Source organism: Actinokineospora baliensis (assembly GCF_016907695.1).
In the GTDB taxonomy this organism is placed as follows: Bacteria; Actinomycetota; Actinomycetes; order Mycobacteriales; family Pseudonocardiaceae; genus Actinokineospora; species Actinokineospora baliensis.
The window spans coordinates 1,596,201-1,708,606 of record NZ_JAFBCK010000001.1; the positions used below are offsets into that span (position 1 = coordinate 1,596,201).

The following is a 112,406-nucleotide window of genomic DNA, read 5'->3' on the forward strand; positions in this document are numbered from 1 at the left end:
GACCACGACCACGTGGTGCGCCTCGTCCGAGCCGGGGGAGGGTTGAGTCACGCGGTCGAGGGTAGTGCCCCACGCGGCACGGGGCTGGCGGGCTCTCGTACGGTGTGGTCATGGCCTTCGACGTCGCTCGTGTTCGCGGGCTGTTCCCGGCGTTGGGCGACGGCTGGGTGCACCTCGACGCCCCGGCGGGCATGCAGGTGCCCGAGCAGGTGGCGACGGCCGTGTCGACGGCGCTGCGGGCACCGGTCTCCGGTCCGGGTGGGGTGTTCCCGGCGTCGCAGCGGGCCGAGGCGATCGTCGACGCCGCCCGCCGCGCGGTGGCGGACCTGGTCAACTGCGACCCGTCGGGTGTGGTGCTTGGCCCCAACACCGCTGTGCTGCTGGCCAGGTTGGCCGAGGCGCTCGGCGACGGCTGGTTGATCGGCGACGAGGTCGTGCTCTCCCGGTTGGACCACCAGGCCAACACCGCGCCGTGGCTGCGGGTCGCGCAGCGCGCTGGCGCGACCGTGCGCTGGGCCGAGATCGACATCGAGACCTGCGAGCTGCCCGCCTGGCAGTACGAGAACCTGGTGTCGCACCGCACCAAGGTCGTCGCCGTCACCTCGGCCTCCGGCGCCGTCGGCACCCGGCCGGACCTCGGCAAGATCACCGAGTGCGCCCGCGCCCAGGACGCGGTGGTCGTGGTGGACGCCTCCGCGTCCGCGCCGTTCGTGCCGATCGACATCCAGGCGCTGGGGGTCGACGTGGTGGCCGTGTCCGCGAGCGCCTGGGGCGGCCCGGCCGTCGCCGCGCTCGCCTTCGCCGACCCCGCGATGCTCGACCGCCTCCCGGCCAGCTCGCTGGACCCGCGCGCGGCGGGCCCGGAGCGGCTGGAGCTGGGCCAGCACGCCTATCCGCTGCTGGCGGGTCTGGTCGCCTCCGTGGACTACCTCGCCGAACTCGACGACGCCGCCTCCGGCACCCGCCGCGAGCGGCTGGCCACCTCGCTCAGCTCGGCCAAGTCCTACCAAGCCGGACTGCTGTCCCGGTTGATCGGCGACCTGCGCGGGCTGCGGCACGTGATGGTCATCGGTGACGCGATGCGCCGCATCCCCGCGTTGGCGTTCACCGTCACCGACGTCAAGGCCCAGGACGCGGTGGTGCACCTGGCCGAGCGCGGCATCTGCGCCTTCGCCGACGACACCCCCAGTGGCGTGTTTGCGACCCTGGGTGTCGGCGAGGTCGGCGGTGCGGTGCGCGTGGGTCTCGCGCACTACACCAATGCCGTTGAGGTGGACCAGCTCGTCGAGGCGCTGGCCGAGCTCAGGGGTTAGCCAGCACCACCTTCCCGAAGACGCCGCCCTCGTCGAGCATCTCGTGCGCCCGCGCGGCTTCGGTGATCGGCAAGACGGTGTGCGTCACCGCGCGGACCCGGCCGTCGCCCAGCATCGGCCACACGTTCGCCACGACCTCGGCGACGATCGCCGCCTTCTCCGCCACCGGCCGCGACCGCAGGCTGGTCGCGGCGATGGTCGCGTTCTTGCGCAGCAGCGCGGACACGTCCAGTTCGGCGGTCGTGCCGCCCTGCATCCCGATCACCACGAGCCGTCCGCCGCGGTTGAGCGCGGCCACGTTGCGCCGCAGGTACTTCGCGCCCATGTTGTCCAGGATGACGTCCGCGCCCACTTCGCGCTCGAACTCACTCTCGCGGTAGTTCAGCGTGGTGTCGGCGCCCAGTTCGGCGCAGCGGTTGAGCCGTTCGGCTGAACCGGCGGTCACCGCGACGGTCGCGCCGAGCGCCTTGCCGACCTGGATCGCGTGCGTACCAATCCCTCCCGCGCCGCCGTGCACCAGCAGCGTTTCCCCCGCGACGAGCCGACCGGTCTGGACCACGTTCGACCACACCGTGCACGCCACCTCCGGCAACCCGGCCGCGTCCACGAGGTCCACTCCGGACGGAACGGGGAGCAGTTGCCCAGCGGGCACAACCACCTGCTCGGCGTAACCGCCTCCCACCAGCAGCGCACACACCTGGTCACCCACATGCCACTCAGTGACACCCTCGCCCAGTTCGGCGACGACGCCGGAGCACTCGAGCCCGGGGATGTCGGTGGTGCCCGCCGGGGGCGAGTACAAGCCCTTGCGCTGCAACAGGTCCGCCCGGTTGACCGCGCTGGCCGCCACCCGCAGCAGCACTTCACCTGGCCCCGGGCGCGGATCCGGCGCGCTCGTCCACCGCAGTACCTCTGGCCCACCGGGTTCGCTGATCGTGATCGCGTGCATACGACAACGGTATCGCCGCCGTCCTACGGTCACAGTCCAACATGAACTCTTGACCGGCGGCGATTTGCGAGTAAGAGTCACGCTCGCCGGATTGCGAGGGTCGGGTCGGGGTCCCGTCATGAGCCGGCACTTTTCACCCCCACGAAGGGAAGTTGCCCATGTCGTCCCCCAGGACATCGGTCCGCGCGGGTGCGCTCCTGCTCGCCGCGTGCGCCGGGCTCGCGTTCTCGGCGGTGCCCGCATCCGCTCAGCAACTGCCGGACGGTCCCGCACTGGCGAAGAACCTGGCCAAGAAGGTCACCGCCAGCGGCATCAACCGGCACCTGATCGCCCTGCAGCGCATCGCCGACAAGAACGGCGGCAACCGCGCCGCGGGTACGAAGGGCTACGACCAGAGCCTCGACTACGTCGCCGGGCTGCTGCGTGGCGCTGGCTTCGAGGTCAGCACCCCGGAGTTCACCTACCCGGTGCAGATCACCGACGCGGCGTTCGCCAACGTCGGCGGCACCAAGGTCGATGCGTTCCCGATGCAGCTCTCGCCGCTGACCCCGGTCGGCGGTGTCTCCGGCGCGCTGGTGACCATCCCGCAGGACGCCACCCCCGGCTGCGAGGCCGCTGACTTCGCGGGCATCGACGTCACCGGCAAGGTCGCCCTGGTCCGCCGCGGCGGCTGCACCTTCAACCAGAAGCAGGCCAACGCCGCCGCCGCCGGCGCGGTCGCGATCCTGGTCGCCAACAACGTCGACGGCCCGCTGCAGGGCGTGACCGTCGGTGAGGGCGCGAAGATCCCGACCGGTGGCATCAGCAAGGCCGACGGCGACACCCTCTTCGGCAAGGGCGGCGCGGCCACCACGGTCGACATGCGCTTCCACACCGAGGAGAAGCCCTCCCGCAACCTGATCGCCGAGACCAAGACCGGCCGCAAGAACAACGTGGTCATGGTCGGCTCGCACCTCGACGGCGTCGACGAGGGCCCCGGCATCAACGACAACGGCTCGGGCAGCGCCGCGCTGCTGGAGACCGCGCTGCAGCTGGGCGCCTCGCCCAAGGTCAGCAACGCCGTGCGGTTCGCCTGGTGGGGCGCTGAGGAGCTGGGCCTGGTCGGGTCGACCAAGTACGTCCAGTCGCTGTCGTTCGAGCAGCAGCTCGACATCGCGCTGTACCTGAACTTCGACATGATCGCCTCGCCGAACGCGGGCTACTTCGTCTACGACGGCGACAACTCCGACGCCGTCGGCGCTGGTGAGGGCCCGTACGGCTCCGCGCAGATCGAGGCCGCCCTGGCGGGCTTCCTCAACGAGACCGGTACCCCCACCGAGGGCACCGACTTCGACGGCCGCTCCGACTACGGTGAGTTCATCGCCAACGGCATCCCCGCCGGTGGCATCTTCACCGGCGCCGAGGGCCTCAAGACCGCCGCGCAGGCCGAGAAGTGGGGCGGCACCGCGGGTGTCGCGTTCGACAAGTGCTACCACTCCAAGTGCGACAACCTGGGCAACCTGGACCGCGTCGCGCTCGACCGCAACGCCGACGCCATCGCCTGGGTGACCGCGTCCTACGCGATCAGCACCGAGGACATCAACGGCGTCCCGCCGAAGAACAACGTCCAGAAGGCCGCCAAGGCCGCCGCCCGCAAGGCCCTGATCTCGGGTCAGGCGAAGAAGGGCAAGGCCGCGAAGGTCTCGCACGCCGCGGTTCGGTAGAAATCGTTATCCGCCGTCATTACGGCATTGGGAGTAAGGGAAGGCCCCGTGGCGACCACGCCACGGGGCCTTTCCGCAGGAGTTGGCCCGTTGCGGGTCCCGAGCACGCGAAGTTGGCAATGAACGGCTCTTGACCTGCGCGCTTCGCCGGGCGAGGGTGGGCCCCACGCCGGAACACGGACCGCTTCGGGGAGGTCACGGTTCGCGGTCGCACCTACCCGTGAACGAGGGGACCTGCATGCCCAAGAGTCAGACGCTACGGGTCGGAGCCGCCATCCTCGCGGCCACCGGCGCGTTGGCGTTCACCACGATCCCGTCCTCAGCGGCGCCCGTCGCGGCCGCCGAGATCCCCGACGGCCCCGCGCTGGCCAAGAACCTGGTCAAGAAGGTGACCGGCGCGGGCGTCAACCGGCACCTCATCGCGCTGCAGCGCATCGCCGACAAGAACGGCGGCACCCGCGCGGCCGGCACGCCCGGTCACGCGCAGTCGGCCGAGTACGTCGAGTCGCAGCTGCTCGCGGCGGGCTTCGACGTCAGCAGGCACTCGTTCCCGTTCACCTTCGTCCAGACGCTGGCCGAGAAGCTGTCGGTGGCCGGTCGGAGCGTGCCGATCTCGATCATGACCTACAGCCTGTCCACCCCGGTCGGCGGCATCACCGCGCCGCTGGCGGTGGTCCCGGTCGACGCGACCCCCGGCTGCGAGGCCGCTGACTACGCCACCCTGAACGTGACCGGCAAGATCGCGCTGGTCCAGCGCGGCGCCTGCTCGTTCGCCGACAAGCAGCGCCTCGCCGCCGAAGCGGGCGCGGTCGCCGCCATCGTCTACAACAACGTCGACGGCGCCCTCGCTGGCACGCTCAGCGACCCGGCCAACGCCAAGATCCCCACCGGTGGCCTCAGCAAGGCCGACGGCGAGGCCCTGGCCGCCGCGTCCAACGGTGCCGCGACGACCGTGGAGCTGCGCGCGCTGCGCGAGGAGCGCACCTCCTACAACGTGATCGCCCAGACCAAGACCGGCCGCAAGAACAACGTGGTCATGGCCGGTTCGCACCTCGACAGCGTGGTGGCCGGTCCCGGCATCAACGACAACGGCTCGGGCAGCGCGGCGCTGCTGGAGACCGCGCTGCAGCTCGGCGGTTCGCCGAAGGTCAACAACGCGGTCCGCTTCGCCTGGTGGAGCGCCGAGGAGCTCGGCCTGGTCGGGTCGAAGAAGTACGTGCAGTCGCTGACCTTCGAGCAGCAGCTCGACATCGCGCTGTACCTGAACTTCGACATGATCGCCTCGCCGAACACCGGCTACTTCGTCTACGACGGCGACAACTCCGACAACGTCGGTGCCGGTGAGGGCCCCTACGGTTCGGCGCAGATCGAGGCGGCGTTCCACTCGTTCCTCAACACCACGGGCACCCCGACCGAGGGCACCGACTTCACCGGCCGCTCGGACTACGGCGAGTTCATCCTCAACGGCATCCCCGCTGGTGGCCTGTTCACCGGCGCCGAGCAGCTCAAGACCCAGGCCCAGGCCGACAAGTGGGGCGGCCTCGCCGGTGTCGCCTACGACAAGAACTACCACGGCAAGGGCGACAACCTCGGCAACATCGACCGCGTTGCCCTCGACCGCAACTCCGACGCCATCGCCTGGGTGACCGCGTCCTACGCGATCAGCACCGAGGACATCAACGGCGTTCCCCCGCGCGCCGCCCGCGCCGACGCCCGCGTCGCCGCCAAGTCGCGGATGCGCGCCCAGCTGGTGCACGAGGACGAGACCGCCGCCGCCCACGGCGCGGGCTGCATCCACGTGAACGAGCTCGCCATCTGATAGACCGCTTTCGAACGAGGCCCCACCGGATTCCCGGTGGGGCCTCGTTTCTTTTGTGATCTTCCGGCGAATTGATCGTCAGCACTCGGGGTGAGTGATCCATTACTGGGGCTGTTCGGTGTGTTTGCCATCTCTTTGACTAATGCTCGGCTTCGGCTACTTTGTTGCGGCACTTGTTTGCTTACCTGGGGATCCAACAATGATTTTTTCCGCGCGCCGTGCTGCGCGAAAGTCGCTGGCTGTGCTGGCGGCCCTCGCGTTCACCGCGACCACGTCCGCCACGGCCCACGCCGAGGAGCCCGCCGCGCCGGAGGCGCGGGTGAGCGAGCAATCACCCGCCGCCCCCGCCCTGGCTGAGCTGGCCCCGGAGCCCGCCGAGCCCGCACCCGCCGTTCCCGCCGTTCCCGCGCCCGCCGAACCGGAGCCCGCAGACCCGGTTCCTGCCGCTCCGGTGAGTGCGCCCGCGAGCCCGGAGCAGCCGGAGGCTGTGCCTGCGCAGCCCACCGTCGCCGCGCAACCAGAGGCGCCGCCCGCGCCCGCTGCCGCCAGCGCTCCGGTGCTGTCGATCTCGGCGACCCCTCCGGCCGCGCCGTTCCTGGTCGGCCAGCAGATCCCGGTCCAGGTGGTCATCACCAACACCGGTGACGCCGACGCAGTCGGGGTGCGGGCCAACGACTACACGCAGTCCGGTTCCGGTTTCTTGGTCAACTCCGACCAGTGGGGCGACCTGGCCTGGTCCAGTCCGCAGGGCGCCACCGTGCCCGCGGGCGACCAGTTGGTGGTCAACCTCAAAGGCCAGGTCCAGGCTTGGTACAACTCTGTGCCCAACGTCGTGTTCACCGTGAGCGCGACCAATGCCCCCGCCGCGGTCACCGCCATCACCATCCCCCTGGTGGACCCGAGCACCAGCACTGACACCGCCGCGGGCCTCGTCTACGGCGACCGCAACGGCAACGGGTCGCCGGACGCGGGTGAGGGGCTCCAGGGCGTCCAGGTCTCCATCTCCCTGGGTGCCCTGAGCCGGAAGACGACGACCGACGCGACCGGCCGGTTCCAGTTCGCCGCTCTGCCACTGGGTTCCTACAACCTGTCCTTCTGGGACGTGCCGGACGGTTGGGTGCTCCCGGGTGTGGTCAGTACCATTGTGGACGGTCAGGGATCCGGTGCGCACCTCCAGTTGCGGGGTGTTCGCCCGCTCAGCGATCAGCTGTCGGCGACCATGAAGTTCTTCAAGCCCGTCTACAACGTCGGCGACCGCGCCGAGTTCGTGGTGCGGCTGCGCAACCGGGGCACCACAGACCTCACCGGCGTCAAGGCCGAGTGCGACCGCAGCGGTGGCGAGGGGCCGGAGCTGCGCGCGGTCGACCTCGGCGACCTCGCGTCGGGCGTGACCGTGCCCGCGGGCGACGACTACATCGCTGTGCTCACCGGCGACGTCTCCGCTGAAGCAGGCGAATACGGTGCCGTCGTCCTCGACTGCGACTTCGGCATCGATCAGGACGACCTGACTGGTCGTCCAATGGCCTCTGTGGTCGCGCGGGTCCCCGCGCCGCCCGCCGACCTGAGCATCGTCCTCTACAACGACCGCAACGAGAACTGGAACGTCGATGCGGGCGAGCCGATCCCGGGCTTGAGCATCAGCCTGGTGGACGCGGTCACCAAGGAGGTCGCCGCCGTGCTCGCCACGGATGCGCGCGGTCAGGTCGTGTTCCGCGGCCTGCCCGCCGGTCCGTACCGGATCAAGGTGCTGGGCCCGTGGAAGCCCGTCTACGGCGACGGTGCCCTGGTGTACGCGGGCGCGTGTGCCAACTGCGCGACCGAAATGGCCTACCCGCTGCTGCCCACCTCCGGCACGCCGAGCCCCGACCCCCAGCCGACCACCCCGCAGCCAACGCCCCCCGCGGTCCCCGTCGAGACCACCACCGTCGTCGACCCCGCGCCGCAAGCCCGGCCAAGCACGGATCTGGCCGACACCGGTGCGAACGTGCTCTGGTTGACCGCACTCGGCGCCCTCGCGCTGCTGGTCGGTTTCGGCGCGACCTTCGCGACCCGCAGGCGATCCGCCTGATCTGATCGCGCACAACGGGCGGCCCTTGCAATCGCAGGGGTCGCCCGTTGTTGAGTTTTCGGGCCAAATTGCCGGGTGCTGGTCGCCGGTCGGCCTTTCGGTTACGGTGCGGAGGAATTGGCTCTTGGCTCTGGGGGATTGATCATGTTCGGTTCGGCACGCCGTGGACTTCTCATCGCCGTCGCGCTCACCGCCGCCCTGGCGGGCACAGCGCACGCGGAAGAACCGGCGGCACCGGTCGGGGCGCGGCTGGCGATCTCGGCCTCCGTCGCCGGTGGTCCGTACCTGGTCGGCGCCAAGATCCCGATCGAGCTGACCATCACCAACTCCGGTGACGCCGACGCGGTCGGGGTGCGCGCGGGTTCGTTCCCCGTGTCGGGCTCGACACTGCTGATCTCGGCGCAGGACTGGGGCCCGCTGTCCAATGGCCACTCCAGCGGCCCCGCGCCGACCGTGCCAGCGGGCGGCCACTACACCGCCACGATCAACGCCGTGGTCGGCTTGTTCACCGGCACCCCGGTCGCCCGGTTCTACACCGCTGTGACCGACGTGGACACCGCCACCACCGACCTGACTGTCCCCTTGATCGACCCGGCCACCGGCACCGACACCGTCGGCGGGCTCATCTACGGCGACGTCGACCGCGACGGCGTGCCGGACCCGGGGGAGGGGATCGAAGGCGTCGAGCTCGTGCTGCACGCGATCTCCGGGATCAAGCTGGCGAAGACCGATGCTTCGGGTCGGTTCCGGTTCGACGACCTGTCGTTGCAGGTCTACTCGCTGCGCCTGGAGGACGTGCCCGGCGGCTGGTTCTTCCACCCGACGTTCATCGACGCCGTCGCGGACGGCACCGGGCGGGCCGCCGACCTCAAGGTGCGCGGTGTCCGGCCGTTCTCCGAGCAGCTGTCGGCGACCATGAAGTTCACCAAGTACGTCTACGACGTCGGCGACCCCGCCGAGGTCGCGCTGGCGATGACCAACAACGGCACCACCGACCTCACCGGCGTCAAGGCGTTCTGCCTGCACCGGCCGGACAACGAGGACCCGGGCGCCGGTCTGGACCACGTCGACCTGGGTGCCCTGTCCGCCGGGGTCGACGTGCCCGTCGGCCAGACCCGGACGTTCACCATCACCGGCACCGTCCCGCCCGGCACGCTCGACGGCGGCTTCGTCTCCCACGTCTGCTACCTCGGTCTCGCCGACGACCCGACCGCGGGCAACCCCGTCGTCACCGCCGACGCCAGGGTCCCCGCCACCCCCGACGACCTCAGCGTCGTCCTCTACCACGACGAAGACCTGACCCCGTTGCCCAGCGAGAAGCTCGCAGGCGTCACGATCGGCGTCGTGGACGTGGCCAGCGGCGAGCTCGTCGCCAAGGGCCGCTCGGACGCCGACGGCCGGGTCACCTTCGAGGACCTGCCCGCCGCCCCGTACCAGTTCCGCGTCTACGGCCCGTGGAAGTTCGTCCGCGAGGGCGGCACGTTCTACCCGGGCCCCTGCCGCTACTGCCCCAGCGGCGAGTACCAGCTCTCGCTGGTGCCCGGTCCCGAGGTGCACGAGGAGCAGGTCGAGGTGGTTCCGCCGCCGACCACCACCCCGGTCGTCCCCACCGCGGACCCCGCGCCCCAGCCCCGACCCGGGCCCGGTCTGGCCGACACCGGCGCCGACGTCCTCGGGCTGACCGCCCTCGGCGCGCTGGCCCTGCTGCTCGGTTCCGCCACCACCTTGGCCGCCCGCCGCACACGAGTCGCGTAATTCCAACAAATCGCCCAAGTGGTACCGGAAGTGACATTCTTTCGGCGCCTTCGATAAATGGGAATCACTCGACAATGTCGTGATTGAGGCATGTTCCTGCTGGTCGAAGGCCATATAGGCGACGCCTATGAATTATTGACATGTACCGCGCTGGAAACGGGATTGTCATGGTGATCCTTGTCATCGTCCCGCTGACAAGGAGTTTCAGATGTCGGTCAAATCCCTGTTCATCAGCGCGGTCGGCGTGGCCGTGCTCGCCATGCCGGTCGTCGCCAGCGCCGCCTCCGCCGAGGCGCCCGCCGCTGCCTCCGCCGCCGCCAAGACCGTGTGCGTCAACACCTCCGGCGCGCCCCAGTTCCGGCAGTACATCATCGCGGGCCTCGGCAAGTGGAACGAGGCCGTCCGCAACGTCCAGCTCAAGGAGTGCGCGAACGCCACCCTGCGCTACGTCGAGGGCAGCTACGGCCAGCAGGGTTCGCACGCGGTGACCAACGGCCACGGCCAGGGCACCATCTACATCGACTACCAGCAGATGTCGAAGTACGACAAGGTCCGCATCACCGCGCACGAGACCGGCCACGCCCTCGGCCTCAAGGACCACTACCAGGGCCCCTGCTCCGAACTAATGTCCGGCGGCGGCGCGGGCACCTCCTGCCACAACGCCAGCCCCAACTCCCAGGAGCGCCAGTCCGTCGAGCGCATGTGGGCCAACGGCTTCACCGCCCCCGAGGTCTGGTCGATCCAGCAGTAGCCCCACCACGACCAGGGCCCGGGTAGCGGCAGCTACCCGGGCCCTTCAAGGCGTCCTCACACCTTCACGACCGTCACCAGGTGACCGCACAGCATCTCGATGTCTTCGGGGTCGGAGGTGAGGACCGTTGTCGGTCCGCGAGCCGCCAGCGCGGTGGCGGCCAGCATCGCGTCGATCGCGTACTTGTGGCCGTGATATCCGACGCGCTCGAGCAGAACGCTCGCTTGTTTGGCTATTTCGGCCGTGACCGGCTCAACGGACAAGCGGGAGATCACCCAGTCGAACGCTGCCCGGTTGATCCGGGGGTGGACCACCTCGACCAGGGTCGCGGCGCTGGTGATCACCCGTTCATCGGCAGCGCGTGCCGCGGCCAGCCAGGATGTCAGCTCCCGATCGCGGAGGACCACCTTGGCAAGTCCTTCGCTGTCCAACACCAGCGTCACGCGGCACCGGCGCCGTGCTGCCCGTCGCGCAGCCGGGCGAGTTGCTGACGCTTGGCTTCGATCTCCTCCGCGGTGACTGGACCGTGCTCGGCCTCGGCCGCGGCGATGAGTTCATCGAGGTTGTCGCGTTCGATCTGCCGTTGGACCGCGGCCTCGATGTAGGCGGAGACACCACGAGGACCAACCCGGCCCCGTACGGCGCCGATCGTGCCACTGTGCATCGACACCGAGACGACGGTGGTGGCGCCCTCGCCCGGTACCTGCTCGTCTGCCATGCGGAAACTTTAACAAAGTTTCTAACAATCGGCGCGTTTCCGCAGGTCCAGGGTATGAGCGGAGGCGGAGGGATTTGAACCCCCGGACGGTTGCCCGTCTTCCGCTTTCAAGGCGGATGCATTCGGCCGCTCTGCCACGCCTCCAGTCCGGGACCAGCCTAGTCACCTCACCCGGCTAGGTGAGGTCCAGGTGCTCGATGACCCGCTCGAACAGCCCGGCCATGACGCGCTGTTCCTCCGGGGTCATCAGGTCGACCAGGTGCTCGCGCACGCCCTGCACGTGCACCGGGGCCGCCAGCCGCAGGGTCTCCAGGCCCTTGGGGGTCAGCTCGGCGATCACGCCCCTGGCGTCCTCCGCGCAGCCGACCCTGCGGACCAGGCCTGCTTTCTCCAGGCGGGAGATCTGGTGCGAGAGCCTGCTCTTGGACGAGGCGAGCTGGCCTGCCAGCTGGCTCATCCGCATCTGGCCGCCCTCGCGTTCGGACAGCCGGACCAGCACCTCGTAGTCCGGCAGGGCGAGTCCGTGGTTGTCCTGCAGCTCGCGGTTGAGCTGCTGGCGCAGCAGTTCGCTGCCGATGACGTACGCCCGCCACGCGCGCATCTCGTCGGGTTCCAGCCACCGCGGTTCGGCTCGCACTGATGTCACGCATCCAGGTTACGGCGTTCACCTCATGGCACTGGTCCTAGCCATCTGATCACGGCAGACTCCAGCACCCTGTGCCGGGTCGGGTGCCCGGTGCCTGGACGGAGGACTGATGATCGTCATGAAGCGGATCGCGGCCGTCGTGGCCGCGGTCGGGTTGGCGGTGACCGGGCTGGCCGGTACCGCCTCTGCCGCACCGGCGGCCACCACCGCCGACCTGCGCCTGATCGCGTTCAACGACTTCCACGGCAACCTGCAGCCGCCCGCCGGGTCCTCCGGTCGGGTGACCCTGCCCAACGGGACCACCGTTGACGCCGGTGGCGCCGCCTACCTGGCCGCGCACGTGACCCGCCTGCGCGCGCAGTCGCCGAACTCGCTGGTGGTCGCCGCGGGCGACAACATCGGCGCGTCCCCGCTGACCTCGGCGCTGTTCCACGACGAGCCGACCGTCGAGTTCATGAACAAGATCGGCGTCGACGCCAGCGTCGTGGGCAACCACGAGTGGGACGAGGGCTACGCGGAGCTGCTGCGGGTCCAGTTCGGCGGCTGCCACCCGACCGACGGCTGCCAGTTCCACCAGCCCTACCGGGGCGCGAAGTTCCCGTTCCTGGCCGCGAACATCACCTTCGACAACGGCCTGCCCGCGGTGCTGCCGGTGACCGTCAAGTTCGTCGACGGCATCCCGGTCGGCATCATCGGCGTCACCCTCAAGGACCTGCCCTCGGTGGTCACCCCCGAGGTCGTCAAGGGCTTCAAGTTCGGCGACGAGGTCCAGGCGCTCAACCGCACCTCCCGGCTGCTCGACCTGGCTGGCATCCGCACCCAGGTCGCGCTGGTGCACCAGGGTGACAGCACCGAGGGCGGCGGCCCGGACGACTGCCGCACCCTGCCCGGCCCGGCCCGCCAGATCGCCACGGCCGCCTCGCCCTCGATCGACGCGTTCTTCACCGGGCACAGCCACCAGCAGTACAACTGCGTGGTCACCGACCCGGCTGGCAAGCCGCGCCCGCTGATCCAGGGCGCCTCCTTCGGCCGCCTGCTCTCGGTGGTCGACCTGAAGATCGACCGCAAGACCCGCGACGTCGTGCGCACCGCGACCGTGGCGCACAACGAGGTCGTCACCCGCACCATCACCCCCGACGCGGGCGTGCAGGCGCTGGTCGACGAGGCCGTGGCCAAGGCGGGCCCGATCGCCAACCGCCAGGTCGGCACCATCACCGCCGACCTCGTCCGCGCCGCGGCCCCCTCCGGTGAGTCCCCGCTGGGTGACGTCATCGCCGACGCGCAGCTCGCCGCCACGCAGAACAACCAGGCGCAGATCGCCATGACCAACCCGGGCGGCATCCGCACCGACCTCACCTACGCCAGCTCGCCCGCGGGCGAGGGCAACGGTGTGGTCACCTACGGCGAGGCGTTCGCCGTCCAGCCGTTCGGCAACATCATGCAGACCATCACGCTCTCGGGCACCCAGCTCAAGACCGTGCTCGAGCAGCAGTGGCAGCCGCAGCCCAACGGCACCACCATCACCCGCTTCCTGCAGGTGTCGGCGTCGTTGAAGTACAACTGGTCGCAGTCGGGCACCCAGGGCAACCGGGTCTCCGGCATCACCGTCAACGGCCAGCCGGTCGACCCCAACGGCGCCTACCGGGTGTCGGTGAACAACTTCCTCGCCGCCGGTGGCGACGGGTTCACCGAGCTCGCCAAGGGCACCAACCTCGCCGGTGGGCCGGTCGACCTCGACGCGTTCGCCGCCTACCTGACCGCGCACCCGAACCTCGCGCCGCCCGCGGCCGACCGGGTCACCGTCACCCCGTAACCGCTGTGCCACAACGGCGGCCGTCCCGATCCGGGGCGGCCGCCGTTCGTCGTGGACAGTCCAGTTCGGATGCGTTACCGAAGTTCACCGGTTCGAGAGCCCGCTACCGGCTTGTCCATCTGGGACAGCAGGCGCACCATGGAGTGGACGGCCGGCCCGGGCAAGACCGCGACAAGCCGAACCAACGGTCACCGCGCCCGCCGGGAAAGGGTAGGTGGTGCCGTGGCGAAGCAGTCAAAACCCGTAATGGTCTGCCGCCTGCCGCTACCCCGCGGCTGAGCCGAAAGAACCGACTTGGCCGTGGATGAGGGCGGCGAGCTCGACGGATCCCTTCGAGTGCGCGGTACGCGACACGTACCGGTCAGGCACCTCGACGCTGTTGATCCCCGCATCGAGCGCGTCTCCTGACCCGCTCGGCTGGGCTCCACGCCACCGCCGAAGCGGCAGGTCATTACGACGTGACGGACCCTGGGTGCGACCGCCCACGCGTGGCGGTCGCACCCAGGCGCGTGTCCTGCGGCCGAGTGCCGCGCCGACCACTACCCTGGTGAGCGCACAGCACAGTGGCGCGGACACGGGGAGCAGTCGTGGAGTTCGACGACGACGTCGCGTTGGACACCTCCCAGGTGAGCGACGCCAGGGGGATCGGCGGGCGGGTCGCCCTCGGCGGCGGCGGGCTCGGCATCGTCGGCCTGATCGTGTACTTCCTGCTCTCGCAGCTCGGCGGGGTCCCGGCGGGCGCCCCGCTGAGCACCGACGCGGTCAGCGGCGGCCAGTCGGTGTCCAACACCGACCTGGCCGGGGAGTGCCGCACCGGCAAGGACGCCAACACCAAGGCCGACTGCGCCAGGGTCGCGCTGATCAACTCGATCCAGGGCTACTGGTCCGACCAGTTCGCCCGCTCCGGCCGCACCTACCAGCAGGCCACCACCACCTTCTTCAGCGGCGGGGTCAACACCGGCTGCGGCAGCGCCACCTCCGACGTCGGCCCGTTCTACTGCCCCGCCGACGGCAAGGTCTACGTCGACCTCACCTTCTTCCGCGAGCTGCAGACCCGCTTCGGTGCCCAGGGCGGCACGTTCGCTGAGGCTTACGTGCTCGCCCACGAGTACGGCCACCACGTGCAGAACCTGCTCGGCACCTCCGACAAGGTCCGCCCGGGCACCGGCCCAACCTCCGACGGCGTCCGGCTCGAACTGCAGGCCGACTGCTACGCCGGAGTGTGGGCCAACCACGCGACCACCACGGCCAGTTCCAGCGGCAAGCCGCTGATCCGCTCCATCAGCCAGGACGACGTCAACCGCGCCCTCGACGTCGCCGCCCGCATCGGCGACGACTTCATCCAGAAGAACCTCGGCGGCGGCCAGGTCGACGAGAGCCAGTTCTCCCACGGCTCCTCCGCCCAGCGCGAGCAGTGGTTCCTCGCGGGCATCAACACCGGCAACCCCGCCGAGTGCGACACGTTCAGCGCCCGCAACCTCGGGTAAGCCCAAACCTCTCACAAAGGCAACAGCGGCGTTGGTCGCATTCATGCCTAAAATGCGCGCACATTCAGTTCTGGGGAGTAATAGTGCGCCGCATTCTCCCGCGCCGGGCGGCTTCCCGCCTCGGCGCGATCGTCGCCGCCGTGGCCGTCGGGGGAGTGCTCGCGGCACCCGCTACCGCGCAGGACCTGGTGGGGGCCGCCCCGGCCCGGCCGGACATCTCGCTCGCGGTGTCTTTCGACAAGACCGAATACGCGCCTGCGGACGTCATCGCCGTCACGGTCCGGGTGACCAACAACAGCGACGCGTACGCCAACGTCACCTTGACCGCGCCCGTGGCGACCGCCGCGACCGGCAAGTTCGGCGGCGCCGCGTTCACCGACCTCAACCTCAACAACAAGCCCGACCCGGGCGAGCCTGCCCCGGGTGTCAGGGTCGTCGTGAAGGCCGCCGACTGGTCCACTTCGGACAGGACGACAGATGTCAACGGCCGCTTCGACTTCGACGACCTCCCCGCGGGCCCCTACACCGTCACCTACACGCCTGGTGATCTGAAGTACGACGTCGGCGGTGTGCAGCCCGACCGCCTCTACATCTCCGGCGACGCCTACGCCGACGTCGTCGTGCCCGCCTGGTACTACGAGTCCGCGGCCGTGTACCCGCAGCTCACCTTGGACAAGCCGAACTACCGACCTGGCGACCCCGTCAGGGCGACGCTGATCCTGACCAACAGGTGAGGTCGTCGGCACTTCGACGGCCAACGGCGACGGGGAGATCGACTTCTCCGGTGTGCCGGTCGGCAGCTACACGGTGCTGCTCGACGAACCGTACCGAGTGGACACCCCGGTCGAGGCGCCGCTGCGGTTCCCGATCACGGCGGCCCCGGCCGGTCGGCTGGACGTCCCGGTTGTCGTCGACCAGCGGCACCACGGCCGGTACTCGGACCTGCTGGTGACCGCGCGGCTGGACAAACCCGCCTACCTGGGCAGCGACGCGGTCAAAGCGACGGTGACCGTCCGCAACAACGGCAACGTCATCGCCACCGGCGTCGGGTTCACCCTCGACGGTATCGGTGGTCTGTCGGTGAACTTCCACGACCTCGGTGGACTGCCGAGGGCACGCAGGCCAGGGGGGATCACGTTGGCTCCCGGGCAGACGCGTGAGTTCGTGCTGACCGGGTTCGCTTATGCGGGTGCGCCTGCGCTCACGACCACGGTCACGGCGGTGGGCGACCAGGCCGAGTTGGACCAGGAGAACAACAGTGCCACGGTGAGCGCCCCCGTCGTCGTGGGCAACGGCGATCTCACCGGTGCCGTCTTCCTCGACCTCGACGCCGACGGCGTCGTCGACCCGGGTGAGGGCATCCCCGGGGTGGAGGTGACCGCGTCGGCGCGCTCGGGCGGGGTGTACGTGGCCCGGCGGACCGAATCGGACGGTCGCTTCTCCATCTCCGGGATCGACGCGACCGGGTATGTGCTGAAGTACAGTCGCACCAACGACAAGTACGAGATCCCCGGCGGGGCGGGCGGATCCACCGACTACGTCGCGGTGACGACGGCCGGACTCGACCTGCCGGTGCCCGCGGTTCTGGTGCCGGACAAGGCGATCCAGGCGCGGGTCTCCTTCGACCGCGAGTTCTACCACCCGGGCGACACCGCCCAGGTCACTTTCAGGTTCCTCAACACCAGCGACTACCCGCTCGCCGGTGTGGGTGTGCGCAACAACCCGGGTGACGGCGACTTCCCGGTCGAGGCCGACTGGGCGTTGATCGGACTCGGCCAGCCGGGCTTGGCCATCGCACCGCGCGAGGAGGAGGTCGTCACCGTGCCGGTGCGCATCCCGGCGACCGCCGGGGGGCGGTGTGCGCTTCACCGGGTCCGTGGTGGCCAACGCCGTGTCCGGCCCGCTGCCGATCACCGCGACCGCGACCGTGGAACCCGGTCAGCCGACCACCTCGACCACGGTCTCCCCGACTACAACGGTCTCCCCGACAGTGTCGCCGACCGCAACGGTGTCGCCGACGCCCTCTGTCCTGACGGCCGAGCCGGTCGTGCCGAGCACGTCCGCCGTCGCGACGAGTCCCGTGCCGCCGCAGGTCCAGGGTGGGCGCGCACCGAGCGGCCTTGCCGACACCGGTGCGAGCGTGATCGGCCTGGGCCTGACCGCTCTGGGCGCTGTGCTCGTAGGCGCAGCGACGGTCGTCTTTTCGCGCAGGCGCAGGGTTTCCTGACCAGGTGGGGCGGCGGTGCCGCCCCACCTGGTTCAGCTGAACATCACGAACACCGACAGGGTGGCAAGCGAGCCGAGCACGAACCCGATCACCGCCAGCCTGCCGAACAGTTCCGCCTTGCCGAGCAGCCACAGCGCGCCAAGGCACGCCATCAGCACACCCGAGGCGATCATCGCCATGTCGGACATGGTTCCCCCTATGGGCACTCCTATTAGGACAGTTCCTGGTCCCGGGTCTCGGGCAGCCAGAACAGCGCGGTGAAGGCGATCCCGTACGCGATCGCGCCGAAGGCCATCGCGCCGCCGATGCCGTAGGTCAGCGCGATGAAGCCGATCCCGGTGGGGAAGAAGGCGCCGCCCGCGCGGCCGAAGTTGTAGGTGAACCCGGGACCGGCGCCGCGCGCCCGGCTCGGGTAGAGCTCGGCCAGGTACGCGCCGAAGCCGGAGAAGATCGCCGACGAGCAGAACCCGAGCGGGAAGCCCAGGTACATCACGTACCCGCCGACCGAGCTGGGCAGTTGTGTGTAGGCCAGCAGCAGCGCCGCGCTGAGCACAGCGAACAGCCGGAACGACGCCTTGCGGCCGATCCGGTCGGCGACCTGGCCGCCGGTGAGGTAGCCGAGGAAGGCGCCGCTGATCAGGAACGCCAGGTAGCCGCCGGTGCCGATGACGGTGAGACCGCGGTCCTTGGTCAGGAACGCGGGCAGCCAGGTCGCCAGGGTGTAGTAGCCGCCTTGGCAGCCGGTCGCCAGCAGCGAGGCGAAGACGGTGCGCTTGAGCAGGTCCGGCCGGAAGATCGCCTTGAGCGAGCCGCGGGCCTTCTCCGGGGTGAAGACGGGGGCGTCCTGGAGGCCGCGCCGCAGGTAGATGACCAGGAGCGCGGGCAGGGCGCCGGTGAAGAACAGGATGCGCCAGCCGGTGCTCGGGTCGGTCAGGCTGAACACCAGCGTCGACACCAGGGCGGCAAGGCCCCAACCGACGGCCCAGGAGCTCTGCACCAGGGCGGCCGCTCGACCGCGGTGGGTGGCGTTGACGTACTCGGCGACCAGGATCGCGCCGGTCGCCCACTCGCCGCCGAAGCCGAGGCCCTGCATGGCGCGCAGGGCGAGGAGCGTTTCGTAGTTGGGCGCCAGACCGCACAGGGCGGTGAACACGGCGTAGGTGATGACCGTGATCATCAGCGTCTTGACCCGGCCGAGCCGGTCGGCGAGCACGCCTGCGGCGACACCGCCGACCGCGGAGAACACCAGGGTCGTGGTGGACAGCAGGCCGGTCTGGCCGGTGTTGAGGCCGAAGGTCGCCGCGATGGCGGTGAGGCCGAGCGGCAGGACCCAGAAGTCGTAGGAGTCGAGCCCGTAGCCGAGGAAGGCCCCGACCACCGCCTTGCGGCCGCGCTGCGGCAGGTCCCGCCACCAACGGCCCCGCTTGGTGGCCGCCTGCTCCGTCGTGTGTGCCATCACTCACCCCACTCAGTCGCTTGCCTGCAGTGACCACCAGTGTGGGGATTGTTCAACAATATGACAATACTTCAATTGGACGATCCTACAGTTCAATCGTATGATTGTTGAACAACCCGGGACGAGCTGGAGGACGAGTTGAGCGTCGAGGACGCGGTGGGCAGGCTGCGCGACCTGGCCGGGGCACGGCGGCGGTCACACGGGACGGCGGCCGAGGTAACGGCGGACACGCTGCGCGAGCTGATCATGGAAGGCGGCCTGCGCCCGGGCGACCGGGTGGTCGAGGAGAGCCTGCTCGAGCCGCTGGAGGTCTCCCGCAACACGCTGCGCGAGGCGTTCCGGCTGCTGGTGCGCGAGAAGCTGCTGGAACACAAGGTCAACCGCGGCGTCTTCGTCCGGGTACTCACCGCCACCGACGTCGACGACCTGTTCACGGTGCGGGTCCTGATCGAGCTCACCGCGCTGCGCCGCTCCCGCGAACCCAACTGGACTGCGATGACCGAAGCCGTCGCCCAAGGCCGCGCCTACGCCGCGGCTGAGGACTGGCTAGGTGTCGGCACCGCCAACATGCGCTTCCACAAAGCCATCGTCGCCTCGGTCGGCAGCGCCCGCCTCGACGAGATCATGGACCAACTGACGGCAGAGCTACGCCTCGGCTTCCACGAGATGGGCGACCCCCGCGCCTTCCACGAGAAGTACCTGACCCGCAACGCCGCCATAGCCGACGCGGTGAGCCAAGGCGACATAGAGGGTGCGGTACTCCAACTGCAGGAGTACCTGGACGACGCCAAGTCCGAAATGCTCGCCGCCTTCACCGCCTGACCCAGCCCCCGCCCTCTCGCTGAGCCGCGCTGCTGCTGCCGCGCTGCTGCTGCCGCGCTGCTGCTGCCGCGCTGCTGCTGCCGCGCTGCTGCTGCCGCGCTGCTGCTGCCGCGCTGCTGCTGCCGCGCTGCTGCTGCCGCGCTGCTGCTGCCGCGCTGCTGCTGCCGCGCTGCTGCTGCCGCGCTGCTGCTGCCGCGCTGCTGCTGCCGCGCTGCTGCTGCCGCGCTGCTGCTGCCGCGCTGCTGCTGCCGCGCTGCTGCTGCCGCGCTGCTGCTGCCGCGCTGCTGCTGCCGCGCTGCTGCTGCCGCGCTGCTGCTGCCGCGCTGCTGCTGCCGCGCTGCTGCTGCCGCGCTGCTGCTGCCGCGCTGCTGCTGCCGCGCTGTGCGGCTTCCTTGCTGCCCTTGTCCTTTCCAGTCGCCAATCGGGCCCCAGTCTCCAACCGTCCAGCACCCCTTGGCCCAACCAAGCCCCGGTCAGCCGCAGGGATCACCCCCACCGCCGCGGCGCCCTCGTCTGGGACGCTCGGCTGGGGGGTGCGGGCTCGGCTAGGGTCGGAGCGGTGCGGATGATCGGATGTGTCCTGTGAGTCCTTGGGAGGCAGGCCTGGTCTTCGTGGCCGGGGTGCTCGCCGGGGGGATCAACTCGGTGGTGGGGTCGGGGACCCTGATCACCTTCCCCGTCCTCCTCGCCGTCGGCTACCCGCCGGTGGTCGCCAACATCTCCAACGGCATGGGGTTGGTGCCGGGGTCGGTGTCCGGCGCGATCGGTTACCGCGATCAGCTCGTCGGCCAGCGGCAGCGCCTGCTCCGCCTGGGCGCCGCCTCCACCACCGGCGGCATCGTCGGGGCGGTTCTCCTGTTGGTGCTGCCTTCCAGCGCGTTCGAGGCGATCGTCCCCGTTCTCATCGCCGTGGCGCTGGTGTTGGTGGTGGTGCAGCCGTGGTTGGCCAGGAAGTTGGCCGAGCGGCAGGGCGAGCGGCACCCGCACGGTGGGCTCGGCCTGCTCGCGGCGGTCTTCGTGGTCGGGGTGTACGGCGGCTACTTCGGCGCGGCGCAGGGGATCCTGCTGATGGGGATCATGGGCATCCTGCTGCAGGAGTCGCTGCAGCGGGTCAACGCGATCAAGAACGTGTTGGCCGCGGTGGTGAACCTCGCTTCGGGCCTGGTGTTCGTGTTCGTCGCCGATGTGGCGTGGTGGGCGTTCGCGTTGATCGCGGTCGGGTCGACGATCGGGGGGGTGATCGGCGCGAAGGTGGGCAAGAAGCTCTCGCCCACCGTCCTGCGCGGCGTGATCGTGGTCGTCGGGACCGTGGCGATCGTCCAGTTGCTGCTGAAGTAGTTACCGGGGGAAGGCCGTCGCCGCCGAGAGGAACAGGTCGTTCTCCTCCGGGGTGCCGATGGTGACCCGCGCGCCGTCACCGGCGAAGGCGCGCACGACGACCTTGTGGTTGAGGCAGTGCTCGTTGAACGCCGCGGTGGCCTCGCCGAGCGGCAGCCACACGAAGTTCGCCTCGGTCTCGGGCACCTCGTACCCGAGTGCCAGCAGCGCCGCCCGCACCCGCCCGCGCTCGGCGACGATGTCGCGGCAGCGCGCCAGCAGTTCGTCCTCGGCCTCCAGCGAGGCCAGCGCCGCCACCTGCGCGATCGCGTTCACGCCGAAGGGCACGAACACCTTGCGCACGGTCTCGGTCACCGCCTCCGGCGCCACCAGGTAGCCGACCCGCAGGCCCGCCAGGCCGTACGCCTTGGAGAAGGTCCGCAGCACCGCCACGTTGTCGCGGCCGCGCGCCCACTGCTCCTTCGCGATCACGACCCCGTCCGGCACCTCGGGGTCGGCCACGAACTCGCGGTAGGCCTCGTCGATCACCACGAGCACGTCCGAGGGCACCGCGTCGATGAACCGCTCCAGGTCGGCGCGGCGCAGGGCGGTCCCGGTCGGGTTGTTCGGGGTGCAGACGTAGACCAGGCGGGTGGCCGGGGTGATCGCGGCGATCATGGCGTCGATGTCGAGCGCGTGCCCCGCGGTGAGCGGGACGCGGACCTGCTTGGCGCCCACCACCTGGGTGAGGATCGGGTACGCCTCGAACGAGCGCCACGGGAACAGCACCTCGTCGGCGTCGGTGCAGGTGGCCTGGATCAGCTGCTGGCACAGGGTGACCGAGCCGCAGCCGACGGTGACCTGGTCCTGGCTGACGCCCAGCTTGGCCGCGAGCCTGGCCACCAGTTCGGTCGCGCCGCTGTCGGGGTAGCGGTTGATCCGCCCGGCCGCCTCGGCGATCGCGGTCACCACGCTGGGCAGCGGGCCGAGCGACACCTCGTTGCTGGCCAGCTTCACCGCCCCCGGCACGCTCTTGCCGGGGATGTAGCCGGGCAGCGAGTCCAGGTCGGCGCGGGTTCGCACGGTCATCGATGCTCCTCGTGAGTCCAAAATGGCTCCAGGCCCCCATGCTATCGAGCGGACACAAGCGTCCGATATTCGAGCACGGCTCACCAGGTGAAAATGCGGGTTTTCCTGCGGACGGGTGAGCGTGTGATCACGTTGACTGCTATTAACCCCGGCATGGTTGGGTATGTCATGGCCCAGACCCGCACAGAGGACTTCCGGCTCGATGACGGCCGTGCGCTGCGCCTCACCTACGCCGAGCCCGACGGGGTCACCAGAGGCGGCCTCGTGGTGCTGCACGAGGCCAGGGGGATCACTGACACCACGACCGCGATGGTCGCCAGACTCGCGGGCGAGGGCTGGCTGGTGGTGGTCCCGCACCTGTACCCGGGTGAGGCCGGGTCGGCCGAGATCGGCCACGACGAGGCGCGGGACAAGGTCAGCGGCCTCTCCGGCGAGTCCGTGCTCGCCGCGACCGACATCGGGTTCGCCTGGCTGGCCGGTCACGGCCTGGCCGCGGACCGGATCGGCGTGATCGGCTTCGAACTCGGCGGCTCGGTCGCCCTGGTGGTCGCCGCCAGCCGCGACATCGGCGCCGCGGTCACGGTGTCCGGCGACGGGATCCTGGAGCCGCTCTCCGACGGCCTGCCCGCGCTGATCGAGGTCGCGGGCGAACTGCGGGTGCCGTGGCTGGGCCTCTACCGCGAGGACAGCGACACGGCGACCGTGGAGAAGCTGCGCGAGGCGGCCGCCGCCGCCAAGATCGCCACCGACGTCGTGCGCTACCGGCCGGAACCGGGTGCCCCCGAGGCCTGGGCCCGAGCCCTCAACTGGTTCGACGCCCACCTGCGGTGAGGATCGCATCGCTGACGCTGGTCGAGTTCGACCTGCTCTGGGAGGCGCTGGGGCGGTCCGACCGGCCGTACCCGCTCGACGTGCCCTCCTTCGGCGAGACCACCGACGACCGGGACCAGTTGCGCAAGGAAGTCATCAACGGCCTGACCGCGCGCGGGTTGCACGACGGCACCGACCTCGACCGCGACCTCGAGGACTCCCTGACCGTGCTCGCCCAGCACGACTACAGCGTCGACGGGCTGCTCTCGGTCGGTCGTCACGTCCGGGTGCTCGGCGCCGGGCGCGGTAGCCGGACCGTGCTGGCCGTGCAGATGGGGGAGCGCATCCGCATCGGGCAGTTGCGTGGTGGTGCCATCGTCGCCGAGATCGTGGCCCTGTTACCCGACGCCGACCCGGGCCCGGGAACGGCCGTGACGCTGGCGAAGTCGGTGTTCCACAACGCCATAGACGCCTACGTGGACTCCGGTTTCGCGGGCCTGGAAACCGCGCTCAACCAGGGCGGGGTGACCGGCAGGGACATGCGGACCATCGCGACCCTGGTGGAGAACTCGCGTCACGGCGGCGGCCAGATCGCGGCCAACAGCGTCGACCGGATGGGCAGGCGCACCCGCACCGACGTGGTGAACTGGTTCGACACGACCGCGGGCCGCTACCTCGCGTTGCCGACCAAGCGGGACGGGGTGGACTGGTTGACCCTCGCGCCAGCCGACACGCCCCGGCTGTCCCAGCGGCTGCGGGACCTGGTCGACTCGGTCACCCCGCGCTGAAGGGGGCGGGTGCAGGCCCGCCCCCGTCGCCTCAGACCGCCGCTTCGACCACGTCGGTGACGATGAGCTCGGGCTCGGTCTTCTCCTTGACCTCGGCCACGCTCACCCCGGGCGCCACCTCGCGCAGCACAAGGCCGTCGTCGGTGATGTCGATGACCGCCAGGTCGGTGATGATCCGCTGGGCCACCCGAAGACCGGTGTAGGGCAGCGAGCACTCGTTGACGATCTTGTAGGTGCCGTCCTTGGCCACGTGCTCCATCAGCACGATGACCTTCTTGGCGCCGTGCACCAGGTCCATGGCGCCGCCCATGCCCTTGACCATCTTGCCGGGGATCATCCAGTTCGCGATGTCACCGACCTTGGACACCTGCATGGCGCCGAGGATCGCCGCGTCCACCTTGCCGCCGCGGATCATCCCGAAGGACAGGGCCGAGTCGAAGAACGAGGCGCCGCGGCGGAGGGTGACGGTTTCCTTGCCCGCGTTGATGAGGTCGGCGTCCTCTTCGCCGTCCCACGGGTAGGGGCCGACGCCGAGGATCCCGTTCTCGGACTGGAGCACGATCTCCACGTCGTCCGGGACGTAGTTGGGCACCAGGGTCGGCAGTCCGATGCCGAGGTTGACGTAAGAGCCGTCGGACAGCTCTGCCGCCGCGCGGGCGGCCATCTGCTCGCGGGTCAGTCCCATGTCAGGCCTCCTTCGTGCGGACGGTCCGGCGCTCAATGCGCTTCTCGACAGCCTCTTCCGGCGTCAGCACCACTACGCGCTGCACGAAGATGCCCGGCAGGTGGATCTCAACCGGCGCCAGGTCACCCGGCTCAACCAGCTCCTCGACCTCGGCGATGCTGATGCGGCCCGCCATGGCGCACAGGGGGTTGAAGTTCTGCGCGGAGTCCCGGAACACGAGGTTGCCGTGCCGGTCGCCCTTCCACGCGCGGACCAGTCCGAAGTCGGTGGTGATGGACCGCTCCAGGACGTAGTCGTGGCCGTCGAACTCGCGGACCTCCTTGGCCGGGGAGGACACCGCGACGTTGCCCGCGTCGTCGTAGCGCCACGGCACACCGCCGTCGGCGACCTGGGTGCCGACGCCCGTCCGGGTGAAGAAGGCGGGGATGCCGGAGCCGCCCGCGCGCAGCCGCTCGGCCAGCGTGCCCTGCGGGGTCAGCTCGACCTCGAGCTCCCCGGACAGGTACTGCCTGGCGAACTCCTTGTTCTCCCCGACGTAGGAACTCGTCATCCTGGAGATGCGCTTCTCGCGCAGCAGCAGACCGAGGCCCCAGTCGTCGACGCCGCAGTTGTTCGACGTGACCTGCAGGCCGGTGACGCCCTTGGCCAGCAGCGCCTGGATCAGCGCGCTCGGGATGCCGCAGAGACCGAACCCGCCGACGGCGAGGGTCGCGTTGTCCGGGATGTCGGCTACGGCCGCCGCGGCGCTGGGGACGACTTTGTCCATGTGTGTGCCCCTCCTTCTGGGTGTGGCACCGGCGACTCTAGCGGGGCGGACCCGGTTGCCGATGTGGTCGAAATCGCCATGAATCGCCGTTGGCCGGTGGGCGTGGACACTGTGCACGTGGGTGTGGAGCAAGACGGCCGCGCATCGCGGCCCAGGGTTGAGGGGCGCCGGTGGCGGCCGAGTGACGAGCTGACGCTGCGGCTGCTGACGTGGTCGACGCGCGTGGTCGGGCTGCTGGCCGTGGTCTCGGTGGTGTTCCCGGTCGGCAGGCGCAGGCTGCGCGACACCATCGGCGGCTGGCTCGACCTGCCCACCGAGGCGACCGTCGCCGCGGGCGTCGTGGTCCTGGCCAGCGGCGTCATGCTGCTGATGCTCGCCACCGCCCTGCGCAGGCGCAAGCGCAGGGCCTGGCAGGTGACGGTCGTGGTCACCGGCCTCATCGCCCTGGCCCACCTCGGCTGGCGGCACGGCATCGGCTCCGGGGTCACCGCCCTCGTGCTGTGCGTCGCGCTGATCGCCACCCGCGGCCACTTCACCGCCAAACCCGACCCGGTGCACGGCAAGTGGCGGGCGGTCCGGGTCACCCTGCAGCTGTGGGTGGCCGGGTTCCTGGCCAACCTCGTGCTGCTGAGCACCACCCCGGCCCGCTTCACCGACAACGCCCCCCTGCTCGACCGGGCGTTGCACGCGCTCCTCGCCCTGATCGGGGTGTCCGGCCCGGTGCAGCCGGTGCCGTGGCTCGACGACCTCAGCGCCGCCATTGGTCTCGCCTTCGGCGTCGGTGCGCTGCTGCTCGGCGGGTACTACCTGCTGCGCTCGGCCGAGCCCAAGCAGGGCCTGTCCCCGGGGGCCGAAGGCGGACTCCGGGAGTTGCTGGCCGCGCGCGGCGCCGAGGACTCGCTGGGCTACTTCGCGCTGCGCAGGGACAAGTCGGTCGTGTTCTCCCCGTCCGGCAAAGCGGCGGTGCCCTACCGGGTCCTCGCGGGCGTCGCGCTGGCCTCCGGCGACCCGCTCGGCGACCTGGAGGCGTGGCCGGGCGCCATCGAGCTGTTCCTCGCCGACTGCCGCGACAACGGCTGGATCCCGGCCGTCATCGGCTGCTCCGAACGCGGCGCCACGGTCTGGGTGCGCTACGGCCTCGACGCCATCGAACTCGGCGACGAAGCCATCGTCGACGTCCCCGGCTTCACCCTCGACGGCCGCTCCATGCGGGGTGTCAGGCAGGCCGTCGCCAAGCTCCGCCGCGCGGGCTACGAGGTCACCGTCCGACGCTCCGCCGACCTGGCCGCCGACGAACGCGCCCAGCTGTCCACCCTGGCCGAACACTGGCGCGGCACCGAGACCGAACGCGGCTTCTCCATGGCCCTGTCCCGGCTGGCCGGCCCCGACGACCCCGACTGCGTGCTGGTCACCGCCAGCCGCGAGGGCGAGGTCACCGGCCTGCTCCAGTTCGTCCCCTGGGGCCGCGACGGCCTCTCCCTCGACCTCATGCGCCGAGACCGCGCCACCGGCGACAACGGCCTCAACGAGCTCATGATCGCCGACCTGCTGGCCGCCTGCCCGGCACTGGGCGTCACCCGCGTATCGCTCAACTTCGCCGTCTTCCGCGCCGCCATCGAACGCGGCGGCCGCATCGGCGCGGGCCCCGTCGCCCGCCTCTGGGCCAAAGCCCTGCGCGTCGGCAGCCGCTGGTGGCAGATCGAAACCCTCTACCGCTTCAACGCCAAGTTCGGCCCCACCTGGAACCCCCGCTTCCTGATCTTCCCCGCCGTCCGCGACCTCCCCCGAGTGGCACTGGCCGCGATCGAAGCCGAGGGCTTCGGCGGCCGCCCACCAGCACTTTTGCGCGCCTTACGCCGCTGACCGGGGGGCGTTTTGCCCTCCGTCGAGGCACCTGTGTAGTCTTACCTCCCGAGCGGCCACGGGGCCCCGGGAGGCTTCGCCTAGTCTGGTCTATGGCGCCGCACTGCTAATGCGGTTGGGGTTCAAAGCCCCTCCCGGGTTCAAATCCCGGAGCCTCCGCTGTACACCCGACCCGTCGGGTGACAACTGAACAAGCGCCCGTAGCTCAACGGATAGAGCATCTGACTACGGATCAGAAGGTTAGGGGTTCGAATCCCTTCGGGCGCGCACGACGGCGACCCATGTCCACGGAAAGCGTGGACGTGGGTCGTTTGCGTTGTATCTGGGGGGCGACCCCCCAGGCCCCCACGGTGCGATCCCTCTCGACCCAGCGTGGTTCGCTCGGGCCTTCGGCCCTCGCATCGAGTTTGTTGCCCACGTCCAGCCGGTGGGTGGACGTGGGTCTGGGGGGGCTACTTGGGTGGGTGGGGGAGGGATTGGGATTCCAGGGTGGCGGCTAGGCGGTTGATCTGGGCGGAGTAGGCGATTCGGCGGTGGGCTTTGGCGGTGCGGTCGGCACCGTCCAGGTCGGCTATCCGGTTCCTCAGCCTTTGGTCCAGGCGCTGGGAGTGGACCCTGAGGTCGACGGTGTCGCGCTTCTCGTTGAGGACCAGGTGCTCGTCGTGCAGCCTGCGGGCGGTGGCCAACTGGTGGCGCACCTGGTGGTCGTACGCGGTGCTGCCGCTCATCATCTTGGTCAGCACCGGGAGGCAGTCCAGGGCGACCAGCAGCGCCGCCAGCAGCCAGTGCGCCAACAGCACGATGGTGCTCCGGTCGGACAACCGTTGCAGTGCCTCGAACTCGTCCAGGATGCCGCTGCCGTCGAGGTTCGCCCGCTTCTCCTGGACCTTCGCCGCGATGGCGGTGCTGGTGGCGCGTTCAGTCGTGTCGCGCGCGGCGGCGAGTTCGCCGGTCAGCGATTCGACCTGGTGCTGGGCCTCGGCCAGTTCCCGCTGCCGCTGGTCGAGGCCGTGGTCGCGCCGGTAGTCGTCGGCGATGGTTCGGTTGCGCCTGCACTCGCCGCCGACGCCGGGTACCCCGGTGGTCCCGGGGCCGGGGACGCCGGTGCACTCGTTCATGGCCAGCTGGTTGAGCCGCGTCCACTCCTGGTCCATCGCGGCGACGCTGGTCCGCAGGTCGTCGCGGATCCGGGTGGCCTGCGCCAACTGCGTTTCCGTCGCAGCGGGGTTCACCCCGGTGTTGACCAGCGCCCCCGCACACGCCGCGTCGGCCGGTGCCGGGCCCGAGCTGGGGTTGCACCGTTTGAGGAGGCCCTCGTACGCCTCGACCTCCGCTTTGCGGTGCTCACCGATCTCGTTCTCGATGGACGTGCCGAACACCGACAGCACCAGCGGTTCGGCGATCACCACGCCGAGCAGCAGGGACAGCACCAGCCGGGGCAGGTAGCGCAGCCACGAGCCGGGGCGGGAGCCGTGAGTGCTCGAGATGAGCCAGCTGTCGATGACGACCACGGCGGCCATCCAGATCAGCGCGACCACGCAGGCGGTGGCCCAGCCCGCACCGGTTGTCTTGCCAACGGCCATCGCCATGGACACCGCGGCGACGATGCCGGTGTTGAGCACGATCGCACCGAGCCGGGTGTAACGGGGACGCTCCTCCGGGACCCAATCCAGGATGTCCTCGCTCACCCCGACCAGCCTGCGCAGCAACCGCGGAATGCCGCCGCTGGGCCGCACCGGGCGGAACAGGTCGACCGCGGCGTCGTTGCGCAGCGAGTGCCGGACCGGCCTCGGGTCGGTGACCAGCGGGATGATGTCGGTGCGTTCCAGGTCGCTTGGCTCAGCGCGCATCGTCTTCCCTCGCCGGTGGGTCGATGACCTCGTCCTCGGGCTGCTCGGCGATGGCCTGCCGCGGCGCGCCGCTGCCTGGCCCGACCAAGGCCTTGACCACCTGGTCCAGCTGCAGGTTCACCGCATCGATGTGACCCTGCTTGGCCACGGTCTCGATGATCCGGATCCGGGCGTCGAACTCCTGCTCGGCGCGGCGACGCTGCCACTGCGCCTCCTGCTCCCGGTCCGCCCGCTCGGTATCGGCACGCATTTTCGCGAGCTCGCGGTCGTGCGCGATCCGCTCGCGCAGATCGGCGCGGTCTTGTTCCAACTCGGCTGCCCGGTCTTGGCGTTCGCGCTCATGGATCGTGCTCAGCTCCGCGCCGAGTTCCTTGGCAGTGATCTCACCGAGTGCGTAGGCGAGTTGGAGCGCGCTTACGGCGTCGCCACCGGCCACTTCGACGGCGTGCTCCTTCTCCGCGCGCTGCTGCTCCCGCCGCGCCGCGCTGAGGTCGCTGCTGTGGTGGGTGCGCACCACTTCGCGGGACTGTTCGAACTGGGTGCGCTGGTCGATCAGCGCCTGTTCGTTGCCCAGCCGCGCAAGCTCGATCAGGTGCTGCTGCTGCTCGACGCGCTTGGTGTTCTCGTACCCGGCGAGCTCCTCCGGGGTCAGCACCTCGACGCTGGCCAACTCCACGGCGAGGCCCATGATCTCCGCTGGCACCACCGTCCAGTACGCGCGGACCTGGGCGTTCACCTTGCGCCGCACCAGGTTGATGTCGTCGAGGGTGAAGTCCAGGCCGAGCTCGTAGAGCCCGTGGTGCCCCTTGAGGTAGCTGGTGAGAGCGGCACTGGCGTCCACCACCCCCTCCCTGACCACGGCGACCGCGTCGGTCACCGTGCACAGGAACGTCACCCGCACGGTGAACGAGGCCGCGTCCCGCGCGGGAACAGCCAGCGTCAGCACGACCTCGGCGTTGCCGGTCATGTCCACCACCGACACCCGCGACGCGTTGACCACCCGACCGCTGTCCAACGGCAAGTCCTGGGTGTCGAGGAAGAAGGTGCCCGCCGAGCGGTACACCAGCTGCTCGTTGGCCTTCGGCCGGGGCACCTCACCCCACGCGCGGCCCACGGGCTTGCGCTTGAGGAACGACTTGGCCTGGACCGGCCTGAGTTCCTGTTCGACGACGACCGGGTAACCCCGTTCCATCGCTGCTTCTCCTACTTGTCCGAGGGATTGGTGCGCAGGGCGGCCAGGAGCGCGGCCACGATCGGGCCGATGCCGGTGCCCTTGCGGTCGAGGAAGGCCTCGAAGTCCTGCCGCAGAGCGGCCAACTCCGCGGCGTCGAGCTGGGCGGACAGGGCGGCGCCGAGTGCTTCGGCGCGCGGCCGGGGATCACCTTCGTGCCGCCCCATGCTCTCCAGCGCGGCGCGCATCGTCCGGATCCCGCTCTGCCGCTCCGGCCGGTGCAGCAGCACGTCCGCCCACAGCCGGGCCACCAGCAGCAGCCGGTCCGGTGCGTGGTCGAGGAAGCTGACGAACGCGTACCGGCCGGAGGTGGCGTCAGTCGCCGAGAGCACGGCCGCGGTGCAGCGCACGGCCGTCCGGCGCAGTTCGGGGCGCCTGCCCAGCGGCGGGAACCGGTCGAGCTTGGCCCGCAGGTGCGCGAGCACGAACTCCGCGTCCCCGCCGTTGTGCACGAGGGTGGCGAACAGCTTGCCGAACAACAGCTCCACCGAGCCGGTCACGGTGTGCGGCTGCGTGCTGATCTGCCACAGCACGTTGACCGCGTCGTGCGGGTACTGCGCGCCGAGCTGACCGCCGAACGCCGTCGCGCCGACCCAGCGCTGTGCGGGGTTGCCCTGTTTCGACCAGGCAGTGGCGATCTGCAGCGCGCTGGCCGACAGCGCGTCGTCGCGCGCCATGAACCACAGCGCGTACACCGCGGCCCGTTGCCCCGCGCTGCCGAGCTCGCCCCTCGACCACTCGACGAGCAACGGCAGGACCTCCTCGACCGCCGCCGAGGCGAACACGGCCAAACCGAACGCGGTGCTGCGCTCGAAGAAGTCCCCCAGCGCCACGATATCGCGCAGGCAGTCGTGCAGGGCGTCCCAGAAGGCAACGCCCATCCTGGTCCACAACTGGTTGACCACATGGCGGTGGTGTCCGGGGTCGGCGAACACCAGGGCGCCGCGGCTGCCGAAGGTCGTCGGCAGCCGAACCCGGCGGATGAGCGGGTTCCTGTTGTAGAGCAGCCGGTGCTGGGCGAGCCCCGCACCCTCCGAACCCTCCACCGGTGGTTCGGGCACGTGCCGGTCGAGGTGGCGCAGGAGGACAGCGGTGCTGGACTCCAGGGTCCGCTCATCGGCGCCGGTGGTGAACGCGAGCGCGGCGAGGGTGGCCACTGATGTCCGGTCCGGGCCCGTGTCGAACCACTGCGCCACTTCCTTGGCCAACCGCGAGTCGAGGTGACCGGTGGCTGAGTCGACCGAGTCCCCCGCGGCCAACCTGGTCGCCAGGGCCACGGCATCGGCCACGAACTCGATCCGGGCGAGCGCCTCGGCGAGGGACTCGGCCTCGTCGGGTGGCCATGGCACCGACCAGCGGGCCCGCAGCACCCGTTCGGCATCGGGCGCTGCCCAGGCCAGCTGGGCGACACCGCTGTCGTCCCACGCCCGCGCCGAGGACCCGGTGACCACGAGGAACGCCCCTTGAGCGCGCAGCCGATCGCGCACCAACAACCACTCGAAGTCGGAGTCGCCCGCCTCTTGGTTCGCGGGCCGGTCCAGCAGCAGGTAGCCGCAGCCCGCGTTGTAGTCCCGAGTGGACAACTCGGCAAGGGTGACCTGTGGCGAGAGCATGAACAGCGCGTCCCCGGTGACCTCTCTGAGCAGCGCGAGCGCCGACGAGCGCCGTCCGATGCCCGGCCGACCGCGCAGCACCACGATCTGGTCGGCGACCAGTCGCGTTGCCGCCACGTCGAACACCGCCGGGCGGACGAAGTGCTCGAGTGCGCCGCGGATGTCTTTGTCGTCGACCCGCCCGGTCGCCTGGTGCGGCGACGCGGTGCCCGGTCCGCTCGCTCCGAAGACGGCCTGCTGGATGTGGACGTCGCCCTGGAAGCTGTTGAACAGCGGGCCGAGGTTCTCGCCGTCGAAGGTCTCCGACCTTGTCCGGGGGTCCGCCGGGGTCCTGTGCTCGTCGGGGGTGCCCTGGTCGGCGGCCGCGGGTGCTCCCCTGAGCTCGGTCACCTGGTCGGGCCGAAGTTGTTGCCGAAGATCGCGGTGTCGCTGCGGATCCCGCCGTGCACGACGGTGGCGACCGACGGCGGCGCGGCACTGGCGGGCTCCGGCTCGGCACGCGGTCGGTGGTCAACGGGGCCTGGCCGGTCGTCTGGCGGGCTGGGCGGGGTCGGGTCGTCAGGACCGAGGTCGAGTGGCCCGATGTCGAACTCGGGCAGGTGCAGCCATGCGGTTTCGGTGTACTCCTTCACCCGCACGTCGATCCGCCGGAACTCCTCCGGGCGGCGCTTGGTGTGGCGCTGGGCGACCAGGTCCGAGTAGAGGGTGTTCGACACGACGAGCACGAGGTTCGCGGCCGGGATGGCGTTCTGCGCCGCCTTGGCCGCGGGGCTGTCGACCAGGCGGGCTACCGCGACAACGGCCTGGCCGGGGAAACCCCCTGGTCCCCGGCCGACCATGCCCTGGTGCAGCGACAACCGCAGGCGCAGCCGCGTCTCCTCGGATCGGCCGTGGTTGTGCAACTGCAGCAGGTGGGCCAGTTCGCGGGGGAACTCGTCGATCAGCCTGGACTCGGAGGTGCCGAGCGGGAGGACGTCGAGTTCGCCGTCCCCGCGCTCCTGCACGCTCCACTCACGGCGGTCGAGACCGGCGGCCGCAGCGGCCTCACCCATCAACTGGTCGAGGTGGCGCTGCAGGTCTTGCTGCCGCCGGTCGTCGCCGCCGCTGTAGTTCCGCGCGTCGACGCACAGCAGCGACCGGCGGGTGAACTCTTCGCTCACAGTGGACTTCCTGTGTGGTGGGTTGGGAAGGGATGTGGGGAGTCTGTCCGGCTGGTCCGCCGAACACCCTGTAAAAATCCAGAACCAGCGCGATCAGTCCTCGCCCGCGGCCACGCGCAGCGCGTCGACGTCGTAGAGCAGCAGCCCGCGCCGTCGGGACGTGACCAAGCCCTCGACCTTGAGCGCGCGCCACGCCTGACCGACTGAGTCCGGCCGCGCTCCGATGAGCTTGCCCATCTCCTCCTGCGTCAGTTCGACTCCCAACTCGACACCCCGGTCCGTGCGCTGACCGTGCTGTTCGGCCAGTTCCAGCAAGACCCTGGCCAACCGGGTCCGCACGTCGTAGCCCATGAAGTCGAGCCGCCTGCGGTTGGCCCAGGTGAGTCGCTCGGCCATCAGCCCGCACAGCGCTGCCCAGCCAAGCGGGTGGCGCATGAGGAAGTCGAAGAAGTCCCTGTGCGGCATGACGTGCACGACCAGGTCACCGCACGCGGTCACGGTCGCGCTGCGCGCACCGTCGCCGAGCGCTGCCATCTCGCCGACCACGTCGCCTGCGAATCGGATGCCCAACAACGACTCCCAGCCGTTGCGGGCCACCGCTGTCACCTTGACGCAAGCCGACGAGCCGGAATCGGACGAGCCGAGCAGCAGCACGTCCGTGCGCGGTTGCCCTTGCGTCAGCAGGAGCTCACCCGCAGTCGCGGTTCGCTTGCGTGCCAGTGAGAGCAGTTCGGCCGCGTCCTCGCGGACGAGTCTGGTGAGGAAGGTGCCGGGCAGCCATGTTCCCGGTTGTTCGGTGTCGTCCACCAGGGATCTCCTGTTGCGGGCACGTTCGCCCTGAGTCTTGCCCGTCGTCTGGCGTGGACACGCTGCCGATAGCGGTCGGGGCGTTCGTGATGGGGCGATTTGGTATCACATTGCGCCGACCGGGTGCAATAGGGTGACCGTGCGTGGACATCTGAGAAGTCGAATTACCGCTGGTCGTTTTTCGGCTGTCATGAGCAAGGTTGTCGCAGGTAGCCGCACTGGTGCGGAATCAGACTCCGCGCGGACGGGAATTCGCGGCGGCGGCGTCGTGAATTCGACGGCGGGTATTCGGAATGGCGATAGGCCGTTTGAACCAATCGGCGGAGTCCCGAGCGGACGGCCTGACCGTGCCAGGAGGTGTTGGCACGGCCGCGGTGTGCTGGTGGAATGCTGTGGACCGCTACAGGAGCGGACTTCTGGGGAGCTTTGATGGTCAGGTGGGTTGTGCCCGCTGCGGTTGTCGTGGTGGGGCTGGTTGTTGTGGGGTGGGCGGTCGTCACGGCTGCGGGGTATGAGCGGTACCGGGAGACTGCGGACTCCATGGCGCCGACGATGACCCGGGGGGACTCGATCAAGGTGTTGGAGATCGAGGGTGATCAGGTGCGGCGGGGGGACATCATCGTGTTCGCCATGGGCGCGTGGCCGGATGACGAACCGGCTGACGGTGAGCAACTGCTGATCAAGCGCGTGATCGCGGTTGGTGGGGACGCCGTGGCAGGCGGCGGCGGCGGCCTGACGGTCAACGGGAAGCGGGTTGTCGAGGACTACCTCTTCGATGAGGACCCGAGCATGGCCCGCCCGTTCGACGCCCAGGTGCCCGCGGGCACGGTGTTCGTCGCGGGCGACTACCGGTCCCTGTCCCGGGACTCCCGCATCTACGCCAGCCAGGGTGCTATCCCGTTCTCCCACGTCAAAGGCGTTGTCGTCGAGGTCGACGGGAAGCCGGTTGTGCCGACGAAGGCGTTCACGGCGGCGGGGTTGGCGGGGGAGCCGACGGTGGATCGGGCTGATCGGTCGGGGTGGTTGGCGGTGGGGACCGGGGTGTCCCTGGTGGGGGCGATCTGGTTGGTGGTCGGGTTGGTCTGGCGCAAGCGGCCTAAGGCGAGTGTGCAGGAGGCCTGAGGTGGAGGCGTCGGGGAGTCGCGTGCGGACGGCTCCCCGACGCTGGTTCTAGGGGTGGGTGCGGATGGTGAAGCGGGTGGTGGCCACGCCGGTGGGGGTGGTGATGGTGAGGGTCGCCCGGTAGGTGCCGGGGCGGGCGTAGCGGTGTTCGGCGGCTGTGACCTTCCACAGGCCGGGGGCGGCTAAGGGGCCCGCGGGGGTGGTCGGGGTGACGGTGGCGTTGGCCGTGGTGCCGTCGCCGTGGTCGAGGACGGCGGTGGGGGTGGCGGCGGTCGGGGCGGTGAAGCGGGCCACCTCACCGCGCAGGGTGCGGGCGCGTTGGTCGGGGGCGTCGATGTCGGTGGTCCACGCGACGGCGGGGCTGGGGCGGAAGTTGACCCCGGCGATGGTGAGCCTGCTGCCCAGCGACGCCAGGCGGGCGGTGAAGTCGGTGAGGTCGCGAGCGGACCGCTGGGTCCAGCCGATCTCCGCGATGGACGCCAAGCGCGGGTGGCTCAGCCATTCCGCCTGGGCCAGGCCGCGGATCGTCTCCGACCACAGCGGGCCCGCGACGCCGATGACGTCGGACTCGGTGAGCCCGTCGCGCACCGGCTCCCAGTCGTAGTAGCGGTCGAAGTCGCAGGCGTTGCGGCAGGCCCAACTCAGGCCGATGGGGCTGCTCGGGTCGTACTTCTGGTCGAGGTAGGTGGTGCCAGCGGGCGACATGACGACCTTCGCGCCCCTGGCCACCTGCTTGAGGGTGTCCGCGAGCGTCGCGCCGCGCCAGAAGTGGATCACCGCGCCCGGCGGCAGGTCGACCGCGGCGTACTCGTTCCAGCCCATCGGCAGCTTGCCGAGCGCGGCGACCTCCGGCAGCAGGGTGCGCAGGTAGGTCAGGTAGTTGTCGTGCCCGGTCACCAGCGCCTCGTCCCCGCCGATGTGCAGGTACGGGCCGGGGGTGAGCTTGGCGATCTGGCCGAGCACGGTGCGCAGGAACTCGTAAGTGACCGGGGAGTTGGCGTCCAGCGTCGAGTAGCCGACGTCGGCGGTGTTGTTCATCGGCTTGGTGACGCCGTCCGGGTTCAGCTTCGGGATCGAGGCCAGCGCGGCGTTGGTGTGCCCGGGCCCGTCGATCTCGGGCACCACCGTGACGAACCGGGACCGGGCGTGCGCGACGATCTCCGAGTAGTCGCGCTGGGTGTAGGAGCCGCGGATCGCCGGACCGGTGCCCAGCGGGGTGCCGTTGGCGTACCGGTCGGCGCCGCCGAGCGACCCGACCCGGGTGAGCGCGCCGTAGTCCAGGCCGGAGGGGTTGTCCCTGGGCTGGGTGATCGCGATCCGCCAGGCCTGGTCGTCGGTCAGGTGCAGGTGCAGGGTGTTGACCTTGAACAGCACCGCGGTGTCGATGTAGCGCTTGACCTCGGCGACGGTCAGGTAGCTGCGCGCCACGTCGAGCATGACGCCCCGGTAGCCGAACCGGGGGTAGTCGCTGATCTCCGCGGCCTGCGCCCGCCACGGCCCGTCGACCCTGCGCCCGCTCTCCACCCAGGCGGGCAGCAGCTGCCGGAGGGTCTGCACGCCGTTGAACAGGCCCGCCGGGGTGTCGGCGGAGATGGTCGCCGCGCGCTCGTCGGTGACCAGCCGGTACCCCTCGGCGGCGTGGCCCTCCGGGGCCTTGCCGCGGCCGAGGTCCAGCACGATGTCGCCGCGCCCGGGACGCCCGCCGGTGATCGGCAGCCGGTACCCGGTCGCCGGGCGCAGCAGGTCGGCGAGGTACTCGGCGACCGGTCTGGCCGCACCCCGCGCGACGATGCCGCTGTCCTCGGTCAACGTGAACGGGCTGCGCCCGGTCGCCACTGCCGCCACCGGCCGGGGCAGCAACCGCTGCACCCCGGGCTCGACGGTCGCGACCGGCGCCGCCGGTGCCGCGGCGGCCGGTACCGCCAGCAGCGCCACCGCCGTCACCACCACCACGCGCCATGTCCTCCGCATGTGATCCCTCCCAGCACAAAAGTCGGACATATGGTCTAGACCATAAGAAGTTCGATCAAGATCCGTCAATCACCCAAGCAGCGAGGAACGCCGACCCACCCCCCGGCGGCGCCGTGCCCCGACCGCGCGTCGACCGGGTTCGGTGTCGGACGGCAAGAGTTAGAGCTCGCTGGAACTGCAAGTCCCAAGTGGATGGTTGGCTCGCCGCGCCCGGACAACTGGGCGCGGCGAGCGGGTGGATGGGGGAACAGCGGGTAGACCTCGTCGAGACCAATGCCGTTCGGAGTGGTCTCCACGCCTGCCGCGCCACTCGGCGCGGCAGGCCGGGTCCGCCCGCGCCCGGTCAGGACGTGACGACCGCGTCTCGGCCGACCAGGGCCGCTGACGTCTCGGTCAGCAGCCTGCCGGTGACGTCCGGATCGCAGCCGACCCTGGGTAGGCGGGCGCGGATCGCCGCGACCGAGCGCTGTCGTTGCTCGGCCAGCTCGCGGATGGCTTCCGCCGCTTGCTTGGTGGGCGGGTGCGCCAGCCAGGCCTCGCGCAACGTCGTGTCCTGTTCGGCCGACCACGGCTGGTTGGCGTTGCCGGTGGTGCGGCGCTTGGTGTCCAGGGCTGCGATCGCGACCAAGGACTCGCGCAGCAGCTTCGCCGCCTCCGCGGCGCCGCCCGGCGGTAGCCGCAGGTTCCCTTGTGCGAGCAGGGTGCCGTCGTCACCCTTGCCGCTGACGTCGATGGCGAGGTCGCCGTCGGCATCCGCCGTCACGGTCAGCGTGTAGCTGATGTCCTGCCGTGTGCTGGTGTATTCCAGGTTGAATGTCATGCAGGCAAAGGTAAGGACTTCTCGGGAATCGTGGAGAAAGTTGTCCACAGCCCTGATCGGGTGACTTGTTCAGTGCCGCCAGTGCTGCCTGCCGACCGAGTGCGGCCGATCTTCCGGTTCCACCGCCTGCGCTTCTGGGCCCTCGTCGTCCGCTGGTTCGACGGGCTCGGTGCGTTCGCGCTCCTCACGAAGAATCGTCTCAAGTGTGGTGTTGGCGCGGCGCAATCGCCAGACGATGACCGCTACGGCGACCACCGCGGCAACGATCCACAGTGCGGTAGCCATAGGACCACTCCGCATCAGCCGTTGTGCACCCGCTGGGTGGGGTACCTCAAAGACTCCCACCTGAAGCACCGCAGCGCAGCCGAGCGACCCACTTTGGCCACCTGGTCGGGAGGAATCCGCCCCAACGGAGCAATCTGCCGACGCAATGTGACCAACCGTTCCCCCGAACGGCTACTGAGCGGCCTCGCGCGGTCGCTCGGCGTCGGTGACTTCGGCGAGTGCCTCGTCATTCGCGGCGCGGTTGAGCGTTTCCCTGGCAGGCAGCCAGACCAGGGCCGCGACCACGGCCATCGCCCCGGTCACCAGGAAAGCCGAGCCGAAAGAAAGCCGGTCCGCCAGCACACCCGCGACAACCGGACCCAGGATGGCACCGACGTCGGCGGCCATCTGGAAGGTCGCGAGCACCTGCCCACCACGGGATTTGCCCATCACGTCGGCCACGACGGCCTGTTGCGGCGGGGTCAGCATCCCGGTGCCCAGACCGGCGACGACGGTCGCGACCAGGAACTCGCCGACCGTCTCGGTGAAACCGAACCAGATGGTCCCGCCCGCGGAAACCACCAGCCCGACCAGGATGAGCGGCTTGCGACCCCAGCGGTCCGACAACCGCCCCGACACCAGCAACATCACCACGTTGCCCGCGGCGAACACCGATAGCGCGGTCCCGGCGAAGGTGCCATCCCGGTGCAGGACTTCTGTGATGAACAACGGCACCAGGGAGACACGCACCCCGAAGACAGCCCAACCATTGACAAAGCTGGAGGTCAACGCGGCCGTGTAACCGCTGTTGCGCAGTGCCTCTCGCAGTGGCATGACCGGCGCGGTGTCATGGCTTGCCGGCGTGATCAGGGTGGACTTGCGCAGGAACAGCCACACCGTGCCAACAGCGACCATGAGCGCGGTCGCGTAGACGAGGAACGGCGCGCGCAACGAGATGCCGATCAGTCCACCGCCGACCAATGGCCCAGCCACGTTGCCCAGCAGGAAACTCGTCCCCCAGAGGCCTGACGCCTTGCCGCGCACGTCAGATGGCGTCAAGTGGATGAGCAGCGCGATTCCGGAGACTGTGAACATCGTCGACCCCGTGCCGCCGAGTGCGCGTAGGGCGACGAGTTGCCAGTAGTGCGTGGCGAAAGCGCAGGCACCGGTGGTGACCGCGACGATGGTCAGACCCGTTAGGTACACCTTGCGTTCACCGAGTCGGGTGACGAGCCTGCCACTGACAGGTGCGAACGCGAGGCGGGTCACGGCGAAGGCGCTGACCACGATGGACGCCGCGGTGACGCTGACGTCGAAGCTGCGGGCGAAGCTGGGCAACGCGGGCGCCACCAGGCCGAACCCGACGGCGATGATGAAGTTCGCCGCGACGATGACCCACACCTCGCGGGGTAGCGCGGATGGCCGTTGCCCTGTCGCTGCCACCCTCGCCCGCCTTCCTCGCATTGCTTAGCCCTGCGAACTATAGGCCGGTTCGCCTCAATCGGGCTAACCCCTGTCAGGGCAGGCCCCCCGCTGGGTACGTGGGGGTGGTCACCCGCACTAGCTAAGGAACCGCCGATGTCCGAACCGCTCGACGCCATCGAGGTCACCGCGTTGCTCGCCAAGCTCGCCGAGGCGGAGCGGGACGCCCGCGTCCTGACTGCCGACGAGTCTTACCGGGATGGTCAGGCCGCTGGGCTTGAACTGGCCCAACGCATCGTCAGGGAACTGGCGAACCTGCCTGTGGAGGCCGACTCCGGCCGGGTCTAGGGCTGGACGGCACGGAGGCCGGGTAGCTACCCGGCCTCCGCCACCTCCGTTGCCTTACCGACCCTCAGCCGATGTCGCGGCGGCGGAACGTGGTCAAACCTGCCGCCACCGCGACCACTGCGACGCCGGTCAGCCAGAACAAGGGCGTCGCCACGAACTCGGTCCCGGGTTGCAGCTTGGGCACGTGCACGAACGGTGACACGTCTAGTACGGCCTGTGCCAGACCGATGACCGGGCCGTACAACGCGAGCAGCACTGCCACCGCGACTACGGTCCACGAGCCCGCAACCGCCAGCTTCGGCCAAGCGCCGTACAGCAACGCTGCGATACCGGCGACCACCCACACCGCAGGCAATTGCGCCATAGAGGCCGCGAGTGTGTGGGAAAGCTGGTGCCCGATATCGCCCGCGCGTAGACCGTGCGCAAGACCAGCGGACAGTCCGGATGCCGCTAGGAGCACTACGGGGCCGAGTACCGCGAAAGCCAGGTGACTACCGGCCCATTGAGCGCGCCCCACCGCGGTCGCGAGTACTGATTCCGCGTGTGTTGCCGTCTCTTCCGACCGCATTCGTAGGGCAGCTTGCACCGCATAGACAGCGCCGAGCATCCCGAAGAGGCCGATGATCGCGGACAAGTAGGCGTCCACGAGTCCCTGGGTGCCGCCCATCCGTTCCATGATCTGCTTGACCTGTTCGCTGTCTCCGACGAGCCCGCCAATGCCGTCGGCGATCGCGCCGAAGATGACGCCCATGACGACAACGGCGGCCGTCCACCCCAGCAGCGATCCGCGTTGCAGCCGCCACGCCAGTCCCCACGGGCTCGACAGTGACTTGGGCGCGGAAGCCGGACCGGGCCGCGAGGGCCAGAGCCCCGCGCCGATGTCTCTTAGCGGCACCAGTCGGTAGGCGACTGCGGCGATGACAGCGGCGACACCTGTAGCCAGCAGGAAAACCCACCACTTGTCGGCTACGAACGGCCTAGCTTGTTGCGGCCACGCCAAGGGCGACAGCCACGACACCCAACTCGCGGACGGTGTCGAGTCGCCTAGCGCGCGCAGCAAGAAGGCTGCACCGAGGATGGTGGTGGCTATGCCATTGGCTGACCGGGAGTACTCGGTGAGCTGCGCGGTCACCCCGGCGATCGCGGTGAACACTAGGCCCGTACCGGCGATGGCCAGCCCTAGCGTGAACGCCCCTGCGGCAGGCAAACCGGCGCCAGCCATGCCTGCGGCGATCAACACTCCTATGAGGAGGCTGGAAGCTCCAGCGATCACCATGCCTGCCGTAAGAGCGGCATACCTGCCCACTACGGCGGATCCCAGTAGCTCTAGCCGCCCTGAGTCCTCTTCTGCGCGTGTGTGCCGGGTGACCGTGAAGATCGCGAAGAGTCCGATGAACAGCGCCAGGAACGAGCCGTACCGCCACGCGCTCCAGCCGCCAGGCGTCGACAGGTCAAAGGCCGGTCCGTAGAGGACGGCGACCGACGGATTGCTTCCCGTGCCTGCGTTAAGAGACGCTCGGGCAGCCGCAGTGGGGTAGAGCTGTTCGTAGGCGGACACCGTCGACCCAGGGATCACGCTCAAGACCACGATCCAGATCGGGAGGATGACCCGGTCGCGGCGCAGCGCGAGCCGGATAAGAGGCCACGTCCCGGCTATCCCGGTCATCGGGTGCCTACCGGCTCGTCTTGGTAGTGCCGTAGGAACAGCTCTTCCAGCGTCGGCGGTTGGCTGGTCAGTGAGCGGACGCCCGACTCGGTGAGCGCGCGTAGTGCGGTGTCGAGGTCGCGGGTGTCGACATCGAACTTGACCCGGTTGCCCTCTACGACCACGTCGTGCACACCCGGGAGTTGAGCGATCCCGTTGGGCGGGCTCGCCAGCTCCGCGCTGATGCTCGTGCGCGTGAGGTGCCGAAGCTCGCTAAGAGTTCCCGTCTCGACGGTCGTACCGGCGCGGATGATGCTGACCCTGTCGCACAGGGTCTCGACCTCGGCCAAGATGTGGCTCGACAGGAGAACCGTGCGACCGCGGTCGCGCTCCTCGCGCACGCACTCTTGGAAGACCGACTCCATCAACGGGTCGAGCCCGGACGTCGGCTCGTCCAGGACGAGCAGCTCGATGTCAGAGGCGAGGGCGGCGACCAGGGCCACCTTCTGCCGGTTGCCCTTGGAGTAGGTGCGGCCCTTCTTGCGCGGGTCCAGGTCGAACCGCTCCAGCAGCTCCGCGCGTCGGCGCTGGTCGAGCCCGCCGCGCAGTCTGCCGAGCAGGTCGATGACCTCGCCGCCGGACAGGTTCGGCCACAGCGAGACGTCACCGGGCACATAGGCGAGGCGGCGGTGCAGGTCGGTGGCGTCGCGCCACGGGTCGCCGCCGAGCAGCGTGGTGGTGCCCGCGTCGGCGCGCAGAAGGCCGAGCAGCACTCGAATGGTGGTGGACTTGCCCGCGCCGTTGGGGCCGAGGAAGCCGTGGACCTCCCCGGTCTCGACCGTCAGGTCGAGGCCGTCCAGCGCGCGGGTCCGACCGAAGGTCTTGACCAGGCCGGACACCGAGATTGCCGTTGTCATGATTCGCAACGTACTCTTGGTTCACAACTTTGTGAACGTTCCGAACGCGCTAGCGTTGTGATGTCTATCGGAAGGGTGAGGCCGTGACAGACGACCCGGTGGCGCACTACGTCGAGCGGTTCGCGCTGCTCCTGTCGGACGCGGGCATGCCGAGGATGCCCGCCCGGGTGTTCACCCGGCTGCTGGTCAACGACTCGGGCAAGGCGAGCGCGACCGAGTTGGCCCAAGCGCTGCAGGTGAGCCCAGCGGCCATCTCCGGTGCTGTGCGCTACCTGGAGCACGTGGGCATGATTACCCGTGGCCGCGACCCAGGTCAGCGCCGCGACCACTACGCCGTGCCCGACGATGCCTGGTACGAAGCCATCATGAACCGCGACAAGGTGCTTAGCGCCTGGTCATCGGCCATGGCCGACGGCGCCAAGCTGCTCGGCGAAGACAGCCCCGCAGGCAAGCGGATGGCAACGAGCAACCGGTTCTTCGAGTTCTTGCGCCAAGAGATGGACGAGATGCTCGACAGGTGGCGCGCGCAGCGCTAGCGCTCGGCGGCCTGGACCAGCCTCTTGGCCAGATCCTGGATGAAGGTGCGCAATCCCGCGCGTAGGACCGAGCCGGTGCCAGGGACACGCTCGACGAAGCTGATCCGCCACACCAGGTCGGTGCCGCCACCATCGCGGGGAACGAGGGTGACTTCGCCCCTATAGTCCCGGACCGGCGACGCGGACCGCAGCACATAGGCGTGCCTGCGGTCCTGTTCGTACTCGACGGTCTCCTCCCGCACGAGGACCGGCTTGCGCCCCAGGACCCGCACGGCGCCGACGCCGCCGGGAGCGGGATCGCCCTCACGCTCCATGAACGACTCCACCACCACCGGGCGCGCCCATTCCGACCACCGGTTGCCGTCGGAGACCAAGGCGAACAGGGTGGACGCGTTGGCGCTGCTGCTCGTGCTGATCTCGAAGGCGAAGGTGCGCTGGCGCTCGACCATGGGCGGTCTCCCGGTGTCGGGGCTGTGGACGGGGGCAATCGTTCCACCCCGGTTTCGGCGTAGCCTGCCCACCAGGCGAATGACCACCGGGCGAGGAGCCCGTGGCGACCGATGGACGGAAGTGGGGCCGGGCATGACGACTGCCGACGACCGCGTGCTCGCGCTCGCCGACGAGCTGTTGGACCTGCAGTTGACCGCCGAGCCGCTCGGGGCGACCCTGCTCGGCGTCCCCGGCTACGACGACCGGCTCGCCGACGCCACCGAGGGTACGGCGATCGCCCAGCGCGCCGCCGCTGTCGACATCGCCGCGCGCGCCCACCTGGTCGAGGCGGTCAGCGCGGAGAACGCCGTCACCGCCAAGGTCATCGCCCAGCAGGCCGAGGCGATCGTCGACAAGGTCGACGCCCGGATGGTCGAGTACACGATCAGCGACATCTTCGTGGGCCCGGCGGCCTCGCTGTTGACCTTCCTGCCGATGGTGGTGCTCCCCGACGCCGAGCGCGGTCAGGCCTACCTGAGCCGGTTGCGCCAGGTCCCCGAGCACCTCGAGCAGGTCGCCGAGCGCCACCGCGCCGGGATCGCCGCGGGTCGGGTGCCGGTGCGCAAGCTGGTCGACTCGGCCGTTGCCCACCTCGACCGCTACCTGGGTGCGGGGCTCACCGCGGATCCGCTGCTCGCGCAGCAGTTGGCGGGAGACGACAACGGGTTCGCCGCTGAACGCGAGCGCGTGGTCGCTGACGTTGTCCGTCCCGCCTTCGCGGCCTATAGGTCACTGCTGATCGACGAGATCGCCCAGCACGGTAGGCCTGAGGACCGTCCTGGCCTCTGTGCGTTGCCGGGTGGCGACGAGGCTTACGCAGCTCTATCGCGCGTGCACACCACCACGGACCGCACACCGGAGCAGCTGCACCAGACCGGTCTGGACATCATCGCGAACCTACGCGAGGAGTACGCCGAGCTGGGGTCTCGCGTCTTCGGCGTCTCAGACCAAGCTGAGGTCTTCCAGCGGCTCATCACCGACCCCGCGCTGCGCTGGCGCGACGCCGACGAGCTCCTAGAGCACGCCAGGGCCGCCATTGAGCGAGCCGAAGAGGCCGCGCCGCGCTGGTTCGGCCGGTTGCCCGGGCAGCGCTGCCGGGTCGAACCCGTTCCCGCCGCCGAGGCGCCTGGTGGCCCCGCCGCGTACTACATGCAGCCGTCCCTCGACGGCCTGCGCCCCGGCGTCTACTACGCCAACACCGACCGCGCTCACGAGCGCGACAGGTTCCTGGCCGAGGTCACGGCGTTCCACGAGGCGGTCCCCGGCCACCACTTCCAGCTCACCATCGCCATGGAGCTCTCGGATCTGCCGCTGCTGCGCAGGCTCGCCGACGTCAACGCCTACGCCGAGGGGTGGGGCCTCTACACCGAGCGCCTCGCGGAGGAGATGGGCCTCTACTCCGACGACGTCGCCCGCTTCGGGATGCTCGCCATGGACTCCATGCGCGCGGGCAGGCTCGTGGTGGACACCGGTCTGCACGCCAAGGGCTGGAGCCGCGAGCAGGCCGTCGACTACCTGCGCGCGAACACCCCGCTGTCCGCGCTGGAGATCGGCAACGAGGTCGACCGCTACATCGCCTACCCGGGCCAGGCGTTGTCGTACATGGTCGGCAGGCTCGAGATCCAGCGGGTCCGCGCCGAGGCGGAGGCCAGGCTGGGCGACCGGTTCGACATCCGCGCGTTCCACGACCTGGTCCTGTGCGGCGGCCCGCTGCCGCTCAAGGTCCTCGACGAGGTCGTCACCGCCTGGACGGGCGTCTGACGGTTACCTGAGGCGGGCGGTGCCGAGGATCGAGTCGACCGCCGCCTCGGTCAGCGGCGCGGGTGTCGCCGGGCCGCCGGTGAGGTCGGCGGCGACGACCAGCAGGGCGTAGCCGCGCGGGCGGGTGGCGGTGGCGTTGTCCAGGTCGACGCACAGGACCGCGACCTCGCCCTCGCTCGACGCGCACGCGGGGTCGGTGGGCTTGCTGGCGACCCTGGCCGTGGCCACGACCCCCTTCTTGCCGTCCACCTCGACCGGCCGTACCTGCGGGGCCGCGACCGTCGCGCCGGGGAAGTACGTGCGACCGAATGCGGACGTGAACGTGGTCGCGGTTTCTCCGCCGTGAGATCTTTGTCGGTCGGGTTCTGCGCGGTCGCGCTGGCGGCGAACGCCCTGCTGTAGCCGGTGCCGCCGCAGTTGTACCCGCCATAGGCCGCGGTGCCGCTGAAGTCGACCCCGGAAACGGTCGGTTTCGCCGTCGCGTCGACTCGCCAGTCCGCCGGAACCCGGTACGTCAGGTGCGCTGCCGGATTATCGATCACGCGACCGGGGGCGGGTGTCCGCGTTGACGTGCGGGTTGTTCGGGTGGTCGGCCGCGTTGTGGGGCTCGACGGGCGCGCGGTTGTGGTGGACACCACCGCCACGTCGTCGGGTGCGCCACCCGGAGAGCGGTTGACCAGCGCCAACACCACGACCGTCGCGACCGCGGCGACGATCGCGACGACGCTGAGCGCCACGGGGAGTCGGGGTGTCCGCCGCTCCCGGTCGTCCTGCCAGCCGGTCACGCGGCGACCCTAGCCGCAGTTCGACCGGGGAATTGCCATTTCAACTGGTTACTCTCCGCGTAGTCGTCACCGTCCCATGTGAACGTTCGGCAACACTTTGGACTCAAACCCACCCTGACGAGTGGGAGTAAATGAGCGCTTAGTAGAGTCCGCCCACGCCGACGTGTCGATTTCGACTCGAACGAGTGAGTCGATCTTTATGCACGTCGGTGGCGGCGGACCGGGTCGGGCCGAGGCCGCATCCAGCCATTGCCGGTTCGTCCGTTCGGTGCGCGAAGGAGAGTCATGGGGAGTCGTTGGAAGGTGGCCGCGGCCGCTGTGTCGTTCGCCGCGGTCGCGGGGGCGCTCGCCGTCTCGCCCGCGTCGGCCGACAAGGTCACCGGCACGTTGCAGCCGACGACGGCGGAGGACACCGGCTTCGTGGTCCGGCTGGTCAAGCCGGGTGTCGCGGGGCACGAGGACCTCACCCCGTACCTGTTCCGGCTCACCCTCTCCGACGGCTCCAAGCTCGCGGTGTACTGCGTCGGCGCCGACATCGACTGGAGCTTCGAGCCCGACGTGATGTCCGAGGTCCCCTGGGGTGACTACCCGGACGCGACCTCGCCGTTCAAGGCGAACGCCAAGAAGATCAACTGGGTGCTGCACCACGGCTACCCGAACCTGTCGCTGACCCAGCTCAACGACCTCGGCCTCGACACCAACGCCGACGGCATCGAGCTCGAGGAGGCCATCTCGGCCACCCAGGCGGCGCTCTGGCACTTCAGCGACGGCGTCGACCTCGACCGCGACGAGCCGGTCCAGCGCGGCAACCACGACTCCGACAAGGACGTGCTCGCCCTCTACGACTACCTCACCGGGACCGACAACACCGGCATCGACGAGTGGGTCGTCGGCGACCTGAAGGTCTCCCCTTCGACACTGTCCGGCGAGGTCGGCACGCTGATCGGCCCGTTCAAGGTGACCACCAACGGCACCGTCACCAAGCTCGAGGACACCCTGCCCGACGGTGTCGAGGTCACCGACGCCCAGGGCAAGGTGCTGGCCGCTGGTGACATCAAGAACGGCACCGAGTTCTACGTGAAGGTGCCGCCGGGCACCGCCGCGGGCAACGGTGGGATCAAGATCTCGGGTGACTCGCCCAAGCGCGAGGTCGGCCGCCTGTTCACCGGCAAGACCGCCGCGGGCGAGGAGGCCCAGCCGCTGATCGTGGCCGGTTCGGAGACCAAGCCGCTGACCGCGGAGGCCAAGGCGGACTGGAAGGCCCGCCCGACCACCCCGCCGTCGTCGACCACCGAGACCACCCCGCCGACCACCACGGTCCCGCCGACCACGACCACCACGGTCGCCCCGATCCCGCAGCCCAGCCCGGGCCTGCCGGACACCGGCGCCTCGATCCTGGTGCCCGCGCTGGTCGGTCTCGGCCTGCTCGGTGGTGGCGCAGGCGCTCTGCTCTACGCCCGGCACCGCCGCCGCGCTGCCTAAGAGCCTGATCTGAACGACGCCCTCCCGGGTCCGCCCGGGAGGGCGTCGTCGTTTCCCGACCGCTTACCGTCAGAGGCGTGAGCAGCGACGACGTGGCGGCACCGCACTGGCTGCGGGGCCTGTTGAGCCAGCAGCCCGCGCCGATCCCCTGGAAGCGGGGGCTGCGCGCTGCCGCCTCTATAGCTGGCCCGGTCGCTGTGGGGCTCGCCTTCGGCCGCATAGACCTGGGCGTACTGGTGTCTCTAGGTGCCCTCTGCGTCGTGTTCGCGGATATAGACGGCCCCTATCCCTATAGGTTTCACCGCACCGGCTGGGCCGCCGTCGCAGGTGTCTCCGGGTACCTGGCTGGCGCGTATCTAGGCAGCTCAGGAGCCTGGTTTCTGATCCTGATCGCGGGCGTGTCTGCTCTGGTGAGCGCTATAGGCAGCAATGCCTCGATGGCTGGTCTCCAGCTGCTCGTGTTCGCGGTTCTTGGCACCGGGCAGACCGCTGACCCGTGGCTGGCAGCCCGGTGCTTCGGCCTGGGGGCCGCGGTCGCGTTGCTGCTGTCTCTCGCGGCGTGGCCGGTTCGGGGTGCTGCGCACGAGCGCGCGGCCGTTGCGGCGGTCTATGACCAGATCGCGGTCATGCTGGCCGCCTCCGGCACCGCCGCGGCCCGGCAGGCCCGCCGCGACCTGACTGACACGCTCAACGCTGCCTACGACGCGCTGTTCACCGTCCGCTCGCACCTAGCGGGCCGCGACAGGTCGTACCGGCGGCTGTTCGTGCTGCTCACCGAGACCACGCCGGTGATCGAGGCCGCGGTCGCCATGGTCAACGCCAAGCGGCAGGCACCGCCTGAGTACGTCACCTACCTCCTGGACGCCGCCTACCGAATCCGTGTCCGCGAGCCGCTGGCCGAGCCGCCGGAATTGGCCGGGGATAGTCGCGCGGTCGCCCAGCTCCACGCGGGCCTCAGGGCGGTCGCCGAGTTCCGCCGCAGCGACGGCGACACGGACCGACGCCAAGACAGCGAGCGGATCGACGTGGGCGTCCTCCTCGGTCGCCGTACCTGGATGGTCGTACTACGCCTCATGCTTTGCGTAGGGCTCGCTGTGGCAGTTGGGCGGCTCTTGGACCTAGAGCACGCGTACTGGGTAACGCTGACAGTGGCGATCGTGCTGAAGCCCGACTTCGGCTCCGTGTTCGGCAGAGCCGTCCTACGCGGCATAGGCACCGCAATAGGCGTGCTGCTTGGAGCAGGGGTGCTCGCGATCTCTCCGCCCAGTTGGGTGCTCGTGGGCTTGATGGCCCTCGCGGCGGCCGCGCTACCTGTGGGCCAGGTGCGCAACTACGGCATGTTCAGCGTCTTCGTCACGCCCCTGGTGCTCGTCCAACTCGACATAGCGCAGGCAGGCGAGTGGAGCCTGGTCGCTGCGCGGCTGCTCGACACCGTGATCGGCTGCGCCATCGTCCTCATCGCGGGCTACCTGCTCTGGCCGGGCGCCCGCCGCCCCAGGGTGGGGGAAGACCTGGCAGCGACCCTCGACACCATCGCCGAGTACCTCCACCACGCCCTGACTGGGCAGGCCGACGAGAAGTCCACCCTCCGCAGGCAGGCATACCGGGCCCTCTCAGACCTCCGCACCGCCTTTCAGCAGTCGCTGGTCGAGCCCACGGCCGCCGGTCGCGTCGCTGCTGCCTGGTGGCCGGTCATCATCGGCCTGGAGCGGCTCACCGACGCCGTCACCGAGGTCGCCGTCGCGGTCGACCGGGGCGCCGAGCCGATCGGCGAACACGACACCAGGGTCTTGGCCGCCGCGATCAGGGAGGCGGCGAAGGCGGTGCGCGGGCAGCGGTCCCCCAAGCGGCCCACGCTGCCCGACGACGACCGGCTCGAGCGGGTCGTCGGCGAGCTGACCTCGGTGAACGCCACCCTGCGCGGGCCGGCATTGGCGGGCGGCCGTCGAGCGCCGGGGGCGGAGTAGGTATCTTGATTGTTTGGCAGTGGGCACTGCTGGATCGGTTGGGTAACCTTCGAACCTGGCGTGAGGAGTAGCGATGGGCATCGACTTCAACCAGCTCAGGCAGCAGGCGGAGAGCCTGGTCGAGCAGCACGGGGACAAGATCGAGCAGGGCGTCGAGAAGGCGGGCGAGCTGGTCAAGGGCAAGTTCGGCCACGAGTCGCAGGTCGACGCCGTCGTCGACAAGATCCAGGACCTCATCCCGGACAAGCCGCAGAACCAGGGCGACCAGGCGTGAGCTCACCGACCTCGACCGAGCGGGTGGAGCACGCGGCCCGGCTGCGCAACCCCACCGTCGTCACCTGGCACGGCACCGAGCCCACCTCGCTGGAGTCGGTGCGGTTGCTGCTCGCCGACGGCCGGGTCCGCGCTTCGGGCAGGCTCATCGTGGCCGCGGACCGCTCGACCGGGGCCGAGGCGTACAGCGCCTCTTACGAAGCCGCCGTCGACCGAGGTGAGGAAGCGGGCAGGCTCCTGCTCCGCACCACCACCGCGGAGCAGGAGCGGCAGATCTCGTTGAGCCGGGCCGAGGACGGCACTTGGCTCGTCGACCACGGCAACACCTCCACGCGCGACCACTTCGGCGGCTCGGTGACGGTGCACGTGGCAGGCGCCATCACCTTCGTCACCTTGCCGATCCGGCGGCTGGGGCTGCACCGCACCCCCGGTGAGTTCGCGATCCCGGTGGTGCACGTGTCGCTGCCGGATCTGCAGGTTCGACTGGTCGACCAGACCTATAGGACGATCTCGGTCGACGAGCACGGGGCAGTCATCGCGTTCACCCAGGGCGAGTTCAGCACGGAACTCAAGGTGGACTCCGACGGCGTCGTAGTGGACTACCCGGGCGTCGCGACGCGCGTCTAGTCCGCGAGCTGGAACGACGCGTAGGCCAATGCCGGGATGGCGGTCTCGTCGGTCCCGAGCACCTTCACCTCGAAGGTGTGCCTGCCTGCCTTGAGGCCGCCGTTGGGCAGCGCGATCGTCCACCGACCCCCCACCCCCGGCCCGTCGACGATGGTGGGAATACCGGCGATCCGTTGCCCGTCCAGCCGGACCTCGACGCCCGCGGTACCCGCCAGGCGCCCGGCCACCTGTTGCCCGACGAAGCCGTCGGTGCTGACCTCGATCACCATCCGGCCGCGGGGGACGTTCGCGCCCTCTTGGATCAAGTTCCCCGCAGCGGCGAAGAAGGTGATCCCCGGCTCGGGAAGCGCGGGTTTGGGCCTGGGAAGGGGAACGTCAGTACCGCTGCCAGCCGCTGGTGACACGGCGCCATCAGGCGCGGTTAGCTCGAGAGCGACGTTGACGACAGCCGTCGCTGCTTGACCTCTATGAAGAGGCCCGCGCACCTGAAGCGGCAGGGTCTTACCGTCATCGCCTAGTACGAGTGCTTCAGGTGGGACGTCGGCGACGATCGGGTAGCGCACCCCTCGTGACATCGGCTGACCAGGGACGGCAGGTCGTGCGGGGAAGATGGCACCGCCGACCTCGATGCTGAAGGTGTCTGCGGTCGCGTCGCCGGGCCTGTTCTGCGGAACCAACACCGCGCGAACCTGCGCGCCCTTGTTCCCGCTTAGGCGAGTGCCGGTAGCCGAGGTGATCAACGTGGCCTCGGGTGGGACCACAACACGGCCCGCGTCCACGGGCGGCGGCACTACGAGAGTCGGGACAGTCGTAGGCGCTCCGATGAACCCCACCAGGCTGACCGCCGCGTAGGTGCTGCCCCGTGCGCCTACGAACCCCACGAGCGCCGTGGCCTCACGCCATGCCGGAAGAACATTGGCAGCGCCAACCAGAGAGCCGTTCTGCAGCACTTGGATGCCCGCTTCGGTGAAGACGACCTCCCAGCGGACCGAGACCCCGATCTCGGGCGGCATGGTCGACCCGACGGCGCTGCCTCTCGCATTGCGCGGTGTTCCAGGAGCGACCAGGACCCCCACATCGGTGGTCGAGTCCCCTTGGGCCGCTATCCACACCCGGATGGCACCGGGCGGAAGTGCGGGATCGTCAGCAGCGCTACCCGAGGGGTTGGGCGCCAACTTGTCGGCGGTGGGGCCACCGATCAGGTCGGCGGGTCCTGGTACCAAGTCCAGGGTCAGGATGCCGCCGAGACCGACGTGGTCGGTCTCCACGACGAACCTGCCGTACTCGCCGTTGACTGGGGTATCGCGCAGCGTGAAGAGGGGCCGCGCCCGCAGGGCCACCGGATCCGTTCCGCATTTGGCGCTGATGACCAGGCGCCGCCCGTCCTCGCCCTCGCCGCTGGTGGCTTTGCCGCAGCCGTTGGAGCTGGCCAGTTGCCACTTGGCCGGGTCCGGGACCACCCGTGAGGTGAACCGGTCGTTGAACGACCAGGGTGGGTCGTCGGTGGTCTCTTGCGGCGTACCTGTCGCCTTCGTGGGTGCGGACCTCTGGCCGTAAGAGTCGACTGCGCGGACCTCTATGTCGTAGGCCGTGTTGTTGTCCAAGCCGTCCAGTTGTATCGACGGCAGTGCCACCAACCGGGAGTACTCCATCGTCCCCATACGGCCCCACCGCACGTCGTAGCCCGCGGTGGTCTTCGTCTGATCGGACAGCCACCGGACCTTCAGCCGCTGGGGGCCCGCGCTGATGGAGATCAGCGAAGGCGGCTCGGGCTTCCCGCCAGGGGTGGGCACCACGACCCCGTCCGCCGCGAACTGCTTCACAGCGGTCTGCGGTGGTGGAACCGGAGGAGTTGTCGGCCCAGCGTCCTCCTCCGGCGGCGTGCGCAGCAGGAGGACCGCTCCCACGAGCACGGCCAAGCCCGCGGCGATGGCCGCGATCCGGCGCGCCCGGTTGGGGGGAACCGGGGCGGGCAAGGGCTCCGGGTGATCCACCGGCCCAACCTAGGCGCCCGGACCGGACTCCCAAAGGTTCGTTGCCGAGCCGATACCTCGGCCTGGCCCTCAGTCCGGCAGTACGGGCAGGTTCACCACGGCCATGTCGCCGTCGAACCCGGTCACGCGTCCGCCGCGGGTGCCGACCAGGCGCAGTTCCTCCATCGGATCCGCGCCCGCCAGGTCCACCATCGCCTGCGCCCGGCCTGCCGTGCGGTAGCCGTCGAAGGTGACCCGGCCTGCGTGGCCGGAGTGCACGGTCGCGCCCAGCGAGCCGGTTGACGCCAACGCACCCCTGGCCGCGCCGAGCCTGCCCAGGGCATCGTCGACGGCGTCCAACAGCGCGGGCCGGTTGCCCTCGCACATCGCCAGCACCAACTCGGGCCTGCTGCCCGCCACCCGGGTCCCGTCGCTGAACGAGCCAGCCGCCAGAGCCATCGCAAGAGGCCCGCCATCGGCCCCACACGCGGCCAAGACCGCTGCCATGACGTGGGGGAGGTGCGAGATCCGTGCCACCGCCGCATCGTGCTCTTGCGTCGTTGTCGGCACTACGCCCGCGCCGCAGTCCAGCGCCAGTTGGGCGGCCTCACGCCACGCGGGCAGGCTGGTTTCCTCGTCCGCAGTGACCACCCAGGCGGCATCCTCGAACAGAGCCGCTGAACTGGCCTCCCAACCCGAGACAGACTTACCTGCCATCGGGTGGCCTCCCGCGAACCTCGTCGACGGCGCGTACTTGGCGACCGCCTCGGCAACAGGGCCCTTGACGCTCACCACGTCCGTCAGCAGGCACTCCGGAGCTAGATCGCCCACCTTGCGGAGGATGCCGTCGACGGCGGGTAGGGGCACAGCGATCACCACCAAGGCGTCCTCCGCCGCGGCCCGGCGCAAGGCCGTGTCCACGTCGACGACGGTGAAGCCCTCCGCGATCGCGCTTTGCGCGTCCGCGTTCGACCCCGTCGCACCCCACACGTCCCGTCCGGCCGCCGCTGCCGCCCGCAAGACGGAACCGCCGATGAGTCCCAGCCCGACCACGCACACCGATCGCATGTAGCCGGATTGTGCCGTATGGATCACCTGTCAGCGCAGTACGTCCAAAGCGAACGCAGCGTAAGTGCTCACTCCGTGCGGTAGTGCCGACTCGTCGAAGTGGACGCGGTTGGAGTGGTTGGGCGCAGCTTCGGCCGGGTCGACCCCGGGCGGGCAGGCCCCTAGGAACGCCATCGCGCCAGGCACGCGCTGAAGCACGTAGGACCAGTCCTCGGCGCCCATAAGCGGGTTCGTCATCGGGTTGACGTGTCCGTTGCCGAGGGTGGCCCGCGCGATGTCGTGCACGCGGCCCGCGACCTCGTCGTCGTTGACGGTCACGGGGTAGCCCGCGTCGACCACGAAGCTGATCGTGCAGCCGTGGGCCGCGGCGATCTGCTCGCACACCCGCGGGATCTCGGCCAGCATCGTCGCCCGCGACGCCTCCGACAGCGCCCGCAGCGTGCCTTCCAGCTCCGCGGTCTCCGGGATGATGTTCGAGGTCGTCCCGGCGGTGATCCGCGAGATGGTCACGACCGTCGGCTCGAACACGCTGATCCGCCTGGTCACCACGGTCTGCAGGGCGCCGACCATGGCCGCTGCGGCGGGCACCGGGTCGACCGCGTCGGACGGGTTGGAGGCGTGCCCGCCCTTGCCGGTCACGGTGATGGTGAACGAGTTCGCGCTCGCCATGATCGGGCCGGGCCTGCACCGCAGCACCCCGGAGGTCTCCTTCGAGGTGATGTGCAGCGCGAGCGCCTGGTCCACCGGCCGGTCGGCCACGTCGAGCAGGCCCTCGTCGAGCATGAACTTCGCGCCGTAGTGGCCTTCCTCGCCGGGCTGGAACATGAACACGACGGTCCCGGCCAGCTGGTCGCGGCGGTCGGTGAGCAGCCGCGCGGCCGAGGCCAGCATCGCCACGTGCGTGTCGTGGCCGCAGGCGTGCATGCTGCCCTCGATCCGGGACGCGTAGTCAAGACCGGTGTCCTCTTGCAGCGGCAGTGCGTCCATGTCGCCGCGCAGCAGCACGGTCGGACCGGGCCGGGCGCCTTCAAGCACCCCGATGACGGAACCGACCTTCTCCCCGGTGTGCACGCGTAGGTCCAGATCCGCGAGAGAGCTGAGCACCGCAGCCTGCGTAAGAGGCAGTTCTAGGCCCTGCTCCGGGTTCTGGTGGAGCTGCCTGCGCAGGGCGACCGTCTTGGGCTGGAGGGCGTGCGCTGCTTCGAGGAGGCCGCTGAACCGGGGGTCGCCCGCCAGCGGTGAGGAGGCCGGAGCCTGGTTCGTCATTTCTCGATAGTGTCATCGAGGCCCGGTATGGGGGACTGCTTCTTCCGGGTGACCTCCCGGCGGAATACGGTGTGTGCATGTCGGGAGAGGAGCCGGTACCGGGCTTCGGGGTTGCGGTCGTCCGCGAGGACGGCAAGTGGCGGTGCGATCCGATGGACAGCACCGCCTTGCGCGAGCTCGATGCCGCGATCACCGAGCTGCGCAAGACCCGCTCCACCGGGGCGGTATTCGGATTGTTGGCCATCGACGACGAGTTCTTCCTCGTGCTGCGGCCCAGTCCGGGCGGGGTGGCCCTGCTGCTGTCGGACGCCGCGGCGGCGCTGGACTACGACATCGCCGCCGACGCGCTCGACGTGCTGCGGGTCGACCCGCCCGAGGACGAGGACGAGGTGTGGCCGGAGGGGTCGCTCGACATCCTCGCCGACCTCGGCCTGCCTGCCCCGGAGCTGCAGGTGATCATCGATGAGATCGACCTGTACCCGGACGAGCAGTTGCAGATGATCGCCCAGCGCTGCGGGTTCGCCGCGGAGTTGACCAAGCACCTGGACACCATCCTGCAGTGAACACCGGCGCTGACCTGGACGAACTGGTCCGCGCCGCGCTGGTGGCGGCCCGCGCGGCCCCGGCGAGCGGCGACGTCCCGATCGGTGCCGTCGTCTTCGGCCCCGACGGCGCGCCGCTGGCCGCGGCGTGCAACGCCCGCGAGGCGCTCGGCGATCCGACCGCGCACGCCGAGGTGCTGGCCCTGCGCGCGGCCGCTGCCGCGCACGGCGACGGCTGGCGGCTGACCGGCTGCACGCTGGCGGTCACCGTCGAGCCGTGCACCATGTGCGCCGGGGCGGCCGTGCTGGCCAGGGTCGAGCGCGTCGTGTTCGGTGCGTGGGAGCCGAAGACCGGCGCTGTTGGCTCATTGTGGGATGTTGTGCGGGACCGCAGGCTGACCCACCGGCCGCAGGTGGTCGGTGGGGTTCTCGAAGCCGAGTGCGCGGCGCTCATCGCGGAGTTCTTCGCCACCCGGCGTTAATAGTGATGTGAGTCACAATGATGTGGATTCACCCGTCTCGGCGGACACCCCAGTGGTGTCGGCGAACGGAGGAATGGCGATGAGCGTGTTCGACAAGGCCAAGGACAAGGCCGAGCAGGTGGTCGGCGAGGTCAAGGAGAAGCTCGGCCACGCGACCGGCAACCGCGACCTGGAGGCGTCCGGCAAGGCGGACCAGGTGAGCGGTGAGGCCAAGGAGGCGGGGCACACGCTCCGCGACAAGGTCGCCGGTGCGGTCCACGACGCCAAGGACCGTCTGGACAACCGGCGCTGACCTCCTGATCACGGGCCCGCCTCCTATCCCCCGGGAGGCGGGCCCGCACTCGTTAGGGAACCCGATCGTCGCAGGGCCGACGGGGTCTGTAGTCTCTTCTGCGGTGGCGTGTCCGAGCGGCCGAAGGAGCGCGCCTCGAAAGCGCGTGACGGTTCACCCCGTCCGTGGGTTCAAATCCCACCGCCACCGCCAAGCTCTCAGAGGGTCGGACAGCCACTGTCCGACCCTCTTGGCTTTTCAGCACAGGCGCCGATCGGCCTTGGCGGGTTTGTGGCCCTGCCGTTCGATACCCGAGAGGTGGTCGGCGAAAGCCCGATCCCACCCCGCGCTGTCGGCGAGGAAGTCGTCCACCGCGTCAGCCAGCTCCCGGCACAGGGCGGGGCTGCCGTCGCGCATGGCGATGCCGTAGCGCTCGTCGTTCATCGGGAAGCCGAACTGGTCGTTGGCCCACGTGGCCGACTCCACCTTGGGGCCCGCGTTCTTCGCGTAGGCGCTCGCGCTGTACGCGCTCAGGATGCTCTGGTCGGTGACCATGCCGGTGACGGCGAGGTCGTTCGGGTTGTTGAACCGGTCGAAGCACTCCCGCTGGGTCGCGCGCACCGGGGTCTCGTCGCTGCTGGGCACCGCGGACCTGCGGAGGTACTCCTCGGCCGTGGTCCCGACGGAGGCGCACAGGAACTTGACCGTCCCGCGTTCGACGTTCACCGACAGCAGGTCCTTGATCTTGGACCGGTTGAACATCACGCCGGAGACGTCGAGGAAGTACGGCCCGGCGAAGTCCAGCACGTCGCTGCGGGACGCGGTGCCGTTCTCAGAGCTCTTGCCGTCCATCGAGTAGTTCGCGATGACCAGGTCGACCTTCCCGCTGACCAACCAGGGTTCGCGCTGACCGGGGTCGAGGAACACCGGCTCCCAGGTGAAGCCGTACCGGTCAGCGAGGTAGTCGGCCAGGGCGACGTCGAAGCCGGACGGCCGCTCGTAGGCGCCCTTCTCCTTGTCCCACTTGCCGAAGCTCCACCCGGGCAGCCTGCCGTTGAACCCGATCTTGACGGTCTTGGGCAGGGACATCAGCGCCGGGTTGACGAACCGGTCGGCCACCACCGTGGCCGTGGCCGCGACAACGGCGGCGGCGCTGAGGGAGAGCAGTCGAACGCGGAGCCGACGGTCGGCCATCAGACCTTCTTCCCGGTTGTCGAGCTGTGCGCGACGCGTTGCGCGGTGGCGCTGAGCGCCCCGATCGCCGCGCCAGCGATGATGGCGTGCGGCAGGTACCAGCTCGACCACCACAACGCCACGCTTGCGGCCAGCGCGGCGACCAGGCCGGTCGAGATCGCCCACCAGTCCGGCTGCCGCCGCCGGGCCAAGGTGATGGGGACCTGGCTGGTCCGGCTGCCATCGAGGTCTTTCAATACGCGTGACGCCTCGCTGCTGACCAACTTGCTGTCGTCGCTTAGCGCCTTGGTCAGCTCGGCGCGACTCGCCGCTTGCACGGCAGGGCTTCCGGTCCTATAGATGGGGCCGAGTTCGCGGATCCCTCGCGCCCGCACGGTGTAGTTCTCGCTCTCAAGGTCCTCCTGGACCTGTTCGGGCAGCGACCAAGTGGCGTTGTTCGCGCGGTTCCGCACCAATGCGAGGTGTTCGATGCTGTCGGTCATGTGCTGGTGCGGCGACGGGAGGTGGTTGTCGATGAGGGTCTTACGCAAGTGGGGGAAGACCTTCGGCAGCGACAGCATCTCTCCCTGCCCCTCTATGCCGTTCGACAGCAACTCCAGCAGGGTCCCGGTGAACGCGGTGTTCCGCTCGTTGCTGTGCAAGGCGACTGCGCGGTAGTTCTTACCGACCGCCGTGAGTGTGTAGGCGCCCTTCACGCTAAGAAGATGTTCGGCCTGCCCGCCCAGCGACTCTCGCAAGGCCCGCCCTGCGAAGCAGGTGTCAACGATGACGATCGTGTTGTCCGCAGTGCTCTGGCGGACCGTCTCACGGACATCGTCGTAAGACAGGGCGTCTTGCCACCACCGCCGCTTCGACGTGTCAGTGCCTGGGAGATAGATGAACAGGTTGTTCGCGTCCGGGTCCCTAGGCAGCGCATGCGCCGCTATATAGACAAGCAGGACGTCTTGGGCTTGGTCGACGGCTTCGTCGAGCCGCTCGAGGATCCGCGCGCTGTTGGACTCGTCGACCAGTTGGGCGCAGTGCTCGCGGCGGAACCCGCCGTTGTTCTCGTCGACGAGCACGTCGACCAGGTCGGCGATGTTGTGGCCGATCACCGGCAGCTGGCCACCCGCGTTGGGGTCGGTGTACTTCGTGGTTCCGATGAGGACGGCGCGGGATAACTCAGGATCGGGTAGGCGCATCGTCATCCCCGAAGAAGCTCGCGTCCACGCCGTCCACCGCGGGTGGTTCCGGCTCGCCCACGAAGAACCGGACGAGGTCCCCGGCATCAGTGGTCCGCTGGACCCTGAGCTTGCGGACCCTCCCCGACGGGTCCTCGACGGTCAGCTCCAGATCCGAGTGGCGCTGCCGGTGCCGTTCGGTCAGGAAGCGCAGGACGGAGTCGGCGACCACGGGCGCGGCGGCGATGGCCGCGGCGATGACGAGCTCAGCACCGAGGGTGCCTTCCTGGACTGGACCTGGGCGGATCCGCACCCTGCCCCGGAGGTCCTCCTCGTTGCTCAGCCACCGCCACAGGTCCGCGGTGTCCCCCTCCGCTGTGACAAGCAGGTGCACTCCCACTCCTCTCCGTTGTTGGAGATGTCGGGTCCGCTCGTCGGCTGTTACGTTCGACACAGGGTCTCACGAAGATCGTTGCCGGTGTTCCCGCCACGGTGCGGTCCTGGCGTCGCAGGGCGGTCCTGGCGTCGCGGTGCGGTCCCGGCGTCCCGGTGCGGTAGAACTGCCGGACACGGGGTCGAGGAGGTCGGTGGTGAGCAGGCAGGCGGGGCAGGTGCTCGCGGGGAACCTGCGCGCGCTGCGCGAGCTGGGCGGGTTCTCCCTCTCGGAGCTGGCCAGGCGGTCCGGGATCGCCAAGGGGACGCTCTCGCAGTTGGAGTCGGGGACCGGTAATCCGACCATCGAGACAGTGTTCAGTCTGTCGAACGCTCTTGGGGTGCCGGTGTCCAGCCTGCTGACCGCGCCCGCCGAGGCGGAGGTCGTGCTGGTGCGCGGCGCCGAGGTCGACGTGCTGTCCGGGACGGCTGTCGACCTGCGGATGATGCGCAGGCTGGACCTGACCGACACCGTCATCGAGGTCTACGACCAGCGGGTCCGGCCGGGGGAGACCCAGTACTCGGCTGGCCATCCCGGCCGGGAACACGTGCTGGTGAGCGAAGGTGTGCTGCGCGTGGGTCCGCCGACCGAGCCCTACGAGGTGGGTCCGGGCGACTACGTGTGCTTCTCGGCGGCCGGGCCGCACGTGTACTCGGCGGTCGACGGTCCTGTCGTGTCCGTGCTGCTGCTCGAGTACCCCTCCAACGGGGATCGTCCCGCGATCGGGGTACATGGGGATTGACCGCCCCGGCCCGGCTGCTTACGCTCAGGGCGTTCACTTCAATGAACGCCAGGAGGGCTCGTGGACGTGGTCGTCGTCGGTGCGGGGGTGATCGGTGCCGCGTGCGCTGATGCGCTGTCGGCCGCCGGGCTCCGCGTCACCGTGCTCGACCGGGGTCCGCTCGCGGCGGGCACCAGTGCCGCGGGTGAGGGCAACATCCTCGTCTCGGACAAGGAGGCAGGCCCGGAACTGGAACTCGCCCTGGCTTCTCTGCGCCGGTGGCCCGCCCTTGTTGAGGATTTCGACGTCGAGTGGGAGCCGAAGGGCGGCCTGGTGGTCGCCACGGGAGACCCGGCTCCTCTAGAGCGGTTCGCGGCGGCCCAGCGTGAGGTCGGTGTGGATGCTCGGTGGATCACCCCGGCCGAGGCGCGCGAGATGGAGCCGCACCTTACGAGCCGCGTGACGGCTGCTGTGCATTACCCGCAAGACGCTCAGGTACAGCCGGTTCTGGCTACGCAGGCTCTGCTCGCGAAGGTCCGGCGCCGCGGCGGCGTCCTACGTCCCGGGGTCGCTGTCGTGGGTCTAGACGTAAGAGGCGTCCGCACGACCGAGGGCGTTATCGCTTGCGAGCACGTCGTCAACGCATGCGGTCCGTGGTCGGGAGAGGTCTCTCGGGTTCTCGGCGGGCCTATAGCGATCGCACCGCGCCGCGGGATGGTTCTCGTGACTGCCCCGTTGCCGCCTACTGTGCACCACAAGGTCTACGACGCCGACTACGTAGGCGCGGTCGCTAGCGGTGATGCCGACCTGCAGACCTCGACTGTCGTTGAATCCACTGCGGCGGGCACCATCCTCATCGGATCGAGCCGCGAACGAGTCGGGTTCGACGAGTCGATCCGCGTCCGCGTGCTGCGCGAGTTGGCGCGCAAGGCGGTCGCGTTGTTTCCAACTCTGGCCACTGTCCCGGTCATGCGCGCCTACGGCGGGTTCCGGCCCTATGCGCCAGATCACCTGCCGGTCATTGGAGCCGATCCGCGCGTTCCGGGTCTGTGGCACGCCACCGGACACGAAGGCGCCGGAATCGGCCTGGCGGCCGCAACTGGGGCCCTACTTGCGGAATTGATCACTGGTGCCGCACCGCACCTGGATCCTGAACCGTTCCGAGTGGACCGGCCGGGGGTGCTCCTGTGCGCGTGACCATAGATGGGGTGCCCTGTTCCGCGGCGCCGGGTCAGACCGTGGCGGCTGCACTGCTCGCCGACGGCCGCACTTCGTGGCGCACCACCCGAGGCGCGGGGAAGCCAAGAGGTGTTTTCTGCGGCATAGGGGTGTGTTTCGACTGCCTTGTGACGGTCAACGGGATCCCTGATGTGCGTGCCTGTCAGCGGCTCTTGGCCGAAGGTGACGACGTTCGCACGGAGGAGCCGTGAGAGTCGTAGTCATCGGAGGTGGGCCTGCTGGGCTTGCAGCGGCCAAGGCGTCGGCTCGCGCTGGGGCGGAGACCGTGCTGGTCGACAGCGAGCCGACATTGGGTGGCCAGTTCTATAGGGGCAGTACTCAACGCATTGATCCTCAAGTCCGGTACCTCGCGAACAGCACGGTCTGGGCCGTTCAGGGCCTACGGCTGCACATCCGCACGGGCCAGGCTGACAGCCCCACCCGCACGGGCGAGACCATCGAGGCAGACGCGGTAGTACTCGCCACTGGCGCACACGACCGTGTGGTGCCGTTCCCGGGGTGGGATCTGCCCGGCGTCTACACCGCAGGGGCTGCGCAAGCGCTTGCCAAGGGGCAAGGCGTCTCTATAGGCCAGCGGGTTCTTGTTTCTGGAACAGGCCCCTTCCTACTCCCGGTCGCCGAGTCACTGGTGCACGTAGGCGCGACGGTGCTGGGGATCTGCGACGCCAACACCGGCTTGGGGTGGCTCAACCACCCCCGCGCGGCGAGCCCTGCAAAGGTCGCCGAGCTCTTGGGCTACGCGCGTCGCCTACGAACCCCGTGGCGCCCCAGGACTGCGGTGGTGGCCGCGCACGGCGACGACAAGGTCAACGCTGTCACCGTGGCCAAGCTGAACCCTGATTGGACCATCCGCGGCCAGCGCCGCGTCGCGGTCGATGCTGTTTGCGTAGGCCACGGTTTCACCCCGCGCCTGGAGCTGGCCGTGTCCGCCGGGTGCGAGGTGGTGGACGGCTTCGTCGCTGTCGACCACACCGGCGCGACATCGGTACCCGGCTGGTACGCGGCAGGTGAAGTCACCGGTATCGGCGGGGCAGACCTGGCAGCCGCCGAGGGAGAGGTTGCTGGAACCGCGGCAGCTGGCGGGCCTTGTCCCACCAAAGCCCTGGCCAAGGTCCGCAGCGGAAGGCGGTTCGCCACGGCACTAGCAGCTGCCCACCCCATTCGACCTGGTTGGCAAACCTGGCTCGAAGACGACACGTTGATCTGCCGCTGCGAAGAAGTCACCTATAGGGCGCTTCGTGAGGCGATCGCTCTAGGTGCCACCGGTACGCGCACCTTCAAACTGACCAGCCGCGTCGGCCTAGGCCTGTGCCAAGGCCGGATGTGCGGCCGTTCCGCGGTCGACCTGGCCACCACCCTCGCCGCCGAGCGGCGCACCTTCTTCACCCCCGCCGACCTGCAGCGCCGTCCCATCGCCACGCCGCTGCGGTTGGCCGAACTCGCATCCCTGCCAGAGGAGGACCTGTGACCGAGCGACTTGACGGCGTCATCGTCGCCACCGCCCTGCCCTACACCCCGGACGCCACCGCGCCCGCGGGACTGCGCCCGGACCTGGACCGCTACGCCGAGCACTGCCGGTGGCTGGTGGACAGCGGCTGCCGCGGTGTTGGCCCCAACGGCTCGCTGGGGGAGTACTCCTCGCTGACCGACGATGAGCGCCGCCAGGTCGCCCGCACCGCGGTAGAGGCCGTGGGCAACGACGGGATCGTCGTCGTCGGCGTCCACGGCGTAGGCGCCCACCAGGCTCGGCACTGGGCCGAACTGGCAGCGGACGACGGTGCGGACGGCGTCTTGTGCCTGCCGCCGACGATGTACCGGGCCAACCCCCGCGAGGTCGTCGAACACTTCACCGCTGTGGCGTCCGTAGGCCTGCCGGTGATGGTCTACAACAACCCGATCGACACCAAGGTCGACCTCACGCCCGCTCTTATGGCCGAGATCGCCCAGATCGACAACGTCGTGGCGGTCAAGGAGTTCTCCGGTGACGTGCGCCGGGTCCTGGAGATCCGGGAAGCCGCTCCGAACCTGGCTGTGGTCGCCGGAGCCGATGACGTCGTCCTGGAGTCGCTGCTGATGGGCGCCACCGGCTGGTTCGCAGGGTTCCCCAACGTCTTCCCCGCCGAGTCCGTGCGCCTCTATGAGCTGGCGCTCGAAGGCAGGGTCGCCGAGGCGCGGGCGCTCTACGAGCCCATGGTCGCGGCTTTCCGGTGGGACTCGCGGACAGAGTTCGTGCAGGCCATTAAGCACGGCATGGACATGGTGGGCCGATTTGGTGGGCCTTGTCGCCCGCCGCGCGGGCCATTGGCGCCCGAGCAGCTCGCGTTGCTCGAGGCGGACATGCGCCGCGCTGTCGACGCAGTGCAGGCAGCCTGACATGCGTTCCGTCCGATGCCTACACGCCGTCGACTCCCACACCGAGGGCATGCCAACCCGCGTGATCACCGGTGGGGTGGGCGTCATCCCCGGCGCGACGATGGCCGAGCGCCGCGAGTACTTCATGGCCAACCTCGACCACCTGCGGGAGTTCCTGGTCAACGAACCGCGCGGCCACTCGGCCATGAGCGGGGCGATCCTCCAGCCGCCTACGCGGCCCGATGCTGACTGGGGTGTCGTCTACATAGAGGTGTCCGGGTGCCTACCTATGTGCGGGCACGGCACCATCGGTGTGGCGACCGTCCTGGTGGAAACGGGGATGGTTGAGGTCACCGAGCCGGAAACTCTTATCCGGCTTGACACCCCTGCCGGGCTCGTCGAAGCCAGGGTAGCGGTGCGGGATGGCCGCGCGGAGTCGGTGACCATCGAGAACGTCCCGTCGTTCTCGCTGGAGTTGGACGCGACGGTAGACGTGCCGGGTATCGGGCAGGTCCGCTACGACATGGCCTACGGCGGCAACTTCTACGCGATCCTGCCCATCGCGGACCTGGGCATCCCGTTCGACCGCGCGGAGAAGGACCGGATGCTCGCCGCCGGACTGTCCATCATGGACGCCATCAACGAGTCCAACCGGCCCGTGCACCCGGGCAACCCCGCCATCACGGGGTGCAAACACGTGCAGTTGGTGTCGCCGCGCGCCAATGGCGGTTCGCGCAACGCCATGGTGATCCACCCGGGCTGGTTCGACCGGTCCCCTTGCGGTACCGGCACTTCAGCCCGGTTGGCGCAGCTACACGCGCGCGGGGAACTCGAAATCGGCCAAGACCACATCAACGAGTCGCTTCTGGGAACCCACTTCGTGGGCCGGTTGGTGCGGGCGACCGAGGTGGGCGACCTGTCGGCGGTCGTGCCCACAGTCACCGGGCGAGCCTGGATCACCGGCACGGCCCAGTACCTGCTCGACCCAACCGACCCGTTCCCAAGGGGGTTCGTCCTGTGAGGATCGTGTCCACCTCGCCCCAGGCTCCTGACGACGTCGTCATCGACGTGCCGGAGGGCGATGCCGTTGGCGCAGTGACGCGAGCTCGGGCCGCGCAACGAGAGTGGGCCACTACGGGGCCGGCGGTTCGCGCGGCCGCGCTCGACGCTATGGCCGACGCGGTGGCCGGGTCCGACCTCGCCGCGTTGATCGTGCGGGAAGTCGGCAAGCCCATCACCGAGGCCAAAGGCGAAGTCGCTCGTGCCGTCGCGATCCTCCGCTACTACGCGCAACAGGCATTCGACCCGATCGGGGAGACCTACCCGGGCGGGTTGGCGTTCACCGTGCGCAGGCCACGCGGCGTCGCTGGGCTGATCACGCCGTGGAACTTCCCGCTGGCGATCCCGGTGTGGAAGGCCGCACCGGCCCTGGCCTTCGGCAACGCCGCCGTGATCAAGCCGTCCCCCGACGCGACCGCGTGCGCGCTGCGGCTCGCCGAACTCGTCGAAGGGCACTTGCCCGAAGGCCTGTTCGCCGTCGTCCCGGGCGGTCCGGACGCGGGGGCCGCCCTGGTCGACTCGGCCGACGTCGTCTCGTTCACCGGATCGGGGGCAGTCGGCCGCCAGGTCGCCGTCGAGGCCGCCGCCAGGGGTATCCCCGCCCAGTGCGAGATGGGCGGGTTGTCAGCCTCGATCGTGCTGCCCGACGCCGACCTCGAGCGGGCAGCCGCCGACATCGCCTACGCCGCCATGGGGTTCGCGGGCCAGAAGTGCACCGCCACCAAACGGGTGATCGCTGTGGGCTTCGGGGTCCGCGACGCGCTCATGTCCGCTGTGACCGCATTGCGCATCGGCGACCCGAACGACCCGACCACCGCCGTCGGGCCGGTGATCAACGCCGCCGCCAGGGACCGGGTGCTCGCCGCGGGCGGCAGCCGGGCCGACGGCGACGGCTGGTTCGTCCGGCCGACCCTCGTCGGACCCGGCACTCGGCTCGACCGCGAGGAGGTGTTCGGGCCGATCGCCACCATCACCGAGGTCGCCGACGTCGACGCCGCGATCACCCTCGCCAACGCCACCGACTACGGCCTCGTCACCGCGCTCTACACCGCCGACCTGGAGGCCGCGCTGACCTACGTGCAGCGGTGCGAATCCGGGCAGGTGAAGGTCAACATGCCCACCGCGGGCGTCGACTTCCACCTGCCGTTCGGCGGTGAGCGCGGCTCCGGGTACGGCGGCAAGGAGCAGGGGAAAGCCGCGGCTGGCTTCTATACCCTCAGCCGCACCGTCCAGGTGTCCCAGTAGTTGAACGTCCCGACCAGGTGAACGTCCCGACCAGGTGAAAGAGGTGTCCAGATGAGCGACCGCCCTGCCCGACGAGACCCGTCGAGGTTGGTGGAAGCCGAGGGTTTCCGCGATTTCGTCCGCGACGACTGGGGCCCGGCCGACCGCAGGGTGCACCTGGTCGATGGCGCGGCTGAGGCCGCGGCCGCGCACCGCGCCCGGCTCTCCGCCGCGTTCCCCGGCAAGCGCATCGCCATTGCCGCGGGCATCGCCCCGACGAGGTCCAACGACACGGACTACCAGCTGCGGGTGGACAGCGACTTCGGCTGGCTCACCAACTGCAGCGCCGAGGGCGCCGTCCTGGTCATGAACCCGGTCGGCGGCGGCCACGACGCCGTCCTGCACCTGCGTGAGCCCGCGGGTCCGAGTGAGCCGGACTTCTTCGCCAGCGCCCGCGACGGGGAGCTGTGGATCGGTGCCGTGCCCGGCCTCGCGGAGTGGTCGGAGGCGCTGCAGATCGAGTGCAGGCCGCTGGAGGATCTGCCCCGCTCGCTGCGCGGCCAGCTGCCGGAGGTCCTCGCCGCGAAGGGCGTCGACCCACTGCTCGACGCCCTGGTCGGGGCGCACAGCCCGGAGCTGCGCACCACCCTCGCCGAGCTCAAGCGGATCAAGGACGACTGGGAGATCGGGCAGCTGCGGGCGGCCGTTGACGCCACCGTCCTCGGCTTCGCCGACGTGGCTCGTGAGCTGGACACGGCCGTGCGCGGTGGTGGTGAGCGGTGGCTGCAGGGCACCTTCGACCGGCGCGCCCGCGCTCTCGGCAACGGCCCCGGGTACACCTCTATCGTCGCCGCGGGCCCGCACGCCCCGGTCCTGCACTGGACCAGGTGCGACGGCCCTGTGGCCGAAGACGGCCTGCTGTTGCTGGACGCCGGTGTCGAAGTCAGCACCCTCTATACGGCCGACGTCACTAGGACCTTCCCGGTCGCAGGTGAGTTCACCGACGCCGAGCGCCGTGTGTACGACCTCGTCCTTAAGGCGCACCTGGCGGGTATCGCTGAAGTCAAGCCGGGGCGCGACTACCGCGCCTTCCACGAGGCGGCCATGGCTGTCCTCGCCGAGGGCCTGCACGACTGGGGCATGCTGCCCGGGTCGGTGGAGAAGTCGCTCGACCGCAACGGGCAGCACCACCGCCGCTACATCGTGTGCGGCATCGGCCACTTCCTCGGCATGGACGTGCACGACTGCGCCCGCGCGAGCGCCGCGTCCTACCACGAAGGCGTCCTCGAACCGGGCATGGCGCTGACCGTCGAACCCGGCCTCTACTTCCACCCCAACGACCTGACCGTGCCGCCGGAGCTGCGCGGCGTCGGGGTGCGCATCGAGGACGACCTGGTGGTCACCGCCACCGGCGCCGACGTCATCTCCGACGCGTTGCCCATCACAGCCGACGGGATCACCGAGTGGGTGCGCGACCGCCGGGGGTAGCCTCGGGTCCGCTGTAGACAGGGGACTTGAAGGAGGGACGTCGTGACTGACCACGACGAACGGCAAGAGGGGACCGGCAAGCACGCGGCGCCGGAGGGGGCCGAGCGGCACCCGTTGATCGACCTGTCGCGCGACCCGAACCCGGGCAAGCCCGACCACGCGGCGCCCGAGGAGGACTGACCGCTGGGCCAGGTGCGGGCAAGTCGCCCGCGCCTGGCCATGTGCCCGCTGAGCTCGTCGGGCGGTTCGCGTTCGAACATGTGTTTGAACAACCGGCGCCGAGCGGGCAAGATGGGCGCCATGCGAACGTATGGTCGACAGGGGTCGGTCGCTCTGCTCGCCGCCCGGCTGACCGAGGCCGCCGCGCTCGGGCCTGTGACGGCGCTCGACCGCGTTCGCCAGGTCGCCGAGCACGGCCAGGTGGTGGCCACGGCCGCCGCTGCCGCCTCGCTGTCGCGGGCGCTCGAACTGCTCTGGCAGCGCGGCTGGCTGCCCGCAGAGGCCGTCGCGGCGGTGCCGAAGGCGCTGACCGCCCTGGTCACGGCGGCCATCGGGCACGAATGTCGCCGCTACCCGACCGCCAGGCTGCACCCGGTGTGGCGCACGCAGCTCGCGGAGTTGGACGGCACCCCGATCGAGCTGACCGAGCCGCTGGTCCCCAGCCTGAGCCAGGTCGTGGAGCTCGTCTCGGTCCTGATGGCCCTGCCCCAGTTGCCCCGCCTGGTCCCGGGCCCCTGCGAGGCCGCCGAGCAGGCGAGCGGACCCGCGGTCGACCCGCGAGTGATGATCAAGGTGCGCGGCCTGCTGGCCAAGGCCGAGTCCACCCCGTTCGCCGCCGAGGCGGAGGCGCTCTCGGCCAAGGCCCAGGAGCTGATGTCGCGGTACGCCTTCGAGCAGGCCGTGATCACCGCCGACCACCCGCAGCAGGCCGCCGCCCGCCGGATGTGGCTCAGCGGTCCCTACCAGGTGCCCAAGGCCCAGCTGGTCGACGCCGTGGCCACCGCCAACCGCTGCCGCTCGGTGTTCTACCCCCGCCTCGGCTGCGTCGGCCTGGTCGGCCACGAGACCGACCTGGAGATCACCGAACTGCTCGCCGCGTCGCTGGCCACCCAGTCCACCCGCGCCATGGCCCACGCCCCCGGCCGCACCCGGGCCTACCGCCACGCCTTCCTGGTCGCCTACGCCCACCGCGTGCACCAGCGCCTCACCGAGGCCGCCGCCCACGTGCGCCCCACCGCAACGGCCCTGGTCCCAGCCCTGGCCTCCCGCGAGGCGGCCGTGGAAGCCAAGTTCACCGCCCTCTACCCCGGCATCCGCACCCGCCGCACCACAGCCACCAACCCCTCAGGCTGGACCGCAGGCCTAGCCGCCGCCGACCAAGCCGACCTCCACCCCCACCGCCGCGTCGCCAGTTAGCTCACTGCCACCTCGATCCACAGTGGACGTCCATTTAGGGCGCCTGGCGCAGTTCGTCTACCAGGCTTGCGTTGTCCTGGTCGCCGAAACCCCTTTCGGCTCGTCGCGCCATCAGGTTGACCAGGTCCTTGCCCGCCAGGTCAACGCCATCGAGCGTCGAGGTGACCGAGTCGTCGTCGAGGAGGCAGACGACGACCAGGCGGTTGGCCGCGACGGCCGCGGCCGCCGAGTCGGCCACCGTCGCGCCGGGGAGCGCCTTGGCGGTGCGGTTCCACACGGTCGTCCGGATGCCCGCGGTGAGCCAGGATTGTGCGATCGCGGTGCCCATCGCACCGAGTCCGAGGAGGGTGACTGCCATGGGTCCAGGCTGGTCGGAGTGGGTGCGGTGATCAAGTACGCACTATGAAGTCAGTGCCCACCCCCCGGCTTGGGGCACCCTGGTGGCATGGCCACCACCCCCCGCCCCAGCGGCGCCTACCACTGCGGCATCGACGCGGCGATGGACGTGATCGGCGGCAAGTGGAAGGTGCTCATCCTCTGGGCCCTCGACGAACACCCCTGCCGCTTCGGTGAGCTGCGCAGGCACCTGCCCGGCATCACCGAGAAGGTCCTCACCAGCCACCTCCGCGAACTCGAATCCGACGGCGTGGTCCACCGCCACCCCTACAACGAACTCCCCCTCCGCGTCGAGTACTCCCTCACCCCGCGCGGCCGGTCCCTCAACGCCGCCCTCGCCCCACTGGGCACCTGGGGCCGGGAGAACGTCATCGGCACCTGAACCTGTTGCCACTGCTCTCCGGCGAGGGAATCTCCGTCACGAAATTGTCGAGGTCGGGCTGCCTTGCCGCTGGTCGGGCGAGTGACCACACGGTGATCTCGCCGGGCTTGCGCGGGTGCGGCACCGCGCGCACCACTCGCCAGCCCTGGCGTTGGTACTAGCGCACCAGGCCGCGGTTCCCGCCCTCGCTGTCGCTGAGCACACCGCGACGAACCCACTGCCGCCCCTGCCGGGCGGCACGGTCGAGCGCCCAGAACGCGATGGCCATCCCCAGCCCAGCGCCCGCCCGGCAGGGGTGGGTCACGGTCGATTGCAGGAAGATCGCCGACTCGGCGCGTTCAGTCGGGTTCGGCGACCTGGTCAGCGAGGTGCTCGGCCGACTTCACCCACCCGCGCCACCGGCCGATGCCCTGGTCGCGCATCCACTCCGCCCGGGTGTGCACCAGGTCAGCGACCCCATCGCGGTCCGCCGCTTCGGCTGGTCGAATCACGTACATGGATGCGCTGCGCCGTTAGCCGTCGAGCAGGGCCGCAGCGTGGCGCTTGAGCGGTTCGGCCAAGTCTGGGTAATCCCCACCCTCGATCCGGCGTGACAACCGAGCGACGACGTAGAGCTGAGCGAGTCGTCCAGCACGGGTGTCGAGTACGTCGGCGTAGACCTCCCGCACCCGCTGGGCCGTCTTGGGAACCAACAGGCTGTACGACAGCAGCGTCGCGGCATCGGTCCCCGCCGGTCCCCGTCCCCACAGTTCCCAGTCGAGTAGGCCGAACTCGGGGCCGAGCAGGTTCGCCCAGTGCAGGTCACCGTGCACTGTTTCCCACTTGTGCACGGTGGAGTCGACGGCTTGGCCGAACCGCTGCACCAGCCGTTCTGTGACCTTGTCCTGCGTGCTGTTGACCCGCTCAGTGGGCGTCGCCGCGACGGTGTCGGTGGTGCGGCGCAGCTCGGTCCACCACGCGTCCGGCAGGTCGACCGCGATCCGCAGGACGTCCGTCGGCGAGCAAGCTCGGCCAGGTACCAAGGTCATCAACTCGGCTCGCTGCTGCCGCCACTCTTCCCACTCGAACACGTCCAACACCCGCGGCTTGCGGAGGTCGGTGAACACGTTCGCATCGTGGTTACCGGTCCAGAAGTCGCCGCCGGTCCACTGCTTGTCCTCGGACACGACCCGCAGCCAATGGTCGGTACCGTCCTTGCTGACCGCCGCGCTGATCGACCGATCGAGCCATCCGGCCAGGGGCACACCGACGACAGACACCCCGAAGTGGCCCGCTGCGCGAGTCAGGTTGTCGTGCATCCACTTCTTGAACCGTGCATCGGCTTCGCCGGTATCGGTCGTCAACGCCTCGCCCCTTCACGCGTCGGTGATGTGCCGAAGGTACGCGCTGGGGTTGTCGAGGTAGCGGCGCCAGTGGGTGACCAGTGCAAGGTCATCCCACTTGGTCCGGCGTAGTCCGTGCTCGCCCACCTCGACAATGTCAGCCCCGGGAGTCGAGGCCAGGATCGGCGAGTGCGTCGCGCAGATGACTTGAGCACCTGACCGGCCCAGTTCGTGCATGAGCGACACCAATTGCAGACAGGCCGTGAAGGACAGCGCCGACTCGGGCTCATCCATCACGTAGAACCCGGGGGCACGAAACATCGAGCGGAACACGGCGAGGAACCCCTCACCGTGGCTCATCTCCGCGGTGTTCTCCTCCCAATACCCGGGAACACCGCCAAGGTTCTCGGTCATGCTGAACGCGGTTTCAGCTCGCAGGAAGAAGCCCTTCTTCTTCAGACGAGGACCGGCCAACATGCGAGCGCCCTTGGCGGTGGTCTCCAGTCGCAGCACTTCACCCAACGCCGTCTTGGACGGATTGGCGTTGCCTGCCTTGCGGGCTGCTCGCCCGCCGCGCGCGTCCAGCTTGAACCCCTCGGCGATGGCCTCGACCAAGGTCGACTTGCCAGAACCGTTGTCGCCGACGAGGAAGGTGACCGGGTGCGTGAACTCAACCCCGCGCTCGACAACCTCCGCCACGGCGGGCACGGAGTAAGGCCACTGTCGGTAGTCGTCGGGACGTAGGGACTCAGGCACGTGCGCGCGGCTGACGAACACTCACCCTCCTAGTCGTAGTTGGGCTGGCAGCCGCCCTTGGGACCGCACGGACCGCTGCCGGTGGGCCAGCATTGCGGAGTGCACGCTGGCCCACAGTTCGGCCCACACTGAGGGTCGCACGGCTTGCCGGAGTGCGGCGTCGCCGCGAACTGCTGTTCCAGTTGGGCGATGGCCTCCGCCAGCGCCGGACCGCTCAGGATCTCGGCGAGAGAGTCCTGCCGGACGTTCCCGACCGGCATCCACCGAGAGAACACACAGGGCCACACCGACCCATCCGGTGCCACCGCCACCTTGCCCTTACCGCAGTGCCCGCACAGTTGCGACACGTCCGGCTCTACGGTTCGGACGCCGCGGCCAACTTGGCGCAGGTGGTCGACCCGCACCTCACCGGTGACCCCGAGCGCGGTGAGTTCCTCGCGAGCCTGCTCGACTCGCTGCTCATCCGCGACGTCAATCAGTCCAACGCGCAAGGGGATCGAGCGGCGCCCAGCCTCAGCGATGTTCGCCTTGGTGCGCTTGTAGCTACCGCGCCCCTTGGTGATCGCCTCATGCTCGGTGGCGCTGTCGCTGTAGTAGCTCGTCGCGAGCTGAACCCCCGGTTGGGTGAAGACCTCCCACAGGCGTTCCGGCACGTGCACAAGGTTACTGAACACCTCGACTTGCAGACCGCGCCCCAGCGCCCGACCGACGAAGTCAGGCAGCGAGCGGTGCAACGTGGGCTCCCCGCCGATGAACTGCACCATCTCAACCCCGAGCCCCGCAGCCTGGTCGATGACGCGCTCCCAGTCCACTGACCCCATCTCGCCGTGAGTGCCGGTCGGCCCGGACTCCGCGTAGCAATGGGAGCACTGGAGTTGACACTTTCCGGTGATCTCCAGCCAGAGGAATGACAAATCGTTCAACTCAACCCCTCGGTCTAGTTGGCGCAATTCTGTCGGATCAATAATCCCGTCCGGCCGTCAACGGTGGCTTCGTGGAATCCATCGGATTCGGGTTGCCCGGCGTGATGTGCTTACGAGCGATAAGCCACTTGAAGTAGACCCGCAGGTTGCGATAGCGGTGCGCCGCGTTGCCCTTCGAGGTCTTCTTGATGATGCCCGCGATGAACGCCTGCACGTGGTAGGTGGTGACGCCGTCCGGGGCGACCTCGTGCCCCTGGTCCACCAGCCACCCGCCCCACCGCCGGGCCGTGCGCAGGTACCCCCGATCGTGTGGTCCGAGAGCCCTTCGGACTCCAGGGGCATCTCCCACAGTTCGGCGATCATGTCCCAGATGGGGCATTGGTACAGGTCACGGCCATGTCTCAAGCTCGGCAATCGTGTCGTCACCGAGCGCCGTGCTAGCTCAGGACTCCCCGTGCTGGCCGCCCCCGACCCCCCGTTTTGGGTGGTCAGGCCCCCTTCCGGTAAGCTCTCCGGCGGAGGATTCGCATAGTGGCCTAGTGCGCACGATTGGAAATCGTGTTGGGTGTTAAAACCCTCGGGGGTTCAAATCCCCCATCCTCCGCCACCGAGAGCGCCGGTCACCCCAACGGGTGACCGGCGCTCTCGTCGTTGGTGGGGGCCGCGCGCGAGCCCCGCCGGGGGTGCGGGTGGCTGGGGCCCGCTACACTGACCGAGGACCCCGCGCGGTGTTCATCTCGCGAACCTCCCCAGGGCCGGAAGGCAGCAAGGATAAGCGGGCTCTGGCAGGTGCGCGGGGTCCCCTTTGTGCGGCTCACACCTTCGCCGGGGCCAATCCCACGAGTTCGGCCACTCGTTCGTAGCTGCGCACGCGGTCGGCGTGGTTGAAGACGCTCGTGGTGATCATCAGCTCGTCCACCCCGGTCTTGGCCAGCAGGTCGTCGATCTTGTCGCGCACCGTGTCCGGTCCGCCGACGATCTGGGAGGCCATCCGCTCCTCGATGAACAGCCGGTCCAGCTCGGTGTACGGGTAGGTGGCGGTTTCCTCGGGTGAGGGGAGTCGGCCCGGTGTTCCCTTGCGCAGTTGCAGGAACTGCAGGGCGGCGGGTTCGGCCAGGCGGCGTGCGGTTTCGTCGTCTTCGGCGCAGACCACGTGGGCCGCGATCATGGAGTACGGCTTGGACAGCGCCGCCGATGGCTGGAACTTTTCGCGGTAGAGGGCCAGGGCGGGCAGGGTGTTCTCGGAGCTGAAGTGGTGGGCGAAGGCGAACGGCAGGCCCAGGTACCCGGCCGCTTGGGCGCTGTAGCCGCTGGAGCCCAGTAGCCACATCGCGGGCTGGTTGCCCAGTGCGGGTACGGCGGTCACGCCGTTGGAGTCGCGGCCGGTGAAGTAGTTCGCCAACTCGATGAGCTGGTCGGGGAAGTCGTCAGCCGACAACGCGCCTTCGGTGCGCCGCAGCGCCCTGGCCGTCACCTGGTCGGTCCCCGGTGCCCGCCCGATGCCCAGGTCGACCCGGCCGGGGTGCAGCGCCTCCAGCATCCCGAACTGCTCGGCCACCACCAAAGCGGGGTGGTTCGGGAGCATGACCCCGCCGCTGCCGACCCGGATCCGCTCGGTGGCCATCGCGATGTGGGCGAGCAGGACGGCGGGCGCGGAACTGGCGATGCCGGGCATGTTGTGGTGCTCGGCGACCCAGTACCGGTGGAAGCCGAGCCGCTCGGTCGCCCTGGCGAGGTCGAGGCTGTTGCGCAGCGCCGCGGTCTCCGATGAGCCGCTGGCCACCGGGGCGAGGTCGAGGACCGAGTACGGGATAGGCACGTAACGCCCAACGCCGCCGGGGCCGGTCGGATTCCCGGGCTGTCGGTGCCGACCGGTAGTGTCGCGTCGTGGCGCTCGCCCTCTACCGCAAGTACCGGCCTGCGACCTTCGCCGAGGTCGTCGGGCAGGAGCACGTCACCGTCCCGCTGCGAACGGCGTTGGCCGCGGGCAGGGTCAACCACGCGTACCTGTTCTCCGGTCCGCGCGGGTGCGGCAAGACCTCCAGCGCGCGGATCTTGGCCCGCTCGCTCAACTGCGCGCAGGGCCCCACCGACGAGCCCTGCGGTACCTGCGACTCCTGCATCGGCCTCGCCCCCAACGGTCCCGGCACCGTTGACGTCGTCGAGCTCGACGCGGCCAGCCACGGTGGCGTCGACGACGCCCGCGAGCTGCGCGACCGCGCCTTCTACGCCCCGGCCAACTCCCGCTACCGGGTGTTCATCGTCGACGAGGCGCACATGGTCACCACGCAGGGCTTCAACGCCCTGCTCAAGATCGTCGAGGAGCCGCCGGAGCACCTCGTCTTCATCTTCGCCACCACCGAGCCGGACAAGGTGTTGCCGACCATCCGGTCGCGCACCCACCACTACCCGTTCCGGCTCATCCCGCCCAGCTCGATGCGCGAGCTGCTCGAGCGCAACTGCGCCGCCGAGGACGCCAAGGTCGAGCCCGCGGTGTTCCCGCTGGTCATCCGCGCGGGCGGCGGCTCGGCCCGAGACACCCAGTCGGTGCTCGACCAGCTGCTCGCGGGCGCGGGCCCTGAGGGGGTCACCTACGAGCGCGCGGTGTCGCTGCTCGGCGTCACCGATGTGGCGCTCATCGATGACATGGTCGACGGGCTCGGCGCGGGCGACGCGTCCGCCGTCTACAGCACTGTGGACCGGCTGGTCGAGGCCGGGCACGACCCGCGCAGGTTCGCGGCAGACCTGCTCGACAGGCTGCGCGACCTGGTCCTGCTGCGCGCGGTGCCCGATGCTGCGAGCCGCGGGCTGGTGAGCGCGCCCGAGGACGAGTTGGACCGGATGGTCGGTCAGGCGGAACGGCTCGGCGCGGCGACGTTGGCCCGCTACGCCGAGATCGTGCACACGGGCCTAGTGGAGATGCGCGGCGCCACTGCGCCGAGGCTGCTGCTAGAGCTGTTGTGCGCGCGCATGCTCCTGCCTGGCGCGGTGCCCACGGACGCCGTCGCTGATTCGGCTGTGCTGCAGCGGTTGGAGCAGATGGAGCGGCGCCTGTCCGCGGCTCCCGCTGCCGCTGAAGCCCCGGCACGCCAGGTGGTCAGCCGACCCTCGCAGCGAGCCCAAGAGCCTGTTCGCGCAGCTGCACCCACGCGTGAACCTGTGCGCGCCCCCGAACCCACCCGTGCGCCAGAACCCCCTCGTGCCGCTGAACCCCCGCGTGCCGCTGAACCTTCCCGCCCGGCGGAGCCCGCGAGCCCCGCTCCCGTTGAGCCGGTGAGCCCGCCTGAACCGGCCGTGCCCAGTGCGGAGCCCGCAGCGCCCGGTGCGTTGGACGCGACGGCCATCCGCCGCGTGTGGCCGGAGCTGCTCTCCGCGGTTCGCGCGGGCAGCCGCAGCACCGAGGCGATGTTGACCAACGCGACCGTCCAGTCGGTCGACGGCGACACCGTGGTGATCGCGCACCCCGCGGCCCCGCTGGCCCGCCGCCTCGGCGAGCCCCGCAACGCCGATGCCATCGCCCAAGCCCTGGTCAGTGTGCTCGGCGGCAGATGGCAGGTCCGCTGTGTACATGCCGAACCCGGGGCCGCAGTAGCCCAGCCCGCGCGGCAGGCGCGCTCGGCCCCGGAACCCACCCGCACCTTCGAGCCGACCCGGCGCCAAGCGGTCACCCCCGCGGCGGCGCCCGTGGACGAGATCCCGCCCCCGGAACCGCCGGAGCCGGATCTCCCGCCGGAGCCGGAAGACGAAGAAGAAATGATGGCGCAGGCGGCCAGGAAACCGGACCCCAACGACGTTTCGGCGCGTCAGCGGGACCCGGAGGAGGCCATGCTCAAGCTGCTGGCCGAGACCCTGGGCGCCCGGCCGGTCGAGAGCAGCTAGGCGACGGGCACCTGGCGCACGGTCGCCGAGTCCGCCTGCACGACGGCCACCTCGTCGGCGACCGTCCGCACCGCGACCGCGCGGGAATCGGGCGACCACAACAGGTCCTCGATCTCCGCGCCCACGACCGCCGACCGCAGGAACCGCCCGTTGTCGGTCTGGTACAGCGACAATTCACCGCCGACCGCGATCGCCACGCGCCGCCCGTCCGGTGCCGTCCACCCGTGCGCGCGCGGGTCGAGCGACACCACCACCGGGTGCCAGCTCTCGCTGCCCACGTCGAACCGGACCACCCGAGCTGAACCCGGCTCGTATTCCACGGCCGTCAGCCGGGCCGAGTCCGGCAGCCAGTGCAGGTTCCGCCGCCCGCGCTCGGCGGGTTCCGGCGAGATCAGCCGGACGTGGTCGTCCTCGGTCACCGGCATCGTGTCGACGAGGACGAGCTTGCGGGGCAACCGGATCGCGACGTAGCGGCTGTTGGGGCTGACCGCGGCCTCGATGACCGACCCGCCCCGGTCGTAGACCGCTTGTTCTTCGCCGACCAGGACGTTGCGGATGACGACGCTGTAGAGCAGGCGGTGCTTGCGGTTCGTCCGGTAGACGATGCGCCCGGGCAGGACCCCGAGCAGTTCGGTGGCGTGGTCGTCGGCCCCGACCAGCGCCGTGACCTTGCCGCCCACCTTCACCAGCGACAGGTGGGCCGGTGTGCCGTGCTGCAGGACCACTTTGCGCTCACCGGGCAGGTAGCGCGCGGTGGTGAGATCCGGTACCTGGGCCAGTTCCCTGGTCGCGCCCTTGGCGTCGACCTCCACCAGCCGGACCGGGGCGGCTGCCCCGACCCCCGGCAGCGAGATCAGCAACCGCTCCTGCTCGTCGACGTCGAGCACCCGCATCCCGGACATGATCTCCACCTTGTCACAACGGACTCAGCCGAGATATCCGAGGACCCCGTTCGCGATCGCTTCCGCGTAGCGCTGTTTGCCGCCGCCGCTGGCGAGCACCGCCGCCTCGGTGGCGTCGCGCATGTTGCCGCACTCCACCAGCACCGCCGGGCGGGTCGACAGGTTCAGCCCGCCGAGGTCGTCGCGCGCGGACAGGCCCTGCGAACCGATGTAGGTCGACGTCGCCAACCCGGCCTTGACCATGTCGTCGCGCACGGATCGGGCCAGTCGCAAGGAAGGTTCACCTTGGGCCGCGTTGAGCGGGGGCGACGAGTAGGCGATGTGGAAGCCGTGTGCGCCCGCCGAGGTGGAGCCATCAGCGTGGAGGGACACCACGGCGTCCGCGCCCGCTTCGTTGCCGATCGCCGCGCGCCGGTCCACACAGGGACCGACGCCCTTGTCGTCGGGCCTGGTCAGGATCACCGTGACGCCGCGCTGCTTAAGAAGGTCGCGGACCCTAAGAGCCAAGTCCCATGTGAACTCGTGCTCGGAGTACCCACCGTTGGTGGCGGTTCCAGTCGTATTGCACGGTTTCGTCTTACCGCGCCCTGCCGGGACCGGTCGGTTGATTTCGCCGGGGTGGCTGGCGTTGCCGCCATTGTGTCCTGGGTCCAGCACTACGACTTTGCCGCCAGCAGAGGCCGCCCTAGGGGGAGCGGCCGTTGTCGTCGTCTTAGACGAAGAGGTCGTCGTCGGCTTGGCGGAGGTGGTGGTCGTCGTTGTCGTGACCGGAGGGCCAGTAGTAGAGGTGGTGGTCGGCGTAGTCGTTGACGTGGTTCCTAGGGACTGTGCGGCTGGAGGTGGCTCTTGCCCTCCGCAAGCGGTCAGCACTACCGCGAGCGCACAGCCGATGGCCAACCCGACACGTCGTCTCAGCACGGGCCCACGATGCCACAGCGCACGGCCCTCTAAGCTGAAGACGGCACAACCCGAGACGAGAGGGGCCGCGGTGTTTCCCGGAGGCGGCGCACCCGACATGCAGGCCATCCTGGCTCAGGCGCAGAAGATGCAGGAGCAGCTGCTCAGCGCCCAGCAGGAACTGGCCGACGCCCAGGTCACCGGCACCGCGGGCGGTGGTCTGGTGACCGCGACGGTCTCCGGCGCTGGCGAGCTGAAGTCCCTGGTCATCGACCCCAAGGTGGTCGACCCCGAGGACACCGAGACCCTGGCCGACCTGGTCGTCGCCGCGGTGCGCGACGCGGGCAACAACGCCCAGCGGCTCGCCGAGGAGAAGATGGGCCCGCTCGCCGGTGGGCTCGGCGGCGGCGGGCTCGGCCTGCCGGGGCTGTGAGGACCGGGTGTACGAGGGTCCGGTCCAGGATCTGATCGACGAGCTGGGCAGGCTGCCCGGCGTCGGTCCCAAGAGCGCGCAGCGGATCGCCTTCCACCTGCTCGCCGCCGAACCGGCCGATGTGACCCGGTTGCAGGAAGTGCTGCAGAAGGTCAAGGAGGGCGTGGTCTTCTGCGACATCTGCGGCAACGTCTCGGAAGAGGCCACCTGCCGCATCTGCCGCGACGCCAGGCGCGACCCGACCGCGGTGTGCGTGGTCGAGGAGCCCAAGGACGTCCTGGCCATCGAGCGCACCCGCGAGTTCAAGGGCCGCTACCACGTGCTCGGCGGCGCGCTCGACCCGCTCTCGGGCATCGGACCCGAGCAGTTGCGCATCCGCCAGCTGCTGTCGCGGATCTCCGCCCAGGAGGTCAGCGAGGTCATCCTGGCGATGGACCCCAACACCGAGGGCGAGGCGACCGCGACCTACCTGGTCCGGATGCTGCGCGACTTCCCCGGTCTCACCGTCACCCGGCTCGCCTCCGGCCTGCCGATGGGTGGCGACCTGGAGTTCGCCGACGAGCTGACCCTCGGTCGGGCGCTGTCCGGCCGCCGCGCCGTCTGACCCTCCACATCGGACTCGGGTGTTCTGGTCATGGGTAACACTGTGGATGACTGGGAACGGGGTAGGGGTCACCCGTTGGGGGTGGAACAGGTCGCTGCCGCCGTTCGCGCGACCGGGCCGCGACTCGGCGGCGTCCGACTGGTCGTCGTCGATGGGCCGTCCGGCTCCGGCAAGAGCACCTACGCCGCGCGGTTGAGCGCATTGCTCCCCGACTCGCTGCTCATCTCCACCGACGACTTCGCCACCTGGGACGACCCGGTCGGTTGGTGGCCGCGGCTCGAGCGCGGCGTATTCCACCCGCTCGGGTCAGGCCGACCCGGTAGGTACCGCCGAACACGCTGGGTGAACGGCGTTGCCGAGCCGGGGGACTGGGTCGAGGTGCCCGTGCCGACGACGTTGCTGATCGAGGGCGTGTCCTCCGGTCGCCGGTCGATCACGCCAGCACTCTCCGCGTTGATCTGGTGCGAGCTGCCGGATCCGGTCGAGCGCCTGGAACGCGCCGTCGCCAGGGACGGCGCGGCCTCGCGCGCGGAACTGGTGCGCTGGCAGGCTTTCGAGTCCGGGTGGTACCCGGTCGACGGTGCCGCCACGCGGGCGTCGATCACGGTGACTGTGTGACCGGTCACTACCCCGGTCCGTCCGTTCAGCGGACATATACCGGCTGTTGATCACGGTGTGTGTCATTTCAATCGCGTACCGGTGATTCTGTGTATGGCAGTTGGCCGGATCGTGACCTCCCGTAGCTAAGGGATGGTGACCCGAGCGGCTATGGTCGGCCACCACACGGTGAGATCCCGGAGTAAGTGAACCGGACACGAGGAGTGCGTGATGGCTTACCAGCGATCCGCGCGACCCGGTCGACCGGACGGCACCTTCAGCCGCCCACGACTTGTCGCGCAGACGCCCGGACGGGGACGGACGGCGGCATGACGGCTCCTCCCGAGGTCACCGGATCGGCCGCGGACGCGGACCCGGAGGCCGCGCTGCAGGGCATGCCCAAGAAGGCGATCCAGGGCCGCTCGCTCGGTCAGATCGCCTGGATGCGGCTCAAGCGCGACAAGGTGGCCATCGCTGGCGCCGTGGTCATCGCGCTGCTGATCCTGATCGCGATCGCCGCCCTGCTGCTCGACCGCGTCTTTGACGTGGTGCACCCCAACGAGTTCCACCAAGACCTGATCGACACCCAGAACGGCACGCTGGCGCCGTTGGGCACCTTCGGCGGCATGTCCGGCGACCACCCGCTGGGAATCGAGCCGGTCAACGGCCGCGACATCCTCGCCCGCATCTTCGCCGGGTCCTGGATCTCGCTGCTGATCGCGACCCTGGCCACGGTGCTGTCGGTCATCATCGGCACCACGCTCGGCATCGTCGCCGGTTTCTTCGGCGGCTGGGTCGACACGCTGATCAGCCGCCTGATGGACGTCTTCCTCGCCTTCCCGCTGCTGGTCTTCGCGATGGCGCTGGTCGGCGTGCTGCCCGACACCGCGTTCGGCCTCTCCCCGGAGATGGTCCGGATCGGCCTGCTGATCTTCATCATCGGCTTCTTCAACTGGCCCTACATCGGCCGCATCGTGCGCGGGCAGACGCTGTCGCTGCGCGAGCGGGAGTTCGTCGACGCCGCGCGCAGCCTCGGCGCGCGCGGACCGTACATCCTCTTCCGCGAACTGCTGCCCAACCTCGTCGCGCCGATCCTGGTCTACGCGACGCTGCTGATCCCGACCAACATCCTGTTCGAGTCGGCGTTGTCCTTCCTCGGAGTGGGCATCAACGCGCCAACCGCGACCTGGGGCGGCATGCTCTCGGACGCGTCGCGCTTCTACACGATGCCGCACTTCATGCTCTGGCCCGGTCTCGCCATCTTCGTGACCGTGCTCGCGTTCAACCTGTTCGGCGATGGCCTGCGCGACGCGCTCGACCCCCGTGCCCGATAGGTGAGTTGTAGTCCCGGAATTGCTCCTGGAAGAAAGGGTGCAACAGCACAATGAACAGCAAGCGCTTGGTAACCGCGGTCGCCGCGGGCGCGGCTGTCGTGATGGGGCTTTCCGCCTGTGGTGGCGGAACGAGCTCCAGCGGCGGCGGCACCACCGGGGGCAGCGGGGGTACCAACACCCCTGCCTTCAACGCTGCTCTGACGAACACCTTCAACCCTTCTGACAAGAAGGGCGGGATCGTCAAGATCGCCAACGCCGGTACGTGGGACTCGCTCGACCCGGGCGAGACCTACTACGGCTACTCCTGGAACTTCCTGCGGCTCTACGGCCGCTCGCTGGTGATGTTCAAGCCCGCGCCCGGTGGCGGCTCCAACGAGCTGGTCCCCGACCTCGCGGAGAAGCTGGGCGAGCCGAGCGACGGCGGCAAGACCTGGACCTACAAGCTCCGCGCCGGCATCAAGTACGAGGACGGCACCCCGGTCACCTCCAAGGACGTCAAGCACGCCGTCCTGCGGTCGACCGACAAGGAGACCTTCCCCAACGGCCCGGCGTACTTCGAGGGCTACCTCGCCCTGCCGGAGGGCTACAAGGGCCCGTACAAGTCCAAGGACGTGAACACCGACTCGGCCATCGAGACCCCCGATGACCAGACGATCGTGTTCCACCTGAAGGCGCCCTTCGGCGGCTTCGACTACTTCGCGCAGCTGCCGCAGACCGTCCCGGTCCCCGAGGCCAAGGACACCGGCGCCAAGTACCGCGAGCACGTCATCGCGACCGGCCCGTACAAGTTCGACAAGAACGAGATCGACAAGGGCTTCAACCTGGTCCGCAACGACCAGTGGGACCAGTCGACCGACCCGAACCGCAAGGCGCTGCCCGACGGTTACCAGGTCTCGATGAACGTCAACGCCGATGACATCGACAACCGGCTCATCTCCGGTGACCTCGACATCGACATCGCGGGCACCGGTGTGCAGCCCGCGTCGCTGAGCCGCGTGCTCGGTGACCCGGCGCTCAAGGCGAACGCGGACAACCCGACCATCGCCCGCCTCTGGTACACCTCGATCAACCCGACCGTCGCGCCGTTCGACAACAAGGCGTGCCGCGAGGCCGTGGAGTACGCCGCCGACCGCACCGGCTACCAGACCGCTTACGGCGGCGCGTTCTCCGGTGGCGACATCGCCTCCACCCTGCTGCCCTCGCAGATCCCGGGCGCGCAGAAGTTCGACCTGTACCCGGCTGGCGCCGACAACAAGGGCGACGTGGAGAAGGCCAAGGCGAAGCTGCAGGAGTGCGGCAAGCCGGACGGCTTCGAGACCAACATCTCCTACCGCGCCGAGCGCCCCAAGGAGAAGGCGACCGCCGAGTCGCTGCAGCAGTCGCTTGGCCGCGTGGGCATCAAGCTGACCCTGAAGGCGTTCCCGCAGGGCGACTACTTCTCCCAGTTCGCTGGCAACCCGCCGTACGTCAAGGCCAACGGCCTCGGCCTGAGCGTCAACGGCTGGGGTGCTGACTGGAACGACGGCTTCGGCTTCCTGTCGCAGATCGTCGACAGCCGCGTGATCCGCGAGACCGGTGGTTCCTCGAACACCTCCGTGCGCATCCCCGACGTCGACAAGATGCTCGACGAGGCCATCGGCGAGACCGACAAGGCCAAGCGCGAGGGCATGTGGGGCGCGATCGACAAGCGCGTCATGGAGGAGGCGGTCATCCTCCCCGGCGTGCACGCCAAGAGCCTGCTGGTCCGCAGCAAGAAGCTGACCAACGTGTTCATCTCCGAGGCGTACGGCATGTACGACTACCTCTCGATCGGTGTCGCGTAACTCCTCCTTGTTGACCTGCTCGAACGTTAGGTAGGTGAAGGCGACAGGGGAACAGGCCCGGGACGACCTCCCGGGCCTGTTCTCCGCCTGCCGGCCACTGTGATCACATACATCATCAGGCGGCTCTTCGCGGCGATCGTGCTGTTGTTCGTCGTCAGCGCGGTGACGTTCTCGATCTTCTTCCTCATGCCCAAACTGCTGGGCGCCTCGCCGGAAACCCTGGCGACCCGCTACGTCGGCCGGGCCGCCACCGCCGACACCGTCCGCGAGACCGCCGAACGACTCGGTTTCTACGACCCGATCTACGTGCAGTACCTCGACTGGGCGAAGGGCATCTTCGTCGGCGCGGACTACAGCTACGGCAGCGGCGTCGAGCACTGCCCCGCGCCGTGCCTGGGGTATTCCTTCCGCAACAACCAGCCCGTGTTCCCCGACCTCATCGACCGGCTGCCGGTCACCCTGTCCTTGGCCGTCGGCGCCGCGATCCTGTGGCTGCTCGGCGGTGTCGCCGTGGGCACCCTGTCCGCGCTGCGCAAGGGCACCATCTTCGACCGCGCCGCGATGAGCATCTCGCTCGCGGGCGTGTCGCTGCCCATCTTCTTCACCGGTCTGCTGTCCCTGTCGATCTTCAGCTACAACCTCGGCTGGACCGCGGTCGGCGGCTCGTACGTCCCCTTCCTGGAGAACCCGGGTGAGTGGGCCTACAACCTGCTGCTGCCGTGGATCACCCTGGCGCTGCTGTTCTCCGCCCAGTACGCGCGGCTCACCCGCGCCGGGATGCTGGAGACGATGAACGAGGACTTCATCCGGACCGCGCGCGCGAAGGGCCTGCCGGAGCGGACGGTCGTCGTCCGGCACGGTCTGCGCGGCGCGCTGACCCCGATCCTGACGATCTTCGGCCTCGACGTCGGCCTGCTGCTCGGTGGCGCGATCCTCACCGAGAGCGCGTTCTCCCTGCAGGGCCTCGGCAAGTACGCCATCGACGGGATCACCAACTACGACCTGCCCAAGGTCATGGGTGTCACGATCCTGGCGGCCTTCTTCGTGGTCGTCGCCAACCTGGTCGTCGACCTCCTCTACGCCGTCGTCGACCCGAGGGTGCGTGCCAAGTGACCCAGCAAGAAGACAGCCTCGGCGCCACCCCGCCCAAGCCCGCCGCGTCCGGTTCGCCGTTCCTGCAGGTCCGCGAGCTGCGCGTGCACTTCCCCACCGACGACGGCGTGGTCAAGTCGGTCGACGACCTCACCTTCAGCGTCGACCGGGGCAAGACCCTGGGCATCGTCGGCGAGTCCGGTTCCGGCAAGAGCGTGACCAGCCTGTCGATCATGGGCTTGCACAAGGCCGGAACCGCCCGGATCAGCGGCGAGATCCTGCTGGACGGGCAGAACCTGGTCGGCATGTCCCCGGACCGGGTCCGCCAGCTGCGCGGCAAGCGGATGGCGATGATCTTCCAGGACCCGCTCTCGGCGATGCACCCGTTCTACACGGTCGGCAGCCAGATCGTGGAGGCCTACCGGATCCACAACAAGGTCACCAAGGCCGTCGCCCGCAAGCACGCGGTCGACCTGCTCGACCGGGTCGGCATCCCGAACCCGAAGTCGCGGGTGGACGACTACCCGCACCAGTTCTCCGGCGGCATGCGCCAGCGGGCGATGATCGCGATGGCGCTCTCGTGCGACCCGGAGCTGCTCATCGCCGACGAGCCGACCACCGCGCTCGACGTGACCGTGCAGGCGCAGATCCTCGACCTGATCCGCGACCTGCAGGCCGAGTTCAACTCCGCGGTCATCATCATCACCCACGACCTCGGCGTCGTCGCCGAGCTGGCCGACGACATCATGGTCATGTACGCGGGCCGCGCCGTGGAGTACAGCACCGCGGCGGACATCTTCAACTCGCCGCAGCACCCCTACACCTGGGGCCTGCTCGGGTCGATGCCCAGGCTGGACCGGGAGCGCACCGAGCGGCTGCAGCCGATCAAGGGCACGCCGCCGAGCCTGATCAACGTGCCGGAGGGGTGCCCGTTCAACCCCCGGTGCGCCCACGCGGGTACCAACGGCGACCTCAGCTTCACGCTGCGCCCGGAGTTCCGCGACGTCGGCGGCGGTCACCACATCGCCTGCCACCTCGGTGCGGAGGACCGACTCCGCATCTGGGAGACCGAGATCAGGCCGAAGCTGTGAGCGAGGACGCCGTGAGCACCAAGACTGAGACCGCAGCGGCCGACCGCCGCCTCGGTGAGGACCTGCTGGTCGCGACCGACCTGCAGAAGCACTTCCCGATCCGGCGCGGCCTGCTGCAGCGCCAGGTCGGTGCCGTGCAGGCCGTCGACGGCCTGACCTTCACCGTCAAGCGCGGCGAGACGCTGTCGCTGGTGGGGGAGTCCGGCTGCGGCAAGACCACCACCGGTCGGCTGCTGACCAGGCTCATCGAACCGACCGGCGGTTCGATCACCCTGGACGGGCGCGACATCACGCACCTGTCCACCAGCGCCATGCGCCCGCTGCGCCGCGACATCCAGATGATCTTCCAGGACCCGTACGGCTCGCTCAACCCCAGGCACACCGTCGGCGCCATCATCGGCGCCCCGTTCCGCCTGCAGAAGGTCAAGACCGAACACGGCGTCAAGCGCGCCGTGCAGGAACTGCTCGAACTGGTCGGCCTGAGCCCCGAGCACTACAACCGCTACCCGCACGAGTTCTCCGGCGGCCAGCGGCAGCGCATCGGCATCGCCCGCACGCTCGCCCTGCGCCCCAAGGTGATCGTCGCCGACGAACCGGTGTCCGCGCTCGACGTGTCCATCCAGGCCCAGGTCGTGAACCTGATGGAGGACCTGCAGAACGAGTTCGACCTGACCTACGTGATGATCGCCCACGACCTGTCGGTGGTCAGGCACGTCTCCGACCGGGTCGCGGTGATGTACCTGGGCAAGATCATGGAGATCGCGGACCGCACCTCGCTCTACGAGCGCCCGATGCACCCGTACACCGTGGCCCTGCTCTCGGCGGTGCCCATCCCGGACACCTCCCGCCGGGACAACCGCGAACGCATCCGCCTCACCGGCGACGTCCCCAGCCCGATCAACCCCCCGTCGGGCTGCCGCTTCCACACCCGCTGCTGGAAGGCCCAGGACGTCTGCAAGACGACCGAGCCGCCACTGGTGGAGCTGTCGACCGGGCACCAGGCCGCGTGCCACTTCCCGGAGAACACCACCAAGCTGACCATCGACCCCACCGGGGCCGCTGGCTCGGCCGCTTGATCCGCTGATGTCGAAGGGCCCGCGCCGGGAACGGCGCGGGCCCTTCGCTTTGCGGCTCAGCGCTGGGAGCGGTTGACCGCCGAGACGACCGCGCGCAGGGAGGCGGTGACGATCGAGCTGTCGACGGCTACGCCCCAGAGGACGGTTTCGCCGATGGCGCACTCGACGTAGGCGGCGGCCCTGGCGTCGTCGCCGGAGGTCAGGGCGTGTTCGGAGTAGTCGAGGACCCGGACGTCGAAGCCGACGGAGGCGATGGCGTCGACGAAGGCCGCGATCGGGCCGTTGCCGACCCCGGTGACCTCGTGCTCGTCGCCCTCGACCGACACCACGGCGACGATCTCGTCGCGGCCGTCGCCGTCGTCGGAGATCCGGTGCCGGTGCAGGCGCAGCGGGGTGATCCGGTCCAGGTACTCGGTGGCGAAGACGTCCCACATCTCCTTCGGGGTGACCTCGCCGCCCTCGCTGTCGGTCACCGCCTGGATCACCTGGGAGAACTCGATCTGCAGCCGCCGCGGCAGCTTGAGCTGGTGCTCGGTCTTCATCACGTAGGCCACCCCGCCCTTGCCGGACTGGGAGTTGACCCGGATGACGGCCTCGTAGGAGCGGCCGACGTCCTTCGGGTCGATCGGCAGGTACGGCACCTCCCACTGGTGCTGCTCCAGCGGCACCCCGGCCTCGGCCGCGGCGGCGGCCAGGGCGTCGAGGCCCTTGTTGATCGCGTCCTGGTGGCTGCCGGAGAACGCGGTGAACACCAGGTCACCGCCCCACGGGTGCCGCTCGGCGACGGGCAGCTGGTTGCAGTACTCGACCGTGCGGCGGATCTCGTCGATGTCGGAGAAGTCGACCTGCGGGTCGATGCCCTGGCTGAACAGGTTCATGCCCAGGGTGACCAGGTCGACGTTGCCGGTGCGCTCGCCGTTGCCGAACAGGCAGCCCTCGATGCGGTCCGCGCCTGCCAGGTAGCCCAGCTCGGCGGCGGCCACCCCGGTGCCCCGGTCGTTGTGCGGGTGCAGGCTCAGGATCAGCGACTCGCGGTTGGGCAGGTTGCGGTGCATCCACTCGATCGAGTCGGCGTAGACGTTCGGGGTGGCCATCTCGACGGTGGCGGGCAGGTTGACGATCATCGGCCGGTCCGGGGTCGGCTGCCACACGTCCGCGACCGCCGCGCACACCTCGACCGCGTACGACAGCTCGGTTCCGGTGTAGGACTCGGGGGAGTACTCGAAGCGGAAGTCGGTGTCGCCGTACTTCTCGGCGAACGACAGCACCGTCTCCGCGCCGTCGGTGGCGATCTTCTTGATGCCGGCGCGGTCGGAGCGGAACACCACCCGCCGCTGCAGGATCGAGGTCGAGTTGTACAGGTGCACGACCGCGCTGTGCGCGCCCTCGAGCGCCTCGAAGGTCCGCTCGATCAGCTCGGGCCGGGCCTGGGTCAGCACCTGCACCCGCACGTCCTCGGGTACCGCGCCCTCGGTGATGATCTCGCGCACGAAGTCGAAGTCGGTCTGGCTGGCGGCGGGGAAGCCGACCTCGATCTCCTTGTAGCCCATGCGCACCAGCAGGTCGAACATGCGGCGCTTGCGGGCGGGGGACATCGGGTCGATCAGGGCCTGGTTGCCGTCGCGCAGGTCGACCGCGCACCACAGCGGGGCCTGGGTGATCCGCTTGGTCGGCCAGGTGCGGTCCGGCAGGTCGACCGGCTCCACCACCTCGTGGAAGGGGCGGTACCGGTGCACCGGCATCGCCGAGCCGCGCTGCGCGTTCCAGGCGGGTTGACCGTCGGGCGCCGGGCGGGTGGGGGTGCGCAGGCGGCTGGGACCGGTCGATATGGCGTCGGGGGTGCTCATCGCTAGGGGTTCTCTCCGGTTTCGACGGTGGCGACCGGCGGCAACGCCGAAACCCGCGACGGGGAGCCGGTCTGGTCAGACCCCGTCGCGGCGGAGAAGCAGGAGGAGAGCGCGAGCCACGCCGCCAGCCTAACCACAAGCCGGTGGCGATGTGGAATCCACGGTCCACATCGTGGGCGCGCCGGTGTTGGGCCGTTCGGAGTAGTTACGGTTGTCCAGGTCAGGGGCACTTTCCAGGCATGGCAACTCGTAGATGGCACGGCACCAGCACCCGCGGGTCCGCTGCCCGGATCATCACCGGTATCGGCGCTCTCTTCGCGATCATCGAGATCGTCTACATCCTGTTGGTCGTGCTCGGGGCGAACACCGCGAACGCGTTCGTCCGCTTCATCGCCTCCATCGCCGAACCCCTGGCGCTGTTCTTCCCCGGACTGTTCCCCATCGACAACTACACCGCCGCGGTTGTCGTCAACTACGGCCTCGCCGCGGTGTTCTGGCTCGTGGTGACCGGGCTCATCGCCCGGCTGCTCCGCTGACCGCGGTGACCGGCCAGGACACCCGGCGGCGTGGGCGAAACCGGCCCGCCGCCGTCGGGGTCCTGGCTGGCGTGGTGCGCTGGGTGGGGCTCGTCGCCGCGGCTGTCCTGGTCGCGCACGTGGTGCTGGTCATGGCGGACCTGAGTCGCGCCAACATGATCACCGCCGAGGTGCGCCTGCTGTCCGGGGTGCTGGCACTGCCCTTCAAGAACCTGTTCACCCTGGAGGACGTCAAGCTCGCCGTCCTCATCAACTACGGCATCGCGACCGCGTGCTGGCTGGCGGTGTCCTCTGTGGTCGCCAGGGTCATTCGTCGGTGGGGAACGGCTCGCCCCACTTCCCGGTGAACGCCGTCTCCGTGACCGGGATCCGTTGCCTGGGCGCGGTTTCGCGGGCCCGCTTCGCCTCAGGCAACAGGTGCGGTGACCCCAGCTTCCCGACCGCGATGGCGGTAAGAGGCCGAACCGAGTCCGGTAGCCCGAACTCCGCTGACACCCCTGCCGTGTCGAAACCGGACATCTGGTGCGCGACGAGCCCTTCGGCAACCGCCTGCAGAACCAGGTTCTGGGCCGCCAAACCCACCCCGTACTCGGCGTAAGGCACCTCGCCCTTGTCGTTAGCCGTCACCGCGCAGGCCACTAGGAGCGCACCGGCGCTACTAGCCCAAGCCTGGTTACCCGGCACCAAAAGCGCGAGGATCCGGTCGAACGTATCCGTGCCGCGAGGTCCAACCAGGAATCGGGCTGGCTGGGTGTTGCCGTAAGAGGGAGCCCAACGAGCGGCCTCCACGAGCCGCTGAAGTGCCTCTTGCGACACCACGCCATCCGGGTCGAGAGCGCGGGGGCTCCACCTGTCCCGGATCAGCGGGTGCAACTCGTCAAATCGCATAGCCCCACGCTGTCACAGCGTAGGCACCGAACCACGAGCCGGTCACCACGAACGCCGCCACCGACAGCACCATCGTGGACGTTCGCCGCTTCGCCAGGGCCAGCGCGATCGGCACCAGCAGCGCGATCGCGGGCACCATCAGCCGGACCTTGGAGTTCATCAGGCCGTTGGAGCACAGGTCCATCACCAGCACGCCCGCGGTGTAGACCAGCAGCGGCCACTCGACCCGCCGCCGGACCGCGATCGCGAACAGCGCCAGCGCCGCCACGACCATCCCGACGGTGGCCACCTCCAGCACCGACCGGCCGTCGGCGAGCACGTCGAAGCTGAACTTCACCGTCGCGGCGCCCCCGTCGAAACCGGAGTCCCAGCCGCGCTCCTGCAGGGCGAACCAGCCGTTCCACTCCCCGGTCCTGGTCCCCACCCACGCCAGGTACAGCACCAGGCCGAACGGGGCGATCGCCGCACCCACCCACGGCCGCCACCCGTCGCGCCGCCCGATGATCGCCACCAGCGCGGCCAACCCGACGGCCAGCACCAGCGCCGCCGCCGTCGGCCGGACCAGACCCGCCACCGCGCACGCCAGCCCCGCGGCCAGCCACTGCCGCCGCAGCACGAACACCAGCGCCCACACCGCGAGCGCGCAGAACATCGACTCCGAGTAGGCCATCGACAGCACGATCGACATCGGCGACCCGGCGAACAGCGCCACCAGCACCAGGCCGACCGTGCGCGACCCGCCCCGGATGATCGTCCCCAGCGTGGTCAGCCCGTAGGCGCACAGCACGCCGAACGCGATCGTCACCGCCAACGCCGAGGGCACCAGCCGGAACCCCAGGTCGTGCACCCAGCCGACCAGCGTCGGGTACCCGGGGAAGAAGGCCAGCGGGGTCTCCGCGCTGCGCCTGCCGAACGCGTCCACCAGGTTCGACGGCACCCCGGAGTACCCGTTGGCCGCGATCGAGAGGAACCACTGCCCGTCCCACGAGCGCAGTGCGTCGCTGGCCGACGAGCCGTTGCGCCCGGCCATCCAGCTCAGCGCGAGCAGGCCGACCTCGCGCACCCCGAGGAACACCAGGGCTGGGGCGAGCAGCCGCAGCAGGCGCGGCGGGCTCAGCCACGAGCGCGGTCCACGACCGCGAGCCTCGACGGCTTCTGGCTGCTCCTCGGCGGCATCGACGGCCGCGCTGGTCACGTCCGTGGCGGACACCGGCGATCCTCCCCGACTCACTGGCTCGGCGTGCCAACCCTAGCCGCACCGGCCGCGCAGTGGCGGGGGCCACATGAGCCCCGGAAACCGCGTGATGGCGCAGGTAGGCTCACCCGACAGACGCAAGTGCGCGGCGCCTCGCCCCTCGAGGGACCCGCGCACTCGGCATGAGGAGGTTGCACGCAAGTGGCGCTCGTCGTCCAGAAGTACGGCGGATCCTCGCTCGAGACCGCCGACCGGATCAAACGCGTCGCCGAGCGCATCGTCGCGACGCGCAAGGCGGGGAACGACGTCGTGGTGGTCTGTTCCGCGATGGGGGACACGACCGACGAGCTGCTCGACCTCGCCAAACAGGTCAACCCGGTGCCGCCGGGGCGCGAGATGGACATGCTGCTCACCGCGGGTGAGCGCATCTCCAACTCCCTGGTGGCGATGGCGATCAGCGCGCTCGGCGCCGAGGCGCGGTCGTTCTCCGGCTCCCAGGCGGGCGTGATCACCACCTCGACGCACGGCAAGGCCCGCATCATCGACGTCACCCCCAGCCGGGTGCGCGAGGCGCTGGACAAGGGCCACATCGTGCTGGTGGCCGGGTTCCAGGGCGTCAGCCAGGACACCAAGGACATCACCACGCTCGGCCGCGGCGGCTCGGACACCACCGCGGTCGCGCTGGCCGCCGCGCTCAACGCCGACGTCTGCGAGATCTACACCGACGTGGACGGCGTGTACTCGGCCGACCCGAGGATCGTCCCGGACGCCAAGAAGCTCGACCGGGTCACCTACGAGGAGATGCTCGAGATGGCCGCCAGCGGGGCCAAGGTGCTCATGCTGCGCTGCGTCGAGTACGCCCGCCGCTACGGCGTGCCCATCCACGTCCGATCGTCGTACAGCACCAAGCCGGGGACGGTCGTCTCCGGGTCAATGGAGGACTTGCCCGTGGAACAGGCGATGATCACCGGCGTCGCGCACGACCGGTCCGAGGCGAAGGTCACCGTGGTCGGCGTGCCCGACACCGCGGGCGTGGCCGCGCGGATCTTCCGCACGGTCGCCGACACCGAGATCGACATCGACATGGTGCTGCAGAACGTGTCGAGCACGGTGTCCGGCAAGACCGACATCACCTTCACCCTGTCCAAGAGCAACGGCCCGGTCGCGGTCGCGGCGCTGGAGAAGATCCGCGAGGAGCTCGGCTTCACCCAGGTGCTCTACGACGACCACGTCGGCAAGGTGTCGCTGGTCGGTGCGGGCATGCGCAGCCACCCCGGGGTCACCGCCACCTTCTGCGAGGCGCTGGCCAAGGTCGGGGTCAACATCGAGATCATCAACACCTCGGAGATCCGCATCTCCGTGCTCATCCGCGACACCCAGCTGGATGAGGCGGTCCGGGCGATCCACGAGGCCTTCGAACTGGGCGGCGACGAGGCCGCCGTCGTCTACGCGGGGAGTGGTCGCTGATGGCCGGACCTGTTCTCGCCCTGGTCGGCGCCACCGGCGCCGTGGGCACCGTGATGATCGACATCCTCAACGGCAGGGACTCCTGGCCGTGGGGCGAGGTGCGGCTGATCGCCTCGCCGCGCTCGGCGGGCAAGAAGATCACCGTGCGCGGCGAGGAGCTGACCGTGCTCGCGCTGGCGCCCGAGGTGTTCGACGGCGTCGACGTGGCCATGTTCGACGTGCCCGACGAGGTGTCCGCGCAGTGGGCGCCGATCGCCGCCGAGCGCGGCGCGGTCGCGGTCGACAACTCCGGCGCGTTCCGGATGGACGACGACGTGCCGCTGGTGGTGCCGGAGGTCAACAACGACAAGGTGGCCGCGCGGCCGAGGGGGATCATCGCCAACCCCAACTGCACGACCCTGTCGATGATGGCCTCGCTCGGCGCGCTGCACCGCGAGTTCGAGCTCAAGGAACTGGTCGTCGCCTCGTACCAGGCCGCGTCCGGCGCGGGCCAGGACGGCATCGACCGGCTCTACGCCGAGTACGCCGCCGTCGCGGGCAAGGAGGTCGGCAACCGCGTCGGCGACGTCCGCGAGGCGCTCGCCGCGGCGGGACTGTCGCAGGAGGACTCGCCGTTCCCGGCGCCGCTGGCGCTCAACGTCGTGCCGTGGGCGGGCTCGCTCAAGGCCGACGGGTGGGCCAGCGAGGAGCTCAAGGTCCGCAACGAGGCCCGCAAGATCCTCGGCATCCCGGACCTGAAGGTGTCGGCGACCTGCGTGCGGGTCCCGGTGGTCACGACCCACTCGCTGGCCGTGCACGCCACCTTCGCCCGGCCGGTCACCGTGGCCCAGGCCCACGAGATCTTCGCCGCGCAGCCGTCCATCGTGCTGGTCGACGACCCGGCGGCCGGGCAGTTCCCGACGCCCGCCGACGTCGTGGGCGGTGACCCGACCTACGTCGGCCGGGTCCGCCAGGCGCTGGACTTCCCGAACGCGCTGGACTTCTTCGTGTGCGGGGACAACCTGCGCAAGGGTGCTGCGCTGAACACCTACGAGATCGCCGAGACCATCGCGGCCGGACTCTAATCCGAAGATTCAGGGGCGGTCCCTCGTGGGACCGCCCCTGAGCCGTCTCTAGGCCGGGACCGGTTCCTTGACCGACCGCCCGGCGCCGAGCAGCCAGGCCACACCCGCGATCGCCACGCCACCCATGCCCGCCACCGCGAAGCCCCACGCGGGGGAGGTGTGGTCGACGACGAACCCGATGCTCGGCGCGCCGATCGAAGCCCCCAGGGTGAACGCCGAGCTCTGCAGCCCGGTCGCCGCGCCGCGCATCGACACCGGCGCCAGCTTCGCGACCTCCTCACCCGTGGTCGCCACCGTCGGCGCGCAGAGGGCGCTGCTGGGCACCAGGGCGATCGCGAGCAGCCACCACTCGCCGACGAAGAACGCGGCCGGGATGGTGAGCAGCCCGAGCAGCCCCATCAGCACGACCTGCGGCAGCGACCGCCGCACCGCGCCGTGCACCAGTCCGCCCGCCGCCGAGGCGGTGCAGATGACGATGACCAGCAGGCCGGTCCAGTCCAGCTCCCCGTTCGCCCGCAGCGCCGCGACCATGGTCACGTCCACGCCCGCCAGGATGAACACCGCGCCGCCGCCGACGGCCAGCACACCGATGAACTTGGGCGTCAGCCACTCGCGGCGCGGTAGCCGGGCCTTGTCCTGCTTCTCGTGGTCGGCGCGCACCCTCGGGTTGAACACGGCGATGAGCACGCCGACGACCACGACCGCGCAGCCGAGGCCGGTGGTGGCCGCCTGCGGGGAGAGCTGGGTGGCCAGCAGCACCGCGAGCGCGGGGCCGACCATGTAGCTCAGCTCCACCGAGATCGAGTCCATCGAGAACGCCGTGCGGCGCAGCTCCTCCGGCACCATCGCGGCGATGGCCTGCCTGGCGATCGACATGGTCGGCAGTGCGAGCAGGCCGAAGAAGAACGCTGTCCCCAGCAGCACCGGGTAGGACATGAACCGGGCGGTCAGCCAGAACGCGCCCTCGCACGCGGTGGCCAGCAGGATCATCGGCCGCAGCCCGATCCGGTCCACGACGTGGCCCATCAGCGGCGCGCCCACCGCGACCCCGATCGTGCCGACGCCGCCGACCAGGCCCGCCGCGCCGTAGCTGCCGCTGAGCCCGACCGCGACGAGCAGGGTGAGCACCATCGAGGTGGCGGCGAGCGGGATCCGGGCGAAGAACATCAACACCATCAGCGCGCGAACGCCGGGCAGGCCGAGCATCCGGCGGAACTGCTGCATGCCCCGATGCCACCGCAGTCCACCCGGCGGGTCAACCGATTAACCACTACCGTGGCTTTTCTGGACTGACTCCAGATTCGGCGGTGCCACCACCACAGCACGCGGAGGCGACCATGAGCTCGACCCGGCCCACCACCAACAACGCGGGTATCCCCGTCGGCAGCGACAACGACTCGCTGACCCTCGGCGCCAACGGTCCGATCCTGCTGCAGGACAACTACTTGATCGAGAAGAACGCGCAGTTCAACCGCGAGCGCGTCCCCGAACGGGTGGTGCACGCCAAGGGCGGCGGCGCTTTCGGCTTCCTCGAGGTGACCGAGGACGTCAGCCAGTTCACCAAGGCCGCGGTGTTCCAGCCGGGCACCCGCACCGAGAGCGTGATCCGCTTCTCCTCGGTCGCGGGCGAGCACGGCTCACCGGACACATGGCGCGACCCGCGCGGGTTCGCCGTGAAGCTCTACACCAGCGAGGGCAACTACGACCTGGTCGGCAACAACACCCCGGTGTTCTTCATCCGCGACCCGATCAAGTTCCCCGACTTCATCCGCTCCCAGAAGCGCCGCGCCGACAACAACCTGCGCGACCACGACATGCAATGGGACTTCTGGACGCTGCGCCCCGAGTCCGCGCACCAGGTGACCTGGCTGATGGGCGACCGCGGCATCCCGTCGAACTGGCGGGAGATGAACGGCTACGGCTCGCACACCTACCTGTGGGAGAACGCGGGCGGTCAGCGGTTCTGGGTCAAGTACCACTTCAAGACCGACCAGGGCATCGGCTACCTCGCCCAAGCCGACGCCGACCGGATCGCGGGGGAGGACGCCGACCACTACATCCGCGACCTCTTCGGCGCGATCAAGGCGGGCAACCACCCGAGCTGGACCCTCTACGTCCAGGTCATGCCCTACACCGACGCCGCGGACTACCGGTTCAACCCGTTCGACCTGACCAAGGTGTGGTCGCACGGCGACTACCCGCTGATCAAGGTCGGCCGGTACGTGCTCGACCGCAACCCGGAGAACTACTTCGCCCAGGTCGAGCAGGCCGCCTTCGAGCCGTCGAACCTCGTGCCGGGCATCGGGCCGTCGCCGGACAAGATGCTGCAAGGTCGGCTCTTCGCGTACCCGGACGCGCACCGCTACCGCATCGGCACGAACTACAGCCAGCTCCCGGTCAACGCCGCCAAGGCGCCGGTGAACAGCTACGCCAAGGACGGCGCCATGCGCTACGCCAACCCGAGCGACCCCGTGTACGCGCCGAACTCTTACGGCGGCCCCCACGCGGACGCCTCTTACGCGGGGGAGACCGTGGCGAACTACGGCATCGAGGACGAGGTCATCCGCTCGGCCTACCGGCTGCACAGCGAAGACGACGACTGGGGGCAGCCGGGCACCCTCGTCCGCTCTGTCATGGACGACGCGCAGCGCGATCGGCTCGCCGCGAACATCATCGGGCACGCGTCCGAGGACGTGAGCGCCCCTGTGCTGCGGCGCGTGGTCGAGTACTGGCGAAACGTCGACAAGACCATCGGCGACAAGGTGGCTGACGGGTTGGCGGAGTAAGCACCTCGTGGAACCGCGACCCCGCCCCGTCACCCGACCGGTCGGGGTCGCGGTCAATCGCCCCCGAATGTGCGACGGCCGCTCCGCTGTCGGGGCACGCGGTGGGCGGTCCCGAGAGAAGTAATGATCATTTTCACGTTCGGTGACGATCGCTCACCCTTCGGTCACTGCCGTCGAATGCAAACCGCTAACGCTCCGATTGATCGGCGATTGCCCGTTCGGGCAGAAATGGTTTTCTCCGCCATTCCCCGGTACTGAGTTGGTTGTCCACACCATGGACAACCGACAAGGAGAAACTCGATGAACAAGATCGCTCGTTTCGTCGCCGTGGTTGCCACGGGAAGTGTTCTCGCCCTCGGTAGTGCCGGAATGGCACAGGCTGACACAGCCACCATCTCCTCGGCGTCCGTCGAGCGGATCATGACGGCTGACAACGCGCTGCAGACGGCCGTCGCCAACGAGGACCTCGCAGGTGTCCAGACAGCCTTCGCCGACCTGCGCTCTTCCCTGGCCCAATCCGGGGACGAGACAGCGCTCAAGTTGGATGCGGCCTTGGGCGAGTTGCAGCGCATCCTTCCCGGCCTGCCGGTCCCCGGCTTGCCGATTCCCGACCTCGGCGGCCTCACCGGCGGTCTGCCGGTGGGCAACCTGCCCGGCCTCAGCGGCCTGCAGGGCCTGATCAACACCGTCACCAACCTGCTGACCTCCCTGCTGGGCGGCCTGCCGACCGGTGGTCTGCCGGTTGGTCTGCCCTCCACCGGTGGCCTGACCGGCGGTCTGCCGGGCCTCGGCGCGCTGACCGGTCTGCTCGGCGGTCTCCCGCTCGTGGGTGGCCTGACCGGCGGTCTGACCGGCGGCCTGCCGGGCACCTCCGCGGCGACCGGCCTGCTCGGTGGCCTCACCAGCTCGATCCCGGGCGCCAGCCTGCTGACCGGCCTGCTCGGTGGCCTGCCGCTCGTGGGTGGCCTGCTCGGGTAACCGAGCGCCAGTGGTAACCGCAGTACCTGGTGTGTGCCGATAGTGGCGCACGAGAGCCGGTAATCCGATCCGCCTCCGGGTCGGATTACCGGCCTCTTTATTTCACGCCGCAAGAAATGCCCCGCCCGCTGGCAACGGCGGTGAATTCGTGCATTCAGGGGTGCATCAAGAGGCGGTGGAATGCCAGTGCGCGGTGTACGCGGCGGCCTCCGCGGCCAACCACGCGTCGAGGTTGTCCAGATTCGTGCCGCGCGAAAGCCGGTACTCCCTCGCCCGGCGCACGTCGACCACCAGCGGCTCGGCGCCCGGCAGCAGGTCGGCCGCGCACACCGCCAGCAGCCGCAGCGCGGCGTTCGCGCCGTCGCGCGTCAGCGGCGCCTCCTTCAGGTGGAACAGCACGACCTGAAGCCCCCCGGAGCGGCCGCGCACGGCCAGGTGCGGCGCGACCGTCAACTCCAGCCCGTCCACCCGCAGGATCGTCGCCCCGCAGTCGACCGCGGTCAGCTTCGCCTTGCGCCACCACGCGAGGAACCCCGCCGCGACCTCCTCGTACGCCCTCGGCTGCCCGCTCACCCCGGCCGTTTCAGCCTCGGCCACCACATCGGCGAGCACCGCCGCCGGGTCCTCGGCCCGCGCCGCCACGTCGATGGCGGCGAGGATCGCCTGGTAGAAGATCCGCCCGTAGTGGTCGGGCACGCCCTCCCGCTCGTGCGCCGACACCACGATCTCGGTGCGCCTGGCCCGCCCGCCAGCCGCGTACTCGGCGAACGCCGTCGCGCTCGTCACCACCGCGCCTGCCCGCCGCGCCACGTCTGCCCCTGCTCCCGCCGTCGTGCCCATAGGCCCCTCCCTCGGGTCGGTGTCGATCTCCAGTCTACCGCCGGGGTATGACACAAACGTTCGAATCGGGGGGTCTGACCAGCGTGGATCCTCAGATCTCGCGGAAGGTCGCCGCCACCTTCTCCAGCGCTGGCCCCGCGCTGGCCCGGCGCGACTCCAGCGTCCAGGTGATCACCTGGTGGAACCGGCGCCCGCCGTTGACCAGGGTGAACCAGAACACGCACGGCTCGCCCTCGAACACCCCGGTCACCTCGTAGCGCACCGCCTCGAACGCGCCGATCCGCACCGGCGTCGCGGCGCCGACCTTGGGGGTCTCGAAGGGCATCTCCGCCATCGTCAGGATCGCGGTGTCCTCGTAGTCGGCGAAGTCGCTGAAGTCGGCCTTCTCGTCGGTGAGCACCATGAGGTAGCGCTCCTGGAAGATCTGCCCGTAGGTGAGCACGGCCTGCTCGGCGCGGTACTCCTCTGGCAGTTCCCGCCAGTCGACGGGCAGGTCCAGCGCGCTGTACCCGTCCACGGTCTTGACCTCGACGACCCGGGTCTCCTCGGCGCGCTGCGCGGGTGGCTCGCCGGACGAGGTGTCGATCGCCAGCCACGCCGTGGTGCCCGCCAGCACGACCAGGACAACGCCGAGGGCCACCCAGATCCAGGTCGCGCGCCGCTTGGGCGGCGTCGGCGGGACCGGCGGGAAGATGGAGGGCAGCGGAGGTTGCTGCGCGGCCCAGGGCTGCTCGGACATCGTGACACCGCCCCCAGGCGAGGTGTGTTCCCGCTCGATCAGCGGGCGACGACAGTCTAGCGGCCTGGCAGGATCGGTCGGGTGAGCACTCATCCAGTCGCCGAGGTACCGGACCGCCTGTTCGCCGACGACCAGGCCGAGGCCCGCTGGCGGGCGCGCTTCCACGCCGCCAGGGTCAGCCTGCCGGACTGGGCGCTGCAGGCCCCGGACCGGACCGTGTACGTCTCCAACGCCAGCGGGGTGTGGGAGGTCTACGCGTGGGACCGGGCCACCGACACGCACCGCCAGGTCACCGACCGGCCCAACGGCACCCTGCACGGCACGGTCTCGCCGGACGGCGAGCAGATCTGGTGGTTCGCCGACACCGACGGCGACGAGTTCGGCACCTGGGTGGCCGAGCCGTTCGCGGGCCGCCCCGCGGGCGCGGAGGCCCAGCCGGGCGTGGCGGGCGCGAAGGCCGGGTACCCGGCGGGCCTGGAGATCGGCGACGAGGTGAGCGTCGTAGGCGTTGCCGACGACGACGGCACGACCATCTACCTGTCGCGTAGTGGGGCCGACGCGGAGGTGATCTACCAGAACGAGCACGACGGTGGCGTCGCCGCACTCTCCTACGACGAGACCCTCCTAGCGATCGCGCACTCCGAACACGGCGACAACCGCCACCCGGCGCTGCGTGTCGTGTCTGTCGCGGACGGCACTACGGTCGCGGAGAAGTGGGACGGCAAGGGTCTGGGTCTTAGCGGCATCGCGTTCAGCCCGGTGATCGGCGACTCGCGCCTCTTGGTGCTGCACGAGCGCCGCGGACGCGAAGAGCTGCTGATCTGGGACGTCGCTGCGGACTCCGAGCAAGAGATCGTGCTCGACCTGCCGGGCGAGGTCGCCGCCGACTGGTACACGGATGGCACCGCGCTGTTGGTCGCGCACACGCACCAGGCGCGGAACACGCTGCACCGGTACGACATCGCTACCGGCACTTTGTCTACATTGGATACTCCACCCGGGACGATCGGATCGGCGCACACCCGGCCGGACGGCACCGTCGAGTACTCCTGGTCCAACGCCGCTGAGCCGTCCGCGGTCCGCGCGCTGTTCAGTGACGGCACCGATCGCGTCCTCCTTACGCCGCCCGGCGACCGCGCGCCCACCAGCGCTCCTCTTACGGATGCCTTCGTAGAGACCGAGAACGGCACTGTGCACGCGCTGGTTGCCCGCCCGGTGGACGCGCCAGAGGGACCTCTGCCGACCGTGTTCACGCTGCACGGGGGTCCGCACGCTGCGGACGAGGACCGGTTCTCCGCCTACCGTGCCATGTGGGTCGATGCGGGGTTCGCCGTAGTTCACGTGAACTACCGGGGCTCCACCGGCTACGGCTCCGCTTGGCGTGACGCGATCGAGGGCAAGCCCGGGCTCACGGAGCTCGCTGACGTCGCTGCCGTGCACGAGTGGGCAGTGTCATCTGGCCTCGCGGACCCAGCCCGCTGCGTAGTGAACGGCGCGTCGTGGGGCGGTTACCTGGCGCTGTTGGCGCTAGGTACGCAGCCCGACCTATGGGCCGCTGGCGTCGCCGGCGTTCCTGTCGCGGACTACCTCGCCGCGTACGAGGACGAGATGGAGCCACTACGCGCGTTCGACAGAGCCCTCTTCGGAGGTTCCCCTGCCGAACTGAAGTCCCTCTATGAAGAGTGCTCCCCGATCACCTACGTCGACAACGTGCGCGTACCGGTGCTCGTGCTCGCGGGCGAGAACGACCCGAGGTGCCCGATCCGCCAGATCGACAACTACCTCGACCGGCTCGCCGCGCGCGAACAGCCCTACGAGGTCTACCGGTACGACGCGGGCCACGGGTCCCTGGTGGTAGCCGAGACGATCAAGCAGTCGCTGATCGAGGTGCACTTCGCGCTGCGGGCCCTCAAGCTCCGCTGAGCCGGGACGCGGCCGACCCCTCGCCGGGTCGGCCGCTCAGGCCCTGGCCAACGCGAACTCGGCCACCTGCAGCCCGATGGTCCGCAAGGTCGACGGCACGCCGGGGTCGGAGCAGCCGCCCGCCTCGTCGAACTTGGTGTGGATCGAGTTGATGGCCGCGCCGAGCGGGGTCGGCCAGCCGCGAAGGGCGTGGGTCACCGCACGCAGCGCGGTCAGCGTGTTCACCGCCGCCTGCCACCCCGCCGCGGTCGCCACGCAGCCCACAGCGCGGCCGTCGAGGTACACCCGCTCGTCCTCGCGCAGGTCCTCCACGTAGTCCAGGGCGTTCTTGACCAGGCCGGACACGGTCCCGTGGTAGCCGGGGGAGACCAGGATGACCCCGTCGGCCTCCCGCAGCTCGTCCACCAGCCTGCGCGCGGCGTCGGTGCGCTCGGGCACCGCCGGGTCGTAGAAGGGGAGGACCAGGTCAGCGCCCGACAGGGCGGTCGTCTTGGCGCCCGCCTCCGCGGCGCCGGCGAGCACGAGGCGCAGCGCGCGCTCGGACTGCGAGTCCGGGCGCAGCGACCCGCCGATTCCCACCACTGAGACCGTCACTCGACCATCCTTCCACCGCTGGGGGTGGCCCGACGACCTCCAAGCGGCGGTGTTCCGATGGCGTTGCCCACTTGCCTACTGGGCAGTAACGTCTCCTCGGTGCTGCTCGACGCGATCCCGACCCGGGTGCTGGCCGCCGCCGTGCGGGCCATCTTCGCCCTGCCCCGTCCGATCCGCCGCCTCATCGCAGGCAGGCCCATCAGGGTCGACGGCCAGGAGTTGGCCCTCGACGCCCAGTTCCTCTTGGCGCTGAACCGCTTCGTCACCGGAGACGGCCTAACCGCCCGCGAGCCCGCGAAGTCCCGCGCCGACATGGTGTCCTCCACCCGCCTTATCGGCGGCGAGCCGATCGAGCCGGTAGCCGTAAGAGCCCTAGACCTGGACGGCATCCCCGCCCGCCTCTATACGCCCCAGTCGGTCTCCGACAACGCCCCACTACTCCTCTTCTTCCACGGCGGCGGCTGGGTCATCGGCAACCTGGACACCCACGACAACCCCTGCCGCTTCATCGCCAAGCACGCGGAAGTAAAGGTCCTCTCCGTCGACTACCGCCTAGCCCCCGAACACCCCTTCCCAGCAGCCGTCGACGACGCCCTCGCCGCGTTCAACTGGTCGGTCAAACACGCCGACTCCCTAGGCGTCGACCCCACCCGAATCGCCGTAGGCGGCGACTCCGCAGGCGGCAACCTGGCTGCCGTAACCGCCCTCCAGGCGTCCCTCACCCCCGGCCCCCGCCCAGCCTTCCAACTCCTCTTCTACCCCGGCGTAGACGCCACCGTCCGCCGCCGCTCCCGCGACCTATTCGCCACCGGCTACCTCCTAACCGACAACGACATCGACTGGTTCCTCAACCACTACGGTCCCGACCGCTCCACCCGCCCCGACCCCCGCTTCTCCCCCCTAAAAGCCCCCGACCTCTCCACCGTCGCACCCGCCTACATAGCCACCGCAGGCTTCGACCCCCTCCGCGACGAGGGCGAGGCCTACGCCAACGCCCTACGAGCCGCCCAAATCCCCGTGATCCACACCCGCCACCCCGACCTAATCCACGGCTACATCAACTTCCTCGCCGCAGGCCCCCGCTTCACCCAAGCCCTCCAAGAAGCCACCACCACCCTCCGTGCTGCCCTGACTCTGGCCTAGTAGAGCGGGTTGCCCGTATCTTGGTGTAAAAGTACACTAAGGAACATGGCAGGGTCGCTACTTGATCAGGGCGCGCTTCTCCTTACCGACGAGGAGCGTGTGGAGTTGGAGTCCAAGGGGCAGGTCCTGCGTCGCGACGGGGGGCACACCTTCATCAGCGAGGGTGAGACGACCGACTTCGTCCTCCTGATCCGCAAGGGGCACGTCAAGGTCGTAGTCGGCAGACCGGCCAGGATCGTCGCCGTACGTGGACCAGGCGACATTGTTGGCGAGATGGCCCCCATTCGGCGTAAGCCGCGTTCGGCCAGTGTCATCGCGTTGGGTGAAGTGGAAGTCTTGCATGTCCCCGGCCCGGTTTGGGTGGAGTTCCTCTATGCCAACCCCCGCGCCATGCACGCACAGCTCGCCGCAGCTGACGAGCGAGTTGACCAGGCCACTCGCAAGGTCGCGGAGTCTGAACTGGCGGCCGAGCAGCGCCTGGCCAAGGCATTGCTTGAGTTGATGGATCTGGGTCTGGCGAATGAGTCGACCGATGGCCCCACGTTCGTGTTCAGCCAGTCCGATCTCGCCAGCCTGACCGGCGCCTCGCTGGACTCGGTGAAGAAGATCGTCCGGGCCTTCCGCGAACAGAAGATCATCGACACCGGTAGGCGCATGCTGCTCGTGCGGGACCTTCCGTACCTGCGTGCGATCGCCTCCGGCGATCGCACCGCCTCATTGTGAGGCGGCAGGTGTCCTGGGAGATCGTCGTGTCGGGATTGGTGATCGCCGCGGGCGGCACGGTGAAGGCATGGTTCGCGCTCCAGCGTTACCGGATAGGTCAGGTCTCGGAGACCCACCGGTTCTCAAAGGCACTTGAAGGCGTCGAACCCCAGGATCGTGCAGAGATCATCCGGGCGTACAACGACAAGGCGGTTGAAGACCCTGCTGCTCCAAGCGGATCCGACCCGCGGCGGTTGTTCCAGCATCCCCGGCGCAAGGGGTGACTGTGACGACGACCTTGTTGGAGCACTGCCTGATCCGGAGCCTGCGGGAGCTCCACCTGCCCCCGGATGACTACGTGGTGTTCGGCAGTGCTCCGCTACTTGCGCACGGATTGTGTGGCGAAGTGCGTGACTTGGACATCGTGGTCCGCGACAGCCTGTGGTGTCAGATATCTTCGTACGGCAAGGCCGCCCGCGGCGAGATCACCGGCGACCCGGTACGAACGGTCTGCGACGGTCGCATCCAGTTCTCGCAGCGGTGGGTTTCTGCGGACTGGGACACCGATGACTTGATCGAGCGGGCTGACCTCATCGCGGGCATCCGATTCGCTTCGCTGTCTGATGTCCTCGCCTACAAGCGGTCTCTCAACCGGCCGAAGGATCGTCAGGACATCGCAACCCTGATCATGCATGGCTCTTGACCCATGCTCATGCGCTCCTCGAGCGGGCGGTGGCCGCGCAGACGCGTGTAGTCGCCCAGAGCAGAAATCAGGCCCTGTCCACGCCTCGGTGGACAGGGCCTGACCTGTGTCGGGGTGACAGGATGTGAACCTGCGACCTCTTCGTCCCGAACGAAGCGCGCCACCTGAAGGCGAGCGCCACGCGGTAGACCAGTCGTCAGCCGGTGAGCTTGGCCTTCACCACGGCTGCGACGCGGCCGCCGTCGGCGCGGCCTGCGATTTTGGTGTTGGCGGCCTTCATGATCTGGCCCATCTGCCTCGGCCCCGGGGCTTCACCCAGCTGGGTGGTGACCTCGGCGACGGCCTCGTCGACGAGGGCGGCGATCTCGGTGTCGTCGAGTTGCTTGGGCAGGTAGGCGGTGAGGACCTCCGCCTCGTCCAGCTCCAACTGGGCCTGCTCGGCCCGGCCCGCGCCCGAGAACGCCTCGGCGGCCTCCTTGCGCTTGCGGACCTCGCGGGCCAGCACCTTGAGCACCTCGTCGTCGGTCAGTTCGCGGGCTTCGGTGCCCGCGACCTCCTCGGTCGTGACCGCGGCCAACGCCATGCGCAGGGTCGCGAGCCGGGTCTTCTCCCGGTTCTTCATCGCGGCGGTGAGGTCTGCCTGGAGTCGGTTCTTCAGCTCGGCCATGGGGGAACAGTACTGATCGTTCAGCCCCGGCGCGGCGAACCCGTACCCTCGTGGGTGTGAGTGACGCAGTGAAGACCCTCGGTCGCATCGCCATCGGCACCGCCGCGCTGGGCGCGGCGACCATCGCCTACGCCGCGGGGTACGAGCGGACCCGGTGGACCCTTCGCCAGGCGACCCTGCCGGTGCTCGCCGAGGGTGCCCGGCCGCTGCGGATCCTGCACATCTCCGACCTGCACATGCTCCCGGGCCAGAAGTCGAAGCAGCGGTGGGTGGCCGCCCTCGACGAACTCAACCCCGACCTGGTCGTCAACACCGGTGACAACCTCGCGCACAAGCAGGCCGTGCCCGCCGTCGTGCGCGCGCTGGGTCCCCTGCTGAACCGGCCGGGCGTGTTCGTCTTCGGCAGCAACGACTACTACGCGCCCAAGCCCAAGAACCCCGCGCGCTACCTGTTCCCCTCGAACAAGCGCATCCACGGCATCCCCCTGCCCTGGAAGGACCTGCGCGCCGCCATGCTGGAGCGCGGCTGGATCGACCTCACCCACAACCGCACCCTCTTCACCGTCGACGGCCGCACCATCGCCGCCGCGGGCGTGGACGACCCCCACCTCCGCCGCGACCGCTACGACGACATCGCGGGCAAACCCGACCGCCAAGCCACCCTCCGCCTCGGGGTCACCCACTCCCCGGAACCCCGCGTCCTGGACCGCTTCGCCGAAGACGGCTACGACCTCGTGCTGGCGGGCCACACCCACGGCGGGCAGCTGCGGATCCCCGGGTACGGCGCCCTGGTCACCAACTGCGAACTCGACCGGGGCCGAGCGCGGGGCAGTTCCCGCTGGGGCTCCCACACCTGGCTGCACGTGTCCGCCGGTCTGGGGACCTCGCCCTACGCCCCGGTCCGCTTCGCCTGCCCGCCCGAGGCCAGCCTTCTGACCCTCGTACCCCGCCTGACCAGCTCGGATCCAGCGCTGGAAGGCTCTAAGGGAGCCCGGTTCGGAGCCAGCGCACGGGTCCGTTAGACTTCTGACCGTTCCACTATCGGGGTGTGGCGCAGCTTGGTAGCGCGCTTCGTTCGGGACGAAGAGGTCGCAGGTTCAAATCCTGTCACCCCGACACAGGTCAGGGCCACCGAAGATTCTCGGTGGCCCTGATCTCGTTTGGTTCCTTGACTCCCCAGCAGAAGAGGGGCCCCGCAGGGCCCCTCTTGGCGAGCTGGATCAGTTGTGGCTGTCCGGGTTCTGCAGTGGGACGCCGTTGACCATGGTGGAGCTGTTGGCCTCGTGCCAGTCGAACGGGGCGCCTTCGGTGGGGCCTAGTTCGCCCTGCCAGTCGGTGGCGGGGGTGTCCGGGGTTTGCTCGCGGCGGGCGAGTTCTTCCTGGAGTTGGCGCAGGAGGCCGAGTTCCTGGTCGTTGAGTGAGTCGTCCGTTGGTTCGTCCTTGGCGGACCAGACTTCTGCGACCTTCGAAACCGCCTTGACCGCTGGGGCAGGCGGGGTGCGGGGGACCACGACCTCGGTCGCGTACCGCATCGCCGTGTGGTGGTAGTCGGTTGGTTCGGTGCCGTCGCGGAGGACCTCTACGGAGGCGGTCAGGCCGGTTCGGCGCATCGCGTGTTCGACCCGGAAGGCCGTCGCGGCGGCGGAGCCCGTGGGGCCGACGCCGATCAGGACGACGCGGTGCGGGACGGCGCCGGTGGCCGAGCCGGACGGGGTGAGCCGCCAGACGGCCCAGACGGCGCGGATGTCGGGCAGGGCGTCGAGGACCTTGCTGATCGCCTCGGCGACGCCCTGTTCGGCGCCGATGCCGTCGACCTTGCCCGCGCCGAAGCGGTGCCTGGTCATCACCTCCGGGTCGACCAGCCGCAGCCGCTCGACCACCGACGGGTCGGCGTTGGCCGCGGCGAACAGCGCCAGCAGCTCGTCGCGCTCGCCCTTGCTGACCCCGACCGGGCCAGCCACCAGGCAGCCCGCGATCAGCTCCAGCGCCCGGTCGACCTCGGCGGAAGCCAGCAGCTCCCTGGCGTCGGCGAGCGCGTCGTCGTCCAACCTGCCCGCGAGGACCAGCAGGATGTCGTGCACGCGGACCGGCAGCGCCACCCCCGCCCACGAACCCTTGCCTGGCGAGACCTGCGTCACGTTCTGTCCCCTCTCGTGCGAGCGCCTAGCTGGGAACCAGGTGGCCCTCGGCGACCAGTGGTTCCGAGGCCGCCAGCGCGGCCTGGTGGTACCTCGGCAACTCGGTGCCGACCGGCAGCACCTCGACGGCGGGCTCGTAAGTGCCCAGAGCGCGCAGCACCCGCTGCAGCTCGCCGGTCAACCTCGGCGCGTCACCGGTCGTGGTGACCAGCACGACCCGGGCGACCGACCCGGCTGACCGACCCCGGCGCCAGCTCGACCGCGCCTCGACCACCTCGGGTCGACCGCGCAGCATCGCGCTGAGCACGACGGCGACCGAATCACCCATGCTCACCCATTCGGGCGACTCCGCGGAGAAGGTGTAGTCGAGTTCGCCGATTTCGTCCACCCACCCGAGCGCGTTGAGCTTCTCCGCGTCGGCGCCGTGGCTCATCAGCGAGCTGACCGCGAGCCGGTACTCCTCGGGGGTGATCGCGACCCGCTCGCGCAGCAGGGTCAGCGGCAGCGCCCTGGCCACCGCGTCGGCGGCGTCGGCGGCCAGCCAGTCGCGGAAGCGCCACAGCTGGCGGTCGTTGAGCCTGCCCGCCAGGCGCAGCAGCAGTTCGTGGGCGCTCACGCGACCTCCACCGTCAGCTCGACCTCGACCGGCACGCCGCGCGGCAGTTCGCTGACCCCGACCGCGGACCTGGCGTGCACCCCGGCTTCGCCGAACACCTCGCCGAGGAAGTCCGACGCGCCGTTGAGCACCGCGGGCTGGCCGGTGAACCCCTCGGCGGAGGCGACGAACCCGACGACCTTGACCACGCGGACCACGGCGTCGAGGCCGACCAGGTTGTCGATCGCGGCGAGGGCGTTGAGCGCGGCCACCTTGGCCAGCTGCTGCGCCTCTTCGGGGCTCACCTCGGCGCCGACCTTGCCGGTGGCCAGCGGCTCACCGCCGACCACGGGCAGCTGACCCGCGGTGAACACCAGCGACCCTGAGCGGGAGGCCGGGACGTAGGACCCGATCGGGGCGGCCACCGGGGGGAGTTCGACACCCAGGTCGGCCAGTCGCGCGCGCCAGCTCACCTCAGGCCCCCTTGGGGCGCTTGAGGTAGGCGACCAGCTGCTCGCCGGTCGGCCCCGGCAGCACCGAGACCAGCTCCCAGCCGTCCTCGCCCCACTGGTCGAGGATCTGCTTGGTCGCGTGGATCAGCAGCGGCACGGTGGCGTACTCCCACTTGGTCAACTCAGCCAAGGCCGGTCCCTCACCTCGTCGCAGGTCGACCCGGTCGACCGACCAGGTCGGGGCCCACCCTAGCCGTTGACTGCCCGTGAAGACCCGCACGTCGCCGCGTGATGCGCCGGGCGATCGGTACGGTTCCGGCATGGAGTCCTGGCGGGTGATCGCCACCGCGTTGCTCGGGGTCGCGGGGCTGGTGCTGGTGCTGCTGACGATGGCCAAGGTGCGCGACCGGACCGGGCGCTCGGGCACCGTGGCCATCTCCGGCGCGGTGTCGTTCACCGGCCTGGCCCTGCTGTGTGTGTTGACCGTCACCGTGCTGCCCGCCGGGGTGGTCTGGGGCGCGGTGATCGTGGTCGGTGTCGTCACGTCCGCGCTGCTCCTGGTGGGGTGAAGCGGCGCTGATCACCCGGTACTCGGGGGGCGGGTCGGGTAACCGGGCATTTACGCTGAAATGGTGACCACCCCTGTCGTCGGCTGGACCGAGCAGATCGCCAGAGCCCGGCTGCACGTGGTGACCGGCAAGGGTGGGACGGGCAAGTCCACTGTGGCTGGGGCGTTGGCGTTGGCGCTGGCCACGGGCGGTAAGCGGGTCCTGCTGGTGGAGGTCGAGGGCAGGCAGGGCATCGCGGCGCTGTTCGACACGCAGCCGTTGCCCTACTCCGAGGAGAAGGTGGCCACCGCGCCAGGCGGTGGCGAGGTGCGCGCGCTGCACGTGGACGTCGAGGCGGCGCTGCTGGAGTACCTGTCCATGTTCTACAACCTGGGTTTCGCGGGCCGCACGCTGCGCAAGATGGGCGCGATCGAGTTCGCCACCACCCTGGCGCCTGGGCTGCGCGACGTCCTGCTCACCGGGAAGATCAAGGAGTGCGTGACCCGCACCGACGACACCGGCAGGCACGTCTACGACGCGGTGGTGGTCGACGCCCCGCCGACCGGCCGGGTGGTGAAGTTCCTCGACGTCACCAAGGCCATGGCCGACCTGGCGAAGGTGGGGCCGATCAAGGGGCAGAGCGACGGGGTCGTGCGGCTGCTGCACTCCGGTGACACCGCGGTGCACCTGGTGACCCTGCTCGAAGAGATGCCGGTGCGCGAGACCATCGAGGCGGTCGAGGAGCTCGACGGTGCTGATCTGCGGCCGGGGGCGATCCTGCTCAACCGCGTCCGCCCACCCCGGTTGCCCGCGCGCTCGATCACCGCCGCGGCTGACGGCAGGGTCGACGCCTCTAGGGTCCGCGCCGGTCTAGAGGCCGCCGGATTGGCTCTATCTGAGGCCGACATGGATGGGCTGGTCGAAGAGACTGTGGAGCACGCGATCCGTGTGCAGGCCGAGCAGCGTGCGCGAGAGCAGCTAGCCGAGATCGACCTACCGGCGGTCGAGCTACCTGAGCAGGTCGACGGCATCGACGTAGGCACGCTCTATGAGCTAGCCGAGGTTCTCGTGGACCAGGGGGTCAGGTGAGCGCCTTGGAGATAGACACGCTCATCGACGACCCCGAGACCCGGGTGATCGTGTGCTGCGGCTCCGGCGGGGTCGGTAAGACAACCACGGCAGCCTCTATAGCGGTCCGGGCTGCTGAGCGCGGCCGCGCCACTGTGGTGCTGACCATCGACCCGGCCCGTCGTCTCGCCCAAGCCCTAGGGCTGGCCGAACTCGGCAACGTGCCGCGCGCGGTCTCCGTCGCGGGGTTCGAGCCCAAGGGTTCGCTCAGCGCGATGATGCTCGACATGCGTCGCACATTCGACGACATGGTGATGGCGCACGCGGGGGAGAAGCGCGCGGAGGAGGTGCTGGCCAACCCGTTCTACCGGACCATCTCCTCGTCCTTCTCCGGCACCCAGGAGTACATGGCGATGGAGAAGCTCGGCCAGCTCGCCGCCGACGGCACCTGGGACCTGATCGTCGTCGACACCCCGCCGTCGCGCTCGGCGCTGGACTTCCTCGACGCGCCGCAGCGGCTGTCCACCGCGCTCGACGGCCGCATGATCAAGCTGCTGACCGCCCCTGCCCGCGCGGGCGGTTGGGGCATCCGCAAGGTGGTCAGCGCCGGGTTCGGCCTGTTCGCGAAGGCCGTGTCGACCATCGTCGGCGGCCAACTGCTCGCCGACGCGTCCGCGTTCGTGCAGGCATTCGACGGCATGTTCGGCGGCTTCCGCGAGCGCGCCCGCAAGACCTACGAACTGCTGCGCTCCAACGGAACAGCGTTCGTCGTCGTGGCCGCACCGGAACCGGACGCGTTGCGCGAGGCCAGCTACTTCGTGGAGCGGCTGGCGGACGAGGCCATGCCCCTGGCCGGGTTGGTCGTCAACCGGACCCACCCGGTACTGGCCCAACTCCCGGCGGCCAAAGCCCTCGGCGCCGCCGAAAACCTGGAGTCCAGCGGCGGCGCCCCACTGGCGGCCGCGGTCCTGCGCCTGCACGCCGACCGGGTCGCCCTCGCCCAGCGCGAGCGCCGCTTGATCGCCCGCTTCACCAAGGCACACCCAGCCGTCGCACTCGGACACGTCCCCGCGCTCGCCGCCGACGTGCACGACCTGGCCGGACTCCGCGAAATCGGCGACCGCCTCGCAGGCGGCTGACCGGGCTGGATCGGGTACCCGCGGCAGACCCCCCGCCGCGATGCCTCGGTCCCGCTCGGTGTTGATCGCAATGGCGAACGCCGGTGGGATGATCCCCTGTCGAGTCGACCCTCTCCGTCGACAGGGCGGCCGGATCCCCGCGACGGCGTTGTGGCCGCCGCGGGAGTCGACCGGTCAGCCCACCTGGGCGTCGATGTCGTCGTAGAGGTGCCTGCGGCGGGCGTCGTCGAGCAGTTCGCGCCACGAGAGCACGTCTGGCCTGCGGCGCAGCAGCGCTCGGCGCTCCCGCTCGGTCATCCCGCCCCACACACCGAACTCGATGCGGTTGTCCAGTGCCTCCGCGAGGCACTCGGTGCGGACCGGGCACGCGATGCAGACCATCTTGGCCTTGCGCTGCTCGGCGCCCCGGACGAAGAGCCCGTCGGGGTCCTCGTCCCGGCACGTCGCCCGGACCCGCCAATCGGCCTGCTGAGTTTCGAGCTGCATATCCCCCACCCCTGTCGTCGTCGCGACCCTGGAACCCGGTACCCCCCGGTACCGGTGCCGTCCAGCTCCACCTGCGGACCCGTTCGGCGCTGTCGTGAGACGTTGACGAACATTACTGGGTCCCGGTTCCATCGAACACGCCGACGGACGCAGGTGTTACAGAAAGTCAATACGCCAGGTGGTGTCGTCCGAACGGCACGTCGCGTGACGGTCTGCCGGTGGTCCGACCGGGTCACGCGTACGCTGGGTCCCGTGCGTGTGGGAGACAGCCTGCTGAAACTGCTCGGTCTCTGCCTGCTCGCGGGGGTGCTCGTCGCCGGGATGATGTTCCCGATCGTGGGTGCCCTCGGCGTGGCCTCGAACCGGGCGAGCGACACCATCGACAGCGTTTCGGCCGACCTGGTGTCCACGCCGCAGCCGCTGATCACCACGATCACCGACAGCGCCGGTGCCCCGATCGCCTCGCTCTATGACCAGTACCGGATCCCGGTCACCGCCGAGCAGATCTCGCCGACGATGAAGGCCGCGCTGATCTCGGTGGAGGACCGCCGGTTCTACGAGCACCACGGCGTCGACTGGAAGGGCACCATCCGCGCCGCGATCTCCAACCAGTCCGGCGGTGACGTGCAGGGCGCCTCGACGCTGACCCAGCAGTACGTCAAGAACTACCTGATCAACGTGGTCAACCGGGACAACAAGACCGAGCAGTCCAAGGCCCAGGAGCAGACCGTCGCGCGCAAGCTGCGCGAGGCGCGGATCGCCATCCAGCTCGAGCAGAAGATGAGCAAGGAAGAGATCCTCACCGGCTACCTCAACGTGGTCGAGTTCGCCTACGAGGTCTACGGCATCGGTGCCGCCGCCAGCGCGTACTTCGGCACCACCCCGGACAAGCTCACCGTCGCCCAGGCGGCGCTGCTGGCGGGCGCGGTGAACAACCCCGTGCTCTACAACCCGTGGCGCAAGCCAGCCGAGTCGTTGCAGCGGCGCAACTTCGTGATCGACAAGATGGTCGAGAACCAGAAGTTGTCCGCCGACGCGGCCGCCGCGGCGAGGAAGGAGCCGCTCGGCATCCTGCCCACGCCCAAGAAGCCCGCCGCGAACTGCGTCGGAGCGGGCCCGCTGTACGGGTTCTACTGCTCTTACGTCGTCGACTACCTCGGCAAGCTCGGGTTCACCGACGACCAGCTCAAGTCCGGCGGCTACACCATCAAGACGAGCTTCGACGCGAAGGCCACTCAGCTGGCCAAGGAAGCCGTCGAGGCCGAGGTGCCCAAGACCCAGCCCGGTATCGCGAACACCATGGCCGTCGTGGCCCCCGGCAAGGAACGCCACCAGGTCCTCGCGCTGGTCGCCAACCGCGACTACGGCCTCGACCCCGGCGCGGGCCAGACCACCTACGGCCTGCCGAGCCGGATCGCCAACAAGTTCGGCGCGGGCTCCATCTTCAAGATCTTCACCGCCGCGGCCTACCTGGAGAAGGGCGGCGGCATCAACAACATGGTGGACGTGCCGGACACCTTCACCTCCAACGTCTTCACCGGCGGCGGCAAGACCTGCCCGCGCACCCCGGCGCCCAACGACGGCGACACCCGGTTGTACTGCCTGAAGAACGCGGGCAACTACGGCGACAAGATGCTGCTCACCGACGCGCTCGCCACCTCGCCGAACACCGCGTTCGTGCAGCTGGAGGAGCGGATCGGGATGGGCCCGGTCGTCGACATGGCCAGCAGGCTCGGCCTGCGCGAGACCATGGCGTCGAGCATGGGCGGCGTCGACCCGGACCCCGGCCGCACCGAGGCGGAGTACCGGCTCAGCCAGAGCGACTTCTTCAAGCCCAGCGGCAACAGCGCGGGCAAGGCGTCGTTCACCCTCGGCCCCGGCCCGGTGAGCACCCTCGAACTGGCCAACGTCGCGGCGACCCTGGTCAGCGGCGGCGTGTGGTGCCCGCCGTCGCCGCTGGTCGAGGTGCTCGACCGCAACGGCAAGAAGGTCGACGTCAACGAGCAGCCGTGCGAGCAGGCCGTCGCCGAACCACTGGCCAACACGCTGGTCACCGGGCTGTCCAAGGACGACACCCACCCCGCCGGTACCTCGCGCGGCGCCGCGCAGGCGGTGGGCTGGGACCGGCCGATGATGGGCAAGACCGGCACCACCCAGGAGCACAAGTCCGCCGGGTTCGTCGGCGCCACCCCGCAGTACGCCGCGGCGGTGCTGACCTTCAACGACAGCCCCAAGCCGCAGGGCATCTGCGACTACGACCCGCCGCGGTTGTGCGGCACCGGCGGCAACATCTACGGCGGCAAGGTGCCCGCGCGCACCTGGTTCGCGATGATGAAGCGCTACATGGAGGGCGTCCCGCGCGCGGAACTGCCCCAGATCGACCCGCGCTACGTCGACGGCGGCCCGGAGATCAAGGTCCCCGAGGTGCTCAACCTCAGCGTGGAGGAGGGCAGCCGGATCCTGACCGACGCGGGGTACAAGGTCGTGGTCAAGGACCGCAACGACGCCCGCAAGAAGGGCACCATCGTCGGCCAGTCGCCGCGCGGCGCCGCGTTGATCGGGGAGACGATCACGCTGC

General features: G+C 69.7%; 115 protein-coding genes, 6 tRNA genes, 1 other RNA gene and 1 pseudogene (2 of these 123 cut by a window edge). 69 read left to right on the forward strand and 54 right to left on the reverse strand.

The annotated features are described in order from the left end of the window. Nucleotides 1-51: the 5' portion of a bacterial proteasome activator family protein gene (locus JOD54_RS07525; RefSeq protein ID WP_204449839.1), read on the reverse strand. Its footprint begins 483 nt before the window's first position; only the first 51 of its 534 coding nucleotides appear in the window; the start codon lies at nt 49-51; the stop codon falls past the left edge of the window. Between the two features lie 59 nt (nt 52-110). Here JOD54_RS07525 and JOD54_RS07530 point away from each other — a divergent pair, with 59 nt between their 5' ends. Next, a complete protein-coding gene (locus JOD54_RS07530) occupies nt 111-1,313 on the forward strand; it encodes a cysteine desulfurase-like protein (RefSeq protein WP_204449840.1) in 1,203 nt (400 codons plus the stop codon). On the opposite strand, the gene JOD54_RS07535 is transcribed toward JOD54_RS07530, so the two are convergent. Next, a complete protein-coding gene (locus tag JOD54_RS07535) occupies nt 1,303-2,262 on the reverse strand; it encodes an NAD(P)H-quinone oxidoreductase (protein WP_204449841.1) in 960 nt (319 codons plus the stop codon). The genes JOD54_RS07530 and JOD54_RS07535 overlap by 11 nt on opposite strands. Before the next feature lie 158 nt (nt 2,263-2,420). On the opposite strand from JOD54_RS07535, the gene JOD54_RS07540 reads away from it, so the two are divergent. The 5 genes from JOD54_RS07540 (at nt 2,421) to JOD54_RS07560 (ending at nt 10,358) form a co-directional block, all read left to right on the forward strand. After that, on the forward strand, nt 2,421-3,965 hold the full coding sequence (locus JOD54_RS07540; RefSeq protein ID WP_204449842.1) for a M28 family metallopeptidase: 1,545 nt from the start codon (nt 2,421-2,423) through the stop codon (nt 3,963-3,965). Nucleotides 3,966-4,203: 238 nt separating this feature from the next. Next, entirely contained in the window at nt 4,204-5,784 is a 1,581-nt protein-coding gene (locus tag JOD54_RS07545) for a M28 family metallopeptidase (protein ID WP_204449843.1), read from the forward strand. Nucleotides 5,785-5,983: 199 nt separating this feature from the next. Continuing rightward, entirely contained in the window at nt 5,984-7,852 is a 1,869-nt protein-coding gene (locus JOD54_RS07550; RefSeq protein ID WP_204449844.1) for an SdrD B-like domain-containing protein, read from the forward strand. 144 nt (nt 7,853-7,996) lie between these two features. Then, nucleotides 7,997-9,607 carry an SdrD B-like domain-containing protein gene (locus JOD54_RS07555; protein ID WP_204449845.1) on the forward strand — a complete coding sequence of 537 codons (1,611 nt, stop codon included), beginning with the start codon at nt 7,997-7,999 and terminating at the stop codon, nt 9,605-9,607. Between the two features lie 208 nt (nt 9,608-9,815). Further along, on the forward strand, nt 9,816-10,358 hold the full coding sequence (locus tag JOD54_RS07560) for a snapalysin family zinc-dependent metalloprotease (protein WP_204449846.1): 543 nt from the start codon (nt 9,816-9,818) through the stop codon (nt 10,356-10,358). A 56-nt stretch (nt 10,359-10,414) separates the two neighbouring features. On the opposite strand, the gene JOD54_RS07565 is transcribed toward JOD54_RS07560, so the two are convergent. The 4 genes from JOD54_RS07565 to JOD54_RS07580 form a co-directional block, all read right to left on the reverse strand. Beyond that, nucleotides 10,415-10,801, reverse strand: coding sequence for a PIN domain-containing protein (locus tag JOD54_RS07565; protein WP_204449847.1), 387 nt, complete (start codon nt 10,799-10,801; stop codon nt 10,415-10,417). Further along, nucleotides 10,798-11,076, reverse strand: a complete 279-nt coding sequence (locus JOD54_RS07570; protein ID WP_204449848.1) for a hypothetical protein — start codon at nt 11,074-11,076, stop codon at nt 10,798-10,800. Before JOD54_RS07570 ends, JOD54_RS07565 begins: the two co-directional genes overlap by 4 nt. A 59-nt stretch (nt 11,077-11,135) precedes the next feature. Continuing rightward, a tRNA-Ser gene (locus JOD54_RS07575) sits at nt 11,136-11,220 on the reverse strand. A 31-nt stretch (nt 11,221-11,251) separates the two neighbouring features. Then, complete coding sequence (locus JOD54_RS07580) at nt 11,252-11,722, reverse strand: MarR family winged helix-turn-helix transcriptional regulator (protein ID WP_307859874.1); 471 nt, start codon at nt 11,720-11,722, stop codon at nt 11,252-11,254. A 109-nt stretch (nt 11,723-11,831) separates the two neighbouring features. On the opposite strand from JOD54_RS07580, the gene JOD54_RS07585 reads away from it, so the two are divergent. From JOD54_RS07585 to JOD54_RS07600, 4 genes are all read left to right on the forward strand, one after another. Further along, nucleotides 11,832-13,535, forward strand: coding sequence for a bifunctional metallophosphatase/5'-nucleotidase (locus JOD54_RS07585; RefSeq protein ID WP_204449849.1), 1,704 nt, complete (start codon nt 11,832-11,834; stop codon nt 13,533-13,535). A gap of 587 nt (nt 13,536-14,122) precedes the next feature. Further along, the gene (ypfJ, locus tag JOD54_RS07590) at nt 14,123-15,022 is read left to right on the forward strand and encodes a KPN_02809 family neutral zinc metallopeptidase (RefSeq protein ID WP_204449850.1); all 900 of its coding nucleotides are present in this window, start codon (nt 14,123-14,125) and stop codon (nt 15,020-15,022) included. An 83-nt stretch (nt 15,023-15,105) separates the two neighbouring features. Next, a complete protein-coding gene (locus tag JOD54_RS07595; RefSeq protein ID WP_204449851.1) occupies nt 15,106-15,756 on the forward strand; it encodes a carboxypeptidase regulatory-like domain-containing protein in 651 nt (216 codons plus the stop codon). Between the two features lie 52 nt (nt 15,757-15,808). After that, the gene (locus tag JOD54_RS07600; protein ID WP_204449852.1) at nt 15,809-17,464 is read left to right on the forward strand and encodes a hypothetical protein; all 1,656 of its coding nucleotides are present in this window, start codon (nt 15,809-15,811) and stop codon (nt 17,462-17,464) included. On the opposite strand, the gene JOD54_RS07605 is transcribed toward JOD54_RS07600, so the two are convergent. Further along, on the reverse strand, nt 17,461-18,705 hold the full coding sequence (locus JOD54_RS07605) for an MFS transporter (protein ID WP_204449853.1): 1,245 nt from the start codon (nt 18,703-18,705) through the stop codon (nt 17,461-17,463). The genes JOD54_RS07600 and JOD54_RS07605 overlap by 4 nt on opposite strands. A gap of 138 nt (nt 18,706-18,843) precedes the next feature. On the opposite strand from JOD54_RS07605, the gene JOD54_RS07610 reads away from it, so the two are divergent. Next, nucleotides 18,844-19,527, forward strand: coding sequence for a GntR family transcriptional regulator (locus tag JOD54_RS07610; protein WP_239573312.1), 684 nt, complete (start codon nt 18,844-18,846; stop codon nt 19,525-19,527). On the opposite strand, the gene JOD54_RS07615 is transcribed toward JOD54_RS07610, so the two are convergent. After that, nucleotides 19,517-19,948, reverse strand: coding sequence for a hypothetical protein (locus JOD54_RS07615; protein WP_204449854.1), 432 nt, complete (start codon nt 19,946-19,948; stop codon nt 19,517-19,519). The two genes, JOD54_RS07610 and JOD54_RS07615, sit on opposite strands and share 11 nt — an antisense overlap. Before the next feature lie 152 nt (nt 19,949-20,100). Here JOD54_RS07615 and JOD54_RS07620 point away from each other — a divergent pair, with 152 nt between their 5' ends. After that, the gene (locus JOD54_RS07620; RefSeq protein ID WP_239573313.1) at nt 20,101-20,865 is read left to right on the forward strand and encodes a sulfite exporter TauE/SafE family protein; all 765 of its coding nucleotides are present in this window, start codon (nt 20,101-20,103) and stop codon (nt 20,863-20,865) included. On the opposite strand, the gene hisC is transcribed toward JOD54_RS07620, so the two are convergent. Then, nucleotides 20,866-21,933, reverse strand: coding sequence for a histidinol-phosphate transaminase (gene hisC / locus JOD54_RS07625; RefSeq protein WP_204449856.1), 1,068 nt, complete (start codon nt 21,931-21,933; stop codon nt 20,866-20,868). Between the two features lie 168 nt (nt 21,934-22,101). Here hisC and JOD54_RS07630 point away from each other — a divergent pair, with 168 nt between their 5' ends. Both JOD54_RS07630 and JOD54_RS07635 read left to right on the forward strand, forming a co-directional pair. Then, nucleotides 22,102-22,764: a dienelactone hydrolase family protein gene (locus tag JOD54_RS07630; RefSeq protein WP_204456136.1), complete on the forward strand. Its 663-nt coding sequence runs from the start codon at nt 22,102-22,104 to the stop codon at nt 22,762-22,764. Beyond that, on the forward strand, nt 22,761-23,531 hold the full coding sequence (locus JOD54_RS07635) for an ESX secretion-associated protein EspG (RefSeq protein WP_204449857.1): 771 nt from the start codon (nt 22,761-22,763) through the stop codon (nt 23,529-23,531). The genes JOD54_RS07630 and JOD54_RS07635 overlap by 4 nt, the downstream gene beginning before the upstream one ends. A 31-nt stretch (nt 23,532-23,562) precedes the next feature. Here the strand turns inward: JOD54_RS07635 and JOD54_RS07640 are convergent, their stop codons facing one another. Together JOD54_RS07640 and JOD54_RS07645 are read right to left on the reverse strand one after the other, a co-directional pair. Next, nucleotides 23,563-24,216, reverse strand: coding sequence for a CoA transferase subunit B (locus tag JOD54_RS07640; RefSeq protein WP_204449858.1), 654 nt, complete (start codon nt 24,214-24,216; stop codon nt 23,563-23,565). A gap of 1 nt (nt 24,217) precedes the next feature. Next, complete coding sequence (locus JOD54_RS07645; protein WP_204449859.1) at nt 24,218-24,982, reverse strand: CoA transferase subunit A; 765 nt, start codon at nt 24,980-24,982, stop codon at nt 24,218-24,220. 117 nt (nt 24,983-25,099) lie between these two features. Between JOD54_RS07645 and JOD54_RS07650 the strand changes: the two genes are divergently transcribed. The 3 genes from JOD54_RS07650 to JOD54_RS07660 all read left to right on the forward strand — a co-directional run bounded on the left by JOD54_RS07650 (nt 25,100) and on the right by JOD54_RS07660 (nt 27,112). Next, nucleotides 25,100-26,845, forward strand: coding sequence for a phosphatidylglycerol lysyltransferase domain-containing protein (locus tag JOD54_RS07650; protein ID WP_372440277.1), 1,746 nt, complete (start codon nt 25,100-25,102; stop codon nt 26,843-26,845). A gap of 69 nt (nt 26,846-26,914) precedes the next feature. Continuing rightward, nucleotides 26,915-27,004: transfer RNA gene (locus tag JOD54_RS07655), tRNA-Ser, on the forward strand. A gap of 35 nt (nt 27,005-27,039) precedes the next feature. Next, nucleotides 27,040-27,112 (forward strand) — tRNA-Arg (locus tag JOD54_RS07660). Nucleotides 27,113-27,297: 185 nt separating this feature from the next. On the opposite strand, the gene JOD54_RS07665 is transcribed toward JOD54_RS07660, so the two are convergent. From JOD54_RS07665 to JOD54_RS07685, 5 genes are all read right to left on the reverse strand, one after another. Continuing rightward, entirely contained in the window at nt 27,298-28,695 is a 1,398-nt protein-coding gene (locus JOD54_RS07665; RefSeq protein ID WP_204449861.1) for a DUF4407 domain-containing protein, read from the reverse strand. Continuing rightward, complete coding sequence (locus JOD54_RS07670) at nt 28,685-29,887, reverse strand: coiled-coil domain-containing protein (protein ID WP_204449862.1); 1,203 nt, start codon at nt 29,885-29,887, stop codon at nt 28,685-28,687. Before JOD54_RS07670 ends, JOD54_RS07665 begins: the two co-directional genes overlap by 11 nt. Before the next feature lie 11 nt (nt 29,888-29,898). Further along, nucleotides 29,899-31,929: a hypothetical protein gene (locus JOD54_RS07675; RefSeq protein ID WP_204449863.1), complete on the reverse strand. Its 2,031-nt coding sequence runs from the start codon at nt 31,927-31,929 to the stop codon at nt 29,899-29,901. Next, nucleotides 31,926-32,699 (reverse strand): hypothetical protein, encoded by a 774-nt coding sequence (locus tag JOD54_RS07680; RefSeq protein ID WP_204449864.1) that lies wholly within the window; start codon nt 32,697-32,699, stop codon nt 31,926-31,928. Before JOD54_RS07680 ends, JOD54_RS07675 begins: the two co-directional genes overlap by 4 nt. Before the next feature lie 93 nt (nt 32,700-32,792). Next, nucleotides 32,793-33,506 carry a Crp/Fnr family transcriptional regulator gene (locus JOD54_RS07685; RefSeq protein WP_204449865.1) on the reverse strand — a complete coding sequence of 238 codons (714 nt, stop codon included), beginning with the start codon at nt 33,504-33,506 and terminating at the stop codon, nt 32,793-32,795. A 429-nt stretch (nt 33,507-33,935) separates the two neighbouring features. Between JOD54_RS07685 and lepB the strand changes: the two genes are divergently transcribed. After that, complete coding sequence (lepB, locus tag JOD54_RS07690; RefSeq protein ID WP_204449866.1) at nt 33,936-34,628, forward strand: signal peptidase I; 693 nt, start codon at nt 33,936-33,938, stop codon at nt 34,626-34,628. 48 nt (nt 34,629-34,676) lie between these two features. On the opposite strand, the gene JOD54_RS07695 is transcribed toward lepB, so the two are convergent. The 4 genes from JOD54_RS07695 to JOD54_RS07710 all read right to left on the reverse strand — a co-directional run bounded on the left by JOD54_RS07695 (nt 34,677) and on the right by JOD54_RS07710 (nt 39,126). Then, nucleotides 34,677-36,599 carry a family 20 glycosylhydrolase gene (locus JOD54_RS07695; protein WP_204449867.1) on the reverse strand — a complete coding sequence of 641 codons (1,923 nt, stop codon included), beginning with the start codon at nt 36,597-36,599 and terminating at the stop codon, nt 34,677-34,679. A 343-nt stretch (nt 36,600-36,942) separates the two neighbouring features. Beyond that, complete coding sequence (locus JOD54_RS07700) at nt 36,943-37,419, reverse strand: hypothetical protein (protein ID WP_204449868.1); 477 nt, start codon at nt 37,417-37,419, stop codon at nt 36,943-36,945. Between the two features lie 69 nt (nt 37,420-37,488). Next, nucleotides 37,489-37,704 (reverse strand): hypothetical protein, encoded by a 216-nt coding sequence (locus JOD54_RS07705; RefSeq protein WP_204449869.1) that lies wholly within the window; start codon nt 37,702-37,704, stop codon nt 37,489-37,491. A gap of 171 nt (nt 37,705-37,875) precedes the next feature. After that, nucleotides 37,876-39,126, reverse strand: coding sequence for an MFS transporter (locus tag JOD54_RS07710; protein WP_307859875.1), 1,251 nt, complete (start codon nt 39,124-39,126; stop codon nt 37,876-37,878). Between the two features lie 135 nt (nt 39,127-39,261). On the opposite strand from JOD54_RS07710, the gene JOD54_RS07715 reads away from it, so the two are divergent. Next, complete coding sequence (locus JOD54_RS07715) at nt 39,262-39,453, forward strand: hypothetical protein (RefSeq protein ID WP_204449871.1); 192 nt, start codon at nt 39,262-39,264, stop codon at nt 39,451-39,453. Nucleotides 39,454-39,517: 64 nt separating this feature from the next. Here the strand turns inward: JOD54_RS07715 and JOD54_RS07720 are convergent, their stop codons facing one another. Beyond that, complete coding sequence (locus JOD54_RS07720; protein WP_204449872.1) at nt 39,518-41,119, reverse strand: ABC transporter permease; 1,602 nt, start codon at nt 41,117-41,119, stop codon at nt 39,518-39,520. After that, nucleotides 41,116-42,015, reverse strand: a complete 900-nt coding sequence (locus JOD54_RS07725) for an ABC transporter ATP-binding protein (RefSeq protein WP_204449873.1) — start codon at nt 42,013-42,015, stop codon at nt 41,116-41,118. The genes JOD54_RS07720 and JOD54_RS07725 overlap by 4 nt, the downstream gene beginning before the upstream one ends. 83 nt (nt 42,016-42,098) lie before the next feature. Here JOD54_RS07725 and JOD54_RS07730 point away from each other — a divergent pair, with 83 nt between their 5' ends. Continuing rightward, nucleotides 42,099-42,551, forward strand: coding sequence for a GbsR/MarR family transcriptional regulator (locus JOD54_RS07730; protein ID WP_307859876.1), 453 nt, complete (start codon nt 42,099-42,101; stop codon nt 42,549-42,551). Here JOD54_RS07730 and JOD54_RS07735 read toward each other — a convergent pair. Further along, complete coding sequence (locus JOD54_RS07735) at nt 42,548-43,000, reverse strand: SRPBCC family protein (RefSeq protein ID WP_204449874.1); 453 nt, start codon at nt 42,998-43,000, stop codon at nt 42,548-42,550. The genes JOD54_RS07730 and JOD54_RS07735 overlap by 4 nt on opposite strands. A gap of 133 nt (nt 43,001-43,133) precedes the next feature. Between JOD54_RS07735 and JOD54_RS07740 the strand changes: the two genes are divergently transcribed. Next, a complete protein-coding gene (locus JOD54_RS07740) occupies nt 43,134-44,801 on the forward strand; it encodes a DUF885 domain-containing protein (RefSeq protein WP_204449875.1) in 1,668 nt (555 codons plus the stop codon). A 3-nt stretch (nt 44,802-44,804) separates the two neighbouring features. Here JOD54_RS07740 and JOD54_RS36145 read toward each other — a convergent pair whose 3' ends face one another. After that, nucleotides 44,805-45,218, reverse strand: a complete 414-nt coding sequence (locus JOD54_RS36145) for a DUF8017 domain-containing protein (protein WP_504739777.1) — start codon at nt 45,216-45,218, stop codon at nt 44,805-44,807. Next, nucleotides 45,161-45,445, reverse strand: a pseudogene (locus tag JOD54_RS36150) (DUF8017 domain-containing protein); the annotation flags it as partial. The pseudogene JOD54_RS36150 and the gene JOD54_RS36145, both read right to left, overlap by 58 nt. On the opposite strand from JOD54_RS36150, the gene JOD54_RS07750 reads away from it, so the two are divergent. From JOD54_RS07750 to JOD54_RS07770, 5 genes are all read left to right on the forward strand, one after another. Further along, nucleotides 45,372-45,599 (forward strand): hypothetical protein, encoded by a 228-nt coding sequence (locus tag JOD54_RS07750; RefSeq protein WP_204449877.1) that lies wholly within the window; start codon nt 45,372-45,374, stop codon nt 45,597-45,599. The pseudogene JOD54_RS36150 and the gene JOD54_RS07750 overlap by 74 nt on opposite strands. A gap of 272 nt (nt 45,600-45,871) precedes the next feature. Continuing rightward, nucleotides 45,872-47,068, forward strand: a complete 1,197-nt coding sequence (locus tag JOD54_RS07755) for a thioester domain-containing protein (protein WP_204449878.1) — start codon at nt 45,872-45,874, stop codon at nt 47,066-47,068. 77 nt (nt 47,069-47,145) lie between these two features. Further along, nucleotides 47,146-49,035: an FUSC family protein gene (locus JOD54_RS07760; RefSeq protein ID WP_204449879.1), complete on the forward strand. Its 1,890-nt coding sequence runs from the start codon at nt 47,146-47,148 to the stop codon at nt 49,033-49,035. A gap of 73 nt (nt 49,036-49,108) precedes the next feature. Continuing rightward, nucleotides 49,109-49,309 carry an antitoxin gene (locus JOD54_RS07765; protein WP_204449880.1) on the forward strand — a complete coding sequence of 67 codons (201 nt, stop codon included), beginning with the start codon at nt 49,109-49,111 and terminating at the stop codon, nt 49,307-49,309. Next, entirely contained in the window at nt 49,306-49,935 is a 630-nt protein-coding gene (locus JOD54_RS07770) for a putative glycolipid-binding domain-containing protein (protein ID WP_204449881.1), read from the forward strand. Before JOD54_RS07765 ends, JOD54_RS07770 begins: the two co-directional genes overlap by 4 nt. Here JOD54_RS07770 and JOD54_RS07775 read toward each other — a convergent pair. From JOD54_RS07775 to JOD54_RS07785, 3 genes are all read right to left on the reverse strand, one after another. Next, nucleotides 49,932-51,929, reverse strand: coding sequence for a fibronectin type III domain-containing protein (locus tag JOD54_RS07775; RefSeq protein WP_204449882.1), 1,998 nt, complete (start codon nt 51,927-51,929; stop codon nt 49,932-49,934). The genes JOD54_RS07770 and JOD54_RS07775 overlap by 4 nt on opposite strands. 69 nt (nt 51,930-51,998) lie before the next feature. Next, nucleotides 51,999-52,976 carry a prephenate dehydrogenase gene (locus JOD54_RS07780; protein ID WP_204449883.1) on the reverse strand — a complete coding sequence of 326 codons (978 nt, stop codon included), beginning with the start codon at nt 52,974-52,976 and terminating at the stop codon, nt 51,999-52,001. 30 nt (nt 52,977-53,006) lie between these two features. After that, entirely contained in the window at nt 53,007-54,242 is a 1,236-nt protein-coding gene (locus JOD54_RS07785) for a M20 metallopeptidase family protein (protein WP_204449884.1), read from the reverse strand. Between the two features lie 77 nt (nt 54,243-54,319). On the opposite strand from JOD54_RS07785, the gene JOD54_RS07790 reads away from it, so the two are divergent. The 4 genes from JOD54_RS07790 (at nt 54,320) to JOD54_RS07805 (ending at nt 55,750) form a co-directional block, all read left to right on the forward strand. Further along, nucleotides 54,320-54,805 (forward strand): tRNA adenosine deaminase-associated protein, encoded by a 486-nt coding sequence (locus tag JOD54_RS07790; protein ID WP_204449885.1) that lies wholly within the window; start codon nt 54,320-54,322, stop codon nt 54,803-54,805. After that, a complete protein-coding gene (locus JOD54_RS07795; RefSeq protein WP_204449886.1) occupies nt 54,802-55,266 on the forward strand; it encodes a nucleoside deaminase in 465 nt (154 codons plus the stop codon). The genes JOD54_RS07790 and JOD54_RS07795 overlap by 4 nt, the downstream gene beginning before the upstream one ends. 79 nt (nt 55,267-55,345) lie before the next feature. Continuing rightward, complete coding sequence (locus JOD54_RS07800) at nt 55,346-55,558, forward strand: CsbD family protein (RefSeq protein WP_204449887.1); 213 nt, start codon at nt 55,346-55,348, stop codon at nt 55,556-55,558. A gap of 102 nt (nt 55,559-55,660) precedes the next feature. Further along, nucleotides 55,661-55,750: transfer RNA gene (locus tag JOD54_RS07805), tRNA-Ser, on the forward strand. Nucleotides 55,751-55,795: 45 nt separating this feature from the next. Here JOD54_RS07805 and JOD54_RS07810 read toward each other — a convergent pair. Genes JOD54_RS07810 through JOD54_RS07820 form a run of 3 tightly spaced genes read right to left on the reverse strand, consistent with a single transcriptional unit; the run spans nt 55,796 to nt 58,285 of the window. Then, nucleotides 55,796-56,731 carry a transporter substrate-binding domain-containing protein gene (locus JOD54_RS07810; protein WP_204449888.1) on the reverse strand — a complete coding sequence of 312 codons (936 nt, stop codon included), beginning with the start codon at nt 56,729-56,731 and terminating at the stop codon, nt 55,796-55,798. Then, the gene (locus JOD54_RS07815; protein ID WP_204449889.1) at nt 56,731-57,912 is read right to left on the reverse strand and encodes a caspase, EACC1-associated type; all 1,182 of its coding nucleotides are present in this window, start codon (nt 57,910-57,912) and stop codon (nt 56,731-56,733) included. Before JOD54_RS07815 ends, JOD54_RS07810 begins: the two co-directional genes overlap by 1 nt. Next, nucleotides 57,893-58,285 (reverse strand): effector-associated constant component EACC1, encoded by a 393-nt coding sequence (locus tag JOD54_RS07820; protein ID WP_307859877.1) that lies wholly within the window; start codon nt 58,283-58,285, stop codon nt 57,893-57,895. The genes JOD54_RS07815 and JOD54_RS07820 overlap by 20 nt, the downstream gene beginning before the upstream one ends. A gap of 193 nt (nt 58,286-58,478) precedes the next feature. On the opposite strand from JOD54_RS07820, the gene JOD54_RS07825 reads away from it, so the two are divergent. From JOD54_RS07825 to JOD54_RS34970, 10 genes are all read left to right on the forward strand, one after another. Continuing rightward, entirely contained in the window at nt 58,479-59,066 is a 588-nt protein-coding gene (locus JOD54_RS07825; protein ID WP_307859878.1) for a helix-turn-helix domain-containing protein, read from the forward strand. A 66-nt stretch (nt 59,067-59,132) separates the two neighbouring features. Further along, complete coding sequence (locus tag JOD54_RS07830) at nt 59,133-60,242, forward strand: NAD(P)/FAD-dependent oxidoreductase (RefSeq protein WP_204456138.1); 1,110 nt, start codon at nt 59,133-59,135, stop codon at nt 60,240-60,242. Beyond that, nucleotides 60,233-60,475, forward strand: a complete 243-nt coding sequence (locus JOD54_RS07835) for a (2Fe-2S)-binding protein (protein WP_204449892.1) — start codon at nt 60,233-60,235, stop codon at nt 60,473-60,475. The genes JOD54_RS07830 and JOD54_RS07835 overlap by 10 nt, the downstream gene beginning before the upstream one ends. Next, nucleotides 60,472-61,752, forward strand: a complete 1,281-nt coding sequence (locus JOD54_RS07840; protein WP_204449893.1) for an NAD(P)/FAD-dependent oxidoreductase — start codon at nt 60,472-60,474, stop codon at nt 61,750-61,752. Before JOD54_RS07835 ends, JOD54_RS07840 begins: the two co-directional genes overlap by 4 nt. After that, nucleotides 61,749-62,657: a dihydrodipicolinate synthase family protein gene (locus JOD54_RS07845; protein ID WP_204449894.1), complete on the forward strand. Its 909-nt coding sequence runs from the start codon at nt 61,749-61,751 to the stop codon at nt 62,655-62,657. The genes JOD54_RS07840 and JOD54_RS07845 overlap by 4 nt, the downstream gene beginning before the upstream one ends. A gap of 1 nt (nt 62,658) precedes the next feature. Next, the gene (locus JOD54_RS07850) at nt 62,659-63,657 is read left to right on the forward strand and encodes a proline racemase family protein (RefSeq protein ID WP_204449895.1); all 999 of its coding nucleotides are present in this window, start codon (nt 62,659-62,661) and stop codon (nt 63,655-63,657) included. A 5-nt stretch (nt 63,658-63,662) separates the two neighbouring features. Further along, entirely contained in the window at nt 63,663-64,940 is a 1,278-nt protein-coding gene (locus tag JOD54_RS07855) for an aldehyde dehydrogenase family protein (RefSeq protein ID WP_307859879.1), read from the forward strand. Nucleotides 64,941-64,991: 51 nt separating this feature from the next. Beyond that, complete coding sequence (locus JOD54_RS07860; protein WP_204449897.1) at nt 64,992-66,407, forward strand: aminopeptidase P family protein; 1,416 nt, start codon at nt 64,992-64,994, stop codon at nt 66,405-66,407. Between the two features lie 42 nt (nt 66,408-66,449). Beyond that, a complete protein-coding gene (locus JOD54_RS07865; protein ID WP_204449898.1) occupies nt 66,450-66,587 on the forward strand; it encodes a hypothetical protein in 138 nt (45 codons plus the stop codon). 120 nt (nt 66,588-66,707) lie between these two features. Then, a complete protein-coding gene (locus JOD54_RS34970; protein ID WP_275592647.1) occupies nt 66,708-67,823 on the forward strand; it encodes a DUF2786 domain-containing protein in 1,116 nt (371 codons plus the stop codon). Between the two features lie 34 nt (nt 67,824-67,857). Here the strand turns inward: JOD54_RS34970 and JOD54_RS07875 are convergent, their stop codons facing one another. Then, nucleotides 67,858-68,181: an NAD(P)-binding domain-containing protein gene (locus JOD54_RS07875; protein WP_204449899.1), complete on the reverse strand. Its 324-nt coding sequence runs from the start codon at nt 68,179-68,181 to the stop codon at nt 67,858-67,860. Nucleotides 68,182-68,268: 87 nt separating this feature from the next. Here JOD54_RS07875 and JOD54_RS07880 point away from each other — a divergent pair, with 87 nt between their 5' ends. Continuing rightward, a complete protein-coding gene (locus JOD54_RS07880) occupies nt 68,269-68,601 on the forward strand; it encodes a winged helix-turn-helix transcriptional regulator (protein ID WP_204449900.1) in 333 nt (110 codons plus the stop codon). Between the two features lie 338 nt (nt 68,602-68,939). On the opposite strand, the gene JOD54_RS07885 is transcribed toward JOD54_RS07880, so the two are convergent. The 5 genes from JOD54_RS07885 to JOD54_RS07905 are packed head-to-tail and all read right to left on the reverse strand — an operon-like array spanning nt 68,940 to nt 71,864. Continuing rightward, on the reverse strand, nt 68,940-69,098 hold the full coding sequence (locus JOD54_RS07885) for a hypothetical protein (protein WP_204449901.1): 159 nt from the start codon (nt 69,096-69,098) through the stop codon (nt 68,940-68,942). Nucleotides 69,099-69,113: 15 nt separating this feature from the next. Further along, nucleotides 69,114-69,944: a phosphotransferase gene (locus JOD54_RS07890; protein ID WP_204449902.1), complete on the reverse strand. Its 831-nt coding sequence runs from the start codon at nt 69,942-69,944 to the stop codon at nt 69,114-69,116. A gap of 12 nt (nt 69,945-69,956) precedes the next feature. Further along, the gene (locus JOD54_RS07895; RefSeq protein ID WP_204449903.1) at nt 69,957-70,700 is read right to left on the reverse strand and encodes an AAA family ATPase; all 744 of its coding nucleotides are present in this window, start codon (nt 70,698-70,700) and stop codon (nt 69,957-69,959) included. A gap of 8 nt (nt 70,701-70,708) precedes the next feature. Then, nucleotides 70,709-71,629, reverse strand: a complete 921-nt coding sequence (locus JOD54_RS07900) for a radical SAM protein (RefSeq protein ID WP_307859880.1) — start codon at nt 71,627-71,629, stop codon at nt 70,709-70,711. A gap of 10 nt (nt 71,630-71,639) precedes the next feature. After that, nucleotides 71,640-71,864, reverse strand: a complete 225-nt coding sequence (locus JOD54_RS07905; RefSeq protein ID WP_204449904.1) for a site-specific integrase — start codon at nt 71,862-71,864, stop codon at nt 71,640-71,642. A 255-nt stretch (nt 71,865-72,119) separates the two neighbouring features. Between JOD54_RS07905 and JOD54_RS07910 the strand changes: the two genes are divergently transcribed. Both JOD54_RS07910 and ffs read left to right on the forward strand, forming a co-directional pair. Continuing rightward, nucleotides 72,120-72,209 (forward strand) — tRNA-Ser (locus JOD54_RS07910). A 105-nt stretch (nt 72,210-72,314) separates the two neighbouring features. Continuing rightward, nucleotides 72,315-72,411: signal recognition particle sRNA small type (ffs, locus tag JOD54_RS07915), an RNA gene on the forward strand. A 5-nt stretch (nt 72,412-72,416) separates the two neighbouring features. Here the strand turns inward: ffs and JOD54_RS07920 are convergent. Next, entirely contained in the window at nt 72,417-73,415 is a 999-nt protein-coding gene (locus tag JOD54_RS07920) for an LLM class flavin-dependent oxidoreductase (RefSeq protein ID WP_204456140.1), read from the reverse strand. A gap of 74 nt (nt 73,416-73,489) precedes the next feature. Here JOD54_RS07920 and JOD54_RS07925 point away from each other — a divergent pair, with 74 nt between their 5' ends. Next, a complete protein-coding gene (locus JOD54_RS07925) occupies nt 73,490-75,481 on the forward strand; it encodes a DNA polymerase III subunit gamma and tau (RefSeq protein WP_204449905.1) in 1,992 nt (663 codons plus the stop codon). Here JOD54_RS07925 and JOD54_RS07930 read toward each other — a convergent pair. The 3 genes from JOD54_RS07930 to JOD54_RS35960 are packed head-to-tail and all read right to left on the reverse strand — an operon-like array spanning nt 75,478 to nt 77,242. Next, a complete protein-coding gene (locus JOD54_RS07930; protein ID WP_204449906.1) occupies nt 75,478-76,383 on the reverse strand; it encodes a hypothetical protein in 906 nt (301 codons plus the stop codon). The two genes, JOD54_RS07925 and JOD54_RS07930, sit on opposite strands and share 4 nt — an antisense overlap. Nucleotides 76,384-76,407: 24 nt before the next feature. Next, nucleotides 76,408-77,040, reverse strand: coding sequence for an N-acetylmuramoyl-L-alanine amidase (locus tag JOD54_RS34000; protein ID WP_372440278.1), 633 nt, complete (start codon nt 77,038-77,040; stop codon nt 76,408-76,410). Nucleotides 77,041-77,095: 55 nt separating this feature from the next. Then, the gene (locus tag JOD54_RS35960) at nt 77,096-77,242 is read right to left on the reverse strand and encodes a hypothetical protein (RefSeq protein ID WP_204457025.1); all 147 of its coding nucleotides are present in this window, start codon (nt 77,240-77,242) and stop codon (nt 77,096-77,098) included. A gap of 156 nt (nt 77,243-77,398) precedes the next feature. On the opposite strand from JOD54_RS35960, the gene JOD54_RS07945 reads away from it, so the two are divergent. The 8 genes from JOD54_RS07945 to JOD54_RS07980 all read left to right on the forward strand — a co-directional run bounded on the left by JOD54_RS07945 (nt 77,399) and on the right by JOD54_RS07980 (nt 85,330). Next, nucleotides 77,399-77,713 (forward strand): YbaB/EbfC family nucleoid-associated protein, encoded by a 315-nt coding sequence (locus JOD54_RS07945; RefSeq protein WP_239573314.1) that lies wholly within the window; start codon nt 77,399-77,401, stop codon nt 77,711-77,713. Nucleotides 77,714-77,720: 7 nt separating this feature from the next. After that, the gene (gene recR / locus JOD54_RS07950) at nt 77,721-78,317 is read left to right on the forward strand and encodes a recombination mediator RecR (protein WP_204449908.1); all 597 of its coding nucleotides are present in this window, start codon (nt 77,721-77,723) and stop codon (nt 78,315-78,317) included. Nucleotides 78,318-78,398: 81 nt separating this feature from the next. Next, nucleotides 78,399-78,935: a uridine kinase family protein gene (locus tag JOD54_RS07955; RefSeq protein WP_204449909.1), complete on the forward strand. Its 537-nt coding sequence runs from the start codon at nt 78,399-78,401 to the stop codon at nt 78,933-78,935. A 308-nt stretch (nt 78,936-79,243) separates the two neighbouring features. Further along, nucleotides 79,244-80,248: an ABC transporter permease gene (locus JOD54_RS07960; RefSeq protein WP_204449910.1), complete on the forward strand. Its 1,005-nt coding sequence runs from the start codon at nt 79,244-79,246 to the stop codon at nt 80,246-80,248. A gap of 50 nt (nt 80,249-80,298) precedes the next feature. Continuing rightward, nucleotides 80,299-82,071 (forward strand): ABC transporter substrate-binding protein, encoded by a 1,773-nt coding sequence (locus tag JOD54_RS07965; protein WP_204449911.1) that lies wholly within the window; start codon nt 80,299-80,301, stop codon nt 82,069-82,071. A 99-nt stretch (nt 82,072-82,170) separates the two neighbouring features. Beyond that, nucleotides 82,171-83,184 carry an ABC transporter permease gene (locus tag JOD54_RS07970; protein ID WP_204449912.1) on the forward strand — a complete coding sequence of 338 codons (1,014 nt, stop codon included), beginning with the start codon at nt 82,171-82,173 and terminating at the stop codon, nt 83,182-83,184. Further along, nucleotides 83,181-84,254 (forward strand): ABC transporter ATP-binding protein, encoded by a 1,074-nt coding sequence (locus tag JOD54_RS07975; RefSeq protein WP_204449913.1) that lies wholly within the window; start codon nt 83,181-83,183, stop codon nt 84,252-84,254. Before JOD54_RS07970 ends, JOD54_RS07975 begins: the two co-directional genes overlap by 4 nt. A gap of 11 nt (nt 84,255-84,265) precedes the next feature. Further along, on the forward strand, nt 84,266-85,330 hold the full coding sequence (locus JOD54_RS07980; RefSeq protein ID WP_204449914.1) for an ABC transporter ATP-binding protein: 1,065 nt from the start codon (nt 84,266-84,268) through the stop codon (nt 85,328-85,330). Nucleotides 85,331-85,386: 56 nt separating this feature from the next. Here JOD54_RS07980 and leuA read toward each other — a convergent pair whose 3' ends face one another. Further along, nucleotides 85,387-87,177 (reverse strand): 2-isopropylmalate synthase, encoded by a 1,791-nt coding sequence (leuA, locus tag JOD54_RS07985; protein WP_204449915.1) that lies wholly within the window; start codon nt 87,175-87,177, stop codon nt 85,387-85,389. Between the two features lie 239 nt (nt 87,178-87,416). On the opposite strand from leuA, the gene JOD54_RS07990 reads away from it, so the two are divergent. Continuing rightward, a complete protein-coding gene (locus tag JOD54_RS07990) occupies nt 87,417-87,713 on the forward strand; it encodes a hypothetical protein (protein WP_204449916.1) in 297 nt (98 codons plus the stop codon). A gap of 5 nt (nt 87,714-87,718) precedes the next feature. Beyond that, on the forward strand, nt 87,719-88,060 hold the full coding sequence (locus JOD54_RS07995; RefSeq protein ID WP_307859881.1) for a hypothetical protein: 342 nt from the start codon (nt 87,719-87,721) through the stop codon (nt 88,058-88,060). On the opposite strand, the gene JOD54_RS08000 is transcribed toward JOD54_RS07995, so the two are convergent. Both JOD54_RS08000 and JOD54_RS08005 read right to left on the reverse strand, forming a co-directional pair. Further along, nucleotides 88,020-88,601 carry a nitroreductase family protein gene (locus tag JOD54_RS08000; protein WP_204449917.1) on the reverse strand — a complete coding sequence of 194 codons (582 nt, stop codon included), beginning with the start codon at nt 88,599-88,601 and terminating at the stop codon, nt 88,020-88,022. The two genes, JOD54_RS07995 and JOD54_RS08000, sit on opposite strands and share 41 nt — an antisense overlap. After that, nucleotides 88,591-89,811, reverse strand: coding sequence for a putative hexosyltransferase (locus JOD54_RS08005; RefSeq protein WP_307859882.1), 1,221 nt, complete (start codon nt 89,809-89,811; stop codon nt 88,591-88,593). The genes JOD54_RS08000 and JOD54_RS08005 overlap by 11 nt, the downstream gene beginning before the upstream one ends. Nucleotides 89,812-89,997: 186 nt before the next feature. On the opposite strand from JOD54_RS08005, the gene JOD54_RS08010 reads away from it, so the two are divergent. Together JOD54_RS08010 and JOD54_RS08015 are read left to right on the forward strand one after the other, a co-directional pair. Next, the gene (locus JOD54_RS08010; RefSeq protein WP_204449918.1) at nt 89,998-91,263 is read left to right on the forward strand and encodes an aspartate kinase; all 1,266 of its coding nucleotides are present in this window, start codon (nt 89,998-90,000) and stop codon (nt 91,261-91,263) included. Further along, a complete protein-coding gene (locus JOD54_RS08015; RefSeq protein WP_204449919.1) occupies nt 91,263-92,327 on the forward strand; it encodes an aspartate-semialdehyde dehydrogenase in 1,065 nt (354 codons plus the stop codon). Before JOD54_RS08010 ends, JOD54_RS08015 begins: the two co-directional genes overlap by 1 nt. Before the next feature lie 48 nt (nt 92,328-92,375). Here the strand turns inward: JOD54_RS08015 and JOD54_RS08020 are convergent, their stop codons facing one another. Continuing rightward, nucleotides 92,376-93,551, reverse strand: coding sequence for an MFS transporter (locus JOD54_RS08020; RefSeq protein WP_204449920.1), 1,176 nt, complete (start codon nt 93,549-93,551; stop codon nt 92,376-92,378). A 113-nt stretch (nt 93,552-93,664) separates the two neighbouring features. Here JOD54_RS08020 and JOD54_RS08025 point away from each other — a divergent pair, with 113 nt between their 5' ends. Both JOD54_RS08025 and JOD54_RS08030 read left to right on the forward strand, forming a co-directional pair. Next, nucleotides 93,665-95,113: a catalase gene (locus JOD54_RS08025; RefSeq protein ID WP_204449921.1), complete on the forward strand. Its 1,449-nt coding sequence runs from the start codon at nt 93,665-93,667 to the stop codon at nt 95,111-95,113. A gap of 300 nt (nt 95,114-95,413) precedes the next feature. Then, nucleotides 95,414-96,091 (forward strand): hypothetical protein, encoded by a 678-nt coding sequence (locus tag JOD54_RS08030; RefSeq protein ID WP_204449922.1) that lies wholly within the window; start codon nt 95,414-95,416, stop codon nt 96,089-96,091. Nucleotides 96,092-96,256: 165 nt separating this feature from the next. Here JOD54_RS08030 and JOD54_RS08035 read toward each other — a convergent pair whose 3' ends face one another. Both JOD54_RS08035 and JOD54_RS08040 read right to left on the reverse strand, forming a co-directional pair. Beyond that, nucleotides 96,257-96,931: a hypothetical protein gene (locus tag JOD54_RS08035; RefSeq protein WP_204449923.1), complete on the reverse strand. Its 675-nt coding sequence runs from the start codon at nt 96,929-96,931 to the stop codon at nt 96,257-96,259. A gap of 91 nt (nt 96,932-97,022) precedes the next feature. Continuing rightward, on the reverse strand, nt 97,023-97,670 hold the full coding sequence (locus tag JOD54_RS08040) for a hypothetical protein (protein WP_204449924.1): 648 nt from the start codon (nt 97,668-97,670) through the stop codon (nt 97,023-97,025). Between the two features lie 81 nt (nt 97,671-97,751). Between JOD54_RS08040 and JOD54_RS08045 the strand changes: the two genes are divergently transcribed. Continuing rightward, on the forward strand, nt 97,752-99,593 hold the full coding sequence (locus JOD54_RS08045; protein ID WP_204449925.1) for a prolyl oligopeptidase family serine peptidase: 1,842 nt from the start codon (nt 97,752-97,754) through the stop codon (nt 99,591-99,593). Nucleotides 99,594-99,629: 36 nt separating this feature from the next. Here the strand turns inward: JOD54_RS08045 and JOD54_RS08050 are convergent, their stop codons facing one another. After that, entirely contained in the window at nt 99,630-100,187 is a 558-nt protein-coding gene (locus tag JOD54_RS08050; protein WP_204449926.1) for an NADPH-dependent FMN reductase, read from the reverse strand. 57 nt (nt 100,188-100,244) lie between these two features. Here JOD54_RS08050 and JOD54_RS08055 point away from each other — a divergent pair, with 57 nt between their 5' ends. From JOD54_RS08055 to JOD54_RS08070, 4 genes are read left to right on the forward strand one after another with little or no spacing between them, the layout of a single operon-like run. Next, nucleotides 100,245-101,330, forward strand: coding sequence for an alpha/beta hydrolase (locus JOD54_RS08055; RefSeq protein WP_204449927.1), 1,086 nt, complete (start codon nt 100,245-100,247; stop codon nt 101,328-101,330). Between the two features lie 45 nt (nt 101,331-101,375). Beyond that, nucleotides 101,376-102,053, forward strand: a complete 678-nt coding sequence (locus tag JOD54_RS08060; RefSeq protein ID WP_204449928.1) for a Crp/Fnr family transcriptional regulator — start codon at nt 101,376-101,378, stop codon at nt 102,051-102,053. Nucleotides 102,054-102,061: 8 nt separating this feature from the next. Further along, nucleotides 102,062-102,316 (forward strand): hypothetical protein, encoded by a 255-nt coding sequence (locus tag JOD54_RS08065; RefSeq protein ID WP_204449929.1) that lies wholly within the window; start codon nt 102,062-102,064, stop codon nt 102,314-102,316. Between the two features lie 2 nt (nt 102,317-102,318). Further along, on the forward strand, nt 102,319-102,735 hold the full coding sequence (locus JOD54_RS08070; protein WP_204449930.1) for a hypothetical protein: 417 nt from the start codon (nt 102,319-102,321) through the stop codon (nt 102,733-102,735). A gap of 196 nt (nt 102,736-102,931) precedes the next feature. On the opposite strand, the gene JOD54_RS08075 is transcribed toward JOD54_RS08070, so the two are convergent. Beyond that, complete coding sequence (locus tag JOD54_RS08075; RefSeq protein WP_204449931.1) at nt 102,932-103,402, reverse strand: GatB/YqeY domain-containing protein; 471 nt, start codon at nt 103,400-103,402, stop codon at nt 102,932-102,934. Between the two features lie 68 nt (nt 103,403-103,470). Here JOD54_RS08075 and JOD54_RS08080 point away from each other — a divergent pair, with 68 nt between their 5' ends. Together JOD54_RS08080 and JOD54_RS08085 are read left to right on the forward strand one after the other, a co-directional pair. Continuing rightward, on the forward strand, nt 103,471-104,424 hold the full coding sequence (locus JOD54_RS08080) for a metallophosphoesterase (protein WP_204456143.1): 954 nt from the start codon (nt 103,471-103,473) through the stop codon (nt 104,422-104,424). Nucleotides 104,425-104,444: 20 nt separating this feature from the next. Continuing rightward, nucleotides 104,445-104,518 (forward strand) — tRNA-Pro (locus tag JOD54_RS08085). A gap of 104 nt (nt 104,519-104,622) precedes the next feature. Here the strand turns inward: JOD54_RS08085 and JOD54_RS08090 are convergent. Genes JOD54_RS08090 through sp36 form a run of 4 tightly spaced genes read right to left on the reverse strand, consistent with a single transcriptional unit; the run spans nt 104,623 to nt 106,768 of the window. Continuing rightward, nucleotides 104,623-105,540 (reverse strand): hypothetical protein, encoded by a 918-nt coding sequence (locus JOD54_RS08090; protein WP_204449932.1) that lies wholly within the window; start codon nt 105,538-105,540, stop codon nt 104,623-104,625. A gap of 25 nt (nt 105,541-105,565) precedes the next feature. Further along, nucleotides 105,566-106,156, reverse strand: coding sequence for a hypothetical protein (locus JOD54_RS08095; protein ID WP_204449933.1), 591 nt, complete (start codon nt 106,154-106,156; stop codon nt 105,566-105,568). After that, nucleotides 106,153-106,608 (reverse strand): RidA family protein, encoded by a 456-nt coding sequence (locus tag JOD54_RS08100; RefSeq protein ID WP_204449934.1) that lies wholly within the window; start codon nt 106,606-106,608, stop codon nt 106,153-106,155. The genes JOD54_RS08095 and JOD54_RS08100 overlap by 4 nt, the downstream gene beginning before the upstream one ends. A 1-nt stretch (nt 106,609) precedes the next feature. Beyond that, nucleotides 106,610-106,768: a Sp36 family protein gene (sp36, locus tag JOD54_RS08105; protein ID WP_204456144.1), complete on the reverse strand. Its 159-nt coding sequence runs from the start codon at nt 106,766-106,768 to the stop codon at nt 106,610-106,612. Between the two features lie 139 nt (nt 106,769-106,907). Between sp36 and JOD54_RS08110 the strand changes: the two genes are divergently transcribed. From JOD54_RS08110 to bagB, 3 genes are all read left to right on the forward strand, one after another. Continuing rightward, nucleotides 106,908-107,156, forward strand: a complete 249-nt coding sequence (locus tag JOD54_RS08110; RefSeq protein WP_204449935.1) for a hypothetical protein — start codon at nt 106,908-106,910, stop codon at nt 107,154-107,156. A 63-nt stretch (nt 107,157-107,219) separates the two neighbouring features. Next, a complete protein-coding gene (gene bagA / locus JOD54_RS08115; protein ID WP_204449936.1) occupies nt 107,220-108,224 on the forward strand; it encodes an ATPase BagA in 1,005 nt (334 codons plus the stop codon). After that, nucleotides 108,221-109,342 (forward strand): ATPase BagB, encoded by a 1,122-nt coding sequence (gene bagB / locus JOD54_RS08120; protein ID WP_204449937.1) that lies wholly within the window; start codon nt 108,221-108,223, stop codon nt 109,340-109,342. Before bagA ends, bagB begins: the two co-directional genes overlap by 4 nt. A 174-nt stretch (nt 109,343-109,516) precedes the next feature. Here the strand turns inward: bagB and JOD54_RS08125 are convergent, their stop codons facing one another. Then, entirely contained in the window at nt 109,517-109,828 is a 312-nt protein-coding gene (locus tag JOD54_RS08125) for a WhiB family transcriptional regulator (protein WP_204449938.1), read from the reverse strand. A 252-nt stretch (nt 109,829-110,080) separates the two neighbouring features. On the opposite strand from JOD54_RS08125, the gene JOD54_RS08130 reads away from it, so the two are divergent. Further along, nucleotides 110,081-112,406, forward strand: partial view of a transglycosylase domain-containing protein gene (locus tag JOD54_RS08130; RefSeq protein WP_307859884.1) — the 5' portion only. Its footprint extends 179 nt past the window's final position; the window shows 2,326 of its 2,505 coding nt (coding positions 1-2,326); its start codon is at nt 110,081-110,083; its stop codon lies beyond the right edge, outside the window.

Coding starts and splice junctions, on each gene's coding strand:
- JOD54_RS07620 (WP_239573313.1), top strand. CDS start 20,101: ATGTGTCCTGTGAGTCCTTGGGAGGCAGGCCTGGTCTTCGTGGCCGGG.
- hisC (WP_204449856.1), bottom strand. CDS start 21,933: ATGACCGTGCGAACCCGCGCCGACCTGGACTCGCTGCCCGGCTACATC.
- JOD54_RS07560 (WP_204449846.1), top strand. CDS start 9,816: ATGTCGGTCAAATCCCTGTTCATCAGCGCGGTCGGCGTGGCCGTGCTC.
- JOD54_RS08015 (WP_204449919.1), top strand. CDS start 91,263: ATGGCCGGACCTGTTCTCGCCCTGGTCGGCGCCACCGGCGCCGTGGGC.
- JOD54_RS07785 (WP_204449884.1), bottom strand. CDS start 54,242: ATGACGAACCAGGCTCCGGCCTCCTCACCGCTGGCGGGCGACCCCCGG.
- JOD54_RS07640 (WP_204449858.1), bottom strand. CDS start 24,216: ATGGGACTGACCCGCGAGCAGATGGCCGCCCGCGCGGCGGCAGAGCTG.
- JOD54_RS07715 (WP_204449871.1), top strand. CDS start 39,262: ATGTCCGAACCGCTCGACGCCATCGAGGTCACCGCGTTGCTCGCCAAG.
- JOD54_RS08060 (WP_204449928.1), top strand. CDS start 101,376: ATGGCAGGGTCGCTACTTGATCAGGGCGCGCTTCTCCTTACCGACGAG.
- JOD54_RS07665 (WP_204449861.1), bottom strand. CDS start 28,695: ATGCGCGCTGAGCCAAGCGACCTGGAACGCACCGACATCATCCCGCTG.
- JOD54_RS07875 (WP_204449899.1), bottom strand. CDS start 68,181: ATGGCAGTCACCCTCCTCGGACTCGGTGCGATGGGCACCGCGATCGCA.
- JOD54_RS07630 (WP_204456136.1), top strand. CDS start 22,102: ATGGCCCAGACCCGCACAGAGGACTTCCGGCTCGATGACGGCCGTGCG.
- JOD54_RS07570 (WP_204449848.1), bottom strand. CDS start 11,076: ATGGCAGACGAGCAGGTACCGGGCGAGGGCGCCACCACCGTCGTCTCG.
- JOD54_RS07930 (WP_204449906.1), bottom strand. CDS start 76,383: ATGTCCGGGATGCGGGTGCTCGACGTCGACGAGCAGGAGCGGTTGCTG.
- JOD54_RS07765 (WP_204449880.1), top strand. CDS start 49,109: ATGGGCATCGACTTCAACCAGCTCAGGCAGCAGGCGGAGAGCCTGGTC.
- JOD54_RS08125 (WP_204449938.1), bottom strand. CDS start 109,828: ATGCAGCTCGAAACTCAGCAGGCCGATTGGCGGGTCCGGGCGACGTGC.
- JOD54_RS07550 (WP_204449844.1), top strand. CDS start 5,984: ATGATTTTTTCCGCGCGCCGTGCTGCGCGAAAGTCGCTGGCTGTGCTG.
- JOD54_RS07945 (WP_239573314.1), top strand. CDS start 77,399: ATGCAGGCCATCCTGGCTCAGGCGCAGAAGATGCAGGAGCAGCTGCTC.
- JOD54_RS07990 (WP_204449916.1), top strand. CDS start 87,417: ATGGCAACTCGTAGATGGCACGGCACCAGCACCCGCGGGTCCGCTGCC.
- JOD54_RS07960 (WP_204449910.1), top strand. CDS start 79,244: ATGACGGCTCCTCCCGAGGTCACCGGATCGGCCGCGGACGCGGACCCG.
- JOD54_RS07670 (WP_204449862.1), bottom strand. CDS start 29,887: ATGGAACGGGGTTACCCGGTCGTCGTCGAACAGGAACTCAGGCCGGTC.
- JOD54_RS07815 (WP_204449889.1), bottom strand. CDS start 57,912: ATGCGCCTACCCGATCCTGAGTTATCCCGCGCCGTCCTCATCGGAACC.
- JOD54_RS07965 (WP_204449911.1), top strand. CDS start 80,299: ATGAACAGCAAGCGCTTGGTAACCGCGGTCGCCGCGGGCGCGGCTGTC.
- JOD54_RS08035 (WP_204449923.1), bottom strand. CDS start 96,931: ATGGGCACGACGGCGGGAGCAGGGGCAGACGTGGCGCGGCGGGCAGGC.
- JOD54_RS07695 (WP_204449867.1), bottom strand. CDS start 36,599: ATGCGGAGGACATGGCGCGTGGTGGTGGTGACGGCGGTGGCGCTGCTG.
- JOD54_RS08075 (WP_204449931.1), bottom strand. CDS start 103,402: ATGGCCGAGCTGAAGAACCGACTCCAGGCAGACCTCACCGCCGCGATG.
- lepB (WP_204449866.1), top strand. CDS start 33,936: ATGGTCAGGTGGGTTGTGCCCGCTGCGGTTGTCGTGGTGGGGCTGGTT.
- JOD54_RS07720 (WP_204449872.1), bottom strand. CDS start 41,119: ATGACCGGGATAGCCGGGACGTGGCCTCTTATCCGGCTCGCGCTGCGC.
- JOD54_RS08025 (WP_204449921.1), top strand. CDS start 93,665: ATGAGCTCGACCCGGCCCACCACCAACAACGCGGGTATCCCCGTCGGC.
- JOD54_RS08040 (WP_204449924.1), bottom strand. CDS start 97,670: ATGTCCGAGCAGCCCTGGGCCGCGCAGCAACCTCCGCTGCCCTCCATC.
- JOD54_RS08000 (WP_204449917.1), bottom strand. CDS start 88,601: ATGCGATTTGACGAGTTGCACCCGCTGATCCGGGACAGGTGGAGCCCC.
- JOD54_RS07885 (WP_204449901.1), bottom strand. CDS start 69,098: ATGTACGTGATTCGACCAGCCGAAGCGGCGGACCGCGATGGGGTCGCT.
- JOD54_RS07735 (WP_204449874.1), bottom strand. CDS start 43,000: ATGGTCGAGCGCCAGCGCACCTTCGCCTTCGAGATCAGCACGAGCAGC.
- JOD54_RS07740 (WP_204449875.1), top strand. CDS start 43,134: ATGACGACTGCCGACGACCGCGTGCTCGCGCTCGCCGACGAGCTGTTG.
- JOD54_RS07850 (WP_204449895.1), top strand. CDS start 62,659: ATGCGTTCCGTCCGATGCCTACACGCCGTCGACTCCCACACCGAGGGC.
- JOD54_RS07530 (WP_204449840.1), top strand. CDS start 111: ATGGCCTTCGACGTCGCTCGTGTTCGCGGGCTGTTCCCGGCGTTGGGC.
- JOD54_RS07880 (WP_204449900.1), top strand. CDS start 68,269: ATGGCCACCACCCCCCGCCCCAGCGGCGCCTACCACTGCGGCATCGAC.
- JOD54_RS07780 (WP_204449883.1), bottom strand. CDS start 52,976: ATGCGATCGGTGTGCGTGGTCGGGCTGGGACTCATCGGCGGTTCCGTC.
- JOD54_RS07535 (WP_204449841.1), bottom strand. CDS start 2,262: ATGCACGCGATCACGATCAGCGAACCCGGTGGGCCAGAGGTACTGCGG.
- leuA (WP_204449915.1), bottom strand. CDS start 87,177: ATGAGCACCCCCGACGCCATATCGACCGGTCCCAGCCGCCTGCGCACC.
- JOD54_RS07555 (WP_204449845.1), top strand. CDS start 7,997: ATGTTCGGTTCGGCACGCCGTGGACTTCTCATCGCCGTCGCGCTCACC.
- JOD54_RS08030 (WP_204449922.1), top strand. CDS start 95,414: ATGAACAAGATCGCTCGTTTCGTCGCCGTGGTTGCCACGGGAAGTGTT.
- JOD54_RS07700 (WP_204449868.1), bottom strand. CDS start 37,419: ATGACATTCAACCTGGAATACACCAGCACACGGCAGGACATCAGCTAC.
- JOD54_RS07645 (WP_204449859.1), bottom strand. CDS start 24,982: ATGGACAAAGTCGTCCCCAGCGCCGCGGCGGCCGTAGCCGACATCCCG.
- JOD54_RS07540 (WP_204449842.1), top strand. CDS start 2,421: ATGTCGTCCCCCAGGACATCGGTCCGCGCGGGTGCGCTCCTGCTCGCC.
- JOD54_RS08110 (WP_204449935.1), top strand. CDS start 106,908: ATGGAGTCCTGGCGGGTGATCGCCACCGCGTTGCTCGGGGTCGCGGGG.
- JOD54_RS07810 (WP_204449888.1), bottom strand. CDS start 56,731: ATGGCCGACCGTCGGCTCCGCGTTCGACTGCTCTCCCTCAGCGCCGCC.
- JOD54_RS07705 (WP_204449869.1), bottom strand. CDS start 37,704: ATGGCTACCGCACTGTGGATCGTTGCCGCGGTGGTCGCCGTAGCGGTC.
- JOD54_RS07605 (WP_204449853.1), bottom strand. CDS start 18,705: ATGGCACACACGACGGAGCAGGCGGCCACCAAGCGGGGCCGTTGGTGG.
- JOD54_RS07585 (WP_204449849.1), top strand. CDS start 11,832: ATGATCGTCATGAAGCGGATCGCGGCCGTCGTGGCCGCGGTCGGGTTG.
- JOD54_RS07860 (WP_204449897.1), top strand. CDS start 64,992: ATGAGCGACCGCCCTGCCCGACGAGACCCGTCGAGGTTGGTGGAAGCC.
- JOD54_RS08055 (WP_204449927.1), top strand. CDS start 100,245: ATGGCGTTGCCCACTTGCCTACTGGGCAGTAACGTCTCCTCGGTGCTG.
- JOD54_RS07725 (WP_204449873.1), bottom strand. CDS start 42,015: ATGACAACGGCAATCTCGGTGTCCGGCCTGGTCAAGACCTTCGGTCGG.
- JOD54_RS07755 (WP_204449878.1), top strand. CDS start 45,872: ATGGGGAGTCGTTGGAAGGTGGCCGCGGCCGCTGTGTCGTTCGCCGCG.
- JOD54_RS07545 (WP_204449843.1), top strand. CDS start 4,204: ATGCCCAAGAGTCAGACGCTACGGGTCGGAGCCGCCATCCTCGCGGCC.
- JOD54_RS34970 (WP_275592647.1), top strand. CDS start 66,708: ATGCGAACGTATGGTCGACAGGGGTCGGTCGCTCTGCTCGCCGCCCGG.
- JOD54_RS07800 (WP_204449887.1), top strand. CDS start 55,346: ATGAGCGTGTTCGACAAGGCCAAGGACAAGGCCGAGCAGGTGGTCGGC.
- JOD54_RS07790 (WP_204449885.1), top strand. CDS start 54,320: ATGTCGGGAGAGGAGCCGGTACCGGGCTTCGGGGTTGCGGTCGTCCGC.
- JOD54_RS08020 (WP_204449920.1), bottom strand. CDS start 93,551: ATGCAGCAGTTCCGCCGGATGCTCGGCCTGCCCGGCGTTCGCGCGCTG.